Origin of the sequence: Shewanella sp. 5S214, assembly GCF_041439795.1 — a bacterium.
GTDB lineage: Bacteria > Pseudomonadota > Gammaproteobacteria > Enterobacterales > Shewanellaceae > Shewanella > Shewanella vesiculosa.
Map to the genome: position 1 here is coordinate 1 of NZ_JBGOOV010000024.1, position 83898 is coordinate 83898.

The 83898-nt window shown below is 41.4% G+C and carries 72 protein-coding genes and 4 pseudogenes; 50 read left to right on the top strand and 26 right to left on the bottom strand.

Annotation, left to right across the window (positions count from 1 at the left end; translation table 11 throughout):
• The first annotated feature begins 210 nt into the window (after positions 1-210).
• Positions 211-1095, top strand: a complete 885-nt coding sequence (locus ACED29_RS15365; RefSeq protein WP_371698023.1) for a toll/interleukin-1 receptor domain-containing protein — start codon at positions 211-213, stop codon at positions 1093-1095.
• A 295-nt stretch (positions 1096-1390) separates the two neighbouring features.
• Here the strand turns inward: ACED29_RS15365 and ACED29_RS15370 are convergent, their stop codons facing one another.
• The 4 genes from ACED29_RS15370 to ACED29_RS15385 all read right to left on the bottom strand — a co-directional run bounded on the left by ACED29_RS15370 (position 1391) and on the right by ACED29_RS15385 (position 5231).
• A complete protein-coding gene (locus ACED29_RS15370) occupies positions 1391-2755 on the bottom strand; it encodes a TrkH family potassium uptake protein (RefSeq protein ID WP_371698024.1) in 1365 nt (454 codons plus the stop codon).
• Position 2756: 1 nt separating this feature from the next.
• Entirely contained in the window at positions 2757-3410 is a 654-nt protein-coding gene (locus ACED29_RS15375; protein ID WP_124016106.1) for a TrkA family potassium uptake protein, read from the bottom strand.
• Positions 3411-3500: 90 nt separating this feature from the next.
• Entirely contained in the window at positions 3501-4199 is a 699-nt protein-coding gene (locus ACED29_RS15380; RefSeq protein WP_371698025.1) for a response regulator transcription factor, read from the bottom strand.
• Complete coding sequence (locus ACED29_RS15385; RefSeq protein ID WP_371698026.1) at positions 4200-5231, bottom strand: ATP-binding protein; 1032 nt, start codon at positions 5229-5231, stop codon at positions 4200-4202.
• Positions 5232-5443: 212 nt separating this feature from the next.
• Here ACED29_RS15385 and ACED29_RS15390 point away from each other — a divergent pair, with 212 nt between their 5' ends.
• The 10 genes from ACED29_RS15390 (at position 5444) to ACED29_RS15435 (ending at position 16756) form a co-directional block, all read left to right on the top strand.
• On the top strand, positions 5444-6331 hold the full coding sequence (locus ACED29_RS15390) for a LysR family transcriptional regulator (RefSeq protein ID WP_371698027.1): 888 nt from the start codon (positions 5444-5446) through the stop codon (positions 6329-6331).
• Positions 6332-6587: 256 nt separating this feature from the next.
• Positions 6588-7559: a CsgG/HfaB family protein gene (locus ACED29_RS15395; protein ID WP_347690843.1), complete on the top strand. Its 972-nt coding sequence runs from the start codon at positions 6588-6590 to the stop codon at positions 7557-7559.
• Between the two features lie 9 nt (positions 7560-7568).
• Positions 7569-7871, top strand: a complete 303-nt coding sequence (locus ACED29_RS15400) for a hypothetical protein (RefSeq protein WP_371698028.1) — start codon at positions 7569-7571, stop codon at positions 7869-7871.
• The gene (locus ACED29_RS15405; protein WP_371698029.1) at positions 7846-8247 is read left to right on the top strand and encodes a DUF4810 domain-containing protein; all 402 of its coding nucleotides are present in this window, start codon (positions 7846-7848) and stop codon (positions 8245-8247) included. The genes ACED29_RS15400 and ACED29_RS15405 overlap by 26 nt, the downstream gene beginning before the upstream one ends.
• 5 nt (positions 8248-8252) lie before the next feature.
• Positions 8253-8942: a GNA1162 family protein gene (locus tag ACED29_RS15410; RefSeq protein WP_371698030.1), complete on the top strand. Its 690-nt coding sequence runs from the start codon at positions 8253-8255 to the stop codon at positions 8940-8942.
• A gap of 344 nt (positions 8943-9286) precedes the next feature.
• On the top strand, positions 9287-10381 hold the full coding sequence (locus ACED29_RS15415; protein ID WP_371698031.1) for an NADH:flavin oxidoreductase/NADH oxidase: 1095 nt from the start codon (positions 9287-9289) through the stop codon (positions 10379-10381).
• A gap of 53 nt (positions 10382-10434) precedes the next feature.
• Complete coding sequence (locus ACED29_RS15420) at positions 10435-10623, top strand: hypothetical protein (RefSeq protein WP_371698032.1); 189 nt, start codon at positions 10435-10437, stop codon at positions 10621-10623.
• On the top strand, positions 10599-10970 hold the full coding sequence (locus tag ACED29_RS15425) for an MFS transporter (protein WP_371698033.1): 372 nt from the start codon (positions 10599-10601) through the stop codon (positions 10968-10970). Before ACED29_RS15420 ends, ACED29_RS15425 begins: the two co-directional genes overlap by 25 nt.
• A 546-nt stretch (positions 10971-11516) precedes the next feature.
• Positions 11517-14096 carry a chemotaxis protein CheB gene (locus tag ACED29_RS15430; protein ID WP_371698034.1) on the top strand — a complete coding sequence of 860 codons (2580 nt, stop codon included), beginning with the start codon at positions 11517-11519 and terminating at the stop codon, positions 14094-14096.
• Positions 14093-16756 (top strand): EAL domain-containing protein, encoded by a 2664-nt coding sequence (locus ACED29_RS15435; protein ID WP_371698035.1) that lies wholly within the window; start codon positions 14093-14095, stop codon positions 16754-16756. The genes ACED29_RS15430 and ACED29_RS15435 overlap by 4 nt, the downstream gene beginning before the upstream one ends.
• A gap of 14 nt (positions 16757-16770) precedes the next feature.
• Here ACED29_RS15435 and ACED29_RS15440 read toward each other — a convergent pair whose 3' ends face one another.
• The 3 genes from ACED29_RS15440 to ACED29_RS15450 form a co-directional block, all read right to left on the bottom strand.
• On the bottom strand, positions 16771-17373 hold the full coding sequence (locus ACED29_RS15440) for a YgjP-like metallopeptidase domain-containing protein (protein ID WP_259395322.1): 603 nt from the start codon (positions 17371-17373) through the stop codon (positions 16771-16773).
• A gap of 119 nt (positions 17374-17492) precedes the next feature.
• A complete protein-coding gene (locus ACED29_RS15445; RefSeq protein ID WP_124016100.1) occupies positions 17493-17930 on the bottom strand; it encodes a DUF3010 family protein in 438 nt (145 codons plus the stop codon).
• Positions 17931-18061: 131 nt separating this feature from the next.
• Entirely contained in the window at positions 18062-19417 is a 1356-nt protein-coding gene (locus tag ACED29_RS15450) for a DEAD/DEAH box helicase (RefSeq protein WP_124016099.1), read from the bottom strand.
• Between the two features lie 183 nt (positions 19418-19600).
• Here ACED29_RS15450 and rssA point away from each other — a divergent pair, with 183 nt between their 5' ends.
• The 3 genes from rssA to nrdG all read left to right on the top strand — a co-directional run bounded on the left by rssA (position 19601) and on the right by nrdG (position 23735).
• Positions 19601-20539, top strand: coding sequence for a patatin-like phospholipase RssA (gene rssA, locus ACED29_RS15455; RefSeq protein ID WP_124016098.1), 939 nt, complete (start codon positions 19601-19603; stop codon positions 20537-20539).
• A gap of 611 nt (positions 20540-21150) precedes the next feature.
• Complete coding sequence (gene nrdD, locus ACED29_RS15460; RefSeq protein WP_182723453.1) at positions 21151-23268, top strand: anaerobic ribonucleoside-triphosphate reductase; 2118 nt, start codon at positions 21151-21153, stop codon at positions 23266-23268.
• Positions 23268-23735, top strand: a complete 468-nt coding sequence (nrdG, locus tag ACED29_RS15465; protein WP_182723452.1) for an anaerobic ribonucleoside-triphosphate reductase-activating protein — start codon at positions 23268-23270, stop codon at positions 23733-23735. The genes nrdD and nrdG overlap by 1 nt, the downstream gene beginning before the upstream one ends.
• A gap of 79 nt (positions 23736-23814) precedes the next feature.
• Here nrdG and ACED29_RS15470 read toward each other — a convergent pair whose 3' ends face one another.
• On the bottom strand, positions 23815-25068 hold the full coding sequence (locus ACED29_RS15470; protein WP_371698036.1) for an NADH:flavin oxidoreductase/NADH oxidase family protein: 1254 nt from the start codon (positions 25066-25068) through the stop codon (positions 23815-23817).
• Between the two features lie 194 nt (positions 25069-25262).
• Positions 25263-27740, bottom strand: a complete 2478-nt coding sequence (locus ACED29_RS15475; protein ID WP_371698037.1) for a TonB-dependent receptor — start codon at positions 27738-27740, stop codon at positions 25263-25265.
• 443 nt (positions 27741-28183) lie between these two features.
• Here ACED29_RS15475 and ACED29_RS15480 point away from each other — a divergent pair, with 443 nt between their 5' ends.
• From ACED29_RS15480 to ACED29_RS15490, 3 genes are read left to right on the top strand one after another with little or no spacing between them, the layout of a single operon-like run.
• The gene (locus tag ACED29_RS15480) at positions 28184-28540 is read left to right on the top strand and encodes a YibL family ribosome-associated protein (RefSeq protein ID WP_124016093.1); all 357 of its coding nucleotides are present in this window, start codon (positions 28184-28186) and stop codon (positions 28538-28540) included.
• A 37-nt stretch (positions 28541-28577) separates the two neighbouring features.
• Positions 28578-29186, top strand: coding sequence for a GTP cyclohydrolase II (ribA, locus tag ACED29_RS15485; RefSeq protein WP_124016092.1), 609 nt, complete (start codon positions 28578-28580; stop codon positions 29184-29186).
• A 21-nt stretch (positions 29187-29207) separates the two neighbouring features.
• Positions 29208-30140, top strand: coding sequence for a hypothetical protein (locus ACED29_RS15490; protein WP_371698038.1), 933 nt, complete (start codon positions 29208-29210; stop codon positions 30138-30140).
• Positions 30141-30168: 28 nt separating this feature from the next.
• On the opposite strand, the gene ACED29_RS15495 is transcribed toward ACED29_RS15490, so the two are convergent.
• From ACED29_RS15495 to suhB, 9 genes are all read right to left on the bottom strand, one after another.
• Positions 30169-30570 carry a VF530 family DNA-binding protein gene (locus ACED29_RS15495; RefSeq protein WP_371698039.1) on the bottom strand — a complete coding sequence of 134 codons (402 nt, stop codon included), beginning with the start codon at positions 30568-30570 and terminating at the stop codon, positions 30169-30171.
• Positions 30571-30679: 109 nt separating this feature from the next.
• A complete protein-coding gene (locus ACED29_RS15500; RefSeq protein WP_371698040.1) occupies positions 30680-32140 on the bottom strand; it encodes a carbon starvation protein A in 1461 nt (486 codons plus the stop codon).
• Between the two features lie 171 nt (positions 32141-32311).
• Positions 32312-33022 (bottom strand): two-component system response regulator BtsR, encoded by a 711-nt coding sequence (gene btsR / locus ACED29_RS15505; protein ID WP_371698041.1) that lies wholly within the window; start codon positions 33020-33022, stop codon positions 32312-32314.
• Positions 33019-34695, bottom strand: coding sequence for a LytS/YhcK type 5TM receptor domain-containing protein (locus ACED29_RS15510; protein WP_371698042.1), 1677 nt, complete (start codon positions 34693-34695; stop codon positions 33019-33021). Before ACED29_RS15510 ends, btsR begins: the two co-directional genes overlap by 4 nt.
• A gap of 258 nt (positions 34696-34953) precedes the next feature.
• A complete protein-coding gene (locus ACED29_RS15515; protein WP_124016086.1) occupies positions 34954-35298 on the bottom strand; it encodes a replication protein RepA in 345 nt (114 codons plus the stop codon).
• Entirely contained in the window at positions 35285-35953 is a 669-nt protein-coding gene (locus tag ACED29_RS15520; protein WP_124016085.1) for an AAA family ATPase, read from the bottom strand. Before ACED29_RS15520 ends, ACED29_RS15515 begins: the two co-directional genes overlap by 14 nt.
• A 101-nt stretch (positions 35954-36054) precedes the next feature.
• Entirely contained in the window at positions 36055-36357 is a 303-nt protein-coding gene (locus ACED29_RS15525) for a PilZ domain-containing protein (RefSeq protein ID WP_124016084.1), read from the bottom strand.
• 258 nt (positions 36358-36615) lie between these two features.
• Positions 36616-37020 (bottom strand): phosphate-starvation-inducible protein PsiE, encoded by a 405-nt coding sequence (locus tag ACED29_RS15530; RefSeq protein WP_124016083.1) that lies wholly within the window; start codon positions 37018-37020, stop codon positions 36616-36618.
• Between the two features lie 418 nt (positions 37021-37438).
• The gene (gene suhB, locus ACED29_RS15535; RefSeq protein WP_124016082.1) at positions 37439-38242 is read right to left on the bottom strand and encodes an inositol-1-monophosphatase; all 804 of its coding nucleotides are present in this window, start codon (positions 38240-38242) and stop codon (positions 37439-37441) included.
• A 150-nt stretch (positions 38243-38392) separates the two neighbouring features.
• On the opposite strand from suhB, the gene trmJ reads away from it, so the two are divergent.
• The 12 genes from trmJ (at position 38393) to ACED29_RS15595 (ending at position 50816) form a co-directional block, all read left to right on the top strand.
• The gene (gene trmJ, locus ACED29_RS15540) at positions 38393-39115 is read left to right on the top strand and encodes a tRNA (cytosine(32)/uridine(32)-2'-O)-methyltransferase TrmJ (protein ID WP_182699009.1); all 723 of its coding nucleotides are present in this window, start codon (positions 38393-38395) and stop codon (positions 39113-39115) included.
• Between the two features lie 18 nt (positions 39116-39133).
• A complete protein-coding gene (cysE, locus tag ACED29_RS15545) occupies positions 39134-39955 on the top strand; it encodes a serine O-acetyltransferase (RefSeq protein WP_371698043.1) in 822 nt (273 codons plus the stop codon).
• A 231-nt stretch (positions 39956-40186) separates the two neighbouring features.
• The gene (gene iscR / locus ACED29_RS15550) at positions 40187-40648 is read left to right on the top strand and encodes a Fe-S cluster assembly transcriptional regulator IscR (RefSeq protein ID WP_011637879.1); all 462 of its coding nucleotides are present in this window, start codon (positions 40187-40189) and stop codon (positions 40646-40648) included.
• Between the two features lie 82 nt (positions 40649-40730).
• On the top strand, positions 40731-41945 hold the full coding sequence (locus ACED29_RS15555) for an IscS subfamily cysteine desulfurase (RefSeq protein ID WP_371698044.1): 1215 nt from the start codon (positions 40731-40733) through the stop codon (positions 41943-41945).
• Positions 41946-42015: 70 nt separating this feature from the next.
• Entirely contained in the window at positions 42016-42399 is a 384-nt protein-coding gene (gene iscU, locus ACED29_RS15560) for a Fe-S cluster assembly scaffold IscU (protein ID WP_124016078.1), read from the top strand.
• Positions 42400-42413: 14 nt separating this feature from the next.
• Entirely contained in the window at positions 42414-42737 is a 324-nt protein-coding gene (gene iscA / locus ACED29_RS15565; protein WP_124016077.1) for an iron-sulfur cluster assembly protein IscA, read from the top strand.
• A 55-nt stretch (positions 42738-42792) separates the two neighbouring features.
• Entirely contained in the window at positions 42793-43317 is a 525-nt protein-coding gene (gene hscB / locus ACED29_RS15570; protein ID WP_124016076.1) for a co-chaperone HscB, read from the top strand.
• 69 nt (positions 43318-43386) lie between these two features.
• Positions 43387-45246 (top strand): Fe-S protein assembly chaperone HscA, encoded by a 1860-nt coding sequence (hscA, locus tag ACED29_RS15575; RefSeq protein ID WP_371698045.1) that lies wholly within the window; start codon positions 43387-43389, stop codon positions 45244-45246.
• 8 nt (positions 45247-45254) lie between these two features.
• Positions 45255-45590 carry an ISC system 2Fe-2S type ferredoxin gene (fdx, locus tag ACED29_RS15580; RefSeq protein WP_124016074.1) on the top strand — a complete coding sequence of 112 codons (336 nt, stop codon included), beginning with the start codon at positions 45255-45257 and terminating at the stop codon, positions 45588-45590.
• Positions 45591-45761: 171 nt separating this feature from the next.
• Positions 45762-46658, top strand: a complete 897-nt coding sequence (rimK, locus tag ACED29_RS15585; RefSeq protein WP_124016073.1) for a 30S ribosomal protein S6--L-glutamate ligase — start codon at positions 45762-45764, stop codon at positions 46656-46658.
• Between the two features lie 164 nt (positions 46659-46822).
• The gene (gene ndk, locus ACED29_RS15590) at positions 46823-47254 is read left to right on the top strand and encodes a nucleoside-diphosphate kinase (protein WP_124016072.1); all 432 of its coding nucleotides are present in this window, start codon (positions 46823-46825) and stop codon (positions 47252-47254) included.
• A gap of 796 nt (positions 47255-48050) precedes the next feature.
• Entirely contained in the window at positions 48051-50816 is a 2766-nt protein-coding gene (locus tag ACED29_RS15595; RefSeq protein WP_371698046.1) for a TonB-dependent receptor, read from the top strand.
• A 166-nt stretch (positions 50817-50982) separates the two neighbouring features.
• On the opposite strand, the pseudogene ACED29_RS15600 reads toward ACED29_RS15595, so the two are convergent.
• Positions 50983-51870, bottom strand: a pseudogene (locus ACED29_RS15600) (IS982 family transposase).
• 88 nt (positions 51871-51958) lie between these two features.
• On the opposite strand from ACED29_RS15600, the pseudogene ACED29_RS15605 reads away from it, so the two are divergent.
• A pseudogene (locus ACED29_RS15605) lies at positions 51959-52195 on the top strand (IS3 family transposase); the annotation flags it as partial.
• Positions 52196-52256: 61 nt separating this feature from the next.
• On the opposite strand, the pseudogene ACED29_RS15610 reads toward ACED29_RS15605, so the two are convergent.
• A pseudogene (locus ACED29_RS15610) lies at positions 52257-53458 on the bottom strand (IS4 family transposase).
• A 103-nt stretch (positions 53459-53561) separates the two neighbouring features.
• On the opposite strand from ACED29_RS15610, the pseudogene ACED29_RS15615 reads away from it, so the two are divergent.
• Positions 53562-54173, top strand: a pseudogene (locus tag ACED29_RS15615) (IS3 family transposase); the annotation flags it as partial.
• 191 nt (positions 54174-54364) lie between these two features.
• Here ACED29_RS15615 and ACED29_RS15620 read toward each other — a convergent pair.
• Both ACED29_RS15620 and dusC read right to left on the bottom strand, forming a co-directional pair.
• On the bottom strand, positions 54365-54670 hold the full coding sequence (locus ACED29_RS15620) for a TraR/DksA C4-type zinc finger protein (protein WP_371698052.1): 306 nt from the start codon (positions 54668-54670) through the stop codon (positions 54365-54367).
• Positions 54671-55078: 408 nt separating this feature from the next.
• On the bottom strand, positions 55079-56023 hold the full coding sequence (gene dusC / locus ACED29_RS15625; RefSeq protein WP_182723445.1) for a tRNA dihydrouridine(16) synthase DusC: 945 nt from the start codon (positions 56021-56023) through the stop codon (positions 55079-55081).
• Positions 56024-56348: 325 nt separating this feature from the next.
• Here dusC and ACED29_RS15630 point away from each other — a divergent pair, with 325 nt between their 5' ends.
• The 13 genes from ACED29_RS15630 (at position 56349) to nadE (ending at position 71027) form a co-directional block, all read left to right on the top strand.
• Positions 56349-56795 carry a hypothetical protein gene (locus ACED29_RS15630; protein WP_124016068.1) on the top strand — a complete coding sequence of 149 codons (447 nt, stop codon included), beginning with the start codon at positions 56349-56351 and terminating at the stop codon, positions 56793-56795.
• A 136-nt stretch (positions 56796-56931) separates the two neighbouring features.
• The gene (locus tag ACED29_RS15635; RefSeq protein WP_124016067.1) at positions 56932-57789 is read left to right on the top strand and encodes a DUF692 domain-containing protein; all 858 of its coding nucleotides are present in this window, start codon (positions 56932-56934) and stop codon (positions 57787-57789) included.
• Positions 57789-58544, top strand: coding sequence for a DUF2063 domain-containing protein (locus ACED29_RS15640; protein ID WP_124016066.1), 756 nt, complete (start codon positions 57789-57791; stop codon positions 58542-58544). The genes ACED29_RS15635 and ACED29_RS15640 overlap by 1 nt, the downstream gene beginning before the upstream one ends.
• A gap of 381 nt (positions 58545-58925) precedes the next feature.
• The gene (locus tag ACED29_RS15645) at positions 58926-59291 is read left to right on the top strand and encodes a YbaN family protein (protein ID WP_124016065.1); all 366 of its coding nucleotides are present in this window, start codon (positions 58926-58928) and stop codon (positions 59289-59291) included.
• Between the two features lie 132 nt (positions 59292-59423).
• Positions 59424-59975, top strand: coding sequence for an adenine phosphoribosyltransferase (gene apt / locus ACED29_RS15650; RefSeq protein ID WP_101088153.1), 552 nt, complete (start codon positions 59424-59426; stop codon positions 59973-59975).
• A 148-nt stretch (positions 59976-60123) separates the two neighbouring features.
• Positions 60124-63018, top strand: a complete 2895-nt coding sequence (gene dnaX / locus ACED29_RS15655) for a DNA polymerase III subunit gamma/tau (protein WP_371698047.1) — start codon at positions 60124-60126, stop codon at positions 63016-63018.
• Positions 63019-63163: 145 nt separating this feature from the next.
• On the top strand, positions 63164-63496 hold the full coding sequence (locus ACED29_RS15660; protein ID WP_011637860.1) for a YbaB/EbfC family nucleoid-associated protein: 333 nt from the start codon (positions 63164-63166) through the stop codon (positions 63494-63496).
• A 230-nt stretch (positions 63497-63726) separates the two neighbouring features.
• Positions 63727-64329, top strand: coding sequence for a recombination mediator RecR (gene recR / locus ACED29_RS15665; protein ID WP_124016062.1), 603 nt, complete (start codon positions 63727-63729; stop codon positions 64327-64329).
• A 489-nt stretch (positions 64330-64818) separates the two neighbouring features.
• Complete coding sequence (gene htpG, locus ACED29_RS15670; protein WP_124016061.1) at positions 64819-66732, top strand: molecular chaperone HtpG; 1914 nt, start codon at positions 64819-64821, stop codon at positions 66730-66732.
• 66 nt (positions 66733-66798) lie between these two features.
• Positions 66799-67662 (top strand): co-chaperone YbbN, encoded by an 864-nt coding sequence (locus ACED29_RS15675; protein ID WP_371698048.1) that lies wholly within the window; start codon positions 66799-66801, stop codon positions 67660-67662.
• Positions 67663-67798: 136 nt separating this feature from the next.
• Complete coding sequence (adk, locus tag ACED29_RS15680; protein ID WP_124016059.1) at positions 67799-68443, top strand: adenylate kinase; 645 nt, start codon at positions 67799-67801, stop codon at positions 68441-68443.
• A gap of 336 nt (positions 68444-68779) precedes the next feature.
• Positions 68780-70084: an inosine/guanosine kinase gene (locus ACED29_RS15685; RefSeq protein ID WP_124016058.1), complete on the top strand. Its 1305-nt coding sequence runs from the start codon at positions 68780-68782 to the stop codon at positions 70082-70084.
• A gap of 112 nt (positions 70085-70196) precedes the next feature.
• On the top strand, positions 70197-71027 hold the full coding sequence (nadE, locus tag ACED29_RS15690; protein ID WP_182723439.1) for an ammonia-dependent NAD(+) synthetase: 831 nt from the start codon (positions 70197-70199) through the stop codon (positions 71025-71027).
• Positions 71028-71034: 7 nt separating this feature from the next.
• On the opposite strand, the gene ACED29_RS15695 is transcribed toward nadE, so the two are convergent.
• Positions 71035-71601: a hypothetical protein gene (locus ACED29_RS15695; RefSeq protein ID WP_371698049.1), complete on the bottom strand. Its 567-nt coding sequence runs from the start codon at positions 71599-71601 to the stop codon at positions 71035-71037.
• Between the two features lie 176 nt (positions 71602-71777).
• Here ACED29_RS15695 and ACED29_RS15700 point away from each other — a divergent pair, with 176 nt between their 5' ends.
• Positions 71778-73277, top strand: coding sequence for an alpha/beta hydrolase (locus ACED29_RS15700; protein ID WP_371698050.1), 1500 nt, complete (start codon positions 71778-71780; stop codon positions 73275-73277).
• On the opposite strand, the gene ACED29_RS15705 is transcribed toward ACED29_RS15700, so the two are convergent.
• Positions 73267-75429, bottom strand: coding sequence for a diguanylate cyclase (locus tag ACED29_RS15705; protein WP_371698051.1), 2163 nt, complete (start codon positions 75427-75429; stop codon positions 73267-73269). The two genes, ACED29_RS15700 and ACED29_RS15705, sit on opposite strands and share 11 nt — an antisense overlap.
• 361 nt (positions 75430-75790) lie before the next feature.
• On the opposite strand from ACED29_RS15705, the gene ACED29_RS15710 reads away from it, so the two are divergent.
• The 4 genes from ACED29_RS15710 (at position 75791) to ACED29_RS15725 (ending at position 80452) form a co-directional block, all read left to right on the top strand.
• Positions 75791-76057: a DUF4212 domain-containing protein gene (locus ACED29_RS15710; RefSeq protein WP_124016055.1), complete on the top strand. Its 267-nt coding sequence runs from the start codon at positions 75791-75793 to the stop codon at positions 76055-76057.
• A gap of 11 nt (positions 76058-76068) precedes the next feature.
• A complete protein-coding gene (locus ACED29_RS15715; protein ID WP_124016054.1) occupies positions 76069-77787 on the top strand; it encodes a sodium:solute symporter family protein in 1719 nt (572 codons plus the stop codon).
• Positions 77788-77915: 128 nt separating this feature from the next.
• Positions 77916-79763, top strand: a complete 1848-nt coding sequence (locus ACED29_RS15720; RefSeq protein ID WP_124016053.1) for a DUF294 nucleotidyltransferase-like domain-containing protein — start codon at positions 77916-77918, stop codon at positions 79761-79763.
• A complete protein-coding gene (locus ACED29_RS15725) occupies positions 79763-80452 on the top strand; it encodes a 3'-5' exonuclease (RefSeq protein ID WP_124016052.1) in 690 nt (229 codons plus the stop codon). Before ACED29_RS15720 ends, ACED29_RS15725 begins: the two co-directional genes overlap by 1 nt.
• A gap of 72 nt (positions 80453-80524) precedes the next feature.
• Here ACED29_RS15725 and ACED29_RS15730 read toward each other — a convergent pair whose 3' ends face one another.
• Positions 80525-81607: a ketoacyl-ACP synthase III gene (locus ACED29_RS15730; protein WP_182699013.1), complete on the bottom strand. Its 1083-nt coding sequence runs from the start codon at positions 81605-81607 to the stop codon at positions 80525-80527.
• Positions 81608-81739: 132 nt separating this feature from the next.
• Positions 81740-82414 (bottom strand): GntR family transcriptional regulator, encoded by a 675-nt coding sequence (locus tag ACED29_RS15735; protein ID WP_124016050.1) that lies wholly within the window; start codon positions 82412-82414, stop codon positions 81740-81742.
• 190 nt (positions 82415-82604) lie between these two features.
• Here ACED29_RS15735 and gmhB point away from each other — a divergent pair, with 190 nt between their 5' ends.
• A complete protein-coding gene (gene gmhB / locus ACED29_RS15740) occupies positions 82605-83162 on the top strand; it encodes a D-glycero-beta-D-manno-heptose 1,7-bisphosphate 7-phosphatase (protein ID WP_124016049.1) in 558 nt (185 codons plus the stop codon).
• The last annotated feature ends 736 nt before the right edge of the window (positions 83163-83898 follow it).

Consider the following 83898-nt stretch of genomic DNA (forward strand, 5'->3'; position numbering starts at 1 on the left):
ATCTGCTCTACATAACGAGTTTGTATTATTCTCGATTATCTAAATTCTCGCTTTTGCCTAGACTAAAAGGTGATTGATTTGGGTTATTTAAGCTGATAAGTTACTAAAATTATTAATAATTAAAGCAGTATGGATGTTGAGTTTTGGTGAGCTTCTCAGGATGTTTATCGGAATTCTCGCTAATACGCTGTAAGTTTCAAGGGGATAAATTTGAGCAACGATGAAATCCCAAACGCATTGATCTCTTATTCTTGGGATTCCGAAGAACATAAAACATGGGTTCGAGAAATAGCGCAACGCCTTAGAATGAATGGTGTAGATGTCAAGCTTGATCAATGGCATGTGAAGCCAGGCCAAAGCCTTACCCAATTCATGGAGCGGGAAATAGTAGAGTGCGGCCATGTCATTATTGTTTGCACACCAAATTACTATGAAAAATCCATGAAACGCCAGGGTGGTGTGGGTTACGAGCAACAGATCATATCGGGACATATTGCTGCTGGGGTACAGCGTGAAAAATTTATTCCTGTAGTACGCGGCGGAGGATTTGAACCAGGAGCGGATTGCTCGATACCGCCCCATTTTTCTGGAATATTCGCTATTGATATGAGAGCAGAGGATGCAATCGAAGGCTCTATCGAGCTTCTTTTACGCACCATATTTAACGAGCCACTGCATACGATTCCAGAAATTGGGAAGCGGCCTAAATGGGGGGCGCAAGAAGCAGCAGACTTTACTGAATTGCGCTTGGCAACATTAGATTTAGATGGCTATGAACTCCGAAGTGGGCTGGCTCAACACCATAGAACTCCAGAAACTTTTGATATGCCGACAGAGGAAGATAGACAGACGCTAGAGGCAGGCGACATCGTTAAACTTATATTTATTATTAAAGTTCCATCCGACCCATCCGATCCAGATGATGATGGTACGTTCGGTGAACGCATGTGGGTCATAGTAACCGGTAAGGTCGGCCCATATTATAAAGGCATACTCAACAACATGCCTGTATCAGCAAGTGAGCAAGATTATCTATTTCTTGATGATGAAGTAATATTTTTACCCGAACATGTAATTGACATTACAGAAACTTAACAAATGGTTCAAATCGTTCGCTTCGCTCTCTGGGACGGGCTAAAGCCCGCCCCTTAACCAAACGTTACACATAGGAAATTTAACCTAAAACTCACGAATTAACATTAATGTTCCAACTCGGAAATGTCAAAAGTGAGTTTGAAAGTGATCAAACTTTATTATCAAAAAATGACATTCGTCCTCGGATAATTTATGAAACTATTGCGTTATTACCTTTGATGAAACTTAATTTTTATCAAGTTTTACTATGGTCGTACATGAGTGATATTCGTTGTCTAACCTTTGTTGATATAAGTTATCCAATAGCCAGTTTGGTTGATGGATAACGAAGCTTAGTAATCCGAGGGCTCGCGAGGAAATAGGCCAATGTTAACGGTCCTAAGCGTCCCATAAACATCAGGAAGATAATGATAAGTTCGCCAGCGCTAGACAGATTGGCAGTTAAACCTCTTGATAAGCCAACTGTACCTAGGGCCGAGATTGCCTCAAAAATGATATCCAACATAGGGGCTTTCTCACTGAGTAACAGAGAGAATATGGCTAAACAACTGACTCCGATAGACATGATGGTTAATGCAAACGCTTTGCTGACGGTTTCTTTTGGAATTTCACGTTTAAACACGTAAACCGCTTCATCACGCCTAAAATAGGAGTAAGTGGCTAATATTAAAATCATAAATGTCACCACTTTTATGCCACTTGCGGTACTCATCGAGCCGCCACCGATAAACATTAACATCAACATGACTGCCGTAGTTGCATCTTCAAGTTGATCAATCGCCAGTGTATTAAAGCCCGCAGTTCTGGGGGTTAATGCTTGAAACCAAGACGCTAACCATTTTCCAGACTCGCTCAGTGGCGCTAATGTATTTGGGTTATCATATTCAATAAGGTAAATCAGGATAACAGCGATTGCATTAATGAAAATGGTTCCCAAGATCATCATTCTGCTATAGACAGTTAAACGCGCCCATTTTCGATTTCGATTAAGATCAATCCAAACAGAAAATCCTAGTCCGCCAATAACAAACAGCGACGTAATTGTTATATTCACCACTACATCATCAACGTAAGGCATCAAGCTGTCCGCACTGAGTGCAAAACCAGCATTGTTAAATGCACTTATAGTATAAAAAAAGCCATGAAATAGGCTTTTTTCCCAACCTAATTCATTACGCCAATACAGGGTCAAAATTAGCATACCAATGCATTCAACAATGAGCGCAAAAATGATCACTGATTTCGCTGTTGAAACTAAGGTTGACGAGTCGGTTTGATTAAATGCTTCTCGTGCGACAGTACTTTGTAAAAAGCCAATCTTACCCCCTAATGCGATTAAGGTCACAATGGCAAACGTCATCAAACCCAAACCACCACATTGAATTAATATGGCAATAACAATCTGACCAAAAGGCGTGAAAGCCGTGCCAGTATCAACAACGACTAATCCTGTTACCGTTACCGCTGAGGTGGCAGTGAAGATACTTTGAAGCCAGCTTATTGGGACATAAGTGGCTATCGGTAATTTTAATAACACTGACCCTAGCAAGATTAATACGACAAAGCTGCCACATAAGATAAGCGGCGGTGCTGCAAATAATTTCTTACCCGCTTTGGGTTTTCGCTCAATAGGCGTGATAGAGGGATGCCATAAAATCATGTTATACCAGCCTTGGCGCAACGTATTTTAATTGAGCACGCGTGCCACACAGCAGCAAGATGTCGTTAGCCTGTAATACAAATAAAGGCTCGAGCTGAGAGAAAATAGTTTCCTCCCGTTTAACCATTATTGGCTTAATGGTGTTTTTTACGTCGCCTAATACTTGCGATAATGTCTGACCGTTGAGGATCTGTTTTATATGGATCTCCACAACATAAATGCCATGACCAATGGCAAGATAATTATTCACCATAGGATAATTGAGTGACTGAGCCACTCGAATGCCCATTTCATCTTCGGGATGAATGATCCTTTGTACTCCGAGTTTAGACACAATAGTATGATGGGCTTTGGTACTGGCTTTTACCCATATATTTTTAACACCAATATTTTTAAGGGCCAGAGTACAGAGCAAACTTGATTGCATGTCCTCTCCAATTGCCACCAACACCGCCTCACTCGTACACAGATTAAGCTCCCTCAAAACGCTCTCATCTGAAGAGTCGCATATAACCGACTCGGTTAGATCTTCTGCGTATTTCTCGACAATTTTAGGGTCAAGATCCACGCCTGTTACCGTGTGCCCTAAATGGATCAGCTCTAAAGAAGCTGACACTCCAAAACGGCCTAAGCCAATTACTGTAAAATGTGCCATTTATGACCTGTATTTTTGTTGATAAAAAGAAAACGAAATAGCCCGATCGATAACTTGATAGCCCGATCGATAACTTGATATACCGAGCGATCACTGATCATCAGGTTCCGCCACTATATTTAATCGATAACCTAATCCGGCTTCGGTTTTGATAAATGGTTGCTCAACAGTGTTATTGAGTTTTTTACGTAATTGGCTAACCATAATTCTCAGATAATGAGTGTCCTCCTGATGACTTGGTCCCCAAATCCGTTTGAGCAGGACTTCTTGCTTAACCAGATTTCCCGGCTGAGCCAGTAAGAGCTCAATAAAGGCGAACTCTTTTTTTGTTAACGCTAATTCATTACCATTAATCCAGAACTGATGAGTACTTTTTTGTAAGCTTAATGCCCCATGTTTGATTACATCTGTGACAGGCTCATTGATGACTAAATCTCTCACTAATACCTTAATACGTGCGATTAATTCTCTTACACCAAAGGGTTTGATCAGATAATCGTTTGCTCCAGCCTCTAATAAGCGGATTTTTTCGTCTTCTTGATCTCTTGCTGTCAAAATAAGCACAGGTGTTTTGCTGCTGTGGCGGACATAGTTAAGGAAATCTATGCCATCTCCATCAGGTAAACCTAAGTCTAAAATAATCACTTCAGGACGCTGTTGATTGAATATAGTTTTAGCTTCTTCAATAGACTGCGCACCAACATAGCAATAACCTTCAGCCGTTAACGAAATACGAATAAAGGTATGAATTTGCGGTTCATCATCAACGACCAGTATTTTATAAGTCATTTATGCCTCACGTTTACTTATGGGGAGCGCAATGCGGATTAAACAGCCTTGCTCAACAGGAATGAATGAAATATGGCCTTGATGCGCGGCAATTATCCCTTTTGAAACGGCAAGTCCAATACCCGATCCACTGCCAGAGTCACTAGGTTGGTGATCGTGGCTTGAATAAAAAAGCTCAAATATATTGTCTGCGTATTTGGGATCAATGCCTTGGCCATGATCTTGGACATCAATATGAACATAATCTTGGGCGCAATAAAGGCTGATACTGACAGATTTATTTTTCGGGGAATATCGGAGGGCATTATCAACAACATTAAATATCGCCTGCTCAATCAATGAGCTACTAATGTATAACTGCGAAACCTTTTCCGTGTTCAAGGCAATTCGGTTCGAGCCATCGCTAAAACGTTCAACAACACGATCAATCACACTAATAATAGATACAGGCAGTTTTTTAAACGTCAATGTTCCATGCTGCATCCTGGTTGCTTGCAGTAAATTTTCAATGTATTGATGTAATCGATGACTTTCAGCTGTTGCACTATCGAGCAACTCCTGCTTTTCAAACTCGCTAAGTTTAGCCATGTATTCTTTGAGTGTCGTTAATGTGCCAATAATGGTCGCCAGTGGCGTTCTCAGATCGTGAGACACAGACAACAAGATACTATTTCTAAGTTGCGCCTGCTTTAATTCATGCTGTTGACGACGATAATGTTGCGCTAGTTTGCTGGTAGCAAATGCCACAAAAATAAACACCAGTAAATTCATGATGTCGTTAATGTTGAACATTTGTAGTGAATAACGCGGCGTGGTGAACAAAAAATTGAAGCTTAATGCTTCAATGATGGCAGAAAAATAGGCAAGCTTGATGCTACATTGCAACGCGATAACCACGATTGCCAATTGTAATAGCAATAATATTACAGCTGGTGAACCCCATACATAATCGATAATCCAGGTACTTGTTAATACCAAAAATAGCACTACAAAACTAAAAATATAGCGAGTTGAAATTAAATTTGCCCACATAATGCTGTTTATCACTTAAAATTCAGTGAAGTAACAATATCAAATGATAAGCAGTATATCGCGTAAAAAAACCGTAAAATTATCAATTGTACTGAATACAATAGAGCAGTAGGCTACACTGCAAAATAGCGTGTAACGGCTATTTTTATCGTGGTGATAACCTAAGTCGCGTTGAATAAGTTAGAAACCACAATGAGGTAGTACGATCTTAGATGGATAAATTACTGGCGTTGAAAATGTTTGTTGAGACAGTTGATGCGAAGGGATTTTCATCGGCGGCTCGCAATCTTTCGGTGGCTACGTCATCGGTAACCCGCATGGTCGATTCGCTTGAATCTGAGCTCGGTACCGTGCTGTTAAACCGTTCAACTCGTCAAATTACCGTGTCTGATGCGGGCATGGCTTATTACATGAGTGCGAGGAAAATTCTCGACAGCGTGTTAGATGCCGATGAACAAATAAAAGACAGCCAAGATGAGGCATCAGGTCCACTGCGCGTGACAGTGCCAACAACATTTGGCGGTTTTGTTATTGCACCACACATTGGCCGTTTTTTGCATCAATACCCCAAATTAGATTTGGATTTGCAGCTCAGTGATGACATTACTGATTTATTTACCCAGCGCATCGATCTCTCCATCAGGTTGGGCTCTGCTGCACCGACCGAAGAGTTAATCAGTCGACCCCTAGGTCAGTTTCGACGGCTAGTGGTTGCCAGTCCAGAGTATATAAAACAATATGGCCTGCCACAGCAACCAGCAGATTTGTTACATCACCAATGTTTGCGCTTTAGTAGTCAGCTGGTCTGGACGTTTTTGTCTGAAGACGAAGAGCAACGGATCCCTATTAAAGGTAAGCTAAAGACCAATAATGTTGAAGTGATCAGAGAAGTGGTGTTATCAGGCCATGGTATTGCTTTATTACCAGATTGGTTAATTCAACAAGACATTAATAGTGGTCAAATGATCAGTTTACTGACGTCATATCAAGTAAATCCCAACAGTTCCAGTGCAGCAATTTCGGCCTTATATTTACCTAATCATCGTGGTTCGAGAAGGGTTAATGCGTTTATCGATTTTATTAGAGAGATCGTTACATAATCAGCGATTAACTCACAGGTTCATAAACTGATATACGCTACGGGCGAGTGTTGCAAAATAAGCAATGGTGTTTTGCGTCCAGTCGATATTCTGCTGTGATAGTTATTCCTTTAAAGTTTCTGATTAAAATCACCTCTAAGTTTGAATCACTACTCAAAATAAGATAAAAAATCATCATTTGAAATTTCACCGATAGACCCGTGACTAGCAAGGTGATAACATTTCTGTCCATATAATTTATAAGGATATTAATATAATGAACAAAGCCTTACCGCTTATTTTTGTTATGTGTGCTTCCCTAACAACTGCTTGTGCAACAGTCAATAAGAAACAAGTTGTCACCACTGCGCAACCCGCAGCGGCAATAAGTGCAACACAAACTGAAGCAGCCTTAAATACCAAGTCATTAAAACGCAAAGTTGCCATAGGTCGATTCACCAATGAGACCACTTACGGGCAAGGCTTTTTTATTGATGAAGACAACAATCGCATCGGTAAACAAGCAATGGATATTTTGTCCTCAAAATTATTTCAAACGGGCAAATTTATTATGCTCGAAAGAGCTGATCTTGGACAAATTGAAAAGGAACTTGCGATGGGGGGGAACTCGACACTTAAGAATGCCGCTGATTACCTGATTGTAGGTTCAATTACCGAGTTCGGCCGCAAAGAAGTCAGTGATGTAGGTGTCTTTTCAAGGGTAAAAAAACAAGAAGCTAATGCCAAAGTGAGTATCCGCATTGTTAACGTTGCCACGGGCCAGATCATCTACTCAGAAGAAGGAAAAGGTATCGCCTATTCAGAAGCCGGATCTGTGATGGGGGTAGGTGACAAAGCCGGCTACGACAGCTCACTCAACGATAAAGTGTTAGATGTCGCCATAACCAATCTTGCCTCAAATATCATTGAAAACATGCTAGACAAACCTTGGCAGTCATACATTTTATCTTATGAAGAAGGTAGCTTGATTATCTCTGGTGGCGCATCACAAAACATCACACAGGGTACCCAATTTGAGATCATCAAAGAAGGTAAAAAAGTCAAAAACCCCCAAACGGGTATGTTAATTACACTACCAGGTAAAGTCATTGGGGTGATTGAAGTAACGGCTTCATTCGGTGATACACCAGAGTCAGAAGTGTCTTTTGGCACGATAGTCAGTGGTAACCTTGATCAATACATAAAAGCTCAGGATTATACCGGCTTATTTATCCAAGAAATGAAATAAGGATCCATGATGAACTTAATTAAATTGCTTATCGTCAGTGTAATCTTATTTGTTGCATCTGGATGTGGGTATAACAGTGGCATTAAATCTGAAGCCGCAGCGTCATATTTGTATTTTACCGGTGCTGCTGAAGGCGTTGAAGTCTCAATTGATAATGTACCTGCATTTACGGTGACTAAAACAGGCATTGCAAACCAATATCGTATTTCACCTGGTAAGCATATTATCGTAATCACCCGCGATAGTCAGATAATCGTTAAACGTGAGCTTTTGCTTGGCGACGGTCATGAAAAAGAAATTTATATTCCATAACAATACGGAAATTGCTTTGATGAAAATGAAATTAGTCGGTCTACTTGGATTTACGATCTTATTAAGTGGTTGCGCCGCAACCCAAAAACCGATGTACGAATATGGTGATTACTCTGAAAGTTTTTACGCATTGAAGCGTGATGCGGGTGATGAAAATACTGTTAAATGGAAATCATCATTAGAAAACATCATCACAAAATCGAGCGAACAATCACTGCGAGTGCCGCCTGGAGTATATGCCAACTTGGGCTTTATTCACCTAAAAGCGAATGATAACAATAAAGCGGTGGAGTACTTTGAGCTTGAGAAAAAGATCTACCCAGAAGCTGAAGTGTTTATGAATAACCTTATTAAAAAAGCTAACGTGCAAGGATAAGTACAATGTCTCTGTTCAATCTATTAAAACCTGTTTTGGTGCTCGTTTTTGCTTCGACATTGCTGACGGCCTGTGTTTCACCAACTTATGTGACGAAAGGCACAGAATTTCCTGGGATGTACACAGAAAAACCAAAGTCGTTATTGATCATGCCACCTATCAATTTAAGTACAGCTGCTGATGCAAAGGATTACTATTCAACAACGGTGGAAATGCCTGTTGCTTTTCATGGTTACTACACATTCCCATATGAGCTGACAGCAGCTGTATTAAAAGAGCAAGGGATCTATGACAGTGAGCTGGTTTACGATATCCCACTGAATAAATTCCAAGAGTACTTTGGTGCTGATGCCGTACTGTTTACAAAGATTGTGAAGTGGGACACATCTTACGCTGTGGTTGCATCTAATTTGACGGTATCAATCGAAGCTGAAATTAAGTCAACCAAGACATCTGAAGTTTTATGGAGTTACACTGGTACGGTAGTGGTCGATCTGTCTGGAAACTCAGGTGGTGGCGGATTAGTTGGCCTATTGGCTAATGCAATTGTAACTGCCATAAATACTGCCTCGGCTGATTATACAACTTATGCTAAGCAAGCTAATGCACGTTTTATCTATAGTGTACCAGTCGGTCCTTATCACCCACAGTATTTAAAAGATCAAGATATAAAGATTATTCAACAAACTAAGTAATATTTATCATAGGCCTTAACTTTCGTTGAGGCCTATTTTTAAGACTAAATTGCCTTTCTTTCACCTTGCATAATACTTCATCGCAAATCCAAAACTAACTCAAGAAATTTTTTTCTCTCACTCTATTAAATATGAAAATCACTATATAAGAATGGCTATGGAATGGCTTGCTGCATATTATCAAGCTAATTATTGTTGGTTAAGATTAGAGGTTGTCTCTTTTTTATACAAAGCAAATGTCGCCTACCAAAATTGCTGATGATAATATTTCAAATTGCCAAAAAATAACTAAACATGACCACTCACTCACTAGCTAAATATGATATCAACAAGGAAACCTTTTTATGAGTCATTTGTTTGAATCCCTGAAAATGGGTCAGTTAACTTTGGAAAACCGAGTCATTATTGCGCCAATGTGTCAGTATTCAGCAGATGAAGGCGCCGCAACGGATTGGCATACTTTGCATTGGGGACGATTTGCATTATCTGGTGCAGGATTGTTCATTCTTGAAGCCACGGCGGTCAATCCTACTGGGCGTATTACCTATGCCGATTTGGGATTATGGGACGATAGAACAGAGCAGGCAATCGCTAAATCATTGGCTGTTGCTCGCCGTTATTCCACTATGCCCATTGCCATTCAGTTGTCACATGCTGGCCGTAAGGCATCAACTCAAAAACCATGGGATGGTGGCAATATTATCGCTGTTGATCAACCGAACGGATGGCAACCCGTTGCCCCCTCACCAATACCGTTTACCCTTGATGGACCGCGACCAGAAGCCGCCAGCATTATTGATATTGGTCATATTGTGGCAGATTTTGCCGCAGCGGCTAAACGTGCAGAGCGATTAGGCATTGATGCCATCGAAGTGCATGCTGCCCATGGATATTTAATCCATCAATTTTTATCTCCATTGTCGAATCAACGTGATGACCAATACGGTGGTAGCATTGAGAACCGTATGCGTTTATTGCTCGAGATCATTGATGCCATCCGCGCTGCAGTATCCGATAAGATCACGCTTGGGGTGCGTATTTCAGCTACCGATTGGGTCGATGGTGGCTGGGATCTTGAGCAAAGTATTATATTAGCCAAAGCCCTTACCGTTAAGGGTTGTCAGTTTATTCATGTCAGCACAGCAGGATTAAGTCCTCAACAACAGATCCCCGTTGCACCAGAGTTTCAGGTGCCATTTGCTGACGCCATAAAACACGCTGTTGATATCCCGGTTATTGCGGTGGGCTTAATAGACAAGCCAAAGGCGGCCGATGAGATCATCGCCACTGGCAAGGCCGATGCCGTGGCATTAGCTCGAGGGATCCTTTACAACCCACATTGGGTTTGGCATGCGGCCGCTGAATTAGGGGCACAAGTGACTGCACCACCGCAGTATCTTCGCTCGTCACCTCATGGTATGCCTTCGCCTATTAAGTAGTGCCATTTAAGCGCTATCCCTTATTGCGCCAGCGTGCTTTGTATCAAGGGTTAATGTTTGCATCATTCAGCTTGTTTTGGACCGCTGCGCCATTACTGTTGTCATCTGTCTACGGGTTAAGCCAAACGCAAATTGCGTTGTTTGCATTAGTTGGGGCTATTGGTGCTGTTGCTGCGCCTATTGCAGGACGAATGGCGGATGCGGGGCACATCGAAAAATGTCAAAGTTTGCCATGGTGCTAGCCGTGATTAGTTTTGTTCCGGGGTTTTTTAACCTGCCGCATGGCGTGATATTTCTGGCGCTAACCGGCGTATTACTCGACTTTGCCGTGCAAATGAATATGGTGCTAGGTCAGCGAGCCGTCTACACACTTGATCCACACAGTCGTGGTCGTTTGAATGCACTATATATGACGAGTATTTTTATTGGTGGCGCCCTTGGTTCTATATTGGCCAGTGTTGTGTATGCCCATGGTGGTTGGATTTACGTCGCGGCAATTGGCAGTGCTTTGCCATTGTTGGCACTCATTCTATTTATGAGAATATCGGCGCTAAGTAGTTCAAATAGTCAAAAACAGGTGCATGTCTAAGTTCATATAACCAAGAGGGGAGATACACCAACCGTTTTCCCTCAAACTCAGGCATCTTTACCCCCTCACTGTTATGTCTCAAAGCTTGTTTAGAGCATCAATTAAATACAATCAATTGCTGCGGCAGAGTGTAATAAATATATACCTAAGTATTTATAAATTTGATTTTTAAATGAATTTAATGGATGGATCCTGAAGGTTTACTGTTTTCGACCGCCTCAGAGATATGGCCTCAATCACTTAGCTCTGTAGCTTTTATCCGTTTTCGGTACTCATAACCTTAAGAAAAAAATCGAAAACGGTGTTCAATTTATTTGACCGCTAAAAGTACAAGCTAAGCACTTTTAAAAATAAACCGCCTCACCGTTTCACGCACAAACTTAGACGCTTTTTATCAACAAACAAAGGTCTGCGTTAATAAAGTCACTCATATTTAGGCCAAAGGTATGCTTAATGGGTAAATTACTGTCCCGCAGTGATTGAGTTGACATACTTGTCTGATTAATTCGTCTACAATCAATGCATGCATAATAAAAAGCTCACCCAATGAAAAACCAAAGTAAAACATTGACTAAGCCACTTAAGGATTACAGTAGGTTGGCTGTGGTGAATACACCTATCATTGTGGGTATTGGTGCTTCAGCTGGTGGCTTGGAAGCATTGGCAGATTTTTTTTCCCATGTATTAACTCCCAGCAGCATTGCATTTGTTGTTATTCAACACCTTGACCCAACTCGCAAAAGCATTATGCCTGAGCTTTTGCAACGCACCACCTTAATGAAAGTCACCCAAGCCAGCAATGGGATGGAAGTTAAGCCGAACTGTGTATATGTGATACCACCTAATAAAGATTTATCTATGCTTCACGGATCGCTATTTCTACTTGATCCAACCGCCAGTCGCGGATTGCGTTTACCGATTGATTTCTTTTTTCGGGCCTTGGCTAATGATCAGAATGAGCGGGCTGTAGGGGTTATTTTGTCTGGTATGGGGTCTGATGGCACCCTAGGTTTACGCGCCATTAAAGAGAATGCTGGGGTGTCTGTGGTGCAGTCACCTGAGTTTGCCAAATTTGATTCAATGCCTTATAGCGCGATTAATACTGGACTGGCTGACATCGTTGCTCCTGCTGAAGCTTTACCAGAACAGATTATCGCTTTTCTCAAACATAGCCCTCGCGGTGTACCAAACGATTTTGAATCGAGTGCGGAGCTCATGTCAACAAGCGCGCTTGAGCGGATCATTATTATCTTACGTGGACGCAGTGGTAATGACTTTTCACTGTACAAGAAAAATACTATCTATCGTCGTATAGAAAGACGTATGGATTTGCATCAGCTTAAAAACATTGAACTCTACGCGCACTATTTGCGTGATAATCCGCAAGAGCAAGACCTGCTGTTCAAAGAAATATTGATAGGCGTTACTCATTTTTTTCGAGACCAAAAAGTGTGGGCGCAGCTTAAGCGCGTCTCACTTCCTGCACTGTTGGCTCATTATCCACAAGGTAAACAACTTAGAGCATGGGTAACGGCTTGTTCTACCGGCGAGGAGGCTTACTCGCTTGCGATGACGATTATGGATGTATTGGATGACGTTAAGCCAAAAGGGCATTTCACACTACAGGTATTTGCAACTGATCTTGGTGAGGATGCCATCAATGTTGCACGAAAAGGTTATTACCCAGCAAGTATTGAGGCTGATGTCTCGCCAGAGCAATTGAATCGATACTTCATTAAAGATGGAAGTGGTTATCGCATTAATAAGCGCATTCGAGACATGGTCATTTTTGCGCCACAAAATATCATCATGGATCCACCGTTCACTAAGTTAGATATTGTTACCTGTCGTAATCTGCTGATTTATTTGGGACCGGAATTACAAAAGAAGTTAATCCCCTTGTTCCACTACTCATTAACTTCTCAAGGTATGTTAATTTTGGGAAGTGCTGAAACCATTGGTCATTACACCTCGTTGTTCTCAGAGCTCAAAGAAAATACACGCATATACACCCGCATTGATGGCCCTGCACCGCAGACGGAAGTCGACTTTTTACCCAGGATATTTCCGATTATATCTTTGGTAGAAAGTGAACCTGAGAGAACCAGTAAGATGACTACAACGATTACTAATCTACAAATGCAGGCAGATCAACTTCTCCTACAGCACTTTTCTCCAGCAGCGGTTTTGGTTAATGCGGCAGGTGACATTATTTATATTAATGGCCGCACTGGAAAATATTTAGAACCCGCGGCAGGAAAAGCCAACTGGAATATTCATGTGATGGTGCGTGAAGAACTGCAATATCAACTTGATCTGGCTATGAAGAATGCCCAGATGCAAGTCGATCCCGTAATCATTAAAAACCTAAGCATAGACACATGTACGATCAATTTAACCGTACAAGCTATTTCTAAACCAAAAGCTTTGCTCGGCTTGATGATGGTGGTCTTCACTGAGGTGGCGAAACCGCCCCCATATCCGCGTAGAAAAAGCGATTCACTAGCCAAAGAAACTCAGGCCGAACTGCAACAGGCCTATGACGAAATACAATCGCTTCGCGAACAAATGCAATCTTCTCAAGAAGAGCTAAGGTCTGCCAATGAAGAGCTGCAATCTGCCAATGAGGAATTGCAATCCACCAATGAAGAATTGACCACATCCAAAGAAGAGATGCAGTCAATGAATGAAGAATTGCAAACCGTCAATAATGAGCTGCAATCAAAAGTGGATGATTTGTCATGGGTCAATAACGACATGAAAAATCTGCTTAATAGTACTCAAATTGCCACCATTTTTCTGGATAATGAACTGCATGTTCGCCGCTTCACTAACTATGCGACGCATTTATTTAAGCTTATCCAAAGTGATGTGGGCCGTGCGTTGTCTGATATCGTTACGGAATTAGATTATGTCCTGCTACAAGAGGATTCAAAGGAAGTATTGAAGACGCTTATCTTCATCGAAAAAGAAATAACCGCTAAAAACCAACGCTGGTTCAAAGTCCGTATCATGCCTTACCGTACCCAAGATGATGTAATTGATGGTGTGGTGATCACCTTTACCGATATCAGTGAAGCCAAGCTGCTTGAATCAGAGTTACGTAAGATCAGGCCTAGCTTATGAAGACTACTCCTAAGTCAGCCAAGCCGTCTACCAAAGTGCTACGTGAGCGTGCGGAAGCTAAACTGAAAAAACAAACTAGTGATACGCAATCTCCTTCTAGTGACTATGAAGCCAAAAAGATGCTCCATGAGTTGCAGGTTCATCAGATTGAATTGGAAATGCAAAATGAGGAGTTAAAGCAAGCTCGGATAACAGAACGGTTATATTATCGTTACACCGAGTTATTTGAATTTGCACCGATTGCTTACTTTGTATTTGATCTCAATGGCATGATTAGTCAAGTCAATTTACGAGGTGCCAGCCTATTGGGTATTGATCGTGATCACTTAGTCGGCAAACCGTTTTCACACTATGTCACAGCACAATATCGTGAAATTTTTAAACGTTGCTTAGGAAAAGCCTTTAGCGGTAGTGGTATTCAATCTTGCGAAGTATTAGGCCAAGTGAGTAATAATACGCTTTGGCTCGATATTGAGGCTAATCTCGGTATCACAGGCACAGACTGTCTTGCCGCTATGATTGACATCAGTGATAGAAAACAAGCTGAAGATAGTCAAAACCGAGCTAACAAAGAGCTCGCCTTTCAAAACCAAGAGAAAGATAAGCGGGCAGATGAGTTGGTTCTGGCCAATGCAGACAAAGAGCAACGTGCTAATGAATTAGCCCTTGCTAACATAGAGCTGGCCTTTCAAAACCAAGAGAAAGATAAGCGGGCAGACGAGTTGGTTCTGGCCAATGCAGACAAAGAGCAACGTGCTAATGAATTAGCCCTTGCTAACATAGAGCTGGCCTTTCAAAACCAAGAGAAAGATAAGCGGGCAGACGAGTTGGTTCTGGCCAACGCAGACAAAGAACAACGTGCTAATGAATTAGCCCTTGCTAACATAGAGCTGGCTTTTCAAAACCAAGAGAAAGATAAGCGGGCAGACGAGTTAGTTCTGGCCAACGCAGAGAAAGAGCAGCGCGTAAAACAATTAGCCCTTGCCGCCAAGGTATTCACTCATGCTCGTGAAAGCATTATGATCACGGATGCTGAAGGCCTTATTATCGAAGTCAATAAGACCTTCAGTGACATCACAGGTTACAGCCGTGAAGAGGCCATAGGGAAAACCCCTCGTATTCTTAAGTCAGAACGTCAATCACCAGAGTTCTATGTTGATATGTGGCAAGCCATCGTCAGCGAAGGATACTGGTATGGCGAAATTTGGAATCACCGTAAAAATAATGAAGTGTATGCAGTAATGCAGACCATCAGTGCAGTTTGTGATGTAAACGGTATAACGACCCATTATGTCTCTTTAGCGAGCGACATTACGCCGATGAAACAGCATCAAGAACAATTAGAACGTATTGCTCATTATGATGTACTGACCAATTTGCCCAATCGGGTATTGCTGGCAGACAGATTATCTCAAGCCATGCTGCAGTGCAGTCGACACGGGCAGTCTTTAGCGGTGGTATTTCTAGATTTAGATGGTTTTAAAACGGTCAACGATGCCTATGGGCATGATATCGGTGATGAACTGCTTATTGCACTATCGATCCGGATGAAAGAGGCGCTTCGCGAAGGTGACAGCTTAAGCCGTATTGGCGGTGATGAATTTGTCGCTGTGTTGGCCGATTTAACCAAAGTTGAAGATTGTGAGCCCGTATTGGAGCGGTTATTATTGGCCGCGTCAGAATCTGTAACCGTTAGTGGTGTGGTACTCAATATATCCGCCAGTATTGGTGTTACGCTTTATCCGCGAGATAATGTAGATGCTGATTTACTGATGAGGCATGCCGACCAAGCTATGTATATGGCTAAAGAATCCGGCAAGAATCGTTATCATTTATTTGATACCGCGCAAGATGATGCCGTTAAAGTCCAACGAGAAAGTCTAGAGGCTATTCGCTATGCTTTAGATCATCATCATTTTGTCCTCTATTACCAACCTAAAGTTAATATGAAGATAGGTACTGTGGTGGGCGTTGAGGCGCTTATTCGTTGGCAACATCCAGAGCGCGGATTATTAAGTCCAATCGAGTTTTTGCCTGTAATTGAAAACCACACCATGATGATTGAAATAGGTGAATGGGTTATTGATACCGCATTAACACAAATTGGCCAATGGCAAGCTATGGCGCTTGATCTCCCGGTAAGTACTAGTGTTAACATTGCGGCAGTACAATTAATGCAACCTGGCTTCATACAGACGTTAACGGATCTTCTCGCTGCCCACCCCAATGTTGAGCCTCGCTATTTAGAGCTAGAGATGCTGGAAACCAGCGCATTAGAAGATGTTAATCATGTGTCAATTATCATGAATGACTGCATGAGCCTAGGTGTCCATTTTGCTTTAGATGATTTCGGCACTGGCTATTCGTCGCTAACTTACCTTAGGCGCTTGCCTGCCAGTTTGATTAAGATAGATCAGAGCTTTGTCAAAGACATGTTGAGTAATATTGATGATTTCGCCATTGTTGAAGGCGTAATCGCCCTAGCGAAATCATTTAAACGTGACGTGATTGCTGAAGGCGTTGAAACCGTTGAACATGGCACTGCATTATTACAACTAGGCTGTGAATTAGCACAAGGTTATGGGATTGCCAGACCTATGCCTGCCTGTGATATCCCCGCGTGGATGAATAACTGGAAGCCTGATGCGAGTTGGCAATGATTAAAATCCTTCGATTATTTTCCGTAGGGCGATTGGCCAACTTCTTCAGCGACTAACCATACTCGCATATCAAATTCTAATTGATGGTAATCGGCGAGCATAAAAGTACACAGCTGATAAAAAGCTTTGTTGTGTTCTTTTTCGCGCAAGTGGGCCAGTTCGTGCACCACGACCATTTGTAAAAGCTCAAACGGAATATGCTTTAAGTGTGAGGCTATTCTAATCTCATTTTTGGCTTTGACTTTATTGCCTTGACGGCGATTAACATAAGAATGCAAACCTAGCGCGTGATGGCTCAAGCTAATTTTTTCATCAAAAATGACTTTGGCTAATGGGTCTGACTGACGCATGTAGGTGTTTTTTAATGCGATGGCCATATCATATAAGGCTTTGTCTGTACGTACTTGGTGTACTTTGGGGTAGCGGGTTAGAAAGTGATCACCCAATGCATTGGTATCAACCAATTGGCGGATTTTATCAACCACATCAGGCCGATAACCGTTTAGGTAACGTAAAGGGCTCTGTTCACTCTGCTGTTTTTTGATATCTGCGCTAGTGACTAGCAGGCTGAGGTCTGCTTTGGGTTTTAATGACTGGCTGGCCGATTTGACTGGCATTTTAGGCGGGGCTTTGATCGTTTTAGTTTTAGTGTCTGTCATAAATCAACTGATTAGTTCTGGCGCTACCACGACCATTTTTTCGGTATGGGTAACGCCACAATACAAAGGTTCTGTGTTTACACTTTACCGAAAATGAGTCGATTATGTTGAACATAAGCAACGTCAAAAGCATTTAACTGGACGCGTTTTAGGTCCAATGAGTCAAAGTCAACTTGTGGTGGGTTGCGCTTTAGTTGCTCTTTAATGGTTAAAGGAGAAATAAGCGAAACCGGAAGGTCCATTAATTGTAGTGTAGCTTCAAGTTTGAAGCTGGTGGCACTGCCAGCAAATTTACCTTTTTGCTCACGTTCAATAATGGCGATTTCATCAACTTTATAATCGCTCATTAGTTTTTTAAACGCAAAATCAAATTCACGAATGGATTCCGTGCTAGCTGATTGTGAAATACTGAATGAAACTTTACGACATGCTGGCACGTTAAACGTTTCGCCTTCATAGGTCAGTAAACAGATAATGGCTTCGCCGCCTTTTAATTCCACACCACAAATTTTCATGTTAATCCTTACTGGTTTATTCATACGATAATGCTGTTAGCATGCTCGTTATTGTTCATTTGTTGTAGGGCCGTGTTCTGCCCTACATTGATTATTCTGTCATCGCAGTTTATCAGCGATTGATGTGCCGTTTAGTCTTCTGTTGTTCCGTCGTCTTCAATAATGACAATCGGTTTAACTTTACGGCGCACAGGTGCATCACCTACATCAACCCCGGTAATAAAGCGTTTATCACTCTTAGGGGCTGCTTTGGCTTTTTTCGCCACGCTAGCTCTATTGCTGGTTACGGCGGCTTTTGCACTGGTACCGGCTTTAGCTGCTTGAGGCTTGTCTTTTAGGCCATTAAATTTGGCTTTTAAACCTTCAACTACAGTGAAGTCAAAGTTTTTACGTAAAAATAGTTGGATTTTTTTAAAGCTGTCCCAATCTTTAGGGCCCACAAACGACACTGCATCGCCTTTAGCGCCTGCGCGACCTGTTCGGCCAATACGATGGACATACTCTTCAGCAAACTTTGGCATATCAAAGTTAATCACTAAGGAGACGTTGATTAAATCAAGGCCACGTGATGCCACATCGGTAGTCACCAGTATTTGCGATTGGCCTCGAGCAAATTGATCCATAATTTGGTTACGAGCCGATTGCTTTAAATCACCACTGAGCGCTGAGGTGGCAAAACCTTGTGCGGCTAACAGGGTCGCTAAACGGTCTGTATCTGAACGCGTCGCGGTAAATACAATCACTTGCTTATGCTGTTCTTGGCTTAATATATGCTGCAACAAGGCTTGTTTATGGTCTAAATGGTCAACCAAAATAATCCGTTGCTCAATATCTTTGTGTTCACTGTAAGACTCACCAATGGAGACATGGCTTGGGGTTTTCAGTAATGTTGCTGCAATATCACCTATGCTGTCATGATCTAAAGTGGCCGAAAACATTAAGGTTTGGCGACGTTTATGATCGGCGGCATCGTTGATGGCTTTTAATTGCGGGGCAAAACCTAAATCGAGCATGCGGTCTGCTTCGTCTAGCACCAACAATTCTAAGCCGTTTAAATATAAATGGCGTTGTTGTAAGTGATCGGCAATACGCCCTGGTGTGGCAACGATAAAATGCGGATCTCTGGCCAAGGCTTTAGCTTGGTCGTTAAAGTTCTCACCACCAAGTACGCTAATGGCTTTATATTGGGTATTAGCAACTAATAAACGTAATTGGCCATAAACTTGTTGGGCGAGTTCTCGCGTAGGTAACAAAATCAATACCCGCGGATCTTTTTTCGACAATGCTCTGGTGGATATCACTCGCTGCATAGCAGGCAACAAAAACGCTAAGGTTTTACCTGAGCCGGTTTTAGACGATGCCATTAAATCTTTACCTGATAAGGCAATGGGAAGTGCTTGCGCTTGAACATCGGTAGGCGTAGAAATGCCAAGGTGCTTTAAACTGTCAAGCAGGCGCTTGTCCAACGAAAAATCGGTAAATTGCAAAGGTAGATCCCCTAAAAAATGTAAGCCGACGATTATAGCTGTTTCACCTTGCTATAGCCAACAAGAGTCGCTTTAGTTATGCTATTTTTTAGCATTATATTATTGCCTGAGTTCGACGAGGTCATTGGTCGACTAAGCCGAGCTTTATGGTAAAGATGAATACAGAGTATGGAAGGAACAAAGATGACAAAGCTCACCGTGGGATTAGCGCTAGGCAGTGGAGCCGCTAAAGGTTGGGCACATATTGGGGTATTGAATGGATTAGCCAAGTTAGACATTTACCCAGACAAAGTGGCTGGTTGTTCGGTGGGGGCGTTAGTCGGCGCAGCTTATGCCAATGATCATTTGGCTGAGCTTGAAACTTGGGTCAGTGGCTTTTCAAGCTGGGATGTACTTGGCCTAATGGATTTAGGCTGGCGTAAAGGCGGACTTATTAGTGGTGAGAAAGTGTTTGATGTTTTAGCTAACCGTATTGGTGACCTTAATATTGAACAACTGCAGCGCCCGTTTGCTGCGGTGGCGACAGATTTATATTCTGGGCAAGAGATTTGGTTTAAAGAAGGTGACTTGCGCCATGCGGTGCGTGCTTCATGTTCGATGCCTGGATTTTTACCACCCGTGCAGCAAGGTAATCGATGGGTGGTCGATGGTGCAGTCGTCAACCCGGTTCCTGTTTCATTAGCCCGTTCGATGGGCGTTGATGTGGTTATTGCGGTAGATTTAAATGCTCATCGCCGAGGCCAAATGCATTTGATCCCAGAACAAGTAAAAAGCCGCAAAGCCAGTAAGTCAGAACCTATTGAACAAAAGCGTGAGCTTGAAACCGGCTTTATGGATTTATGGGGGAAAGGCAAAGAGTACATGAGTGGCTTAACCGATAAGCTGGCCATGGGCAGCTCAAAATCTCATCCTGGTATGTTGGCGGTGATGTCACAATCCATGGATATTTTAGAACAACGCCATAAACGTTCGCGTTTAATGGGCGAGCCACCTGATATTTGTATTGTGCCCGATGTGGCTGATATTGGTACCATGGAGTTTCATCGCGCCAAAGAGGCCATTGAAGCGGGTGAGCAGGCAGTTAAAGATATTCATCATTTAATTGAAGCAACCTTAAAGTAACACTTAGGCGATGTCGGACTGGTGTATTGATGGCAATATACCCGTTCGCGTCTAAGTGCTTAATGGGTGATTAATCAGTCAGTGCCTGTCAATCGTGGTACAGATATTGGTATCACATGGATGTTCAGCATCAAGGAGAGGGCGCTTATTTATTCTGGGATGCGTTTAATCGGCGCAATCTGTATTAGTTCGACTTATTCAATCTCATGTCGCGCCTCTTCGTCCTGAGTATTCATCTTGTCGTAATGAATAAGTCACTTATACGGTTGATACTGTCATTAACGCTGTATTTGATGCCAGGTCATCGAAATAGTCATCATTTTGAACGGCTAAAAACCACAACTACACTGTTACCTATGAGATAACTTGTTTGCCACAATCTTATATCGCGATGCTATTTTCAATTTTTCTACCATGCGATCTCCCGTCATAAAAATCATTTTTCACACCTACAATATCTATTGCGAATAGCAAGTTATTTGCAATAAAAAGTACTGCCGACAATTATGATCTGGATCAAAGTAATACTCAGCGTTAATGTATCTAATACACTCTATATTGTGTCTTTTGTAAATTGAAGCTCTATATATAGTGCTTGTAAGGATGGTTGTATGCTTGTAGTCGTGAAAAGGGATGGATGCCGGACAGCATTTGATGGATGTCGGATCAAAGAGGCTGTTGTGGCTGCAATGGAGTCTGCAGGTCAAGCTGACCATCAATATGCGCTGCAGTTAGCGCAAACGGTTGAGCAGCAAATGGCTTGCAAAACCGAAGTTGATATTCACGAGCTACAAGATGCAGTTGAAAACTTATTAATGTCAGGACCGTTTAAGTCGGTGGCACGTCACTATATTGAGTATCGACACGACCGTGACACTCATCGTGAGACTCAGAGTAAATTAAACTGCGCTATTCGTGGTTTGGTTGAGCAATCAGACAATGCCATTTTAAACGAAAATGCCAATAAAGATGCCAAAGTGATCCCAACTCAACGAGACTTACTCGCAGGGATAGTTGCCAAGCATTACGCTAAAACTCACTTGTTACCTAAAGATGTGGTTAGCGCTCATGAGAAAGGAGAAATTCACTATCATGATCTCGACTATGCACCATTTTTCCCGATGTTTAACTGCATGCTAATTGATTTAGCTGGCATGTTAACTCATGGTTTTAAAATGGGTAATGCAGAAATTGAACCGCCTAAATCCATCTCAACAGCAACGGCGGTGACTGCGCAAATTATTGCCCAAGTGGCGAGCCATATTTACGGCGGCACAACCATTAACCGTATTGATGAAGTGTTGGCTGAGTTTGTGCAAATTAGTTATCAAAAACACCTTGCTGTGGCTCGCAAATGGCAAGTAGCCGATGTCGAAGGTTATGCAATGACGCAAACCGAAAAAGAGTGTCATGATGCATTCCAGTCGTTGGAATATGAAGTCAACACCTTGCATACCGCCAATGGGCAAACGCCGTTTGTGACCTTTGGCTTTGGTTTAGGTGTGTCGTGGGAGTCTCGCTTAATTCAGCGGTCGATGTTAACTGTGCGCATGGCAGGTTTAGGTAAAAACCGCAAAACGGCCGTCTTTCCTAAATTGGTGTTTGCCATTAAAGATGGCGTCAATCATCAAGCTACTGACGTCAATTACGACATCAAAAAGATGGCCTTAACCTGCTCAACTATGCGTATGTATCCAGATATTTTAAATTATGATCAGGTGGTTAAAGTCACTGGTTCATTTAAAACCCCCATGGGTTGTCGCTCCTTTTTGGGGGTTTATGAACAAGATGGTCAACAAGTACACGAAGGTCGCAATAATTTAGGTGTGGTTAGCCTTAACTTACCGCGTATTGCGTTAGAAGCGGGTAAAGATGAGCAGCGTTTTTATCAATTACTCGATGAACGTTTGTTAGTTGCTCGCAAAGCGTTAGATACGCGGATTGCACGCTTAACCGGGGTTAAAGCCCGTGTTGCGCCGATTTTATACATGGAAGGTGCTTGCGGTGTACGCTTAAATGCCGATGATGATGTTAGCGACATTTTTAAAAATGGCCGTGCGTCAATTTCGTTAGGCTTTATTGGCCTGCACGAAACGGTTAATGCTTTATATGGCAATGCTGAGCATGTGTTTGATAACGCGCAACTACGTGACAAAGCGGTCGCCATTATTCATCATCTAAAACAAGCCACTGAATCTTGGAAGCAAGAAACCGGTTATGGTTTTAGTTTGTACAGTACCCCAAGTGAAAATTTATGTAGTCGCTTTTGCCTACTTGATACCACCCAGTTCGGTGTAGTACCTGGGGTGACTGACAAAGGCTATTACACTAATAGTTTCCATTTAGATGTTGAAAAGAAAGTGAATCCTTTTGATAAAATTGATTTTGAACAACCTTATCCAGCCATCGCTAATGGTGGGTTTATTTGCTACGGCGAATTTCCTAACATGCAAAACAACATTGAAGCACTGGAAAATGTCTGGGACTACAGCTACAGCAGGGTGCCATATTACGGCACTAACACCCCGATAGATGAGTGTTACGATTGCGGCTACATTGGTGAGTTCAATTGTACCAGTAAGGGCTTTGTCTGCCCTAAATGCGGTAACCATGAGCCTAGTAGGGTATCGGTGACTCGCCGTGTATGTGGTTATTTAGGCAGTCCTGATGCGCGGCCGTTTAACTTTGGTAAGCAAGAAGAAGTTAAACGCAGAGTGAAGCATTTATAATGCATTACAGTGCTTACCATAGTGTTGATGTGATCAACGGCGAGGGCACCCGTTGCTGCTTATTTGTTAGCGGTTGCGAGCATGCCTGTAAGGGATGCTATAACCAAAGTACTTGGCGTGTAGATGCTGGCCATGTATTTAGCCAAGCGTTAGAAGATCAGATTATTGCTGATTTAACCGACAGCCGTATTTATCGGCGCGGCCTATCGTTAAGTGGTGGTGACCCACTGCATCCGGCTAATCTAGAAGCCGTATTGCAATTAGTGACTAGGGTAAATACTGAATGTCCCGATAAAGACATTTGGTTATGGACTGGTTATCAACAGGCCGATCTCACGCCACAGCAGCAAGCTGTGGTGGCATTAGTCGATGTACTCATCGACGGTAAGTTTGAACAAGATAAAGCCGATCCCGCGTTATTATGGCGCGGCAGCAGCAATCAGCAGATTTATCGTTTTAAGCGCTAGCGTTTTTTAAGACTAGTCGTTTAATGCCAGCGCTTTAATGGTTAGCTGGTTCATTATTAGCACGTTAATTTTTAAGAGGCTAATCGTTTACATGTTGATCATTAGAAAGACCTAAACCATAACGATAACGTTTAGTACGTTGTCTGGTGTTAAATTGATCGACCAATAAACTCCATATGGGGGAGTCATTAATTTGAGGGTGTTTGCCTTGGCTTATTCGGCGAAGCTGGCGTTTAATGACTGCCATAGTCGCTAGCCCGGCTAAAGGTTTGCTCTGCCAATTCACTGTGGGCATAGTGGGGGTGAACTCAGGTTTACTGCGCCATACATTGGCTAAGTCAGGATAAAAGGCAAGGGCGCTGGCAATGCCGCATAAGGCAAAGCCGGCATCAACGACTTGTTGCGCAACAGGCAGGCGATAAATGCCTCCCGTTAACATCAACGCAATTGGACTACGCAGAACTAACTGTGCGGTTAAATGTAAAAAGTAAGCTTCTCGAGCTAAGGTGCGCTCATCGGCGCTGCGACCTTGCATTGCGGGGGCTTCATAGCTGCCGCCGGATAACTCGACCATTTCAACTTGATGCGGTGCGAGCATATTAATCACTTTTTCGGCATCGTCGACATCAAAACCACCGCGTTGAAAATCGGCTGAGTTAAGCTTTACCGCAATATCAAAATCTGCACCACATTTATGCCTAATTTGCTTGACCACTTCAATTAATAACCTGGCTCGATTCTCTAAGCTTGCGCCCCATTCATCATCGCGCTGATTAGTTAACGGTGATAAAAACTGCGCTAACAAATAACCATGTGCGGCATGAACTTGTACACCATCAAAACCCGCTTGTTGAGCCATGCTTGCGGTCGTGACAAAGCGTTGGATAACATCATCAATGTCAGTGGTTGTCATTGCTTTAGGCTGAGAAAACATCGATGAGTGTTTACCTAAATCAAGTGCGACAGCTGAAGGTGCAATATTTTTGCCCCCCATCGCTTTAAATACCTGACGGCCTGGATGATTAATTTGCATCCACACCCTGGCGTTATTTTGCTTGGCTATTTTGGCCCATTGGATAAACGGCTCAAGTGCGCTGCTGGATGTGAGTACCACACCACCAGGGCCTGTCATGGCTAAAGGGTCAATCATCACATTACCGGTAATCATTAATCCAACACCGCCCTTGGCCCAAGCATCGTATAAGTTGAACAATGCTTGATCTGGTTGTTGCTGAACGTTGGCAAGATTCTCTTCCATTGCCGCTTTGACTAAGCGATTGGCAATGATCGCACCATTGGTTAATGTGTATGGACTAAAAATGGTATTAGCCATCAAATAACATCCTAAGATAAGCTATTGAATTAATGCTTCGTTTATCCTACATGTAGCCTAAATAGTCAATTATGCTCATTAGATAGCGATAAAAAAAGCACTGCCACAGGCAGTGCTTTCATCATCTCGTTACTCAATTTAGCGCTAAATTGAGATCTAGATTTCGAGCAAACAAAATCCAGATTGATATGTTTTTAAATACGATAAGTTAAGGTTAACTTCGCATTACGCTCTTCGCCAGGAAGACCCCCTAAGAACATGGCCTTATCGAAATACGTTTGATTAAATAGGTTATTAATGTTCAGTTGAATTTTATAACGTTCAACATCATAGCTAATAGCCGAGTCGATGACGCTATAACTGGGGACATAACCGTCAGGTATGCCAAATGAGCTAGACTGCGTGCTGCGTTCATCGACATATTTAGCGCCTAAACTTAATGACAGTGGCGCAGGTAAGCCCAATGCTGCGGCATAAGTTACCCAAGCGCCTGCAGTAACATAAGGTATGCCTTTTTGGCGTTGTCCATAATCATTACTATTGGGGTTTTGGTTGTCTCTGGCATCTTGGTAAACTGCGTTAACGTTGACTTTCCACTGTTCGCTTAAATATGCATTAAGATCTAATTCAACCCCTTTGGTGTCTTCGCTACCATTATAAAAGTATGGGTCAATGTTAGGCGTGACTGCGCTACTGTCGTAATCTGGATTGCTGTAGGCTACATTGGTTCGTGAGGTTTTAAACAATACTAATGATGCCAGTAATTGGTCATCAAATGCTTTAATCCGAATACCCAAATCATTACTGATTGATTGTGAATCATCACGATCAGCTTCATTACCTTTTACATCACCTAATACACTATAAGTCGTGCGACCTTTAGAGTGATTAATGAATACAGAGATATCATCAGTAGGCATATAGGTTAGGCCTAAGTTATAGGTTACACCGTTATCTGTGGTGTCTGCTTCTGGTTGTGGATCCGCAAGGCTACTGCTGTAACGAGCATCAACGCCTAAGTGTTGGTAAGTTTGTTTTATTTCGTTAAAAGCAAACCCAACACGACTGGTAAATCCGCCGCCTAAATAGCCCACATGTTGTATACCTAACCCCCATGCCGTTACTGATTTATTATAATTACTGGTTAATAACGGATCGTACTCTTCAAACTCTCCCTCGCCCCAATTAGGGTTACGGATGTCATAAATGTACGGCAAGCTTCCTTGATAAGATTGATTGCCATTGGCATCTTTCAAGGTGTAATCAGCATCGTAAATCGAATATTGTTTAAAGCGGATGTCGCGGTCTTCAAAGTTAGCATTGACCAGTAATTCGTTACTGATATTGCCGATATCGAAGTCATAGCGCAAATCAGCAAAATACTGCCACGACTTTTCTTCTGCCGAGACTTTGCGATATTCCTGACGACGGGCGGCAAAAGGGTATAAGGTGCCATCCTCAACTAAAGGCGCACGAGGATCGGCATTAATAACGCCATTTCGTCGCCAATAAACGTAATTATAAGCCCCAGTTTGACGTGCAAAGCTGGTTTCGTAATCACGGTGTTGCAACTGCTGATTTAAAAACAAATTATCGGTTAAGTACACATTATGGCTGAGTTTAAAGCGTAACTCTTCACCCTTGTTGTCTTTCGCCATCGGTGAAATAAGACCATTATGGCCAAATTGATAAGGTGTTAAGCCATCGTTTGCACTTAATGAATCCGCTAATTGTTGACGTTGTTGATCGGTTAGCTGTAAGCCATTATTGGTTGGATCATTGACCAAATCCTGCCAGTTCACTTCACCTGCGGTTTTGCCCTCGACAGAGGCGGCATTATAGATGCGGATAGGATGGCCTATTGAGTCGACAGGGATGGCATCATTAATATAAGCCGTTGATAGCATAATGTTTTGATTTTCATTAAGCACATATTTAAGCGAGCCATATATTTCATCGCGATCGGTACCTAGATCTCGATAACCGGTACTACGGGCGGTTTTCGCCACTAGACGGTAGGCTAGGTCGTCAGTTATACCGCCAGTAGAATCAGCCATAAGAGAGTAGGTATCCCATTGACCTACTTCGGCTTCAAACAGTTGTTTGCTAACAAACTCAGGCTTTTTCTCAATAAGGTTAATTACACCGCCCGCGCTGCCCATACCATAAAGCCCTGTTGCTGGACCTTTGAGAACTTCAACAGAACTCACATTAGTCAATGAACGAGTGGGATTAAAGGTGTTACCTAAACCTGCGCCGCCATACATACCATCGTAAGTGTAGTTTGCACCTAACCCTCGCACGACTATGTTATCGCCAATACCATAATTATTACCGGCTTGGGTTACACCACTTATGTTACGCACTAAATCCTGCATATTGGTGATGCCTTGTGAGTCGATGAGTGTCTCATCAACGATCACTACCGCTGCAGGCGTTTCCATAAGTGACATATCAGATTTAGTCGCTAATCCTGAGTTCATTACTACTTGATTTTGTCTGCCGTAAACCGTCATTCGCTCATAGTGTTCTGAGTCTGATGCACTGCTCGAATCACTTGATGCTGGTGCAATAATCTCTGGCGATGGAATAGGTGTTTGGGCATGAGCATAAACGGGAAATAATGCACTTTGGCAAGCTATAGCAAGTAGTGATAAACGCAGTGGCGACATAACATGGACCTCCATTAATATTTATGCGAATGATAATGATTATCATAAGTATTGCAATAGTGGCTTGACGGAAATGCTGTAGAAAGCGGCTTTGCTAGATGTGGTTGCTGAACAATTAAACAAGATGAGTGGTAATTAGACAGCGGTGAGGAGCTTTTAAACTGTTAAATCAGCGAGGAATTAGTGAGTCGAGACCATAAAAATCATTAATTATGCTCACAAGGTCAGGACAAAGTGGAATAGTAGCGTTGGTTTTTCGCAGGGTAGTACTTGCCAAATTGTGTATCGAGGTTGAAAAACTTTACCAGTTCATGTCTATAAGCAGCGTTTCCTATTCGCATCTTAGGGGGTTTTGGGTATATAATCTGCCTCCGAAACGGTGTTGTGATAAACGTATAAACGTAAACGATTCACTAACACACCAAAGCACTTAAGGTAATCAAATGAATTTAAAGCTAGAACTGCAGACATTGAATGATAAATTAGACAAGTTTCGTCGCAAATTAGCTGCGGCTGAAGCACGTGGCGACGCCACGATTGTCCTGCAGTTTAAGAAAGAAGTGGCCACTGTTACTAAGCGAATCGCGAGTATTAAAGGCCAACAAACGCGTCAGTTTAGTCAAGAAGGTACAGCACTAAAAGCGCTCGGTTTTAAGCGCACTTTAACCAAAGCTGAACAAGCTGATATGGGTAAGTTAAATAAATCGGTTAAAGGCTTAGTGGTTGTGCATCCTTTAACGGCGTTAGGCCGTGAGATGGGCATAAAAGAAGTCACGGGTTTTGCTCCTGCTAAGTTCTAATATTTTCTTTTACAGTTAGTTGTCGTAAGGTTAATTCATGCCGATAAAATATATCGCAACATCTAAGTTACCCACACCTTGGGGTGTTTTTGCCATGCACGGTTTCGAAGAAATTGCTACTGGTAAAGAACACGTTGCGTTGACATTTGGTCAACTGGATCCCACTCAACCTATGCTAGGTCGTGTTCATTCTGAATGTTTAACCGGTGATGCATTATTTAGTTTACGTTGTGATTGTGGTTTTCAATTACAAGCCGCCATGCAAAGTATCGCTGAAAAAGGCCAAGGCTTTTTGTTGTACTTACGTCAAGAAGGGCGTGGGATTGGCTTACTCAATAAAATTCGTGCTTATGAGCTCCAAGATGCGGGTGCTAATACCGTAGAAGCCAATTTGCGTTTGGGTTTTGAAGCCGACATGCGTAAATACGACATGATTTTGCCGATGTTAACCCAAATTGGGGTGACCAAAGTAAAGTTGATGACCAATAATCCGCGTAAAGTGATGGCAATGCAAAATGTGGGCATTGAAGTAGTGGAACGTATTCCATTGCAAGTCGGTAAAAATCGCTACAACGAATCATATTTAAAGACCAAGTCCACTGAGCTAGGTCATATGATGTCGGAATATCATTTCCACGATGAATAGTTTGGCACAGAAATAGTTTAAATGATGATGAGACAAGGGCAGAACACACAGCTTATTGGGTCATCATCATTTGCTTCTGTGCGCTTTGCAGCGGTATTTTTTCGCTTAATATTGGTAGCGCTTCTGTTTTTTTGCAATAGTGGTAGCTATGGATCTGAATTACCTTCACCAACATCCCCTCAATTAATCACTGAACCTGATGCTTCACATTATGCGTTTGCCAATTATTTAGGCAGTGGTATTTATCGTACCTCAGGCCAAAGTGCTGCTGTGGCCAATATTCCTTTGGGGTTTGTGCTTGACTCAACCGACGATTATTTACTTAAACTTCGCTTTACCGCATCGCTGGGTTTTTTTGATTATTCATTTAACGATTTACCTCAAGGCAGCATTCCTAAAAGTGTTGGTACGATAACGTTAACCCCTGGGCTTGAATATCACTGGCGAGTGGATGATAAGTTAACCTTAGAGAGTTATGTTGATTTAGGTTATGGACATAATTTTTCAACTTCCAGCCATGTAGGCATTTTTTCAACTGGCATTTCTGCACTCTATAAGCTCGATGCGCCTTTATTTACTCCAGTATGGGTCAATCGGATTTATTATGCGGGTTATCAAAGTAATCAAAATGACAGTACAGAAGGCTATTCCGTGTTTAAAAGCGGTATTGATTTTGGGGTTAATTATGATTGGCAGTGGCAGGATACTCGGGTTGAACCGAGATTTTTTATTGCCGGACATTGGTATTTCGATAAGCTAAAATTTGTCTCGCCGGTTGGGGATAATGTATTAACCTCATATACTTATGAAATTGGTACTACGTTGGCTTTTTCTAAACCTATTACCTTGAGTGCAATAGGTTTAGACAGTGTTGAAATAGAGCATTTTGGATTAAGTTATCAAGTCGGTGGTGGGCTTAAAGTGTGGCGATTGATTTTTGAGTTTCCGTTATAAGCCCCTGCAATGGTTACCTCTTAATGCATTAATTTGAGTTTGTTCCCCAAATATCCGCATTGACAGGTGTTGTCGACTTTTCTGCAGCTGTGCTCGAGCTTGGTTTTGCTGTTGCCGCTTTGTGGGTTGTAGGTCTCGTTGAGGCTACTTTTGCCTTTGATGGCCGAGGTTTAGTTGTAAATGCTCCGCGACTATCTTCTTTCGGTGGCGGCAATGGCAGCTTGTTAGCTTTAAGGTACAAGTATTCAACTTTGTCGCGGGCCCAAGGCGTTTTACGTAAAAACTTCAAGGTTGATTTTACACTCGGGTTATCTTTGAAACACTGAATGTTTATCCTCGATGCGAGTTCTTCCCAGCCGTATTTTTCAACCAGTGAAGTCACTATCGTTTCTAGTTTTATGCCGTGAAGCGGGTTGTTTGCTTGTGTCATGGGCCGTGCGAGCTAATTGAGTTTGATGATATTATACCTATATTGCAACCAAAGAGATATCTACACAAAAACGGCAGCCTAGGCTGCCGTTTTTATTTAATATGAGCGATTATTGCTCTTTGACGAATTCGACTTTTTCTTCATCATCTGAATCTATGTCGCCTTTACCTTTAGTATTAATAATAATCATTGCGGCAATAATTGCGGTAGTGACTAAACCTGCAATGGTTGATACTGTCATCGGTAAACCCGCACCTAATGTTGATGAGTTCAACATAAAGCTAATGACAACACAGGTCATGAACATCGCTGGTACAGTACAAATCCAATGAAACTTATTATGGCGCAGTAAGTAAGCCGCTGCAGTCCATAGCATTAATACCGCAGTGGTTTGGTTTGCAACACCAAAGTAGCGCCAGATAATGCCAAAATCGACTTGAGTGAGCATTGCACCAACAGCAAATAATGGTAATGCTAGCAGTAAGCGCTTAGGTAGCTCGACTTGTTTAATGTTAAAGAACTCAGCCAAGATTAGACGTGCTGAACGAAATGCAGTATCACCTGAGGTGATAGGTAATACAATCACACCCAAGATAGCCAAGAAACCACCAAATGTGCCTAGTAGTCCATTAGATGCTTCGTATACCACGTTAGCGGGGTTGCCACCCATGCCGGCATTTAATCCTTCCACACCACCAAAGAATGATAATGCAATAGCACACCAAATTAGCGCAATCACACCTTCACCAATCATGGCACCAAAGAACACAAAGCGACCATTTGACTCATTTTCAACACAGCGCGCCATTAATGGAGATTGTGTTGCATGGAAACCCGATACGGCTCCACAAGCAATGGTGATGAATAATGCAGGCCATAGCGGCATGTCATTAGGGTTTAGGTTGCTAAAAAAGTCGCCCATTACAAAGCCTGGCAACATGGTATGTTCGCTTGACACTGCTAGGGCTATGATAAGACCCAGTGACATAAATACCAGTAATGCACCGAAGAATGGATATAAGCGGCCAATGATTTTATCGATAGGAACGATAGTGGCAACTAAGTAATAGACAAAAATAATACCGACAAAAATGGTGACATCTAAACCAGTTAGTTTACTCAACAAGCCCGCAGGAGCAGAGATAAACACCACTCCAACTAACAATAATAAGATAATGGCAAAAAAGTTCATAAAGTGTTTAGCGCTTTTGCCTAAATATTTACCCGCTAGGTTAGGAACCGATTGACCGTTATTGCGTACCGATAACATCCCCGAAAAATAATCGTGAACGGCACCAGCAAAAATACAACCAAATACAATCCACAGCATAGCTGCTGGGCCGTATAGTGCACCGAGAATAGGGCCAAAAATTGGGCCGACTCCAGCGATGTTTAATAATTGAATTAAGTAGACTTTGCCTTTAGACATTGGCACGAAATCGACGCCGTCTGTTTGTGTAAAAGCGGGTGTTTGTCTTTGAGTGTTAATGCCGAATACTTTTTCGACAAAGGTCCCGTAAATAAAGTAACCGCCGATGAGTAAAGCAACACAGAGTAGAAACCAAGTCATTTTTATATCTCCCCATTTATATCGTGTGACCACTTTAAAGCATCAAGGTGGTCAATTGGGGGCGAACTCTGTGACAGGTTAAATGTCTTGCCTAAGCGGTAAATATTCACTGTGAGCGGTTTGACCAGCAGAGTAAATGTGGCCTGTATCACATGTCTTTTGAACTAAAGACTATTGAAATCCAAGCAACAGTTTCAACTCTTTGAGATATCTGCGTGAAACAGGAACTTTAGCGCCGCTATGGGTAGTGACTTCTGCGCCGCTGTCGGTGATTTCAATTTCAGAAATTGCACTCGGTGACAGTAGGTATTGTTTATGACAACGAAAAAGTGCGGTTTTTTGCTCTAAGACTTTTAGGGTTAATTGAGTATGGCTTAAACCTTTATTTGGACACACATGAATACCGCCAATATCACTAACAATAAATTCAACGTCAGCGGTTGCGACAACTTTGAGCTTATTACCACTGTAGCAGGGTAAATGAGCTAATTGCGTCGGTAATATCTGAGACATCCGTTGCGGCGCGATATTGGCTCTAACTTTATCTAAGGTTTGGTTGAAGCGTTTCTCATCGATGGGTTTTAATAAGTAATCGAAGGCATTGTTATCGAATGCTTTTATCGCATATTCATCAAATGCGGTAATAAATACTGCTCGTGGCATTTGCTCTGGATTGAGCATCGCAAGCAGCTCCATACCATTGATCCGCGGCATTTGAATATCAACAAAAATAAGATCAGGTTTTACAAGGTTAATTTGCTGTAGAGCTTCAATGGCATTACTGCATTGCCCCAACACTCTTATATCAGGATGTTTGTCGAGTAAATCGGCCACTTCTTGGCGGGCAAACGGTTCATCATCAATGATTAGACATGAGATCATTGGTCAATTTCCTTTAACGGTACACGCACACTGACACGGGTGAATTCATCTGCTTTACACTCAACTTCAATACCGTATTGGCTGCCAAATAAATTTTGAATTCGCTTATGGACTAAGTTCATTCCTAAGCCGTCGGTGTTGTTCGATGGTTGATACAAACCGGCGTTATCCGTGACATTAAGCATAAGATCATCACCATCAATTGTCGCCTGTACATTAATAACACCGGCTTCAAGCATACGTGATGTTCCATGTTTCACTGCATTTTCAATTAAGGGTTGTAAGGTAAATGCTGGCATTTTTAAGTGATGATAAATACTCGGTATATCAATGCTCACTTGTAACTTATCAATAAAGCGAGCACGCTCAATCGACAAATAAGCGTCTATATGTTCAAGTTCATCAGCTATGGTGACTAGCCCTGTTGTTCGGGTTAGGTTAATGCGTAAAAATTGCGATAATTGCTGCAATAACTGTTTAGACATTTGCGGGTCACGCTTAATAATCGCACTAATAGTGTTGAGAGCATTAAATAAGAAGTGAGGATTCACTTGGGCTTGTAACAACTTTATCTCTGCTTGCATGAGTAAGCTTTTTTGCTGTTCAAAGCGCCCATAAAGTATTTGGTTAGACAGTAATCTGGCAATTCCTTCGCCTAAGGTGCGATTAATGTTTAAAAACAGCTTGTTTTTCGGCTCATACAATTTAATCGTGCCAATGACTTCGTCATTACTGCGCAGCGGGATCACTAAGCTTGAGCCTAAGCTGCAGTTTGCGGACAGAGAACATGAATAAGGGGTGTCAACGCCATCGGCAAACATGACACTATTTTGTGCAATGGCCTCGAGAGTGATTTGAGATGAAATGGGTGTATTAGGAATATGGTGGTCAGCGCCAATACCAATAAAGGCGAGTAATTTATTCCTGTCTGTAATGGCTACCGCACCGACTTGGGTTTCTTCTATGACGATTTGAGCAACTTGTTTGCTCGACTCTAAATTAAAGCCCTTTGACAGCAATCCGACACTGCGCTCAGCAATTTTGAGGGCTTTGGTTGAAAAACTGGACGAGAGTTTATCGAACATCGCTTTTTGGTCGCGAACAATACTCATAAACATGGCAGCACCAAGGGAATTAATCAATAACATTGGCGGAGCGATGAGCTTAACTAACTCCCACGCTTGATCAAAGGGTTTGGCGATTAATACAATAATCGACATCTGCATAATTTCAGCCATAAATGTCACTCCAAATACCACCATTGGCTGATAAGCCATTTCAGACTTGCCGGCTTTTTTGAAGTAATAGCTGATCATTCCTGCAGATAAACCTTCTAACGTAGTGGATATTGCACAAGCAACATCGGTAAATCCACCCATAGAATAACGGTGTAAGCCGCCGGTTAAGCCAACCAGAAGCCCGGTAATTGGACCACCCAATAATCCGCCTAATACCGCACCCATTGCACGAGTATTGGCTATCGCTCCTGAGGTTTGTTCTCCAAAGTAAGTTGCCATAATACAAAAGCTTGAGAACACTAAGTAGATGAAGATTTTGTGAGGTAATCGTTTCGATGTTTCGGCAAAGAATTTAAATAATGGCGTTTTACTGACTAAGTAAACGATAACTAAGTAAACACACATTTGCTGTGTTAGTAGTACTATTAACGCCATATTATCTCTTTAGGATGTAATTAAATGCAGTCAAATTGGATTGTTAACACGTGGCTTGTTATTTTGCTTAGAAGCCATCAGTAATTAGTTATTCATGACTGACATCTTAATATTAATTTACCATTAGGGTGATGAACATAAGTGTTCAATATTATATCCTGACTTATGTCGCCAAATATCACCTGCCTAACCTGACAACAGAGCCGTGAACCTAATAATTAACCCGTTGAGGTTAAGTGAATACTCTTATGTTAATGATTACTTTCTGGCGAGTAAATTTGTTTGCTCAGTGCTGCTTTGTTGATAAAACTCATCAATGAGTATTCTGAGTATTTTTGATTTAGCCACTTTACTGACTTTCGCTATTTCGTCTAATTGCGAAATACTTTTTTCAGTTAATGTAAATGTGGCATGGCGATAAATTTTAGTGCTTTTTTTATCTAGCCCTCTTAAGAACTCTTGCGTGTTTGAGGCGATATTGCTTTGGCCATGGGACGCGTCAAGACCTAATGCATATTTATTAGCATCCTCAATAAAGTCATCTACAGATACCTTGACTCGGGTATCTTTGGGTTTCTTGCGCTTAAGATCAGTTAAACTCATAACTATTTTCTGGTGGTATGGCAAAAAGCTCATCAGCAATAGCACGAATTTCGTCAGCCGCTTTACCGCTAGGTTCGATTTCCAACACAGAAGAGCCGCTTTCTTCACTATCATCATAGATATTACGGCTAAATGTGACCGAATTAAGGGCGCGTAAACCAAAAGACTCAACCACTTCTTTCGCTTCTAAAATACGCTTACCTTGAGATGGCAGAGCAGGGCACTGTGTTATCACAATGGCAGCAATCATTTTGGGATTAACCATTTTACAAGTACTGAGCATGTCTTCCATGTGAGGTAAGGTTTTAAGATCGCGACGTTTGGGACGAAGTGGGATAACAACATAGGTGGCTACCGACATCGCGGCGCGCATTGCAAGGTTATCTTGGCCACCACAATCGACAATCACGTAGTCAAATCGCTCATTTAAACTCAGTAAGTCATTACGGATTTTGCCATAAAGCTGGATGCAATTAATCGCTTTTAGGCTGGGGTCATTATTACGAGCTTGGATCCAGTCTGACGTGGTACGTTGCGGATCGCAGTCAACCATGAGCACATTCGCATCGTGCTTTTGGCTAATATATACAGCAATGTTCTGTGCTAAACAGCTTTTCCCACTGCCACCTTTTTCACCGCCAACGAGCAATATCATGTTGTGATCCTTGATGATAGGCGCCTTGTTGCACCGAAAGTTTCGCTAGGTATGTAACTTGATTATAGAGTAGCCATTGAGAGCTGCATAAAAATAATCAACTAAATTAGCTGTAAAGCAATATGGTAACTATTTACTGAACATTCGGAACTACGGCAAACTTGGCCTTTAATGGTATTTTGTTTATCAGTCTTTTCATTAAATGTTAAGGCGATCAAATCCCCAACTTTAAAAGCAGCCTTAAAGTCGATTAACACGCCTTTTCGGGCCAGATCAATACAAATAGCATGATCTGTGCATGATTCACCTTGTGAATTGATCCAATCTAGGCGGATCCGCTCTGCTTCCATATCTACACGTAAAGAACTGCGTTTTTCTTCGAATCCGGTTGGCTCTTGCCCCATTCTGTTTCTCCTTGAAATGATGAGTCTTTATGTATGTTTTTCTGCAATTTGATGTTGATTTTATTTACACGACTTATTTCAATTAATTGGTAAAGTTATAGTATTCTTTTCTAAGATGTTCGTTTAGGGTTTTATCTTTAGCATTAACTCAGTTGATTGTATTCATTTTTAGCATAACGACTTTGTTAAGCAAAACTAAATTTAGCAACCAATGCCAATAAAAAGACTTGGCATTGGCTACCTGAACCACCAAGTTGATTAAGTATCGTAGTCTTGGTTTTTAGGGTAAGGCATTTTTAATTGACCCCAACGGATCACAATTACTGTGCCTGCCAGTAAAATAGTCGACAGTGAAATGGCTAAAATACGCCAATCTTCCATTGCTTTCATGTCTAAAATTAAGTATCGCGCCAATGCCACAATCGCGATATAGAGCGGCATACGAATAGGTAACTTACCTGATTCAATATAATTAACGACCATAGCCAATACTTCAAGATAGATAAATAGTAAGAGTAAATCGGCTAATTCGACAGTCTGAATGACGATCATGTGAAGAATTTCTTCGCCAATAGCAAATACTGTCGCCATAGCGATAATTAATAACACTAGATGTTCGATATTTTTTAAGGTTTTTAATCCTACTTTTCGCAGTAACGGCATACTCATCTTCATCAATAAAATCAAAATACTATTATTGACGACTTCAGGGTATTTTCCCAGTGATCTCGATCGATTTTGTGAGATAAGCTGTGACTTGTTTAATCGCTGTTTAATTGAATGAACAACACGGCATCGTTTGCATTGTTATGACATAGGTTAAACGCGCATTGTTAATGATGGCGATTAGCTTACCGGCAAAGCTTCTTTGCTGTATACCGGCCTATTGAGTGATTGTTTGGTTTAGTGCACTGGTTATGGGTTTGCTATTGATGGCGGGAATATCTAAGTCATCGAAAAATGAGCTTTTAATAGCGGATTATGTACCATTGTGGCTAACAGTCATGCCATTTTATAAGCATAAAAAAACCGCTCAGGCGAGGCTTGAGCGGTTTTTTTATCAATAAAAGTTAGTTAGCGATTAACGCTTTAAACCTTCATTCAGTAGAGGACGCATAATTTTGACTATCTGAGTGGTTACTTTTGGGCTACCTGCCACAATGTTACCTGAAGTCATATAGTTATGTGCACCAGTAAAGTCGGTCACTGTACCGCCGGCTTCACGACAAATTAAGTCGCCTGCTGCGATATCCCATGGTTTTAAACCTATTTCGAAGAAACCATCTAAACGGCCTGCTGCAACGTAAGCTAAATCTAATGCCGCTGAACCGCCACGACGAACATCGGCACACAATGAAAATACTTCGCCTAAAATAGCCATGTAGCTTTCTGTGTGTTGACGAGCTTTAAATGGAAAACCTGTGCCAATCATAGTGTTGCTTAAATCATTAACGTTAGTTACGCGCATGCGGAAGTCGTTAACCTTAGCGCCTTTGCCGCGAACAGCTGAAAATAATTCTTCACGAACAGGATCGTAAACAACGGCAACTTCAATTTTGCCTTTGTACTGAAGAGCGATAGACACCGCAAAATGAGGAATACCACGAACGAAGTTGTTAGTGCCATCCAAAGGATCAACTATCCAAATGTAGTCTTTATCAGTACCACGGTTTTCACCGTTTTCTTCACCAATAATGGTGTGGTCTGGATAAGATTTACGAATTTGATAAGTAATAGTTGCTTCTGCTTCCTTGTCTACACTAGTCACAAAATCATTAATACCTTTACTGCTTACCTCAACACGGTCAAGTTCAGTATAGGCGCGCATAATAGTTTGGCCAGCAGCGCGTGCAGCGCGTGTGGCAATAGTCAGCATCGGATGCATTGCAATCCCCTGGATGTTAAAGAACGAGTAAAATAGCGCCCGCATTATACTTAATTTAGCCGTTATATCAAATGCAGATTTTCATATAACGTAATTTTTAACGATTGTGTTAATATACGGGCAATATTTTTTGCTAAAAGAAAGTGCTACATGCTCAGTAATATTCGTGTTGTTTTAGTTGGTACCTCACACCCTGGTAATATTGGCTCTACAGCTAGAGCGATGAAAACCATGGGCTTATCAAATTTATATCTCGCCGAGCCAAGAGCGGAGCCTGATGGGCAATCGATAGCACTTGCTGCAGGTGCATCTGATATTCTAAAAAATCTAACTCGTGTTGATTCATTAGAAGAGGCCATTGCCGATTGTAGTTTAGTGATAGCAACGAGTGCTCGCAGTCGTACCCTTGATTGGCCCATGCTTGACCCTCGAGAAGCGGGTTTAAAGTTAACTCAAGAAAGCCTAAATGGTCCGGTTGCTATTGTCTTTGGTCGTGAAAATCATGGCCTGAGTAATGAAGAATTACAGCAATGTACTTATCATGTGGCGATTCCGGCAAACCCAGAATACAGCTCGCTAAACTTGGCTCAAGCAGTACAAATTATTTGTTATGAAACTCGCGTCGCGCATTTAGCGCAAACAGCAACGCCAGTTGTCACAGAAGAATACCCATTAACATCTGAACTTGAACGCTTTTTTGTTCATTTAGAGTCGACCTTGTCTAAAACTGGTTTTGTGATTAAAAATCATCCTGGGCAAGTCATGACTAAATTGCGTCGTTTATACACTCGTGCCCGTATTGAAGCACCTGAGATGAATATTCTTCGTGGCATTTTGACTTCCATTGATAAGAAAATGGATAAACAAGATTAAGCAGTAAAGGAACACACCATGGCCATCATCGCTAGGTTAAAAGAAGACATCGAATCGATTTATCATCGTGATCCTGCTGCAAACAGTACCATAGAGATAATATTTAATTACCCGGGTATGCATGCTATTTGGATCCACCGTATTAGTCATAAACTGTGGCTAGCGAACTGGCGTTTCACAGCCCGTTGTTTATCGACATTTTCTCGCTGGCTCACCGGTGTTGAAATTCATCCAGGTGCGACGATTGGCCGACGTTTCTTTATTGACCACGGTATGGGCGTTGTAATAGGTGAAACTGCCGAAATTGGTGATGATTGCACGCTGTATCATAGTGTTACTTTAGGCGGAACAACTTGGCAGCCAGGTAAACGTCATCCCACTTTAGGCAATAATGTGGTGATTGGGGCTGGGGCCAAAGTACTTGGACCTATCACAATGCACGATGGTGCACGTGTTGGCTCTAATTCTGTGGTGGTTAAGGATGTCGCCAGCGATCACACTGTGGTGGGCATTCCTGGGCGTGTGGTGTCTTCGCCGACCGACCAGTCAAAAGAAAAAACTGAACGTCGCACTGAGATGGCTAAAAAGTATGGCTTTGATGCGTACGCTGTGTCACCAGATAATCCTGATCCTGTGGCTAATGCCATAGGGCAAATGCTTGATCACATGCATTTAATGGACTCGAAAGTACAAGAACTGTGTAATGCCATTCAGCAAATGGGTGGTGAAGTTTGTACTAAAAAGTTGCCAGAGTTAAATGTGGATGCATTTGATGAGGCATCGCGAGAAGCCGCGACCATTCGTAAACAAGACATTGATAAGTTCGACCCGAGTATTTAAAATTCAATAAGTCATTGTCGATTCAAGTCAAATAATCAGTTAATAATGCGATTAATTGCCTTGTCGGCATTGAATCTTACAAGATAAAAAGGTTAAATACCCGCGGCGAAATTGGGATCGTTTATAGTCAAACAACATCATAATACTTGAGTGATTTAGTAGGATTAATACTTGACTAAATTACTCGGGTATGTTGAAATTACTGCATACTTTTTGGGAGCAGTACAAGTTATGAAACTTACATCAAAAGGTCGCTATGCAGTGACAGCTATGCTGGATGTTGCGATTCACTCTGCTACTGGTCCTGTGCCTTTAGCTGATATTTCTGAAAGACAAGGAATTTCTTTGTCTTATCTTGAACAACTCTTCGCTAAGTTACGTAAACATGGTTTAGTGTCGAGTGTCCGCGGACCCGGTGGTGGTTACCGTTTAGGTTTAGAAGCCGTAGATATCTCAGTTGGCATGGTCGTGCATGCTGTTGACGAATCTGTAGACGCCACCCGTTGTCAAGGAAAAGGTAACTGCCAAAGTGGTACTCGTTGCCTAACCCATTCTTTATGGGGTGACTTAAGTAAACAAATTTCAGATTTTTTAGATGGTATTTCTCTTGCAGGTTTGATGCAAAAGCGAGATGTAAGATTTATTTCGTTAAAGCAAGATGAGATACAAAAGGAACATAGAGTGAGTCTATAACTCAACTATGTTGATTGATATATCATTATTATTTGTACGTTGTATGTAGCCTCATCTGAGACTGCTGAGTACGGAGTGTATTATGAAGCTTCCTATCTATTTAGATTATGCCGCAACAACGCCTGTAGACAAGCGTGTTGCTGAAAAAATGATGCAACACATGACGATGGACGGCGTATTTGGTAATCCAGCATCGCGTTCACACCGTTATGGTTGGCAAGCTGAAGAGGCGGTTGATATCGCCCGTAATCAAGTTGCTGATTTAATCAACGCTGATCACCGTGAGATTGTATTTACCTCAGGTGCGACAGAATCAAGTAACCTTGCGATTAAAGGTATTGCCCATTTTTATCACAAAAAGGGCAAGCACATCATTACCAGCAAAACTGAACATAAAGCTACGTTAGACACGTGCCGTCAGTTAGAGCGTGAAGGTTACGAAGTCACTTATATGGTTCCTGATGATAATGGCATCATCCCAATGGAACGCTTAGAAGCGGCGATGCGCGATGACACTATTTTAGTCAGCATTATGCACGTGAACAACGAAATTGGTGTGATTCACGATATCAATGCCATTGGTGAGTTATGCCGCGCAAAGGGTATTTTCTTCCATATGGATGCTGCCCAAAGTGCGGGTAAATTACCGATTGATGTGCAAACCACTAAAGTTGATTTGATTTCGATTTCTGGCCATAAAATGTATGGACCAAAAGGTATCGGCGCATTATATGTTCGCCGTAAGCCACGTATTCGTCTTGAATCGCAAATGCACGGTGGTGGACACGAGCGCGGAATGCGCAGTGGCACATTAGCAACTCATCAAATCGTTGGTTTAGGTGAAGCTGCTGTGATTGCCAAACAAGACATGGCTGCTGATAGCGAGCGTATTACTCGCCTTCGCGATAAGTTATGGAACGGTATTAAACACATAGAAGAAACCTATATCAATGGTGATATGGAACAACGCTACAGTGGTATTTTTAACGTGAGCTTCAACTTTGTTGAAGGTGAATCGTTAATGATGGCCTTAAAAGATTTAGCGGTTTCTTCTGGTTCAGCCTGTACTTCAGCAAGTTTAGAGCCAAGCTACGTATTACGTGCATTGGGTTTAAACGATGAAATGGCACACAGCTCAATTCGTTTCTCAATCGGCCGTTTTACTACCGATGAAGAAATTGACCATGCTATCAAAACGATAACTGAATCTATCGATAAGTTACGCGAAATGTCTCCATTATGGGAGATGTTCAAAGATGGTATCGATTTGGATCAAGTTCAATGGGCACATCACTAATTTAGATGGTTAAATAAGTGTAATACCATTATTCGTAAACTGATAACGACACAGATTTTGGAGCAGTATCATGGCTTATAGCGAAAAAGTAATCGATCATTATGAAAACCCACGTAACGTAGGTTCATTTGATAAGAACGACCCATCAATTGTTACCGGTATGGTTGGTGCACCAGCATGTGGTGACGTAATGAAGTTGCAACTTAAAATTAATGCTGATGGCATTATTGAAGATGCAAAATTCAAGACTTATGGTTGCGGCAGCGCAATTGCATCAAGCTCATTAGTGACTGAATGGGTTAAAGGCAAGAGTGTTGATGAAGCAGCGACCATTAAAAATGCTGACATTGCTGAAGAACTAGCACTACCGCCAGTTAAAATTCATTGCTCTATTTTGGCTGAAGACGCCATTAAAGCAGCAATTGAAGAGTATAAAAGCAGACAAGCTAAGTAATACCTGGAGTTAAGATGGCTATTTCAATGACCCCCGCTGCGGCTGATCGAGTAAGATCCTTTCTTGCTAATCGCGGGAAAGGCCTCGGCTTGCGCCTTGGGTTGAGAACATCAGGTTGTTCAGGTATGGCATACGTTATTGAGTTCGTTGATGATCTCAATGACGATGATGAGCTTTATAACATCGATGGTGTGAATATCATCATCGATGCCAAAAGCTTCATTTATTTGCAAGGTATTGAACTTGATTTTGTCAAAGAAGGCCTAAACGAAGGTTTTCAGTTCAATAATCCTAACGCAAAGGGTGAATGTGGTTGCGGTGAAAGTTTCACTGTTTAACCGTTATTCACCTGTTAAGTCGTTTTATATCAAACAGTAAGCATGATATCTGCCCATGAATTATTTCGATCTGTTTAATGTTGCACCTGCCTTTGATATCGATACCGCCTTACTTGCAGAGCGCTACCGCGAACTGCAACGGGCGGTCCATCCCGATAAATTCGCGAATGATACCGAGCAAAAAAAGCTGCTATCTGTTCAGCGTACTGCACAAGTTAACGACGGCTATCAAACGTTAAAAAATCCCTTACGCCGTGCTGAACATATGTTGAGCCTGCGTGGTATTGAATTAAGCCACGAAACCACTACGCTCAAAGATGGTACATTTTTGATGCAACAAATGGAGTGGCGTGAAGCGCTTGAAGATATAACTCATAGCAGTGATCCGCAGTCTTCAATTGATGAACTGTATGATTCATTTGCACAGTTTGAGTCGGTATTATCGGTTAAATTAGCGACGTTATTAGCCAGTGATGATAATGCAGATGCATTATTAGCGGCTGATCAAATTCGTAAGCTAAAATTTATGGCAAAATTGCAAGATGAGCTAGCTCGTATTGAAGATAGCTTGCTCGACTAAATTACCTTAAATTCTGAACCTTATTTATGATTAGCTTGGCTAATCGATAACACAACAAGTTGGAACACTATGGCACTGTTGCAAATTGCAGAACCTGGCCAAAGCGCCGCACCGCACCAGCATCGTCTTGCGGTTGGAATAGATCTTGGTACCACCAACTCACTTGTTGCTGCGGTAAGAAGTGCTCAAGCATTGACCTTGCCTGATGAGCAAGGACGTCATTCTTTGCCTTCTGTGGTGCATTATGGTGATACCAATGTACTCGTTGGCTACGACGCTCAACTACAATCAGCATTAGATCCACAAAACACTATCGTTTCGGTTAAGCGTTTTATGGGACGAAGCCTTACTGATATTCAGTCTGGCGTTCATCGATTACCCTACGCTTTACACGCGAGTGAAAACGGCTTGCCGGTGTTTACCACGCCTATTGGGCAAGTTAATCCTATTCAAGTGTCTGCCGAAATTTTAAAACCTTTAATTGCCCGAGCGGAAACTACGTTAGGTGGCGAGTTAGAAGGCGTGGTCATTACCGTACCTGCGTATTTTGATGATGCACAACGTCAAGGTACTAAAGACGCTGCAGAATTATTAGGCGTTAAAGTATTACGCTTACTTAACGAACCTACTGCTGCTGCTATTGCCTATGGACTTGATTCGAAGCAAGAAGGCGTGATTGCCATTTACGATTTAGGTGGCGGTACTTTTGATATCTCTGTTCTGCGTTTGAATCGTGGTGTATTTGAAGTGTTAGCCACAGGCGGTGATTCTGCTTTGGGTGGTGATGACTTTGATCATTTACTTGTTAGCCATTTGCAAACAACGTGGAACATCTCTGAGCCGAATAATCAGTTAGCACGTCAGTTACAGATTGAGGCTCGCCGAGTCAAAGAAGCATTAACTGAAAATGACAGCGTTGAAGCCTCTGTTGTCATTGGCGACCAAACCGTCAGCTGTAGTGTCGATAAAAATCTATTTAATGAACTCATTGGCGCATTGGTGAAAAAAACCATTGGTAGCTGTCGTCGCACTTTACGTGATGCAGGTGTGAGCGTGGATGAGGTGATTGAAACTGTCATGGTCGGTGGTTCAACTCGAGTTCCTTTAGTTCGTGAACAAGTTGAAATATTCTTCAAAAAAACACCGTTGACTTCAATTGACCCTGATCGCGTTGTTGCCATTGGTGCGGCTATTCAAGCCGATATTCTCGTTGGCAATAAACCCGATTCAGACTTATTACTGTTAGATGTGATCCCATTATCGCTCGGTGTTGAAACCATGGGTGGCTTGGTTGAAAAAGTGGTTACGCGTAATACCACTATTCCAGTTGCACGGGCACAAGAGTTTACCACTTTTAAAGATGGTCAAACTGCGATGGCATTTCATGTGGTTCAGGGGGAACGAGAGCTGGTTGACGATTGTCGTTCTTTGGCGCGCTTTACACTGCACGGTATTCCGCCGCTCGCCGCTGGAGCTGCTCATATTCGAGTGACATTCCAAGTCGATGCTGATGGTCTGCTCAGTGTTACTGCGATGGAAAAGTCCACTGGAGTTAAGACATCGATTCAAGTTAAACCTTCATTTGGTTTATCCGATACTGAAATCGCCACCATGCTAAAAGATTCGATGAAGTATGCTAAAGAAGACATTACTCGTCGTATGCTAGCAGAGCAAAAAGTTGAAGCCGCGCGGGTGATAGAATCCCTTAACGCAGCCTTGGCTAAAGATGCTGCACTGCTGGATGAGCATGAACGTCAACAGTTAGTGGTAGCGATCGCAGAACTTGATGCCGCCGCGCAACAAGACGATATTGATGCTATTGAAAAAGCAATTGCAAATCTCGACGATAAGACTCAAGATTTTGCGTCAAGACGTATGGATAATTCTATTAGAGCGGCGCTTAAAGGGCAGTCGGTCGACAACATATAGGTGAAATGATGCCACAGTTAGTATTTTTACCCCATCAAGAACTTTGTCCAGACGGCGCAGTACTTGAAGCTGAAGTAGGCGAGACGATTTTAAACGTTGCATTGCGTAACGGTATTCATATTGAACATGCCTGTGAAAAGTCTTGTGCTTGTACTACTTGCCATGTAGTTGTACGCGAAGGATTTGATCAACTCGAAGAAAGTGATGAGCTAGAAGATGACATGCTCGATAAAGCATGGGGCTTAGAACCTGAAAGCCGTCTATCTTGCCAAGCTAAAGTGGTTGATTGCGATATGATCATCGATATCCCTAAATACACAGTGAACATGGTGAGCGAAGGCTAGCCTTTACTGGTAGATTAACCCATCAAAATCGTTATTCATTGTGGGTAATTGGTCACAAAAAAAGAGTCAATCTATTAGGATTGGCTCTTTTTTTATCTATGGATATAGCAGTCATTGATTTTAAATATACTCAGCGTATGATGCCGGAAAATTTCTCTTTTGGAGCACTCTGTGCGCATTGCAATACTGTCTCAAGGCCCGCAATTATATTCTACTAAACGCTTAGTTGAAGCTGCATTAGCCCGGGGACATGAGGTCAAGGTTATCAACCCGTTAAAGTGTTATATGAATATTAATATGACCAAGCCTAGCATTCATATGGCGGGCAAAGATTTAGGCCATTTTGATGCGGTTATTCCACGGATTGGCGCTTCAGTAACCTTTTATGGTTCCGCTGTATTACGCCAATTTGAAATGATGGGTGTGTATGCGGTTAATGGCTCCATTGGGATTGCACGTTCACGGGATAAATTGCGTTCAATGCAGCTGTTGTCGCGGCAGGGGATTGGCTTACCGATCACCGGTTTTGCCAATAAACCAAGCGACATCCCTGATTTGATTGATATGGTGGGCGGAGCACCTTTGGTGGTTAAACTACTGGAAGGGACTCAGGGTATTGGCGTTGTATTAGCGGAGACTCGCAAAGCGGCTGAGAGCGTGCTAGAAGCCTTTATGGGCTTAAAGGCTAACATCATGGTACAAGAATATATTGCTGAAGCCAAAGGCGCAGATATTCGCTGTTTCGTGTTGGGTGATAAAGTGATAGCAGCGATGAAGCGCCAAGCAAAGCCGGGTGAGTTTCGATCTAACTTGCACCGTGGTGGCAGTGCAACTTTGGTTAAGTTAACCCCAGAAGAACGTTCTGTTGCACTTCGTGCCGCCAAAACAATGGGGTTGAATATTGCTGGCGTTGATTTACTGCGCTCAAATCATGGTCCTGTGGTGATGGAAGTCAATTCATCTCCTGGTTTAGAAGGCATTGAGAAAGCGACACAAAAAGACGTTGCTGACGCCATCATTAGCTTTATGGAAAAAAGTATTAACAAAACGGTTAAGGCTGCAGAGTAAGATGAATGTTTGCTCATGGAGCATAAATTGCGCCATGTTAATATAAATGACGCAATTAAGTGATGAAATATCACTGCTTAAGCGGATATGGCTAGGAATATACCCTTAAATTACGTATAATCCGCGCGAATTTTTTAAACTTGCTCACATTAAGGAAGCTCGTTATGTCGATCGAACGCACATTCTCTATCATCAAGCCAGATGCAGTTGCTAACAACCACATTGGCGCTATTTACAACCGTTTTGAATCAGCTGGTCTTAAGATCATCGCTTCTAAAATGGTTCACCTATCTAAAGAACAAGCTGAAGGTTTCTACGCTGAACATAGCGCACGTCCTTTCTTTGGCGCTTTAGTGTCTTTCATGACATCTGGTCCAGTTATGGTTCAAGTGTTAGAAGGCGAAAACGCTGTTCTAGCTAACCGTGAAATCATGGGTGCAACTAACCCAGCTGAAGCTGCTCGTGGCACGCTTCGTGGTGATTACGCTGCAAGCATCGACGAAAACGCAGTTCACGGTTCTGATGCTCTTGAATCAGCAGCTCGTGAAATTGCTTACTTCTTCAGCGCTGATGAAGTGTGCCCACGCACTCGTTAATTATTGCTGTAAGTTGATTAAAAGGAGCTTCGGCTCCTTTTTTTTGTTCGATCTTCAGCCGTTTATTTCTTTGCTTGTTTAATATCTACTTCTTCGCGTTTAAATGAGTTATTCATAATATTATATTTGACTTAAAATATTACATTTAATTAATAAGAATGTTGCGTGTTGATGAGGTTAAAAGTACCCGGTCAGAAAGTTCTTCATTCTATATGAAATATCGCAGAATTTACTTTTACGTCGTGTTAGCAGTAACGCTTTTTGGGATCAGTTTTAGAGCTATTTTGAATGAAATTAGCCAGTAAAAATGCTGATTAGTTATGTTTTAAATAAAAAGTCAGAAATAATGAAATGTAATTCTGACTACTTTTACGACAATTAAGCAATTTTTTTTTAAATATTAACAATTAATTTTTGATACATTCTATGTCTGTTTGCTGTTATTTTGTTAAAAATTATTTTTAATTGTTTGGTTTTTTGTTTCATTTTGTTTCATTTTGTTTCCATTTCGTTTCTGTTTGGGTTGTTTTTTGTTATTTTTGTAGTGTTTTAAAATGTTAATAATCTAAAATATCACTGTTAAATCTAGTAGCTACCTGATTAATAAGTTATTTTTCTGTGTCAAATTAATTATCAATTCTGATTTTATATGTGATGTTGTTCACATGTTGCTCTTGTTGACTAAAGGTTTTTTATTCATTAATAATGATTTTAAATAATTGGCAACGATCAATTATTCATAATTAAAAATATAACGACTTGTTTTATTTTATTCCAAGTTATAGGGAGTTTATTCATGAGTTCAGTCACATTAACTGCTAAGGCAATTCGCCGCAGTTTACTAGCTGTAGCAGCAACAAGTGTTGCAACAACAGGCTTATTTTCTTCTGCCGTAGTTTCAGCAGAAGAGCAAGCTCAGAAAGTGGAAAGAATTGAAGTTACAGGTTCACGAATCAAACGTGCCGATATGGAAACAGCTAGTCCAGTAAGCGTAATTGATGCCTCATCAATTATCTCTTCTGGCGCTACTTCTATCGATGACATTTTGCAACAAATGACCTCTACTGGTGGCGCGATGACTAACGCTGCTGTGAACAATGGTTCTCGCGGTAACTCAAACATTAACCTTCGCGGTTTAGGTGACAGTCGTACACTAGTATTAGTTAATGGTCGTCGTATGATTGCTTCTGGCACTGGTGCTGCGTCAACAGTGGATTTAAATACTATTCCAGTATCGATGATACAACGAGTTGAAATTTTAAAAGACGGTGCTTCGGCCGTTTACGGTACTGATGCAATCGCTGGTGTAGTTAACATTATTTTAAAACGTGATTTCGACGGTTTTGAAATGAGTGCTCAGACTGGTATGTCTGGTCACGGCGACGCCGATGAAACTAGCATTGACTTTACGTTAGGTAACACGTTCGACAAAGGTAATGTGGTTGTTAACGCACAGTACACCAAACGTGGTGATGCTAGCCAAGCAGATCGTGACTTCTCTGATTGCCCAATTTCTGAAACTGGTGCTGCTGGTAGCAAAACACTATATTGCGGTGGTAGCTCATACAGCCAAGGTGGTCATGTTTGGGGCGATCAAAACTTCCAAATAACTGGTACTGGTGAAGACGGTGCTTATGCTGTTGGTGACTCAGGTTTTTATGGTCAATATGTTGCTGGTGACGAAGGTAAGCCAGTATTTGAATATTTTGACGGAAAATCTGAAGCAGATGTAAGCGGTCGAGATGGTGTTTTCCATGATTTTAGTGATGAAGATAAATATAACTATGCGAAAGATAGTTATTTATCTACGCCAATGGAACGTATTAACTTAAGTTTTGCTGGTTCATATGAGCTTTCTGACTCGATTAGATTCTTCTCTGAAGCAATGTACTCTAAGCGCTGGTCTGAACAGCAAATGGCGCCACAACCAATATGGAACAACTCAGCATGGGTTTATAAGCCTCTATCTGCTGGTGGTACCATGACTGATGCCTTGCTTCCTTGGGCTCAAGATGGTGAAAAAATGAGTTATGGCCGTCGTATGGTTGAAACCGGTTCACGTGACTTTAGCCAAGTAGTTGATACTGTTCGTGTCGTTCTTGGTTTAGAAGGCGAGTTTGAAAACGGTTGGACTTGGGATGCTTCTTATAACAAAGGTAAAAATGATTCAGTTGAGACTCTTGCAAACCTACATAATTTAGGTTCAATTAACGATGCTGTTTTAGCTGGTACTTTTGATCCGTTTTTAGAATCTTCTTGGACAGGTGAGAGCATTGCTCCATTTGTTTACACCGAAGTTAACAGTGGTGGTAGTGATTTAGACATTATAGCTGCAACGCTATCTGGTGATATCGTTGATTTACCTGCTGGTGTGTTAGGTTTTGCTGCTGGTTATGAACATCGTAAAGAAGCAGCACATTTCACTCCAGATTCATTAACATCACAAGGTCTTGCAAATGATCCGCGCGTTGAAGCGACTGCTGGTGAATTTAGTGTTAACGAAGTGTATGCTGAATTAGCTATTCCATTATTAAGTGATTTACCATTTGCACAACAAGTTGATATGAGCGCTGCAATGCGTTACTTCGATTACAGTACATTTGGTGATGATACTACTTGGAAATTAGGCTTAACATGGCGCATGACTGATGATTTAATGTTCCGTGGTGGTCGTTCAACAGCATTCCGTGCTCCAACAGTTAGTGAATTATTTGGTGGTAAATCTCCATCATTTGATCAAATTGTTCACCCAGCGACAGATCAAAGCCAAGCAGAAGTTACAGTTGGTGGCAACGAGATGTTAACACCTGAAGAAGCTGATATTACTACTGTTGGTTTAGTCTATTCTCCTAGTTTTGTTGATGGTTTATCATTGACTGTCGACTACTACGATATTGGTATTACCAACACTATTACTGCAGTTGATTCTAACTATGTAGCTAATCAATGTTTAGATGCTAGCGGTGCTAAAATCAATACTGGTAGTGCATTATGTCAGGCTTCAAATATTGAGATAGATTCTACTGGTCGTATCAAGTTTGATAATGGTTTACAAAACATTGGTGCAACTAACACGTCTGGTTATGACATCAACATAGCGTATACGTTTGATGCAGTAGGTCTAAGCTGGAAGGCAAATTTAGATACGTCAATTTTAGAAACGTATGAAGAATTCGATCCAGATGGTAATGCAGTTGATTACCGTGGCTTTGTAACGGGTAACGCAGGTGGCTATGCTAAAATCAAAACTAATCTTGACCTAACTGCAAGTGGTGATGATTGGAGTGCTACATACGAAATTCGTTATATTGATGGTATGGATTCATTTGCTTGTAAAGATGATACTTCTAAATGTTATGCTCCTTCAGTAGATAGCATTGTTTATCATGACCTTTCAGGTTCTTATGATTTAACTAACAATATTCGTCTTTCTGGTGGTGTGAATAACATATTTGATAAAGAGCCTCCTTACTACACCGGTAACTTAGATTCAAACACCGATCCATATACGTATGACGTACTAGGTCGCTACTTCTTTGTTCGTGCTAACGTGAAGTTCTAATGTAACATTTATTGTTAATTATAAAAGTCGACTAACTATTAGTCGGCTTTTTTGTTATTAATCTCCCGTTCTCAGATAAGTTGACACATTGGAGACTTATCTATGAAGCCTTCAGTATCAATCAATATAAAACGTACTCAATGAGATTACATAACCTGAGATCGGTTTAAGCCATAACAGAAATAGCATTGAAATCGACCTCTGTGATATTGAGTTGTGGCTTACTCTCTTTGAGTTGATAAGCGATTAAATCACCAATAATATTCAGCATAAAACCATGCACACTTCTGTGTCTCGAATGTTCGATTTGTGAGATATTTTTAAGCTGGTCATTGATGGTTTCTATAATAAACTGTCTTGAAAGCATTGCTCTATCCCACAGTGATAAAACCTTTTTTTTTCATGTTTTTGCGAACATTGTTTACCAGTGTGACGCCTTGCTCAAGTAGCTCACTTGCCAACGCTTTGCTGATATACCCTTTATCCGTATACAGCTTATCCATTGAACTCACCACCATGCCTGAAACAGGCTGAGTATCATGAGCATTTGCAGGGGGGATTTTGGCGGCAACAATACCGCCCTTATGGTTAACGATGAGGTGAAGCTTGAACCCGTAGAACCACCCCATGGTCCCTTTTCCGCGACGAGCAAGGCAAGATAAGGTTTTATGCCTTGGAATTCGTAAATTGTGGCAGACTTTTATGCTGGTAGAATCAACGAACTCAATCCCTGTCGGTAGGCTTCTGATGCTGGAAAAATAACTGCAAAGTGGCACAACAGTTGAGGGCATGAGCTCAAGAAAACGCGTATAGCTGAGTACGTTGGGAAAGTCTGATTTAAAGAATCGAGCAAGATATCCAGTGTAATAATTTTGAAATTAGGATGGTGAGACGTATGGAAGAGTATGATAATATTAATTATTTAACTCATATCCATCCTGCTCAGACGTTGGCGTTTACGCGTATCATCTGTTAAGCACTGCTTTCTCCATTGTGGAATAAATACAGTACAAAAATCATCGACATCACAAAATATATCCACTAAATTATTCATAAGCCCTCTGCGTGATTGGTTCCTTCTCGGTCGAAAGATCTGATCACGAAAAGGGCGATTAGTTCAATTTTATCCCGAGTTCAGGTTACATAATCTTATCCTAAAAAAGCTAAAGCTCTCTTGATGTCAGACTCGATGAACAATTTACGCTATTTAACGCACTCAATAGAACCATTCTATTTTTATAATATGTAATGCATTTAAAATGCATCGAAGTAGCTATAAATTTTGGCTAAAAAGGAAAGCGCATATTAATGCGGACTTTGTCATTTTATGCAGTGAAGTGAAGGCCGCACATCGTATTACTAATAGCTCTGCTGGTGCATGAACGATAGCGCAATTATTGACTAATAAAGGGATTAACCTCAGTCTCTGGCGGATCCCCTTCATAATTTAGGTCTGCCAGCGGTATGAACCAGTTTGATATATTCGTTTAATGTCCAGTAAATTATCGACGCTTTCAGCGTGTATTTGGGCCTTCGCCGCACTTCTTTTCCCAATCTTATAACGGATAATATAGCGCGATGTTTGATGCTGTTCGCTTGAAAATCCTTCTGCCAGCCAAGATACCTCGCGGCTATACCTATGCACCACAACAGTATTTCTGCCAGCATTGCGATAAGCAATAACACATCATATCGCTTTGGACTCCGACTGCGACTTTGCCACAGCCCTATGCCATATTGTGGGCTTTTTAAATCCCGAAAGATTTCTTCAATTTACATGCGTTTAGCATAGAGCTCAACCACTTTTGCATAGCTGAAATATTCAGGCGGTAAGTTGGTCGCCAGTAGCCAAGGCTCCTTACTGCCTAAGCGATAACTCTTTTATGCTGTGTGGTTTCGGCCCGAGTTTGAAGAGCGCTTATCTATACGTAATTTGGGCTTAGCCTTAAATAGATGTAAATGGCAGCTTAGCGGTGATTTTGTGCAAGCTGGACATTACCTATGTATTTAGCTGTTAAGTTTGCTTTCGGGTAGAGCGATTTATTCGAGAACCAGGTCGGTATTTCATAATGCATAAAGCTTACATCGCCACGTACTCTACCAAGCCAGAACCAACTATAACATTCGACTTCTCTGAATCAGGTATTACGATAACCTACATCGGTCACGATGAGCGGACAACAGCCTTGAGGTAGAACATTGGCGAGTTCAGAGGGAAATGCATTATGGCTGCGAGGTGCGTTGTAGTCTTCAAACAAAAAAGTGCGTTCATATACAGTCACAGAGCGACCTTGAACACCGATGGATGCACGTAGCGTCATTATTCGGAGCTGTTCACGGACATCAGAGCAATCGACCAAGATAATAGGCATAGGATTTGAACCACACAAATATCGAGCATGCCATTGATAGAGGGTTATTTTATCTTGAGGTAAGTGATGATTACCTAAGAGTCGATCGATACGTTTAAGGTTATGTTTAGCCGCCACAGAGCCTGTAATATTACGATCAAGCTGAGTGAGTGACAATTGATTTCCATAGAGTCGTTACTCAGTGGCAACCATCAGAGAATTAGGGCGTTTTTGATGAATTTTGGGGCATTGTTTTTTAAGTAAATCGTGTAGTATATGGATATCACGCATGGTGTTAGATTTAATAGGTTTTTGGCGAAATTGATTAGATCAGATAGCACCATGCGTGTCTACTGCTTTGAAATTTGAAAGGATTATCTGGGGATTCCCTAGCCTTAGTCGTTATCGATCCCGTAATCTAATAAAAAAGCTTGGATTTGTCAGCTGTCAGAGCCTAAGTATTCATACAGAAAACTGCATAAGAGCATGTAGCTATCCCGAATAAGCTTAATCGACAGTTCGCCGTAACTCGACCAAATAAGGTGTGGCGATGTAAAGTATGTTACTGGTCGGTAATCGTTGGGCATATTTAGAAATTGTTCTAGACTTATTTTCCCGCAAACCATTGGGTGGGCTTTGTCAATACCGCGTGACAGCGAGCTGACATGTAAAGCCTTGAAAATGGCATTTGAGTTAAGGGGAAACCAGAGAATCTGATATATCAAAGTGATCAAGATTCACATTACACAAGCTTGAAATTCAGACCGTTATTATTGCGTTTTCAGATTGAGCAAAGCATGAGTCGTCTAGGTAATTGTTGAGATAACGCACCAATGGAGCGTTTCTTTAGAAGTTTGAAATCTGAATGGATACCTGTAAGTGGTTATGGGAATTTTACAGAAACAGATAAAGAGATTTCAAATTACATCACAGGATATTACAGTGAAACCAGACCCATAAGTACAATGGTGGGTTAACGCCAAATGAGTCAGAACGTTTATATTAGAATGACACTAAAACCGTGGCCAATTTAACTTGAACATATATGACCTCATCTTAGTTTAGGAATGAAACCCATAGGTAAAGTGCATGAAAAAGCCAGTCGAGAGTTCCAACTGGCTTAATAAAAATCATCAACTTATTCTGGACTAGACATGATTAAATGAGAAATGACTAAATAGGATTGATTAAGCGCTTTTAGTGATCTAAGCGTAATTCATGCCGATGTTCTCGACGAAATTTTTGTTCGCATTGAGTGCAACGTTGTTCCGTTGGATCTGTGATTAGGCGATATGCTTCTATGTCGACTTCACAATCTGAGCAAAGCCCATATAAACCCAGTTCAAGTTGACAATATGCAGCATCTAGCCGCATTAGCCGAGTAAAAATATCGGTGTCGGCGAGTTTTACTTGTGGTAGATAATCAATTAGTTGCCCAAGAGGGGTTTGCATTGTGACATGAGCAACTTCAGTCGATTTTAATGAATCCTTAATAACGAGCATTAACTCACGTCTCAAAATAAGTTCAAGTTGTTGAAGTTTTTGCTTTATATCCTGAGAATTGTGCAACTGAGATAACCTTAACTGACTATGCCAATGTAGATAATCTATTTTAAGCACAAATAGAGCCGATGTTATGACGAAGATCAATTCTCGATTAGATTTATGAGATAAAAACATGAATAATAATTTACTTTATATTCATGTTAGCCAAGGTTAATAGTCTGTACTGGAGAGGCTCTAGGGGCTTTATTAACGAATAGGCGGTGAATCAATCACCCTATATAGAACACTGATAATAATAACGTTGCGCTATTAACTTTGTTTAGGATAAACACAGTTTAACGAGGTGAATGACATAACCCAATCAAACTGCGTTAGATCCTAGCCTAGAGCCGCGATATTGCTAGTCTATAACAGTGCGCGATGAGCGTTTTGTAAGGTATTAACGATTTCTTCGGTTGTTTTAAACACTCGCAATTCTCTAAATAAGGTATCCGCTTCTGGGTATTGACGATTTAAGTAACTAAACCATTGTTTAATCCGTGAGGGATAATAGTCCGACTTTCGTCCGGTGAGTTCTTTGTCACTATAAGCCATGAGTAAACTTAATGTTTGTTGCCAGCTAAACGGGATTGCACCGGTTTTAATGGTGTCACCTAAGTTCGGTAGCGATATAGCACCTCGGCCAATCATTACACTGTCACAACCCGTTATATCCATACAACGTTGCGCATCAGCAGCATTCCAAATCTCTCCATTTGCAATAACGGGAATAGGCAGGCGTTTTCTGACTTCGGTAATGTATTCCCAATAAGCAGGGGGCTTATAACCGTCGGTTTTACTGCGAGCATGAATAGCCAGCTCTGTTGCGCCGGCTTCATACACAGCTAAGGCATTTTCCATAAATAACGACTTATCTTCGTAACCTAAACGGATTTTGGCAGTAACTGGATGTTCTGACGGTACAGCATCACGCATGGCCTTAACAATGTTATAAATATTCTCTGGGTATTGCAGTAACACTGCGCCGCCTTTACTTTTATTGACGGTTTTTGCTGGGCAACCAAAGTTTGCATCAACGCCGTTTGACCCTAGTTCTATGGCTCTAATGGCATTTTGTGCCATCCACTCTGGTTCTTGTCCTAACAACTGAACACGAACTGGTGTACCTGATGCAGTTAAACCTTGATGATGTAACTCTGGACACAGTTTGTAGAAGACTTTTTCAGGTAATAGTTGATTGACTACCCTGACAAATTCCGTCACCACCAAGTCAAATGGATTGATGGCTGACAAAATTTCACGCATATGGTCATCTACCACACCTTCCATCGGAGCTAAAATAACGCGCACAATACACCTTGCTGCAGTAAAAAGTGGGCTATTTTAACGTGTTTATTATCGGATAGCAGTACTAAATAGTGCCATGACCATCTTTGTCACGACGTTAAGTAAATTATTATTAATAATCATATTGATATGAATGTTGTTGTGTCTATGTTAAATGTATATAGCGTTATTTTTAAGCTTGCCTAGCAACAATTAATGTTAATAAAATGGATTTTTTTCACATTTCGGATATTTTTTTGTAATAAACGTTACTAACGGCAGGTCTCTTTACACAAGCCGGCAATAATGCTGGTCAGCATTATAATCACGACTTAAGGATATAATTATTATGAATTCAATCAAACAAACTACGTTAGCGGTTGCGTTAGGTTCAGTTGTAATGACGGCTGGTTTTTCGGCGCAAGTAGAAGCAAATCCATTTGGTTTTCAACAATTAACTTCTGGTTATCAACTTGATGGCGGAGAAGGTAAGTGTGGTGAAGGCAAATGTGGCGACATGAAAAAATCAGCGGAAAAAGCGGCTGAAGGTAAATGTGGCGACATGAAACAGTCAGCGGAAAAAGCGGCTGAAGGTAAATGTGGCGACATGAAGCAATCAGCGGAAAAAATGGCTGAAGGCAAGTGTGGCGACATGAAACAGTCAGCTGAAAAAGCGGCTGAAGGTAAGTGTGGTGACATGAAAAAATCAGCGGAAAAAGCAGCTGAAGGCAAGTGTGGCGACATGAAACAATCAGCTGAAAAAATGACTGAAGGTAAGTGCGGCGGTCAAAAATAACAGTTTGCTTCTGTTTGATAATGCCTAGGCTTATCTAATACAATTAAGGCCTGAGATTCAGGCCTTAAATCTATCTGTTTTTTATCGAATATTTAGTTATATCAATGACTTAAAAAAATCATCAAGGACACGCATTATGTCTACAAATCATGCTCATGGCTTAGCCAATGTCGGTTTAGGGCTTCGTCGAGAAATGTTAGACGAATTTTGTCAGCATGTGCCTGCCGCAATTGAGTTTTTTGAGGTTGCACCAGAAAATTGGATGACCCTAGGAGGTAAGTTTGGTCGTCAATTTGCTCAATTAACCGAACAACATCGTTTTTTTTGTCACGGATTATCTTTATCCATTGGTAGCCCGCAAGCTTTAGACACTCAGTTTGTACACAAGATAAAACACTTTTTAGATCGGCATAACATCGATATTTATTCCGAACATTTAAGTTATTGCTCGGGAGCCGGTCACATGTACGATCTTATGCCGATCCCTTTTACTGACGACGCAGTGATCCACACCGCTAAAAGAATAAACCAGGTTGAAGAGATACTTGAGCGGCCATTTATTTTAGAAAATGTTTCCTTCTATGCTGCTCCTGGTGCACAAATGAGTGAAGTTGAGTTTGTTAATGCCGTTTTGCAAGAAGCTGACTGTAAGCTGTTACTTGATGTGAATAACATTTATGTTAATTCAATTAATCATCAATATGATGCTAATGCTTTTTTGGCGGCTATGCCGACCGAGCGGATTGAATATTTACACATTGCTGGGCATTATCAAGAAGACATTGATTTGGTTGTTGATACCCATGGTGCCGACATTATCGATCCTGTTTGGGGATTATTACAGCAATGCTATCAATTACACGGTGTACATCCCACACTGCTTGAGCGCGACTTTAACATTCCTAAAACCGACATTCTGCTCAATGAAATTAATCAAATCCATCAATACCAACAACAAGCTTTACGTCAGCAGTCATTACTGAGGAAGGCATAATGGGTTTTATGCAAGTACAGCAACAATTTATGGATTACATTCGTGATCCTAGCTTGCCATTACCAGAGGGTATTGAGCCTAGGCGGATGAATATCTATCGAGAGTTATTTTTTAATAATATCAGTGGTTTTGTCTCCAGTGCTTTTCCGGTACTTAACAGTCTATATCAGGATGAACAATGGCAAGCATTAGTGCAGAAGTTTTTTCGGTCTCATGATTGTCAAACACCAATATTTGTCGAAATTGCCAGTGAGTTTTTAGCGTTTTTGCAGCATCAATATCAAATCACACAAGATGACCCGATTTTCATGTTGCAGCTAGCGCATTATGAATGGTTAGAGTTATGTGTGGCAGTCGCGCCAGACACACCATCATCTCAGTTGCTCGTTTCTGGCGATCTCGCCCAGCGGCGATTATGTTTGGCCACTTGTGCCAAGGTCGCGCAATACGCTTTTGATGTTCAACATATTAGTGTTGACTACCAACCCATTGAACCTACACCGCAAGCGAACTTTTTTTGTGTGTTTCGAGATTTAACTGAGCAAGTTGCTTTTTTGCAACTGACGCCTCTAAGCGCACAAGTATTGGCTTACATTGAGCAAATGAGCCTTTCTCAACAAGGTGTCACCGTAGAGGCGATTATTGTGTGGTTAAGTGAACACTACCCACAAATGTCCAATGACACCTTATTATCAGGCTGTTTACCTTTACTCCAACAATTGGCGCAAAAGGGGATTATTATTTCATCAACTTAGTCATAATAGGCTTAAAAAATTTATGGTTTTTATTTTATAAAGATAGGTCTAAAATGAGCCACTTTTTGTGACCGGCCTCACACTTGCTATTCGCTAAGTTAACCCAATGTTGACCTATCATAGCGAATGAAAGTGTTAAGCTATTGCAGTAACAACATCACCTGAATGTAGGAATAATCATGAGTCAGCCTTTTAAAGACCCGTTTAACATATTTTATTTCGTTGGTTTTATTTTGGTTTTATTAATTCCAACATTACCCGCGAGTCTTTCATGGTTGAAAGCAACAGGATTAATTTAACGCTAACTTCAGGTTAACCTGTCATGATGTGTCTACTAAACCACTCTGCTAGAGTGGTTTTTTGTTTCTTATGAGGGTGCTTATGGCGGTAAAACGTGGTTTTTTTCTAATAATAGGCCTGTGCAGCCTTGTTTTAGGCTTAATCGGTATTGTGTTGCCTTTATTACCAACAGTCCCGTTTATTCTGCTGGCTGCTTTTTGTTTTTCCCGTTCAAATGATCGCTTGCACCATTGGTTAGTCAATCATCCATGGTTTGCCGAAGGTATTCGTCAATGGCAATCGAACAGGGCCTTGAGTCGTCCTCTTAAGAAAAAAGCCATGTTAATGAGCGTGCTAAGCTTTGGGGTTAGCATTGCCATTGTGCCGATTGTTTGGGTGAAAATGATGTTATTGTGCATGATGCTTTTTTTAGTATTTTTTTTGTGGCGGATCCCAGAGTTAGAATAATAAATCGTCAGTTAAGGTAAGCTAGTTGCAACTGAGATTAAACGGGCATAAGATCAGCTAAGTATTTTTACCAGAGTCCACCCGCAACGTGGACTTTTTTATTGCGTAATCACTTTTATAGAGTTAACTAAAATTATGATGAACCAAGACAGTTTAGCGCTTATTAAGCAAAGCATTAAAACCATTCCTGATTATCCAATACCAGGCATCATGTTCCGTGACGTCACGAGTTTGCTTGAAAATGCAGAAGCTTATAAAGCCACTATTGCGATTTTAGTGGCTCATTATCAATCAAAAGGTTTCACTAAAGTGGTTGGTACGGAAGCGCGTGGTTTTTTATTTGGTGCGCCACTAGCTTTAGAGCTAGGTGTTGGTTTTGTACCTGTTCGTAAACCAGGTAAATTACCCCGAAAAACCATTAGCCAAACCTATGATTTAGAATACGGTAAAGATACCTTAGAAATTCATGTCGATGCCATTAATGCCAATGATAAAGTGTTAGTGATTGATGACTTGCTCGCCACGGGTGGCACGATCGAAGCAACAGTAAAGCTTATCCGCCAACTTGGTGGTGAAGTGTCTCACGCTGCATTTGTAATTTCATTACCAGAAATTGGTGGTGAGAAGCGTTTGCAAGGTATGGGAATTGAAGTATTAAGCTTATGTGAGTTTGATGGTGAGTAAATAGTAAAATAAACTGCTATTTTATTAAGCAGTTAACTGTATTCTGCACTATCAAATACATGCTCAACAATAGCATGCCAGCCCTTGGCATGTTATTGTTAACCCCTTTATAGGGATTGACTCCCGATAGCTCTCTGTGGGGAATTTCATGTCTTACCAAGTACTCGCCCGCAAATGGCGTCCAGCTAAATTTGACCAAATGGTTGGCCAATCTCATGTATTAATGGCACTAACCAATGCATTAAGTCAGCAAAGGTTACATCATGCTTACCTGTTTACCGGTACGCGCGGTGTAGGTAAAACCAGTTTGGCGCGGTTATTTGCTAAAGGTCTCAATTGCGAAACTGGTGTAACGGCTACACCCTGTGGTGAATGTTCTAGTTGTATTGAAATTGCTCAAGGTCGATTTGTTGATTTAATTGAAGTCGATGCCGCTTCTCGTACTAAAGTTGATGATACACGTGAGCTCCTCGACAATGTTCAATATCGTCCTTCACGTGGCCGTTTTAAAGTGTATTTAATTGACGAAGTACACATGTTATCGCGTAGCAGTTTTAATGCATTATTAAAGACGTTAGAAGAACCGCCCGAACACGTTAAGTTTTTACTGGCGACCACTGACCCACATAAATTACCTGTTACCGTATTATCTCGCTGCTTACAGTTTAATTTGAAAAGTTTGTCGCAAGATGAAATTACTAAGCAGTTAGCGTATATCATCAGCCAAGAAAACCTACCTTTTGAGCCACAAGCATTGAGTTTATTAGCTAAAGCCGCTAATGGTAGTATGCGTGATGCGCTTAGTTTAACCGATCAAGCTATCGCTTTTGGTAGTGGTCAAGTCATGTTGACACAAGTACAAACCATGCTCGGCAGCATTGATGAAAAACATGTGCTGGCTTTATTAAAAGCCTTATGTGACGCTGATGTGGGTCCACTAATGCAAACTGTGTCAAAAGTATTAGCATTTGGTGCTGACGCAGAAGAAGTACTGCGCAGTTTATTAGAGCTACTGCACCAAATTACCTTGACTCAGTTTGCCCCAGCCGCTGCGCAGCAATCACTGTTTAGTGAACAAATTTTAGCGTTTGCACAGCAATTAGCGCCTGAGCAAGTTCAGCTTTATTATCAAATGTTACTTAACGGTCGTAAAGATTTGGCTTTTGCACCTGATCCTAAATCAGGCTTGGAAATGGCATTATTGCGCGCCGTTGCATTCACCCCTGAAAAACAAGTAAAACGTTGGGTGACAACTACACCTGCAGATATTAATTTAAGCGTGATTGATCATGCTTTACCTCCCACGCAAGAGGTCATTGAAACAGGCCCAAAGCTTGATAATCAGTCTCAAGCGAATAGCGCGTTAGCAGCAACGATATTACCAGTTCAAGCAGAAGCTGCGACGATGAATGTTGAGACTGACACTGACGAGGTTGTTGATGATGAGCCAGCCGCTGCCTCACTAATAGCAGAACAAGCTTTATTGCTCAGCCAAGCACAAAGCCAAGGTTTTGATGAACAATCGCCCCAAAGCCGCGTTGATACCCAAAGCCACGTTGATATAAGTGCACAGGCGTTTGCTCATTCAACGGCTGATAATATTGCCGTGAGCACTGAAATCGGCGAATCAACTGCTTCAGACAGCAAGATTGATGCGCCCAAACATGACACCACTGAAGCGCAAGAGTTTTGTGAGCAACAGGCATTAGCTGTTAATCCCACAGATACAAGCAGCAAGAGCGATGTCGACGCCAATACCGCACAAGATAGTCAAGAAAATCAGCATGCTCAGGACGCAGATAATGGATCATTTGATGGTTATTCTTTTACGGATTATGATGCCTCTGATGAAGCATCAATGGAATACCAGCCGTCTGATCATGATGAATATATAGCTTTTTCGGCGTTAAATCAGACTCCAGAGACGAACAGTGTTGATACTGCAAAGGGCTTGATGTCTTCGCCGAAAACGGCGGATCATCATAGTGATGCCTCGGCTAGCAATAGTGTAGACAATAATGTTGATGACAGCACTGACATTAGCAGCAAAAATGTCAGTCATAGCATTGAACAAGATTTGCTTCGCGCTGATGATTTAGACGACTTTCTTGACGAAGTACTCGCTAGTCGTGATTCTCTCATCGCTGATGTTGGGGCATTACAGCAAAAAGATGAACTCGCCAAAAAAGAAGCCACTAAATCAGTTTCTTCAAGAGTGATCAAACCATCCAATACGCCGGCAGTAAACTCAGAACACTTAGCCGCTGAGCCTAAAACACCTGAATCTACTGCGCCCAATACCAGTGCAGTGTTATCTGCTGTTGCCACTAAAAGCGACATTTCTCCGGCTGTCAGTGATTATGATAGACCTCCTTGGGTCGCGCCTAAAGAGGGTGAACAAGTTAATGCATTTGCAGATGTTCAATCACATGATAAATCTGCCGTTAAAGCCACAATTAACCAGCCGAGCAATGTTTCTCATCAGGTTAATCAACAAGATCTAAAGCCTGCTAGCGCTGTCGTCGCCGCTAAACCACAGAGCATGACAGAGCCTAAAATGACTCAATCGCATGCATTGGCCCAGTTTGAGCCACACAGTATCCAAGGTGATGAGGTTGATTTGCACTGGTATAAAGTGATGACCCATGTCTCTGTTGGTGGTAGGGTGCGACAATTAGGTGTTAATTCAGTGTGCTCTGGTTTGTCCAATCCAATAGTGTTGGTGTTAAAACCGGATCAAAAACATTTGTCAGCGCAAACGGCTATCGATCAATTGCAAGTGGCGTTAACTGAATACCTTGAGCAACCGACTGAAGTACAGATCCAGATTGGCGTTGTACCAAAACGAGAAACACCGCTTGAGTTACGTAAGCGTTTTCACCGTGAACTTATCGCACAGGCGCAACAGTCTATTTTGCTTGATGATAAAGTGCAGTGGATGGTCCAGCGTTTATCAGCGCAATTAGACAGTGACAGTATTGAATATCCATCGGAGCAATTGGGGCAAATTGCCCAAGAGATTGCGCTTATTAGTGCCTCATAAATGAACAAATACGCTAATCTTGCTTGAGATGAAGTTATCTTCATCTCAAAAGTATCTCAGTAAGATTGCCAATCGAATTTATTTCAGTAAGATTAGCGTCATTATGGCGACTTGCTAACAACCTTAATTAGAGAGAGAAACGACTATGTTTGGTGGAAAAGGCGGTATGGGCAATTTAATGAAACAAGCCCAGATGATGCAAGACAAGATGGCTAAAGTGCAGGAAGAAATTGCGCGCACCGAAATGACGGGTGAAGCGGGTGCTGGCTTGGTTAAAGTAACCATGACAGGTAACCACAATGTGCGTAAAGTTGAAATTGATCCGAGTTTAATGGAAGACGATAAAGAGATGTTAGAAGATCTTATCGCTGCCGCCTGTAATGATGCAGCTCGTCGCATTGAAGAAAATCAAAAGACTAAAATGGCCGAAGTCACTGGGGGTATGCAACTACCACCTGGCATGAAAATGCCGTTTTAATCGCATTTATTTGCTAAAAAAGCTCAAGCATTAATGCTTGAGCTTTTTTATTTTCAGTCCAAAATATCTGAAGCTCGTTTAGCGCCCAAAAGGATTAACCTTTGCATTCGAGCGCCGCACAGACAATAATCGCACTGCGTTGGTGTGACCGCAGATTGGCACAGCCTTTCATCTCGACAGTTTCACCCATGACATCAAAATAAGTTTAGTTATTAAGGTATTGGCAATTTATGAAATTTAGTCCTTTGGTTGATGAATTAATCCAATCTTTACGTGCACTGCCTGGCGTTGGGCCAAAGTCTGCGCAGCGAATGGCATTTCAATTACTTGAGCGTGAACGTAAAGTGGGTCTCAAGCTTGCCGATTCGCTACAAAAAGCCATGTCAGAAGTTGGACATTGCCAAAGTTGCCGTACGTTCACCGAACAGGATTTATGCCCTATCTGCAGTAGCCATCGCCGGGTTAATTCGGGGATCATTTGTGTGGTTGAAACGCCTGCTGATGTGCTAGCGATTGAAGCGGGTGGACATTTTAATGGTCGATATTTTGTGCTGTTAGGACATCTGTCACCCTTAGATGGTGTTGGCCCTGAAGAGCTTGGTTTGGCTTTACTGGAACGTCATTTAACCTCTGATGATGTCAGTGAGTTAATCCTTGCCACCAACCCGACCGTTGAGGGGGATGCTACAGCACACTTTATTGCCGATATGGCCAGAAGACATAATGTTGTCATCAGTCGTATTGCACATGGTGTGCCTGTCGGAGGTGAGCTTGAATATGTCGATAGCACCACCTTAGCACTATCATTTAATGGTCGTATTCCACTGCTATAAATCGATAACGTATTGAAGTGAGCTTGTGCCAGCGTCACCTTAATCGGGATTGCTGGCATTTTTATCTGATGAAAGCTGAGTATTTCACGGCGATAAATCGATACGGTATTGAAACGAGCTTGTGCCAGCGGCTCCTTAATCGGGATTTTTGGCATTTTTATCTGATGCAGGCTAAGTCAGTGGTCGTGTTTCACGGCGATAAATAGATACAGTATTAAAACGATCTTGTGCCAGCGGCTCCTTAATCGGGGTTGCTGGCATTTTTATTTAATCAAAGCTGAATAAATGGCTCAGTTAATGGCCATATCGAGGTGAATCAGCAACGATATTTGCCTGATTTGAGCATAACTGGCGATTTATTATTCAACAAGATGGAGTTGCCCCTTGAAAATAGTGTAACGTCCCCCATCTCTTGGTTAACGAAGATTTTTAAGGCGAGTTGATGTTTCGACTCGTGATTGATTTAACGTAACACCAAGGAAATTATTCATGTCACAACAAGAAACTCATGGCTTTCAAACCGAAGTAAAGCAACTTCTGCAATTGATGATCCACTCTCTGTATTCAAATAAAGAGATTTTCTTACGTGAGCTTGTCTCAAATGCGGCCGATGCAGCAGATAAACTTCGCTATTTAGCCTTAACAGATGATGCTTTATATGAAGGTAACGGCGATTTACGCGTGCGTGTTAGCGCCGATAAAGAAAAGGGCACAGTTACCATTTCTGATAATGGTATTGGTATGACCCGCGATAGCGTGATTGAACATTTAGGCACTATTGCAAAATCAGGTACCAAAGAGTTTTTCGGTAATCTTTCTGGTGAAGCGTCAAAAGATTCACAATTAATTGGTCAGTTTGGTGTGGGCTTTTACTCGGCTTTCATCGTGGCGAAAAAAGTTACCGTACGCACTCGTGCAGCCGGTCATGCTGCTAACGAAGGTGTATTGTGGGAATCTGAAGGCGAAGGTTCGTTTAATGTAGAAAGTATCACTAAAAATGAACGTGGTACTGAAATCGTGCTGCATTTACGTGATGAAGAAACAGAGTTTGCTGACGATTATCGTTTACGTTCTATTATCACTAAGTATTCTGATCATATCTCGGTTCCGGTGCAAATGTGGAATGAAGGCACACCTGAGTCAGATGGACCAGATGGCGAGAAGGTCGCGGCCACTGAAGGTGAATGGAAAGTGATGAACAAGGCCACCGCGCTTTGGACTCGTAACAAGTCAGACATTACTGAAGAAGAATACCAAGAATTTTATAAGCATATTTCTCACGACTATAGCGACGCATTAAAATGGTCTCATAATCGGGTTGAAGGTAAACAAGAATACACCAGTTTATTGTACATCCCAGCCAAAGCGCCTTGGGATATGTGGAATCGCGATCATAAGCATGGCTTAAAACTGTTTGTTCAACGTGTGTTTATTATGGATGAAGCAGAACAGTTTTTACCGACTTACTTGCGCTTCGTTCGCGGCTTAATTGATTCAAATGATTTACCATTAAACGTTTCTCGCGAAATTTTACAAGACAATCAAGTCACCACTGCAATGCGTGTAGGCATCACCAAACGTGTGCTTGGAATGCTTGAAAAGCTGGCGAAAGACGAGCCTGAACAATATCAGTCATTCTGGGCTGAGTTTGGCCAAGTGTTGAAAGAAGGCCCAGCAGAAGACTTTGCTAACAAAGAGCGCATTGCCGGTTTATTGCGTTTTGCTTCAACTGATAACAACTCAGCTGCGACAACTGTGTCATTAGAAGCGTATGTTGAGCGCATGAAAGAAGGTCAAGACAAGATTTACTATATTGTTGCTGACAGTCATGATGCTGCTGCTAACAGTCCTCACCTTGAATTGCTGCGTAAAAAAGGCATTGAGGTATTATTACTGTCTGAGCGTATCGATGAATGGTTAGTGAGTCACTTAACCGAATTCAATGGTAAGAAATTACATTCAGTTACGCGTGGTGATCTAGAATTAGGTGAACTTGAAGATGCTGCTGATAAACAAGCGCATGATAAAGTTGCCGAAGAGTCGAAAGATTTAGTTGAACGTGTAAAAGCGGCATTAGCAGACAGTGTATCGGACGTGCGCGTGACGTCTCGTTTAACTGACACTCCAGCTTGCGTTGTAGCCGGCGAAGGTGAAATGTCGACGCAGATGATTAAACTGATGCAAGCTGCAGGTCAGCCAGTACCAGAATCGAAACCAACGTTTGAGATTAACCCAACTCATCCTTTGGTTGAGCATTTGAATAACGAAACTGACGAAAAGTTATTTACTGATTGGGCTAATTTGTTGTTACAGCAAGCCTTGTTGTCGGAAAAAGGCAGTTTGGCCGATCCATCAGCGTTTATTAAACTCACCAATCAAATGTTATTGGCGAGTGTAAAATAATCTTGATTTAAGCACCAAAAGCGGACAATAAGTCCGCTTTTGTTTTTGTCATCCCGCGGAGGCAATATGGACTACCTCATTAATCTTACTAAAGATAATATTCAACACGTTGTTGATACCTCGATGCAAAAAATGGTGGTATTGGCATTTTGGACGCAACAACAGCCCGAAAGTGTGCAGATGTTGCAGACGCTGGAACTGTTGGCTAACGCCCAATCTGGGCGATTTATTCTTGCCAAAGTGGACTGTGAAACAGAGTTAGAAATCGCGAATTACTTCCAGATTCAAAATTTACCGACCACATTGATTTTAGATAAAGGCAGACCGATTGATGGTTTTGCTGGCGTGCAAAGCCAAGAGCAAATTAGTGACTTACTCGACAAACACTTACCGCCTATGTGGATACAAGCATTTGAAGACATTAAGCAACAATTAGCCCAAGGCCAGTTATCGTCTGAAGCCTTAACTAACATTGCTGAACAGTTAAAAACGATTTATGTCGATGCACAGCAAGCGGCTGAAGTGGCATTGGTTATGACCGATGTAGCCTTACAGCTAGGTTTACTTGCTGAAGCAAAAGTATTACTTGCTCGTATTGGTTTAGCTGATCAAGACAGTTACTATCATAATTTAGTCGCCAAATTAGCCTTAGCGGAAGATGCCGCTGACACACCTGAAATTCGCCAATTACAGCAGAATGTTGCTGAACATCCAGATGATCTTGATGCGGTAATCATTTTGGCCAAAGCATTAAATGCAGCTCATCGTAATGAAGAAGCTCTGGAGTTATTATTTACCATTTTACAAAAAGATCTTAATGCTGCAGAGGGTAAAGTCAAACAAGTCTTCATGGAAATCTTAACTGCGATAGGACAGGGCAACATGATAGCCAATCAATATCGCCGTAAATTATATACCTTGTTGTATTAAACAAATTGATGCCTTTTTGTTACAAGCCTTATTAGATTTAGGTCTAATGTCATAACAAAAGCGCTATTAAAACTGTGGCAGATGTGCGAAAATCGCCGCCCTAAAAAGAACATAAACTTAAAAGAGGACTTTTGAGATGCGCATTATTTTATTGGGTGCACCAGGTGCCGGTAAAGGTACCCAAGCACAGTTCATTATGGAACAGTATGGTATCCCACAAATCTCAACCGGTGATATGTTGCGTGCAGCTGTTAAAGCGGGCACTCCATTAGGTTTAGAAGCTAAGAAAGTAATGGATGCAGGTCAATTAGTGTCTGACGATCTTATTATTGGTTTAGTGAAAGAGCGTATTGCACAAGCCGACTGTGAAAAAGGTTTTCTATTAGACGGTTTCCCTCGTACCATCCCACAAGCAGATGCAATGGCTGAAAATGGTATTGAAATCGATCATGTTATCGAGATTGATGTGCCAGACGAAGAAATCGTTAAGCGCATGAGCGGACGTCGTGTCCATTCAGGCTCTGGCCGTGTGTACCATATCGTGTTCAATCCGCCTAAAGTGGAAGGTAAAGACGATGTCACTGGTGATGATTTAGCGATTCGCCCTGATGATGAAGAAAGTACAGTTCGTAAGCGCTTGGGTATTTATCATGAGCAAACTAAGCCATTAGTTGCTTATTATGGCAAAGTTGCAGAAGCTGGTAACACTCAGTACAACAAGTTTGACGGTACTCAATCTGTCAGTAAAGTGAGCGAGCAACTGGCTAGTGTATTAAAATAACCGCTGCTCAGCGTCTGAATAAAAAGCCTGCTTTGCAGGTTTTTTTTATGGCGAATAAAAGGTAACGTTGTAACTGCTCGTCTCCCTTATGACGTTTTTCAGGTAGTCCTTATCGTGGTCTGCCCGGCGTTATGGGGCTAAACTCTCGTAAACTGCACAGATAATCTCATCGAAGCGTATTTAAACCACGAATATGATAAAAGTGATGTAAAATTGGCGCTTACCTATGATAAAATTTGCCGCCATTTTCGCGGACGATATCTTATTCAACATTGAATGAGTGTCAGTGGTCAATCATTTCACACTTGCATGGACGCAACGCTACGAGAGCCCCATATGAAGTTTCCTGGTCAACGTAAGTCTAAGCACTATTTCCCTGTAAACAGCCGTGATCCATTGTTGGCTCAACTTACGCAGCAGCCACAGCCTTTTTCTACCTATATTTGCGGTATTGATCAAACCTTGGTTGATATAGAGGCAAAAGTAGAAGACGAATTACTTGAACGCTATGGCTTGCCTAAAGGCAATTCAACTCTCATTAATGATGAACAAGCCCATAATTTGTATCATGAACTAAAATCCAATGAGATGATCAGCGATGAATTTGCCGGTGGTACTATTGGTAATACAGTACACAATTATTCAATCTTGGCGGATGATCGTTCAGTGCTTTTTGGCGTGATGAGCCAGCATATTATGGTCGGCAGTTACGCTTATCGCTATTTATGTAATACTTCATCAAAGGTTGACCTTAATTTTTTACAACCAGTTGATGGTCCAATTGGCCGTTGTTTTACATTGGTTTCCGACTGTGGTGAACGCACTTTTGCGATTAGCAAAGGCTGTATGGATAAGCTTACCCCTGAATACATTGATAAAGAAGTTGTGCAGGGCAGTTCAGCATTAGTGTTAACGGCTTACTTAATGCGTGCAAGCGATGGCGATGGCATTACCGATGCCGCAATGACGGCAATCAATTACGCTAAAGAAGCCGACGTGCCAGTAGTGTTAACCTTAGGTACGCGCTTTTTAATTCAAGAAGATCCTCAATGGTGGCAAAACTTTATTCGAGAGCACGTCACTATCTTAGCCATGAATGAAGATGAAGGCGAAGCGTTAACGGGCTTTAAAGACCCACTGCTTGCCAGTGAAGTTGCGCTTGAATGGTGTGACATGGTGTTAACCACTGCTGGTGCAATAGGGCTTTATACCGCAGGTTACACTGACGATAATGAAAAGCGCGAAACCAGCCATACTTTACTACCTGGCGCCATTCCTGAATTTAATCGTTACGAATTCTCTCGACCTAAATTGCAAGCAGATTGTGACACCCCAATAAAAGTCTACGCTCATATTGCGCCTTATATGGGCGGCCCAGAATTAATCCGTAATACCAATGGTGCTGGCGATGGCGCATTGTCAGCGCTTTTACATGACCTATCAGCCAATACGTTCCATAAAACCAATATACCTGGTTCAAGCAAACATAAACGAGACGGTTTATGTTATTCATCATTTTCTCAATTATGTAAGTACGCTAATCGGGTTGCATATGAGGTGTTAGCACAGCATAGTCCTCGTTTGTCTCGTGGTTTACCTGAGCGAGAAGACAGTCTCGAAGAGTCTTATTGGGAACGTTAATAAATTGTCGATAAAAAAAACGATAATGCAGCATCATTATCGTTTTTTTTTGTGTAGATTTTTATAGAATAGATATCGAGTCAGAATCTTAACCAGCAATCAGGAGCGTCACGTGAAAGGACAAATCTTAAGAGAGATGCAAGTACTTAAGGCTATTGAGCCTGAGTTTGAAGTTCAGCGTCGTGTTGCTTTTATCAAATCTAAGTTAAAACAAGCCCAGACTCATTATTTAGTGCTGGGGATCAGTGGTGGTGTAGATTCATCTTTAGCCGGTCGACTCTGCCAATTAGCGGTAGATTCTCTTAATCAAGAGCTTGGTGAAGCATCTTATCAATTTATTGCAGTTCGTTTGCCTTATCAAATTCAAAAAGATGAAGATGAAGCACAAATGGCATGCCGATTTATTCAACCATCAAAACAAGTCACGGTGAATATTGCCCAAGGTGTTATTGGCGTACATCAAGCGACCTTAGTTGGCTTAGCTGAAGCCAATATCGCTTTAGCCGACGAAAACAAGATTGATTTCGTCAAAGGTAATGTTAAAGCCAGAATGCGGATGATAGCTCAATATCATATTGCAGGGTTAGTCGGTGGCTTGGTCGTTGGTACTGACCATAGCGCAGAGAATATTACCGGCTTTTATACCAAGTGGGGCGATGGTGCATGCGATTTAGCCCCATTATTTGGTTTAAATAAGCGCCAAGTACGTCAGTTAGCCGCTTATTTGGGCGCACCCGATTTACTAGTGAAAAAAGCACCTACCGCCGATTTAGAAGACAATAAACCTCAACTTGAAGATGAAGTCGCTTTAGGGCTAACCTATGATCAAATCGATGACTTTTTAGAAGGCAAAGATGTTATCCAATCTGTGGAAGACAAACTTGTAGGTATTTATCAACGGACTCAACATAAGCGCGAACCGATCCCGACTATTTATGATTAACGCCTTGTTACTGATGCGATGGTATCTGCTGTCGCGTCAGTTCAATGAGCGCATTAGAATATTGTCGATAATCTAAATATGGCGTCAGCAATACGCTTTGCTGATGCAGTATTTTTTGCTGTTGATCTAGAGCGATATACTGACTAGCATCCAGTATTCTCATTCGATGTTGTACTTCTTTACCACACAATATATGCCAACATTGACTAGAGAACGCCTGGTTTTTATTCTCATCAATGTTGGGGTTAACAATGCGTAATTGGCAGTATAAACGCCGAGCAGGATCCCTGTGTTTATCCTTTGTCTGAGTGTCATTAGGTTGGCTAAACAGCTGATCACGGATCAACTTCCAATGAATCCCTTTTTCAATATTGATATCGGGCTGTAAACAGCAAATTTTGGCCATAATAGTAACAATTTTACGCCAGTGATTACCATTGAGATCCACCAGTTGTGTTATTGCATTAGCATCATAAGCACACCAATGTGCCGGTAAAGCTGGCGGGGTTGGTAGATAAAAAATAATATCGGGATTCATCGGTCCCCAGACATGGCTAAAGCAATCAGATGACATGTTATTTCCACAATCGTTAACGGCTAATATGGCGAAGTAGTGACTCATTACCTAAGCTGAGTGGTAATTTTTATTATGTTAAATTTATGGTGTCTTATACTACTTAGTTTTTCTCAGTAAGTGTACTCACTACTTATACAAGATGTTTATCGGTAGTCTTTATTTATAAGGTTGTTATGCGTGCAATTGTGATTGGGTCGACGAAACATTTTTTATTTGCCGCATTTTATGGTGCATTAGGTATTGCTTTAGCATTAATTATTACCGGCGTTTGGCTACTTAATGCGCGGCCTAATTTGTCATTATGGCACACAACACATCTTACTTCGGAATATCATCAACAATCAGGTTTAACCGATTTTAGTCAATATTTACAATTAGAAGATAAACTATTTGCTGAAGTCGATCAGCAAGTATACCGCCAATATCAACCTGAAATAGCGTCGCCTATTAATCGTTATGAGCGTCATAGTTTGTCTGATCCTGGATTATGGCAGCAAAATTGGAACCGTTCATTTGAATGGAAAAGTCCTCAAGCTGAGTTTGGTCTATTACTGCTTCATGGTATGTCTGACTCACCCTATGTGCTATCGCATCTTGCACAACACTACCAACATCAGGCACATATTCTAGGCCTGCGTTTGCCAGGACACGGAACCATTCCTTCCGGATTAACCGATATTACTTGGCCTGATCTTGCTGGGGCTGTGTCACTGGCTGTCGGGCATCTATCTGAACAATTGCCGGGAAAACCCATTTATGTGGTGGGTTTTTCAACCGGGGCAGCGCTGGCATTAAACCATGAGCTTGAGAATATAAGCTTACAAAAGCCGCCAAGCTTTGATGGCATTATAATGTTATCACCTGCTATCGGTCTGGCGCCTATTGCTGCTGGTGCTTATTGGCAAGCACAACTGGGTAAGTTGCTTGGGCAAGATAAACTGTACTGGAACAGTATTCAAACCGAATACGACCCCTTTAAATATCAATCCTTCGCAGTTAATGCTGGTGATGTTGTATATCAGTTAACTCAACGTAATCAGACCTTATTAGCGGCATTATCAGCGCAACAGTTTACGGCTATCCCACCCATATTAACCTTCCAATCCGTTGTCGATGATACGGTATCTTCACTCGCTGTGGTTGATTTGTTATACCAAAGATTACCCGCAAACAAAGACCATCAATTAGTGTTATTTGACGTCAACCGAACTCGAAGTAACAACCAATTACTCTTTCAAGACCCATTGGCATCTTTTACGCCATTCTGGCTCGCTGCAACATTGCCTTATCGGTTAAGTTTGCTTGAAAATGATCCCCAAAGTGATCGTTACGTTCAAGTCAGAGAGTTAGCCGATAAATCAATAACGGATAATGTACTAACATTGAGCTTAGAATGGCCTAAAGATGTGTATTCGTTATCTCATGTCGCGTTAAGTTTTCCTATTGAAGATACCCTTTATGGGCCACTCGCGGAAGATAAGCCACAAAAAATTCAGATAGGAAGAGCTATTTATCAAGGCGAGCGAGGTATTTTTAGTGTACCGGCAGATGATATGTTACGGCAGAAATGGAATCCATTTTATCCGTATATGATGAGTCGCATTGATGAGTTCACCCAAGCCCATCAATCCGAGTCAGTTTTAGATAACCAGTCACCAATGATCAGTCAGTAATGATATCAATGATGGTTCTGTTACGTCCCTGTTGCTTTGCTTGATAGAGGTTCTCATCGGCAATTTTAATCCATTTATCCAGGTCGGCCTCATAATCGGCATTCGCTGTGATAGCACCAATACTGACCATTACTTTGAACGCCTGATTATCTTCGGGCGAGGTGATTTCTAATTGTGACAGCGCTTCTCTAAACCCATTGAGGTGATGTTCTATGTGTAAGGTATTGGATAAGGGTAAAATCAGTAAAAACTCTTCTCCGCCGTAGCGGGCAACAATATCAATGTCGCGTTTAAAGTACTTCTGCAATAATTGCGATACTTTACGTAAACACTCGTCACCAGCCAAATGGCCATAGTTATCGTTAATGGTTTTAAATAAATCTAAATCCAATATGGCCACCGTAATGGTTTGTTCGCTTCGTAAACAAAACTCCAATAGCTCACTGAACTTACGTTCGGCATAACGGCGGTTGTATAACCCAGTTAACGGGTCTCGGTCTACTAACTCGGTGAGTTTTTTATTGGCTTTTTCTAATTCTGCAGTGCGATTGGCAACGGTTTGTTCTAATTCCATTTGATGGGCAACCAGTTGTTCTTTACTGGCCACTAATCGTTGATAAAGGCTGAAGACTTCTCTAGGTGAATTGTCGTCAATGGTCGATACTTTTCCGCTATCAGGTAGGCTAAATTGATTGGCAACTGCTTCTAATGGCACGGTCAATAGTGCACTGAGCTTTGTTGATATATAAAAAGTACATACCAATGACACTAATAACATTATAAAACTAGCAAACATTTGCTCTTCGGCCAGTTTTAATAACGGTGAGAATTCCTTTAAAATATACACAGTCCAACCATTATTTAATTCACGGTGAGTATAAATATACTCAGGCACAATGGAGGTCATTTTGTGAATATTGATAAGCTCTAAGTTGGCATGATAGCCCCCTTTATTGATGACAAAATTAAACTGAGATAGCGGTTTAAGGCTGAGCTTTTTTGAGGCAAAAATAATTTGATTTTTCTCATCGACCATCACCACCGATTCATCATTACTGTATTCACTAACTTGATCAATATGTGAAAAGTAGCTCAAATCAAGCGAGCCTTCTATGATGCCGGCGACTTGTGTATGTTGTTCATCGAGATAAAACGGGGTACTCATAGCGACAATAGCATCATTGCCGAAACCTCGGCCTAAAAAGGCAGATGATACAAATAAGCGGCGATTATAAAATGATTCAATAAAATAATCGCGGTCATTAATATTAATATCCTGTGCTTTTTTGTCGATTGCGATCAGCCTTGAAACCGGGCTGGCATTAACAATTTTAGCGTCAGGATCAGCAATAAGCATGCTGATAAAGCTGGGGTAGCTTTCATGAAAGCTCGATAAAATAGCCTGCCACTTTTCCGGCTTATCAGCGATTAGCGTTAATTGATTGGCCGTATTTTGAATAACCGTTTTATGATTTTCAATATAACTTTGTGTCGAAGCTGAAATGTGGGCAACGGCTTCAGTCATGTTTTGTTTTAACATGACTTGTTGACGTTCTAGAGAATAATAATTAAAAATTAACGCTGAAAACAGTAATGTTAACGTCACGAGTAAGGTGAAAAAATAGGTCAATTGCGCGCTTAATTGTCTGCGATGACGATCTTTCACTTTGTCTTTTAAAAACCATAATTTTGGAATAGCTAAAATAAGCAGTGATGCAATACTGGTATAAATAAGACCGTTAATTCCTTGCTTTGAAATGATAAAACCTAAGTGAGAAGGGGGAATATCCATTAAAAAGACGACATATAGATACACTAGTGGTGCACCCAGTAATAACCAATAAGCGGCATCGGCATACAGCGCATAGATGTCACGGCGTCGGGCATATCCTAAAAACAACGCTTCTAACCCAAAGATTAAATACACATGAGGGCTATCCCATATCAACATTAACCCAGTAGATGCAATCATTGCTGTTAAAAATGCATACCAAGGCCCTAACAAAACAGCCGCAATAACGGTCATCGTATTCCCCAACACAAATTGCACATTGGCAAAAAACTGTATTGGGTAGAAATTGAGTAACAGTCCGATTACCCCCAATATAATCGAGTACAAAAGGTGTTGTTGATTAATGCGTGGCAAGCTCAAAAAATATCCTTATTAACTGTATTTTAGATAGACTTATTCCTTTAAGAACACTTATCTCAGGAAATAGAACTATTTTCAACGCAAACAAAATTTTTTTTGCTATCAAATATTTATTTTTGCCTTTCGTGATGCAGCGCACAGACTCCACAAAGATGTCTTTTTGTTCGACCTTGGTCTAACTTCGTGGCGTGGACAACATGTTTTTCTGGTTTTTATTTTCTCTATTACATTGATATATAAGTGTTTTATAATATTAGACAGAGTTTTTGTTGATCAAGTACGACTAAGGTCTTGATTGTGGTGCCCCCCTGAGTTGCTAAATTAACAATGACTTTACAAAAAATAACATAGGGGAGTCGCAATGAGTTTTGAAAATAACGATAAGGCAGCGGGTTACTGGCGTGAGAATTTACGTTTAGTACTTAGTTTGCTTGCAATTTGGGCTGCAGTGTCATTTGGCTGCGGCGTTATATTAGTAGATGTGTTAAACGAATTTACCTTTATGGGATTCAAATTGGGTTTCTGGTTTGCGCAGCAGGGTGCAATGTATGTATTCGTGGCGCTGATTTTTGTTTATGTGGCGAAAGCTAATGCATTAGACAAAAAATACAATGTTCAGGAAGACTAAGGGGCACTAAGATGGATGTTCAAACACTTACGTATTTAATTGTTGGCGCAACTTTCGCGCTTTACATCGGGATCGCCATTTGGTCTCGAGCAGGTTCAACCAAAGAGTTTTATGTTGCAGGCGGTGGCGTTCACCCTGTGTTGAATGGTATGGCAACAGCAGCAGATTGGATGTCAGCTGCATCATTTATTTCATTAGCCGGTATTGTGTCTTTTACTGGTTATGATGGTTCAGTGTATCTTATGGGCTGGACTGGTGGTTATGTGCTATTAGCCTTGTGCATGGCACCTTACTTACGTAAATTTGGTAAATTTACTGTTCCTGATTTTATTGGTGATCGTTATTACTCTCAAACAGCACGTACGGTAGCAGTGATTTGTGCCATCTTTATTTGCTTTACTTATATTGCAGGGCAAATGCGTGGTGTTGGCGTGGTGTTCTCTCGCTTCCTAGAGGTTGACGTAGAAACTGGCGTATATATTGGTATGGCGGTGGTGTTCTTTTATGCAGTATTGGGTGGCATGAAGGGGATTACTTACACACAGGTTGCACAGTACTGCGTACTTATCTTTGCCTTTATGGTTCCAGCTATCTTTATTTCGGTAATGATGACAGGTCATATTTTCCCACAAATTGGTTTCGGTGCTGAGATGATCGACGCCGCGGGTAATGGTACGGGGGTATATTTACTCGATAAACTAGATGGATTATCGGCAGAGCTTGGGTTCTCCCAATATACCGAAGGTTCTAAAGGCATGATCGATGTGTTCTTTATCACTGGCGCGTTAATGTTTGGTACAGCAGGATTACCGCATGTTATTGTGCGTTTCTTTACTGTTCCTAAAGTGAAAGATGCACGTATATCAGCTGGTTGGGCATTAGTGTTTATCGCTATTATGTACACTACAATTCCTGCATTATCTGCTTTCTCACGCGTAAACATGATTGAAACCATTAATGGACCAGATTCTACCGGTGTTCCTTATGAAACTGCACCTGAGTGGATTAAAAACTGGGAAAAAACTGGTTTAATCAAGTGGGAAGACAAGAACAATGATGGCAAGATTTTTTACACCAATGGTGAAAAAAATGAAATGAACATTGACCGAGATATCATTGTGTTGGCCACGCCTGAAATTGCTAACCTTCCAGCATGGGTGATTGCTTTAGTTGCTGCGGGTGGTTTAGCTGCAGCATTGTCAACATCTGCGGGTTTATTACTGGTTATTTCAACGTCTGTTTCACATGATTTACTCAAGAAAAATCTGATGCCAGACATTTCGGACAAGAAAGAGTTAATGTATGCACGAATAGCCGCAGGTTTTGGGGTTGTTATGGCTGGTTACTTTGGTATTAATCCACCAGGCTTTGTTGCCGCGGTTGTCGCCATTGCATTTGGTCTAGCTGCTGCATCGTTATTCCCAGCTATTATCATGGGTATTTTCTCTAAAACCATGAATAAAGAAGGGGCTATTTCGGGTATGGTTATCGGCTTATTATCTACTGCGGCTTATATCGCTTACTTTAAGTTTATTAATCCAGCAGCTAATACATCTGAAAACTGGTTATTTGGTATTTCACCAGAAGGTATTGGAATGATGGGAATGATAGTCAACTTTGTCGTGGCTTTTGCTGTGAGTAAAGTTACCACTAAAATTCCTGATGAAATAGTGGCGATGGTAGAGTCGATTCGTTTCCCTAAAGGATCGGGTGAAGCTCACGATCACTAAGTTATAATCAATACAGCTTAGAAAGGGCGCTTCGGCGCTCTTTTTGTTGGGCTTTAGTCCTATAGGCGTTAAGTGAAATGCTTTGCTATAGTGAAAGTGTTAACCCATGTACCATAGGGAATTAATTAATGGATGCCAGCGAGTTACAACCTGTAGAGCAGTTTTTAGCGCTCCATTCTCCTTTTGATACGCTTCCTCGAGATCTCATTCAATATTGTGCCAAAAAAATTACTGTGGGTTATTACAGTAAAGCGTCTGCATTTGTTGAGTTTGACAAAGATAACCCCAAATTATATCTGGTGCGCAGCGGCGCATTTGAAGTTCGCGATCCTGAAGGTGTGTTGGTCGACCGTGTTGGCGAAGGTGAGTGCTTTGGTTTTTCTACTTTGCTATCGGGTGAAAAAGTGGTTAATAAAGTGGCCATTCTTGAAGACAGTTTAGTTTATCATTTACCACAATCTGTATTTGCCAAGTTGAGATCTGATCATCGCAGTTTTGATCAGTTTTTTGCCCGCGCTTTTGCTAATCGTTTACGTAATGAAGCTAAATTTACCGCCAAAGACCTGACCACTACGAGCCGCATCACTTCTATTATGTCATCTAGGCCGATTATTATTGATGCTAACGCCAGTGTGATGGATGCAGCCAAACTGATGCGAGAACATCGGGTATCATCGGTATTAGTGATCGATAATCAAAAGTTAACCGGGATTTTAACCGACAGAGACCTGCGTAATCGGATCATTGCCGAAGGGTTAGATTTTAATGCTCTGGTGAGTCAAGCCATGACAATTAATCCAGTCACAACCCATGCCAATGCATTAGTATTTGAAGCCATGTTGGCGATGAGTGAACATAATATTCATCATTTGCCTGTGGTAGAAGGCAGCCAAGCGCTCGGGATGATCACCAGTACTGATATTTTGCGTTCACAAAGCTCACAGCCTTTGCTGTTAATTGGCGAAATTGGCCGCCAAGGCAGCATAGAAAAGCTTATTCACGTGAGTAAACAAATCCCCTTGTTGTTGCAAAACCTCATCAGTGCCGATGCTAGAGCTGAAGAGATTGGCCGTGTGCTAACCTCAGTAACCGATGCATTAACCCGCAGACTGATTGAGCTTAATCAACAAATTTTAGGCCAAGCGCCAATGGCATTTTGTTGGTTAGCGTTTGGTTCACAAGGTCGCCAAGATCAAGTCGCTTGTTCAGATCAAGATAATGGTTTATTACTGGCCCATGAACCTGATGAGTTTGCCGCAGCTTATTTTGACACGTTAACCAAAGCTGTGTGTAAGGGCTTAGATGAATGTGGTTATATTTATTGTCCAGGCGATATTATGGCGCAAAACCCCAAGTGGCGAATATCCCTTGTTAAATGGAAAGGGCTTTTTTCGCAATGGGTTAATACCCCAGAACCAAAAGCATTAATGCATGCAAGCATCTTTTTCGATATGCGACCTGTGTTCGGTCCGTTAAACCTATTCAATGAATTACAAGATTCGGTGTTAGCATCAACACAAGACAACGATATTTTCCTTGCCGGTATGGCGGGGAATTCCTTAACGGAATCACCTCCACTGGGTTTTTTTAGAAAGTTTGTTCTTGAGCGTGATGGCAGTGAAGTCAAAGGCATGGATTTAAAGCACAAGGGCAGTGCGCTTATTAATGATATTGCCAGAGTATATGCATTGAGTGCGGGTATTAAAGAGGTGAATACCGCCAAGCGGATCAGGGCGTTAATGGATGCGAATATTATTAATCGCAAAGATGCACTTAATTTGGCTGATGCACATGAGTTTATTGCGCATATGCGTTTATCGAATCAAGGTTACCAAGCAACCCATAATCTGCCGGTGAATAACTTTCTAAAACCACAACATCTCTCTTCGTTAATGCGCCACCAATTACGGGATGCTTTTAAGGTGGTTCATGATGCTCAAGCGGGCATAAAGCTTAAGTTTCTAAGGAGTTTTTAGTGGTTAATCTGTGGTGGATAAAAGCCATATTGTGGCGTAAAAAAATGGCCATACTGCCTTCGCCACTCGATACTTACTTAGACGCAATTATCCCAGCATTAACACAACCATTTCTCGACGCCCCCTTAATGGCGATTGATCTTGAAATGACCGGCTTAAATCCTATTGGCGATCAAGTCATCAGTATTGGTATGGTACCTATTATCAACGGGGTGATCCCGCTTGAAAAGGCACAACATATGATGATTGCTATCAGTGGTAGTGTCGGTCACAGCGCGACGGTTCATGGTATTGTCGATAATCAATTGCATATGGCGTTATCTATTCAAGACGCGATGGAATGGTTTCTCACACAAACGAAAGGTTATATTTTGGTGGCGCATCATGCACCACTGGACATCGAGTTCATTCAACAGCAATTAATCCGTTGTTTTGGTCAATCTATTCCTATGGTGTTTATCGACACCCTCGCCATAGAAAAAAAACGCTGTTTAATGCAACATTCGGTATTAAAAGAAGGATCGTTACGTTTAGGTGCCAGTCGTGAACGTTACCGTTTACCTGTTTATTCGGCGCATAATGCGCTTATAGATGCATTATCCTGTGCTGAATTACTCTTGGCTCAGGTCGCTGCAATAGGCGATGTAAAAAAACTATCGGTAAAAGACTTAATTAATGTGCTGCGCTAACACACTAAAAAGCCAGTCATCTAGACTGGCTTATTTTAACGCTTAAGTTAATTTAAGTTAACTCAATAAGGCTTATTCAGCGTCTTTCGCTTTATTGAAAAAGTAATCAACCGCAGGCTTAATTAATTCAAGTGCCGTTTTATCGCAAGGGGGTAATTTAGCATCACTAGTATTAATTGGTGTGGTTCGTTCACCCCACTTTAATAGTAATGCGGCAGAAGTTAATCCTGCGCCAAATGCACATGATAAAATCGTTTGTCCTGGGACAATTTTGCCCTGAGATAATGCATCACAAATAGCGATAGGGATGGTGGCTGCAGAAGTATTGCCATAATCAGCGATATTAACGAACGCTTTTTCTTTAGGGATTTTCATCCGGCTCACTAACGTATCGATAATTCGCTCGTTAGCTTGATGCGGGATAACAAAATCGACATCATCTATATTGGTGTTACATTTTTCGAGTACTTTAGCACTTAAGCTTCCCATGCCATGAATCGCACGCTTAAACACATCTTGACCATTAATGTGGATATAAAAATCTAACGAATCGTTATCAAATCTATCCATTTGGGTGCCAAAGTTAGACTTTAAAATATCTCGCCCTTCAGGGTCATTATTTAACTCATAACCTAATACGCCCCCCGGCTGATCGCTTGCTTCAAGAACAACTGCGCCAGCACCGTCACCAAATAATACTGCGGTTTCACGGCGAGACCAATCAAGGTAAAAAGACAGACGTTCAGCACCGATGATCAGAATTTTCTTACTTTGGCCGCTTTTGATCATTGAGCTGGCTAAACCCACACCATACAAAAAGCCACTGCATGCGGCATTGATATCAAATGCACCACATGTAGCGCCAATATTGGCTTGTACCGTTGAAGCAATATTAGGGATCAAGGTATCAGGGCTTGCAGTCGCTAAAATAATTAAATCTAACTCACTACCGTCGATTCCTGCAGCCGCAAGTGCATGCTTAGCTGCAACCGATGCCATTTCAGAAGTGTTAACGTGACTAATGTTACGCTGACTGATCCCTGTGCGAGTTTTAATCCATTCATCCGTTGTTTCCATGAATGTCGCTAAATCAGCATTGGTTAATGTTGCTGGCGGAACGGACTTACCCCAACCGGTAATATGTGCATACTGCATAAAATTCTCTCAATACGTTCAATCGTTAATTAAATTTATTCACAATATCAAGTGCTAAGTATTAAGCGAGCTTAAGCTAAACTCTTGGTATTCATTATTTTTAATAGCCATAACTAAGATTTATTATTGTTTTTATGACTTAATTTTTTGTTCTACTAATTTCTTTATTGAATCAGAGGCATGCAGAATATGCTCTCGCAATAAAGTTGTCGCCTTTTCTATATCTCGATTCTTGCATAACTCAAGTAACACTCTATGCTCTCTTTCAGCGATAGGGATCCCACCAGTAAACAGCAACTGTAGACGAATATAGCGATCACAATTTGTGTTTAGACCGTTTACCACATCCATTGTATGAGGGCGATTAGCCGCTTGGTATAAACGAGTATGAAATCTTGTATTCAGTTCACTCCAACTGGCCACAGACTCTTTCAGTGTAAATGCTAACTCAAGTTGAACGAGCACCATTTCAGCTTCAGCAAGATCATTATCAGACAATTTAGGAATTGCCTTAGCTAATAAATCTGATTCTATCATTGCACGTAATTCAAATAACTCAGTGACTTGCTCAACTGATAACAGAGTTGCGGTTGCACCTTTATGTGGTTCGAAATTGATTAAACCTTCTGCTTCTAATTGTACTAGAGCTTCACGCACAGGAATGCGACTCACGTTCAATTGCTCTGCGATAGCAGATTGTCGAAGCGGTTCACCTCCCTGAATATCACCAGAAAGGATCTGTTCACGAAGCGCCTCAACAACAAGTTGCGTTCGAGTTTTATGAATAATAGGAGGTATATTGCTCATGTATTCTATAATAATCACTAATATCTTCGAGCAAGGGTACCGCTTAGAGGCCGCTTTATAAAGTGAAACCTATACAATTATGCATATAAAGGTGGTAATTAAACAAATTAATAAAAATATCCAGATTGTCTGGCCCCAAATTCATCTCAATGGGATAATCACCCCAGTATAGCGTTTAAGGAGTGTTAGATTGAATAAAGCAGTATTTCTCGATCGTGATGGCGTGATCAATAAAGATAATGGTTATGTCCATACTGTGGACGAGTTTGAATATATAGAGGGTGTATTTGAAGCGTGTTTAGCGTTAAAGCAAAAGGGTTACCTATTAGTCGTTGTCACCAACCAATCTGGTATTGCTCGTGGCATGTACAGTGAAGATGATTTTCATCATTTAACAGAATGGATGGATTGGAACTTTGCCGATAAAGGTGTCGATCTTGATGGTATTTATTATTGCCCACATCATCCAGAAAAAGGCCTAGGCGAATACAAGCAAGATTGTGAGTGTCGTAAACCGAAACCAGGTATGTTGACCACTGCCGCTGAATTCTTGAAAATAGACATGAGCCAATCTGTGATGGTTGGGGATAAGGCTGATGATATGCGCGCAGCAAAAGCCGCTGGAATCAATACCACTATTTTGGTTCGCTCAGGTAAAGTAGTCGATGAAGCGGGTATCAATCTTGCTAGTGCCGTGGTTGATAGCATTGCTGATGTACCGAGTTTATTAAATCAATTACTGTCATAGTCTACAAATCCCTCATCAAACCGATAAGCGAAAGTGTCTTTTATTGCCGATAAGCAAAAAATATCTCCTACCTGTTCATATATAAGCATTAACCTACTTATATATGAACATCGGTTGACTGTTATTCATCTATAAACCGCTTTCTTCGTTTTGCTTTTGCTGCCAGTAAAATTAAAAATACCTATATCTTGTGTGTTGAGACGAATATACAGTTGAGTTAACACTGTATTAACCTTGCTTGAGTAAATATTTAGCCTCAACAAGTCAAATTAGCTACTTAAATCTCAATGAAGCACATCTTAAGCCTTCTATAGGCAGGGAAAATATATTCAAGGTCTGCTGTAGTTGGCCGTTTTTGTTCGTAAATACAGCAAAAACATCCTTAAATGTGGCTTTGAGTTTAAATAGTACGCAGTTGAGTCTTAATCGTCATAAAAACTTTAAAAAGCGCTTGCGCTATAAAATGTTTTCCCTATAATACACCCCACTGACACGGAACACGGCGTCTAACGCAAGTTACCAGGTCCGCTCTTTAAAAATTTATCAAGTAATCTGTGTGGACATTCACAGGTATTGAGTTATTCGAAATTGTCTTCTGTTCCTCGGAATGTTGGCAATCAAAAAATTTACACTCAATGCAACGATGAATGTTCATAGTAATATGTACAAAGACTTATTTCACTTCGGTGAGATAAGCAATCAGAATTCATTGAGCCGAATCGTAAGATTCAAAAAA

Excerpts from the sequence above, each read along its gene's own strand:
- ACED29_RS15370 (WP_371698024.1), bottom strand. The coding sequence starts at position 2,755 with ATGATTTTATGGCATCCCTCTATCACGCCTATTGAGCGAAAACCCAAA.
- ACED29_RS15375 (WP_124016106.1), bottom strand. The coding sequence starts at position 3,410 with ATGGCACATTTTACAGTAATTGGCTTAGGCCGTTTTGGAGTGTCAGCT.
- ACED29_RS15380 (WP_371698025.1), bottom strand. The coding sequence starts at position 4,199 with ATGACTTATAAAATACTGGTCGTTGATGATGAACCGCAAATTCATACC.
- ACED29_RS15385 (WP_371698026.1), bottom strand. The coding sequence starts at position 5,231 with ATGTGGGCAAATTTAATTTCAACTCGCTATATTTTTAGTTTTGTAGTG.
- ACED29_RS15390 (WP_371698027.1), top strand. The coding sequence starts at position 5,444 with ATGGATAAATTACTGGCGTTGAAAATGTTTGTTGAGACAGTTGATGCG.
- ACED29_RS15395 (WP_347690843.1), top strand. The coding sequence starts at position 6,588 with ATGAACAAAGCCTTACCGCTTATTTTTGTTATGTGTGCTTCCCTAACA.
- ACED29_RS15400 (WP_371698028.1), top strand. The coding sequence starts at position 7,569 with ATGAACTTAATTAAATTGCTTATCGTCAGTGTAATCTTATTTGTTGCA.
- ACED29_RS15405 (WP_371698029.1), top strand. The coding sequence starts at position 7,846 with ATGAAAAAGAAATTTATATTCCATAACAATACGGAAATTGCTTTGATG.
- ACED29_RS15410 (WP_371698030.1), top strand. The coding sequence starts at position 8,253 with ATGTCTCTGTTCAATCTATTAAAACCTGTTTTGGTGCTCGTTTTTGCT.
- ACED29_RS15415 (WP_371698031.1), top strand. The coding sequence starts at position 9,287 with ATGAGTCATTTGTTTGAATCCCTGAAAATGGGTCAGTTAACTTTGGAA.
- ACED29_RS15420 (WP_371698032.1), top strand. The coding sequence starts at position 10,435 with ATGTTTGCATCATTCAGCTTGTTTTGGACCGCTGCGCCATTACTGTTG.
- ACED29_RS15425 (WP_371698033.1), top strand. The coding sequence starts at position 10,599 with ATGTCAAAGTTTGCCATGGTGCTAGCCGTGATTAGTTTTGTTCCGGGG.
- ACED29_RS15430 (WP_371698034.1), top strand. The coding sequence starts at position 11,517 with ATGAAAAACCAAAGTAAAACATTGACTAAGCCACTTAAGGATTACAGT.
- ACED29_RS15435 (WP_371698035.1), top strand. The coding sequence starts at position 14,093 with ATGAAGACTACTCCTAAGTCAGCCAAGCCGTCTACCAAAGTGCTACGT.
- ACED29_RS15440 (WP_259395322.1), bottom strand. The coding sequence starts at position 17,373 with ATGCCAGTCAAATCGGCCAGCCAGTCATTAAAACCCAAAGCAGACCTC.
- ACED29_RS15445 (WP_124016100.1), bottom strand. The coding sequence starts at position 17,930 with ATGAAAATTTGTGGTGTGGAATTAAAAGGCGGCGAAGCCATTATCTGT.
- rssA (WP_124016098.1), top strand. The coding sequence starts at position 19,601 with ATGACAAAGCTCACCGTGGGATTAGCGCTAGGCAGTGGAGCCGCTAAA.
- nrdD (WP_182723453.1), top strand. The coding sequence starts at position 21,151 with ATGCTTGTAGTCGTGAAAAGGGATGGATGCCGGACAGCATTTGATGGA.
- nrdG (WP_182723452.1), top strand. The coding sequence starts at position 23,268 with ATGCATTACAGTGCTTACCATAGTGTTGATGTGATCAACGGCGAGGGC.
- ACED29_RS15470 (WP_371698036.1), bottom strand. The coding sequence starts at position 25,068 with ATGGCTAATACCATTTTTAGTCCATACACATTAACCAATGGTGCGATC.
- ACED29_RS15475 (WP_371698037.1), bottom strand. The coding sequence starts at position 27,740 with ATGTCGCCACTGCGTTTATCACTACTTGCTATAGCTTGCCAAAGTGCA.
- ACED29_RS15480 (WP_124016093.1), top strand. The coding sequence starts at position 28,184 with ATGAATTTAAAGCTAGAACTGCAGACATTGAATGATAAATTAGACAAG.
- ribA (WP_124016092.1), top strand. The coding sequence starts at position 28,578 with ATGCCGATAAAATATATCGCAACATCTAAGTTACCCACACCTTGGGGT.
- ACED29_RS15490 (WP_371698038.1), top strand. The coding sequence starts at position 29,208 with ATGATGATGAGACAAGGGCAGAACACACAGCTTATTGGGTCATCATCA.
- ACED29_RS15495 (WP_371698039.1), bottom strand. The coding sequence starts at position 30,570 with ATGACACAAGCAAACAACCCGCTTCACGGCATAAAACTAGAAACGATA.
- ACED29_RS15500 (WP_371698040.1), bottom strand. The coding sequence starts at position 32,140 with ATGACTTGGTTTCTACTCTGTGTTGCTTTACTCATCGGCGGTTACTTT.
- btsR (WP_371698041.1), bottom strand. The coding sequence starts at position 33,022 with ATGATCTCATGTCTAATCATTGATGATGAACCGTTTGCCCGCCAAGAA.
- ACED29_RS15510 (WP_371698042.1), bottom strand. The coding sequence starts at position 34,695 with ATGGCGTTAATAGTACTACTAACACAGCAAATGTGTGTTTACTTAGTT.
- ACED29_RS15515 (WP_124016086.1), bottom strand. The coding sequence starts at position 35,298 with ATGAGTTTAACTGATCTTAAGCGCAAGAAACCCAAAGATACCCGAGTC.
- ACED29_RS15520 (WP_124016085.1), bottom strand. The coding sequence starts at position 35,953 with ATGATATTGCTCGTTGGCGGTGAAAAAGGTGGCAGTGGGAAAAGCTGT.
- ACED29_RS15525 (WP_124016084.1), bottom strand. The coding sequence starts at position 36,357 with ATGGGGCAAGAGCCAACCGGATTCGAAGAAAAACGCAGTTCTTTACGT.
- ACED29_RS15530 (WP_124016083.1), bottom strand. The coding sequence starts at position 37,020 with ATGCCGTTACTGCGAAAAGTAGGATTAAAAACCTTAAAAAATATCGAA.
- suhB (WP_124016082.1), bottom strand. The coding sequence starts at position 38,242 with ATGCATCCGATGCTGACTATTGCCACACGCGCTGCACGCGCTGCTGGC.
- trmJ (WP_182699009.1), top strand. The coding sequence starts at position 38,393 with ATGCTCAGTAATATTCGTGTTGTTTTAGTTGGTACCTCACACCCTGGT.
- cysE (WP_371698043.1), top strand. The coding sequence starts at position 39,134 with ATGGCCATCATCGCTAGGTTAAAAGAAGACATCGAATCGATTTATCAT.
- iscR (WP_011637879.1), top strand. The coding sequence starts at position 40,187 with ATGAAACTTACATCAAAAGGTCGCTATGCAGTGACAGCTATGCTGGAT.
- ACED29_RS15555 (WP_371698044.1), top strand. The coding sequence starts at position 40,731 with ATGAAGCTTCCTATCTATTTAGATTATGCCGCAACAACGCCTGTAGAC.
- iscU (WP_124016078.1), top strand. The coding sequence starts at position 42,016 with ATGGCTTATAGCGAAAAAGTAATCGATCATTATGAAAACCCACGTAAC.
- iscA (WP_124016077.1), top strand. The coding sequence starts at position 42,414 with ATGGCTATTTCAATGACCCCCGCTGCGGCTGATCGAGTAAGATCCTTT.
- hscB (WP_124016076.1), top strand. The coding sequence starts at position 42,793 with ATGAATTATTTCGATCTGTTTAATGTTGCACCTGCCTTTGATATCGAT.
- hscA (WP_371698045.1), top strand. The coding sequence starts at position 43,387 with ATGGCACTGTTGCAAATTGCAGAACCTGGCCAAAGCGCCGCACCGCAC.
- fdx (WP_124016074.1), top strand. The coding sequence starts at position 45,255 with ATGCCACAGTTAGTATTTTTACCCCATCAAGAACTTTGTCCAGACGGC.
- ndk (WP_124016072.1), top strand. The coding sequence starts at position 46,823 with ATGTCGATCGAACGCACATTCTCTATCATCAAGCCAGATGCAGTTGCT.
- ACED29_RS15595 (WP_371698046.1), top strand. The coding sequence starts at position 48,051 with ATGAGTTCAGTCACATTAACTGCTAAGGCAATTCGCCGCAGTTTACTA.
- ACED29_RS15620 (WP_371698052.1), bottom strand. The coding sequence starts at position 54,670 with ATGCTCGTTATTAAGGATTCATTAAAATCGACTGAAGTTGCTCATGTC.
- ACED29_RS15630 (WP_124016068.1), top strand. The coding sequence starts at position 56,349 with ATGAATTCAATCAAACAAACTACGTTAGCGGTTGCGTTAGGTTCAGTT.
- ACED29_RS15635 (WP_124016067.1), top strand. The coding sequence starts at position 56,932 with ATGTCTACAAATCATGCTCATGGCTTAGCCAATGTCGGTTTAGGGCTT.
- ACED29_RS15640 (WP_124016066.1), top strand. The coding sequence starts at position 57,789 with ATGGGTTTTATGCAAGTACAGCAACAATTTATGGATTACATTCGTGAT.
- ACED29_RS15645 (WP_124016065.1), top strand. The coding sequence starts at position 58,926 with ATGGCGGTAAAACGTGGTTTTTTTCTAATAATAGGCCTGTGCAGCCTT.
- dnaX (WP_371698047.1), top strand. The coding sequence starts at position 60,124 with ATGTCTTACCAAGTACTCGCCCGCAAATGGCGTCCAGCTAAATTTGAC.
- ACED29_RS15660 (WP_011637860.1), top strand. The coding sequence starts at position 63,164 with ATGTTTGGTGGAAAAGGCGGTATGGGCAATTTAATGAAACAAGCCCAG.
- recR (WP_124016062.1), top strand. The coding sequence starts at position 63,727 with ATGAAATTTAGTCCTTTGGTTGATGAATTAATCCAATCTTTACGTGCA.
- htpG (WP_124016061.1), top strand. The coding sequence starts at position 64,819 with ATGTCACAACAAGAAACTCATGGCTTTCAAACCGAAGTAAAGCAACTT.
- ACED29_RS15675 (WP_371698048.1), top strand. The coding sequence starts at position 66,799 with ATGGACTACCTCATTAATCTTACTAAAGATAATATTCAACACGTTGTT.
- adk (WP_124016059.1), top strand. The coding sequence starts at position 67,799 with ATGCGCATTATTTTATTGGGTGCACCAGGTGCCGGTAAAGGTACCCAA.
- ACED29_RS15685 (WP_124016058.1), top strand. The coding sequence starts at position 68,780 with ATGAAGTTTCCTGGTCAACGTAAGTCTAAGCACTATTTCCCTGTAAAC.
- ACED29_RS15695 (WP_371698049.1), bottom strand. The coding sequence starts at position 71,601 with ATGTCATCTGATTGCTTTAGCCATGTCTGGGGACCGATGAATCCCGAT.
- ACED29_RS15700 (WP_371698050.1), top strand. The coding sequence starts at position 71,778 with ATGCGTGCAATTGTGATTGGGTCGACGAAACATTTTTTATTTGCCGCA.
- ACED29_RS15710 (WP_124016055.1), top strand. The coding sequence starts at position 75,791 with ATGAGTTTTGAAAATAACGATAAGGCAGCGGGTTACTGGCGTGAGAAT.
- ACED29_RS15715 (WP_124016054.1), top strand. The coding sequence starts at position 76,069 with ATGGATGTTCAAACACTTACGTATTTAATTGTTGGCGCAACTTTCGCG.
- ACED29_RS15720 (WP_124016053.1), top strand. The coding sequence starts at position 77,916 with ATGGATGCCAGCGAGTTACAACCTGTAGAGCAGTTTTTAGCGCTCCAT.
- ACED29_RS15730 (WP_182699013.1), bottom strand. The coding sequence starts at position 81,607 with ATGCAGTATGCACATATTACCGGTTGGGGTAAGTCCGTTCCGCCAGCA.
- ACED29_RS15735 (WP_124016050.1), bottom strand. The coding sequence starts at position 82,414 with ATGAGCAATATACCTCCTATTATTCATAAAACTCGAACGCAACTTGTT.